Source organism: Pseudomonas fluorescens HK44, from assembly GCF_000217955.3.
Lineage (GTDB): Bacteria > Pseudomonadota > Gammaproteobacteria > Pseudomonadales > Pseudomonadaceae > Aquipseudomonas > Aquipseudomonas fluorescens_AQ.
The window spans coordinates 1-104,102 of sequence record NZ_AFOY02000012.1 but is presented as its reverse complement, the minus strand read 5'-3'; the positions used below and the strand labels follow the sequence as shown (position 1 = coordinate 104,102).

General features: G+C 59.4%; 102 protein-coding genes and 5 pseudogenes. 60 read left to right on the top strand and 47 right to left on the bottom strand.

Annotated features, from left to right (window positions below; genetic code table 11):
• Positions 1-93: 93 nt before the first annotated feature.
• Together HK44_RS11985 and HK44_RS11980 are read right to left on the bottom strand one after the other, a co-directional pair.
• On the bottom strand, positions 94-1,314 hold the full coding sequence (locus HK44_RS11985; RefSeq protein WP_019694513.1) for a CaiB/BaiF CoA transferase family protein: 1,221 nt from the start codon (positions 1,312-1,314) through the stop codon (positions 94-96).
• 13 nt (positions 1,315-1,327) lie between these two features.
• Entirely contained in the window at positions 1,328-2,509 is a 1,182-nt protein-coding gene (locus tag HK44_RS11980) for an acyl-CoA dehydrogenase (RefSeq protein WP_019694512.1), read from the bottom strand.
• A 157-nt stretch (positions 2,510-2,666) separates the two neighbouring features.
• Between HK44_RS11980 and HK44_RS11975 the strand changes: the two genes are divergently transcribed.
• From HK44_RS11975 to HK44_RS11880, 20 genes and pseudogenes are all read left to right on the top strand, one after another.
• Positions 2,667-3,587, top strand: coding sequence for a LysR family transcriptional regulator (locus HK44_RS11975; protein ID WP_019694511.1), 921 nt, complete (start codon positions 2,667-2,669; stop codon positions 3,585-3,587).
• Between the two features lie 430 nt (positions 3,588-4,017).
• A pseudogene (locus tag HK44_RS11970) lies at positions 4,018-5,140 on the top strand (Re/Si-specific NAD(P)(+) transhydrogenase subunit alpha).
• A gap of 15 nt (positions 5,141-5,155) precedes the next feature.
• Positions 5,156-5,479 carry an NAD(P) transhydrogenase subunit alpha gene (locus HK44_RS11965; protein ID WP_003187010.1) on the top strand — a complete coding sequence of 108 codons (324 nt, stop codon included), beginning with the start codon at positions 5,156-5,158 and terminating at the stop codon, positions 5,477-5,479.
• Positions 5,479-6,915 carry an NAD(P)(+) transhydrogenase (Re/Si-specific) subunit beta gene (locus HK44_RS11960; RefSeq protein WP_024264876.1) on the top strand — a complete coding sequence of 479 codons (1,437 nt, stop codon included), beginning with the start codon at positions 5,479-5,481 and terminating at the stop codon, positions 6,913-6,915. The genes HK44_RS11965 and HK44_RS11960 overlap by 1 nt, the downstream gene beginning before the upstream one ends.
• A 192-nt stretch (positions 6,916-7,107) precedes the next feature.
• The gene (locus HK44_RS11955) at positions 7,108-8,601 is read left to right on the top strand and encodes an acetyl-CoA hydrolase/transferase family protein (protein WP_019694510.1); all 1,494 of its coding nucleotides are present in this window, start codon (positions 7,108-7,110) and stop codon (positions 8,599-8,601) included.
• Between the two features lie 319 nt (positions 8,602-8,920).
• Complete coding sequence (locus HK44_RS11950; protein WP_019694509.1) at positions 8,921-9,136, top strand: DUF1127 domain-containing protein; 216 nt, start codon at positions 8,921-8,923, stop codon at positions 9,134-9,136.
• A gap of 269 nt (positions 9,137-9,405) precedes the next feature.
• Entirely contained in the window at positions 9,406-9,618 is a 213-nt protein-coding gene (locus HK44_RS11945) for a DUF1127 domain-containing protein (RefSeq protein WP_019694508.1), read from the top strand.
• A gap of 180 nt (positions 9,619-9,798) precedes the next feature.
• Positions 9,799-10,116 carry a DUF2388 domain-containing protein gene (locus HK44_RS11940; protein WP_019694507.1) on the top strand — a complete coding sequence of 106 codons (318 nt, stop codon included), beginning with the start codon at positions 9,799-9,801 and terminating at the stop codon, positions 10,114-10,116.
• Positions 10,117-10,222: 106 nt separating this feature from the next.
• Positions 10,223-10,531 carry a DUF2388 domain-containing protein gene (locus tag HK44_RS11935; RefSeq protein ID WP_019694506.1) on the top strand — a complete coding sequence of 103 codons (309 nt, stop codon included), beginning with the start codon at positions 10,223-10,225 and terminating at the stop codon, positions 10,529-10,531.
• A gap of 26 nt (positions 10,532-10,557) precedes the next feature.
• Complete coding sequence (locus HK44_RS11930) at positions 10,558-10,878, top strand: DUF2388 domain-containing protein (protein WP_019694505.1); 321 nt, start codon at positions 10,558-10,560, stop codon at positions 10,876-10,878.
• Between the two features lie 20 nt (positions 10,879-10,898).
• Positions 10,899-12,836 (top strand): DUF4105 domain-containing protein, encoded by a 1,938-nt coding sequence (locus tag HK44_RS11925; RefSeq protein WP_431357328.1) that lies wholly within the window; start codon positions 10,899-10,901, stop codon positions 12,834-12,836.
• A 419-nt stretch (positions 12,837-13,255) separates the two neighbouring features.
• Positions 13,256-14,563 (top strand): CitMHS family transporter, encoded by a 1,308-nt coding sequence (locus tag HK44_RS11920; RefSeq protein WP_019694504.1) that lies wholly within the window; start codon positions 13,256-13,258, stop codon positions 14,561-14,563.
• Between the two features lie 70 nt (positions 14,564-14,633).
• Positions 14,634-15,401 carry a TerC family protein gene (locus HK44_RS11915; protein ID WP_019694503.1) on the top strand — a complete coding sequence of 256 codons (768 nt, stop codon included), beginning with the start codon at positions 14,634-14,636 and terminating at the stop codon, positions 15,399-15,401.
• Positions 15,402-15,738: 337 nt separating this feature from the next.
• Positions 15,739-17,397, top strand: a complete 1,659-nt coding sequence (locus HK44_RS11910; RefSeq protein ID WP_019694502.1) for a Na/Pi cotransporter family protein — start codon at positions 15,739-15,741, stop codon at positions 17,395-17,397.
• 59 nt (positions 17,398-17,456) lie between these two features.
• Complete coding sequence (locus HK44_RS11905) at positions 17,457-18,833, top strand: M16 family metallopeptidase (RefSeq protein WP_019694501.1); 1,377 nt, start codon at positions 17,457-17,459, stop codon at positions 18,831-18,833.
• A gap of 232 nt (positions 18,834-19,065) precedes the next feature.
• Complete coding sequence (locus tag HK44_RS11900) at positions 19,066-20,109, top strand: DUF5924 family protein (RefSeq protein WP_019694500.1); 1,044 nt, start codon at positions 19,066-19,068, stop codon at positions 20,107-20,109.
• 54 nt (positions 20,110-20,163) lie between these two features.
• Positions 20,164-21,309, top strand: a complete 1,146-nt coding sequence (locus HK44_RS11895) for an ABC transporter permease (RefSeq protein ID WP_019694499.1) — start codon at positions 20,164-20,166, stop codon at positions 21,307-21,309.
• Positions 21,306-22,109, top strand: a complete 804-nt coding sequence (locus HK44_RS11890) for an ABC transporter ATP-binding protein (RefSeq protein ID WP_019694498.1) — start codon at positions 21,306-21,308, stop codon at positions 22,107-22,109. The genes HK44_RS11895 and HK44_RS11890 overlap by 4 nt, the downstream gene beginning before the upstream one ends.
• Position 22,110: 1 nt before the next feature.
• Positions 22,111-23,049: an MlaD family protein gene (locus HK44_RS11885; RefSeq protein ID WP_019694497.1), complete on the top strand. Its 939-nt coding sequence runs from the start codon at positions 22,111-22,113 to the stop codon at positions 23,047-23,049.
• The gene (locus HK44_RS11880; RefSeq protein WP_019694496.1) at positions 23,046-23,684 is read left to right on the top strand and encodes an ABC-type transport auxiliary lipoprotein family protein; all 639 of its coding nucleotides are present in this window, start codon (positions 23,046-23,048) and stop codon (positions 23,682-23,684) included. The genes HK44_RS11885 and HK44_RS11880 overlap by 4 nt, the downstream gene beginning before the upstream one ends.
• Before the next feature lie 169 nt (positions 23,685-23,853).
• Here the strand turns inward: HK44_RS11880 and HK44_RS11875 are convergent, their stop codons facing one another.
• The 4 genes from HK44_RS11875 to HK44_RS11860 form a co-directional block, all read right to left on the bottom strand.
• Positions 23,854-25,083 (bottom strand): nucleoside recognition domain-containing protein, encoded by a 1,230-nt coding sequence (locus HK44_RS11875; protein WP_019694495.1) that lies wholly within the window; start codon positions 25,081-25,083, stop codon positions 23,854-23,856.
• A 190-nt stretch (positions 25,084-25,273) separates the two neighbouring features.
• Positions 25,274-26,605, bottom strand: coding sequence for a glutamate/aspartate:proton symporter GltP (gene gltP, locus HK44_RS11870; protein ID WP_019694494.1), 1,332 nt, complete (start codon positions 26,603-26,605; stop codon positions 25,274-25,276).
• Between the two features lie 761 nt (positions 26,606-27,366).
• Complete coding sequence (locus HK44_RS11865) at positions 27,367-27,531, bottom strand: DUF1328 domain-containing protein (protein WP_019694493.1); 165 nt, start codon at positions 27,529-27,531, stop codon at positions 27,367-27,369.
• A 73-nt stretch (positions 27,532-27,604) separates the two neighbouring features.
• Positions 27,605-27,892 (bottom strand): hypothetical protein, encoded by a 288-nt coding sequence (locus HK44_RS11860; protein ID WP_019694492.1) that lies wholly within the window; start codon positions 27,890-27,892, stop codon positions 27,605-27,607.
• A 443-nt stretch (positions 27,893-28,335) separates the two neighbouring features.
• Between HK44_RS11860 and algB the strand changes: the two genes are divergently transcribed.
• Positions 28,336-29,682, top strand: coding sequence for a sigma-54-dependent response regulator transcription factor AlgB (gene algB / locus HK44_RS11855; RefSeq protein ID WP_019694491.1), 1,347 nt, complete (start codon positions 28,336-28,338; stop codon positions 29,680-29,682).
• A gap of 10 nt (positions 29,683-29,692) precedes the next feature.
• The gene (locus HK44_RS11850; RefSeq protein ID WP_019694490.1) at positions 29,693-31,483 is read left to right on the top strand and encodes an ATP-binding protein; all 1,791 of its coding nucleotides are present in this window, start codon (positions 29,693-29,695) and stop codon (positions 31,481-31,483) included.
• Between the two features lie 7 nt (positions 31,484-31,490).
• Here the strand turns inward: HK44_RS11850 and HK44_RS11845 are convergent, their stop codons facing one another.
• The 7 genes from HK44_RS11845 to HK44_RS11815 form a co-directional block, all read right to left on the bottom strand.
• Positions 31,491-33,107, bottom strand: coding sequence for an EAL domain-containing protein (locus HK44_RS11845; RefSeq protein WP_019694489.1), 1,617 nt, complete (start codon positions 33,105-33,107; stop codon positions 31,491-31,493).
• 73 nt (positions 33,108-33,180) lie between these two features.
• Positions 33,181-33,960 carry an N-acetylmuramoyl-L-alanine amidase gene (locus HK44_RS11840; protein ID WP_019694488.1) on the bottom strand — a complete coding sequence of 260 codons (780 nt, stop codon included), beginning with the start codon at positions 33,958-33,960 and terminating at the stop codon, positions 33,181-33,183.
• Between the two features lie 99 nt (positions 33,961-34,059).
• Positions 34,060-36,207 (bottom strand): GGDEF domain-containing protein, encoded by a 2,148-nt coding sequence (locus HK44_RS11835; RefSeq protein WP_019694487.1) that lies wholly within the window; start codon positions 36,205-36,207, stop codon positions 34,060-34,062.
• The gene (locus tag HK44_RS11830; protein ID WP_019694486.1) at positions 36,204-37,082 is read right to left on the bottom strand and encodes an endonuclease/exonuclease/phosphatase family protein; all 879 of its coding nucleotides are present in this window, start codon (positions 37,080-37,082) and stop codon (positions 36,204-36,206) included. Before HK44_RS11830 ends, HK44_RS11835 begins: the two co-directional genes overlap by 4 nt.
• Positions 37,083-37,094: 12 nt before the next feature.
• The gene (locus HK44_RS11825; protein WP_019694485.1) at positions 37,095-37,724 is read right to left on the bottom strand and encodes a thiol:disulfide interchange protein DsbA/DsbL; all 630 of its coding nucleotides are present in this window, start codon (positions 37,722-37,724) and stop codon (positions 37,095-37,097) included.
• A 357-nt stretch (positions 37,725-38,081) separates the two neighbouring features.
• Positions 38,082-38,687: a c-type cytochrome gene (locus HK44_RS11820; RefSeq protein WP_019694484.1), complete on the bottom strand. Its 606-nt coding sequence runs from the start codon at positions 38,685-38,687 to the stop codon at positions 38,082-38,084.
• A 46-nt stretch (positions 38,688-38,733) separates the two neighbouring features.
• Positions 38,734-39,024: a c-type cytochrome gene (locus HK44_RS11815; RefSeq protein ID WP_019694483.1), complete on the bottom strand. Its 291-nt coding sequence runs from the start codon at positions 39,022-39,024 to the stop codon at positions 38,734-38,736.
• A 191-nt stretch (positions 39,025-39,215) separates the two neighbouring features.
• Between HK44_RS11815 and yihA the strand changes: the two genes are divergently transcribed.
• The gene (yihA, locus tag HK44_RS11810) at positions 39,216-39,860 is read left to right on the top strand and encodes a ribosome biogenesis GTP-binding protein YihA/YsxC (protein WP_019694482.1); all 645 of its coding nucleotides are present in this window, start codon (positions 39,216-39,218) and stop codon (positions 39,858-39,860) included.
• Positions 39,861-40,279: 419 nt separating this feature from the next.
• Here yihA and polA read toward each other — a convergent pair whose 3' ends face one another.
• Entirely contained in the window at positions 40,280-43,051 is a 2,772-nt protein-coding gene (gene polA, locus HK44_RS11805; protein ID WP_019694481.1) for a DNA polymerase I, read from the bottom strand.
• Positions 43,052-43,125: 74 nt separating this feature from the next.
• On the opposite strand from polA, the gene HK44_RS11800 reads away from it, so the two are divergent.
• A complete protein-coding gene (locus HK44_RS11800; protein ID WP_019694480.1) occupies positions 43,126-43,416 on the top strand; it encodes a DUF2782 domain-containing protein in 291 nt (96 codons plus the stop codon).
• 60 nt (positions 43,417-43,476) lie between these two features.
• A complete protein-coding gene (locus HK44_RS11795; protein ID WP_019694479.1) occupies positions 43,477-44,427 on the top strand; it encodes a homoserine kinase in 951 nt (316 codons plus the stop codon).
• Positions 44,428-44,560: 133 nt separating this feature from the next.
• Here the strand turns inward: HK44_RS11795 and HK44_RS11790 are convergent, their stop codons facing one another.
• Positions 44,561-45,490, bottom strand: coding sequence for a zinc ABC transporter substrate-binding protein (locus tag HK44_RS11790; protein ID WP_019694478.1), 930 nt, complete (start codon positions 45,488-45,490; stop codon positions 44,561-44,563).
• Between the two features lie 57 nt (positions 45,491-45,547).
• On the opposite strand from HK44_RS11790, the gene HK44_RS11785 reads away from it, so the two are divergent.
• From HK44_RS11785 to HK44_RS11755, 7 genes are all read left to right on the top strand, one after another.
• Complete coding sequence (locus tag HK44_RS11785; protein ID WP_019694477.1) at positions 45,548-46,030, top strand: Fur family transcriptional regulator; 483 nt, start codon at positions 45,548-45,550, stop codon at positions 46,028-46,030.
• Positions 46,030-46,815 (top strand): zinc ABC transporter ATP-binding protein ZnuC, encoded by a 786-nt coding sequence (znuC, locus tag HK44_RS11780; RefSeq protein WP_019694476.1) that lies wholly within the window; start codon positions 46,030-46,032, stop codon positions 46,813-46,815. The genes HK44_RS11785 and znuC overlap by 1 nt, the downstream gene beginning before the upstream one ends.
• Positions 46,808-47,596 (top strand): zinc ABC transporter permease subunit ZnuB, encoded by a 789-nt coding sequence (znuB, locus tag HK44_RS11775; protein WP_019694475.1) that lies wholly within the window; start codon positions 46,808-46,810, stop codon positions 47,594-47,596. The genes znuC and znuB overlap by 8 nt, the downstream gene beginning before the upstream one ends.
• 37 nt (positions 47,597-47,633) lie before the next feature.
• Positions 47,634-48,347 carry a PA5502 family lipoprotein gene (locus HK44_RS11770; RefSeq protein WP_019694474.1) on the top strand — a complete coding sequence of 238 codons (714 nt, stop codon included), beginning with the start codon at positions 47,634-47,636 and terminating at the stop codon, positions 48,345-48,347.
• A gap of 208 nt (positions 48,348-48,555) precedes the next feature.
• Positions 48,556-49,563, top strand: a complete 1,008-nt coding sequence (locus HK44_RS11765) for a methionine ABC transporter ATP-binding protein (protein ID WP_019694473.1) — start codon at positions 48,556-48,558, stop codon at positions 49,561-49,563.
• Positions 49,563-50,237 (top strand): methionine ABC transporter permease, encoded by a 675-nt coding sequence (locus HK44_RS11760; RefSeq protein ID WP_019694472.1) that lies wholly within the window; start codon positions 49,563-49,565, stop codon positions 50,235-50,237. The genes HK44_RS11765 and HK44_RS11760 overlap by 1 nt, the downstream gene beginning before the upstream one ends.
• A 61-nt stretch (positions 50,238-50,298) precedes the next feature.
• Entirely contained in the window at positions 50,299-51,072 is a 774-nt protein-coding gene (locus HK44_RS11755) for a MetQ/NlpA family ABC transporter substrate-binding protein (RefSeq protein WP_019694471.1), read from the top strand.
• Between the two features lie 190 nt (positions 51,073-51,262).
• Here the strand turns inward: HK44_RS11755 and HK44_RS11750 are convergent, their stop codons facing one another.
• The 5 genes and pseudogenes from HK44_RS11750 to HK44_RS11730 form a co-directional block, all read right to left on the bottom strand.
• Positions 51,263-51,898 carry an SCO family protein gene (locus HK44_RS11750; protein ID WP_019694470.1) on the bottom strand — a complete coding sequence of 212 codons (636 nt, stop codon included), beginning with the start codon at positions 51,896-51,898 and terminating at the stop codon, positions 51,263-51,265.
• Positions 51,895-52,794, bottom strand: a complete 900-nt coding sequence (gene cyoE / locus HK44_RS11745) for a heme o synthase (protein ID WP_019694469.1) — start codon at positions 52,792-52,794, stop codon at positions 51,895-51,897. Before cyoE ends, HK44_RS11750 begins: the two co-directional genes overlap by 4 nt.
• Positions 52,782-53,861: a COX15/CtaA family protein gene (locus tag HK44_RS11740; protein ID WP_019694468.1), complete on the bottom strand. Its 1,080-nt coding sequence runs from the start codon at positions 53,859-53,861 to the stop codon at positions 52,782-52,784. The genes cyoE and HK44_RS11740 overlap by 13 nt, the downstream gene beginning before the upstream one ends.
• A gap of 10 nt (positions 53,862-53,871) precedes the next feature.
• A complete protein-coding gene (locus HK44_RS11735; RefSeq protein ID WP_031319422.1) occupies positions 53,872-54,462 on the bottom strand; it encodes a hypothetical protein in 591 nt (196 codons plus the stop codon).
• Positions 54,428-55,169 (bottom strand): annotated as a pseudogene (locus HK44_RS11730) (SURF1 family protein). Before HK44_RS11730 ends, HK44_RS11735 begins: the two are co-directional and overlap by 35 nt.
• 69 nt (positions 55,170-55,238) lie before the next feature.
• Between HK44_RS11730 and HK44_RS11725 the strand changes: the two are divergent.
• Positions 55,239-55,442 (top strand): twin transmembrane helix small protein, encoded by a 204-nt coding sequence (locus tag HK44_RS11725; RefSeq protein ID WP_019694466.1) that lies wholly within the window; start codon positions 55,239-55,241, stop codon positions 55,440-55,442.
• A gap of 8 nt (positions 55,443-55,450) precedes the next feature.
• Here HK44_RS11725 and HK44_RS11720 read toward each other — a convergent pair whose 3' ends face one another.
• The 4 genes from HK44_RS11720 to coxB all read right to left on the bottom strand — a co-directional run bounded on the left by HK44_RS11720 (position 55,451) and on the right by coxB (position 59,763).
• The gene (locus tag HK44_RS11720) at positions 55,451-56,338 is read right to left on the bottom strand and encodes a cytochrome c oxidase subunit 3 (protein ID WP_019694465.1); all 888 of its coding nucleotides are present in this window, start codon (positions 56,336-56,338) and stop codon (positions 55,451-55,453) included.
• A gap of 34 nt (positions 56,339-56,372) precedes the next feature.
• On the bottom strand, positions 56,373-56,930 hold the full coding sequence (locus tag HK44_RS11715; protein WP_019694464.1) for a cytochrome c oxidase assembly protein: 558 nt from the start codon (positions 56,928-56,930) through the stop codon (positions 56,373-56,375).
• A 27-nt stretch (positions 56,931-56,957) separates the two neighbouring features.
• On the bottom strand, positions 56,958-58,553 hold the full coding sequence (gene ctaD, locus HK44_RS11710; protein ID WP_019694463.1) for a cytochrome c oxidase subunit I: 1,596 nt from the start codon (positions 58,551-58,553) through the stop codon (positions 56,958-56,960).
• Between the two features lie 82 nt (positions 58,554-58,635).
• A complete protein-coding gene (coxB, locus tag HK44_RS11705) occupies positions 58,636-59,763 on the bottom strand; it encodes a cytochrome c oxidase subunit II (protein WP_019694462.1) in 1,128 nt (375 codons plus the stop codon).
• 373 nt (positions 59,764-60,136) lie between these two features.
• Between coxB and HK44_RS11700 the strand changes: the two genes are divergently transcribed.
• Complete coding sequence (locus HK44_RS11700) at positions 60,137-60,787, top strand: hypothetical protein (protein WP_019694461.1); 651 nt, start codon at positions 60,137-60,139, stop codon at positions 60,785-60,787.
• 174 nt (positions 60,788-60,961) lie between these two features.
• Here the strand turns inward: HK44_RS11700 and HK44_RS11695 are convergent.
• From HK44_RS11695 to HK44_RS11685, 3 genes and pseudogenes are all read right to left on the bottom strand, one after another.
• Positions 60,962-61,151, bottom strand: a pseudogene (locus HK44_RS11695) (SulP family inorganic anion transporter); the annotation flags it as partial.
• Positions 61,152-61,175: 24 nt separating this feature from the next.
• The gene (locus HK44_RS11690) at positions 61,176-61,907 is read right to left on the bottom strand and encodes a carbonic anhydrase (RefSeq protein WP_019694460.1); all 732 of its coding nucleotides are present in this window, start codon (positions 61,905-61,907) and stop codon (positions 61,176-61,178) included.
• Between the two features lie 244 nt (positions 61,908-62,151).
• On the bottom strand, positions 62,152-63,210 hold the full coding sequence (locus HK44_RS11685; protein ID WP_019694459.1) for a PA0069 family radical SAM protein: 1,059 nt from the start codon (positions 63,208-63,210) through the stop codon (positions 62,152-62,154).
• A gap of 245 nt (positions 63,211-63,455) precedes the next feature.
• Here HK44_RS11685 and HK44_RS11680 point away from each other — a divergent pair, with 245 nt between their 5' ends.
• Entirely contained in the window at positions 63,456-63,761 is a 306-nt protein-coding gene (locus HK44_RS11680) for a hypothetical protein (protein WP_019694458.1), read from the top strand.
• Between the two features lie 328 nt (positions 63,762-64,089).
• Complete coding sequence (locus HK44_RS11675; RefSeq protein ID WP_019694457.1) at positions 64,090-64,746, top strand: dual specificity protein phosphatase family protein; 657 nt, start codon at positions 64,090-64,092, stop codon at positions 64,744-64,746.
• Positions 64,747-64,881: 135 nt separating this feature from the next.
• On the opposite strand, the gene HK44_RS11670 is transcribed toward HK44_RS11675, so the two are convergent.
• On the bottom strand, positions 64,882-65,172 hold the full coding sequence (locus tag HK44_RS11670) for a YheV family putative zinc ribbon protein (RefSeq protein ID WP_019694456.1): 291 nt from the start codon (positions 65,170-65,172) through the stop codon (positions 64,882-64,884).
• Entirely contained in the window at positions 65,169-67,247 is a 2,079-nt protein-coding gene (gene prlC, locus HK44_RS11665; RefSeq protein WP_019694455.1) for an oligopeptidase A, read from the bottom strand. Before prlC ends, HK44_RS11670 begins: the two co-directional genes overlap by 4 nt.
• 62 nt (positions 67,248-67,309) lie before the next feature.
• Here prlC and HK44_RS11660 point away from each other — a divergent pair, with 62 nt between their 5' ends.
• Both HK44_RS11660 and HK44_RS11655 read left to right on the top strand, forming a co-directional pair.
• Positions 67,310-67,855: a gamma carbonic anhydrase family protein gene (locus HK44_RS11660; protein ID WP_019694454.1), complete on the top strand. Its 546-nt coding sequence runs from the start codon at positions 67,310-67,312 to the stop codon at positions 67,853-67,855.
• Between the two features lie 27 nt (positions 67,856-67,882).
• The gene (locus HK44_RS11655; RefSeq protein ID WP_019694453.1) at positions 67,883-68,533 is read left to right on the top strand and encodes an HAD family hydrolase; all 651 of its coding nucleotides are present in this window, start codon (positions 67,883-67,885) and stop codon (positions 68,531-68,533) included.
• 162 nt (positions 68,534-68,695) lie between these two features.
• Here HK44_RS11655 and HK44_RS11650 read toward each other — a convergent pair whose 3' ends face one another.
• Entirely contained in the window at positions 68,696-69,772 is a 1,077-nt protein-coding gene (locus HK44_RS11650; protein ID WP_019694452.1) for an aminopeptidase, read from the bottom strand.
• Between the two features lie 59 nt (positions 69,773-69,831).
• Here HK44_RS11650 and HK44_RS11645 point away from each other — a divergent pair, with 59 nt between their 5' ends.
• A complete protein-coding gene (locus HK44_RS11645) occupies positions 69,832-70,248 on the top strand; it encodes a hypothetical protein (RefSeq protein ID WP_019694451.1) in 417 nt (138 codons plus the stop codon).
• A 40-nt stretch (positions 70,249-70,288) separates the two neighbouring features.
• Positions 70,289-70,708 carry a hypothetical protein gene (locus HK44_RS11640; RefSeq protein WP_019694450.1) on the top strand — a complete coding sequence of 140 codons (420 nt, stop codon included), beginning with the start codon at positions 70,289-70,291 and terminating at the stop codon, positions 70,706-70,708.
• A gap of 6 nt (positions 70,709-70,714) precedes the next feature.
• Here HK44_RS11640 and HK44_RS11635 read toward each other — a convergent pair whose 3' ends face one another.
• Both HK44_RS11635 and HK44_RS11630 read right to left on the bottom strand, forming a co-directional pair.
• Positions 70,715-70,948, bottom strand: a complete 234-nt coding sequence (locus HK44_RS11635) for a DUF1161 domain-containing protein (RefSeq protein ID WP_019694449.1) — start codon at positions 70,946-70,948, stop codon at positions 70,715-70,717.
• Between the two features lie 127 nt (positions 70,949-71,075).
• On the bottom strand, positions 71,076-71,507 hold the full coding sequence (locus tag HK44_RS11630; RefSeq protein WP_019694448.1) for an OsmC family protein: 432 nt from the start codon (positions 71,505-71,507) through the stop codon (positions 71,076-71,078).
• A gap of 241 nt (positions 71,508-71,748) precedes the next feature.
• Here HK44_RS11630 and HK44_RS11625 point away from each other — a divergent pair, with 241 nt between their 5' ends.
• Positions 71,749-72,750 carry an LLM class flavin-dependent oxidoreductase gene (locus HK44_RS11625; protein WP_019694447.1) on the top strand — a complete coding sequence of 334 codons (1,002 nt, stop codon included), beginning with the start codon at positions 71,749-71,751 and terminating at the stop codon, positions 72,748-72,750.
• 67 nt (positions 72,751-72,817) lie between these two features.
• On the opposite strand, the gene HK44_RS11620 is transcribed toward HK44_RS11625, so the two are convergent.
• Complete coding sequence (locus HK44_RS11620) at positions 72,818-73,039, bottom strand: DUF1161 domain-containing protein (RefSeq protein WP_019694446.1); 222 nt, start codon at positions 73,037-73,039, stop codon at positions 72,818-72,820.
• Between the two features lie 132 nt (positions 73,040-73,171).
• Complete coding sequence (locus HK44_RS11615; RefSeq protein WP_019694445.1) at positions 73,172-73,387, bottom strand: dodecin; 216 nt, start codon at positions 73,385-73,387, stop codon at positions 73,172-73,174.
• A 142-nt stretch (positions 73,388-73,529) separates the two neighbouring features.
• Between HK44_RS11615 and HK44_RS11610 the strand changes: the two genes are divergently transcribed.
• Positions 73,530-73,856 (top strand): DUF883 family protein, encoded by a 327-nt coding sequence (locus HK44_RS11610; RefSeq protein ID WP_019694444.1) that lies wholly within the window; start codon positions 73,530-73,532, stop codon positions 73,854-73,856.
• Here HK44_RS11610 and HK44_RS11605 read toward each other — a convergent pair.
• Positions 73,853-74,743 (bottom strand): LysR family transcriptional regulator, encoded by an 891-nt coding sequence (locus tag HK44_RS11605; protein WP_019694443.1) that lies wholly within the window; start codon positions 74,741-74,743, stop codon positions 73,853-73,855. The two genes, HK44_RS11610 and HK44_RS11605, sit on opposite strands and share 4 nt — an antisense overlap.
• A 112-nt stretch (positions 74,744-74,855) precedes the next feature.
• Here HK44_RS11605 and trpB point away from each other — a divergent pair, with 112 nt between their 5' ends.
• The 3 genes from trpB to HK44_RS11590 all read left to right on the top strand — a co-directional run bounded on the left by trpB (position 74,856) and on the right by HK44_RS11590 (position 77,459).
• Positions 74,856-76,091, top strand: a complete 1,236-nt coding sequence (gene trpB / locus HK44_RS11600; protein ID WP_019694442.1) for a tryptophan synthase subunit beta — start codon at positions 74,856-74,858, stop codon at positions 76,089-76,091.
• On the top strand, positions 76,091-76,903 hold the full coding sequence (gene trpA / locus HK44_RS11595; protein WP_019694441.1) for a tryptophan synthase subunit alpha: 813 nt from the start codon (positions 76,091-76,093) through the stop codon (positions 76,901-76,903). Before trpB ends, trpA begins: the two co-directional genes overlap by 1 nt.
• Positions 76,904-77,027: 124 nt before the next feature.
• Positions 77,028-77,459 (top strand): anti-virulence regulator CigR family protein, encoded by a 432-nt coding sequence (locus HK44_RS11590; protein ID WP_019694440.1) that lies wholly within the window; start codon positions 77,028-77,030, stop codon positions 77,457-77,459.
• A gap of 165 nt (positions 77,460-77,624) precedes the next feature.
• Here HK44_RS11590 and HK44_RS11585 read toward each other — a convergent pair whose 3' ends face one another.
• Positions 77,625-77,951, bottom strand: a complete 327-nt coding sequence (locus HK44_RS11585; RefSeq protein ID WP_019694439.1) for a DOPA 4,5-dioxygenase family protein — start codon at positions 77,949-77,951, stop codon at positions 77,625-77,627.
• A gap of 40 nt (positions 77,952-77,991) precedes the next feature.
• Positions 77,992-78,942, bottom strand: a complete 951-nt coding sequence (locus HK44_RS11580; protein WP_019694438.1) for a choline sulfate utilization transcriptional regulator — start codon at positions 78,940-78,942, stop codon at positions 77,992-77,994.
• A gap of 114 nt (positions 78,943-79,056) precedes the next feature.
• Here HK44_RS11580 and betC point away from each other — a divergent pair, with 114 nt between their 5' ends.
• The 3 genes from betC to HK44_RS11565 all read left to right on the top strand — a co-directional run bounded on the left by betC (position 79,057) and on the right by HK44_RS11565 (position 83,270).
• Positions 79,057-80,571: a choline-sulfatase gene (gene betC, locus HK44_RS11575; protein WP_019694437.1), complete on the top strand. Its 1,515-nt coding sequence runs from the start codon at positions 79,057-79,059 to the stop codon at positions 80,569-80,571.
• 15 nt (positions 80,572-80,586) lie between these two features.
• Complete coding sequence (choX, locus tag HK44_RS11570; RefSeq protein ID WP_019694436.1) at positions 80,587-81,507, top strand: choline ABC transporter substrate-binding protein; 921 nt, start codon at positions 80,587-80,589, stop codon at positions 81,505-81,507.
• Between the two features lie 194 nt (positions 81,508-81,701).
• Positions 81,702-83,270 carry a SulP family inorganic anion transporter gene (locus HK44_RS11565; protein WP_019694435.1) on the top strand — a complete coding sequence of 523 codons (1,569 nt, stop codon included), beginning with the start codon at positions 81,702-81,704 and terminating at the stop codon, positions 83,268-83,270.
• A gap of 169 nt (positions 83,271-83,439) precedes the next feature.
• Here HK44_RS11565 and aroE read toward each other — a convergent pair whose 3' ends face one another.
• Positions 83,440-84,261 (bottom strand): shikimate dehydrogenase, encoded by an 822-nt coding sequence (gene aroE, locus HK44_RS11560; protein WP_019694434.1) that lies wholly within the window; start codon positions 84,259-84,261, stop codon positions 83,440-83,442.
• Between the two features lie 13 nt (positions 84,262-84,274).
• The gene (gene hemF / locus HK44_RS11555) at positions 84,275-85,189 is read right to left on the bottom strand and encodes an oxygen-dependent coproporphyrinogen oxidase (protein ID WP_019694433.1); all 915 of its coding nucleotides are present in this window, start codon (positions 85,187-85,189) and stop codon (positions 84,275-84,277) included.
• 179 nt (positions 85,190-85,368) lie between these two features.
• On the opposite strand from hemF, the gene HK44_RS11550 reads away from it, so the two are divergent.
• Complete coding sequence (locus HK44_RS11550) at positions 85,369-86,346, top strand: NADPH:quinone reductase (protein WP_019694432.1); 978 nt, start codon at positions 85,369-85,371, stop codon at positions 86,344-86,346.
• Positions 86,347-86,492: 146 nt separating this feature from the next.
• On the opposite strand, the gene HK44_RS11545 is transcribed toward HK44_RS11550, so the two are convergent.
• From HK44_RS11545 to HK44_RS11535, 3 genes are all read right to left on the bottom strand, one after another.
• Positions 86,493-87,050 carry an L-threonylcarbamoyladenylate synthase gene (locus HK44_RS11545; RefSeq protein ID WP_019694431.1) on the bottom strand — a complete coding sequence of 186 codons (558 nt, stop codon included), beginning with the start codon at positions 87,048-87,050 and terminating at the stop codon, positions 86,493-86,495.
• A gap of 51 nt (positions 87,051-87,101) precedes the next feature.
• Entirely contained in the window at positions 87,102-88,205 is a 1,104-nt protein-coding gene (gene dprA / locus HK44_RS11540) for a DNA-processing protein DprA (protein ID WP_019694430.1), read from the bottom strand.
• An 80-nt stretch (positions 88,206-88,285) separates the two neighbouring features.
• Complete coding sequence (locus tag HK44_RS11535; RefSeq protein WP_019694429.1) at positions 88,286-89,311, bottom strand: LysM peptidoglycan-binding domain-containing protein; 1,026 nt, start codon at positions 89,309-89,311, stop codon at positions 88,286-88,288.
• Positions 89,312-89,481: 170 nt separating this feature from the next.
• Between HK44_RS11535 and def the strand changes: the two genes are divergently transcribed.
• The 5 genes from def (at position 89,482) to HK44_RS11510 (ending at position 94,137) form a co-directional block, all read left to right on the top strand.
• The gene (def, locus tag HK44_RS11530) at positions 89,482-89,988 is read left to right on the top strand and encodes a peptide deformylase (RefSeq protein WP_019694428.1); all 507 of its coding nucleotides are present in this window, start codon (positions 89,482-89,484) and stop codon (positions 89,986-89,988) included.
• 66 nt (positions 89,989-90,054) lie between these two features.
• Positions 90,055-91,014 (top strand): methionyl-tRNA formyltransferase, encoded by a 960-nt coding sequence (gene fmt / locus HK44_RS11525; RefSeq protein ID WP_019694427.1) that lies wholly within the window; start codon positions 90,055-90,057, stop codon positions 91,012-91,014.
• The gene (gene rsmB, locus HK44_RS11520; protein ID WP_019694426.1) at positions 91,011-92,321 is read left to right on the top strand and encodes a 16S rRNA (cytosine(967)-C(5))-methyltransferase RsmB; all 1,311 of its coding nucleotides are present in this window, start codon (positions 91,011-91,013) and stop codon (positions 92,319-92,321) included. Before fmt ends, rsmB begins: the two co-directional genes overlap by 4 nt.
• Positions 92,322-92,344: 23 nt before the next feature.
• Positions 92,345-93,718 (top strand): Trk system potassium transporter TrkA, encoded by a 1,374-nt coding sequence (trkA, locus tag HK44_RS11515; RefSeq protein WP_019694425.1) that lies wholly within the window; start codon positions 92,345-92,347, stop codon positions 93,716-93,718.
• A 104-nt stretch (positions 93,719-93,822) separates the two neighbouring features.
• Complete coding sequence (locus HK44_RS11510; protein WP_019694424.1) at positions 93,823-94,137, top strand: tetratricopeptide repeat protein; 315 nt, start codon at positions 93,823-93,825, stop codon at positions 94,135-94,137.
• Between the two features lie 16 nt (positions 94,138-94,153).
• Here HK44_RS11510 and HK44_RS11505 read toward each other — a convergent pair whose 3' ends face one another.
• The 3 genes from HK44_RS11505 to tag all read right to left on the bottom strand — a co-directional run bounded on the left by HK44_RS11505 (position 94,154) and on the right by tag (position 95,967).
• Positions 94,154-94,393, bottom strand: a complete 240-nt coding sequence (locus HK44_RS11505) for a hypothetical protein (protein WP_019694423.1) — start codon at positions 94,391-94,393, stop codon at positions 94,154-94,156.
• Positions 94,394-94,464: 71 nt separating this feature from the next.
• Entirely contained in the window at positions 94,465-95,352 is an 888-nt protein-coding gene (locus HK44_RS11500; RefSeq protein WP_019694422.1) for a lysophospholipid acyltransferase, read from the bottom strand.
• A gap of 51 nt (positions 95,353-95,403) precedes the next feature.
• On the bottom strand, positions 95,404-95,967 hold the full coding sequence (tag, locus tag HK44_RS11495) for a DNA-3-methyladenine glycosylase I (RefSeq protein WP_019694421.1): 564 nt from the start codon (positions 95,965-95,967) through the stop codon (positions 95,404-95,406).
• Positions 95,968-96,048: 81 nt separating this feature from the next.
• Between tag and glyQ the strand changes: the two genes are divergently transcribed.
• From glyQ to HK44_RS11475, 4 genes are all read left to right on the top strand, one after another.
• A complete protein-coding gene (gene glyQ, locus HK44_RS11490) occupies positions 96,049-97,002 on the top strand; it encodes a glycine--tRNA ligase subunit alpha (protein ID WP_031319418.1) in 954 nt (317 codons plus the stop codon).
• Positions 96,999-99,053, top strand: a complete 2,055-nt coding sequence (glyS, locus tag HK44_RS11485) for a glycine--tRNA ligase subunit beta (RefSeq protein WP_019694419.1) — start codon at positions 96,999-97,001, stop codon at positions 99,051-99,053. Before glyQ ends, glyS begins: the two co-directional genes overlap by 4 nt.
• Positions 99,054-99,063: 10 nt before the next feature.
• A complete protein-coding gene (gene gmhB / locus HK44_RS11480; protein ID WP_019694418.1) occupies positions 99,064-99,597 on the top strand; it encodes a D-glycero-beta-D-manno-heptose 1,7-bisphosphate 7-phosphatase in 534 nt (177 codons plus the stop codon).
• 63 nt (positions 99,598-99,660) lie between these two features.
• A complete protein-coding gene (locus HK44_RS11475) occupies positions 99,661-100,431 on the top strand; it encodes a lysophospholipid acyltransferase family protein (protein ID WP_019694417.1) in 771 nt (256 codons plus the stop codon).
• Positions 100,432-100,608: 177 nt separating this feature from the next.
• Here HK44_RS11475 and HK44_RS11470 read toward each other — a convergent pair.
• A pseudogene (locus HK44_RS11470) lies at positions 100,609-101,823 on the bottom strand (ATP-binding protein); the annotation flags it as partial.
• Here HK44_RS11470 and HK44_RS11465 point away from each other — a divergent pair.
• Positions 101,810-101,908 (top strand): annotated as a pseudogene (locus HK44_RS11465) (DNA-binding response regulator); the annotation flags it as partial. The pseudogenes HK44_RS11470 and HK44_RS11465 overlap by 14 nt on opposite strands.
• Positions 101,909-102,092: 184 nt before the next feature.
• Here the strand turns inward: HK44_RS11465 and HK44_RS11460 are convergent.
• On the bottom strand, positions 102,093-102,422 hold the full coding sequence (locus HK44_RS11460) for a hypothetical protein (RefSeq protein WP_019694415.1): 330 nt from the start codon (positions 102,420-102,422) through the stop codon (positions 102,093-102,095).
• An 839-nt stretch (positions 102,423-103,261) separates the two neighbouring features.
• Here HK44_RS11460 and HK44_RS11455 point away from each other — a divergent pair.
• Positions 103,262-104,102, top strand: an 841-nt coding sequence (locus HK44_RS11455; protein WP_019694414.1) for a recombinase family protein, incomplete at its 3' end; no start/stop codon positions are given.

The window sequence follows — 104,102 nt, the reverse complement described above, 5'->3', positions numbered from 1 at the left end:
CTTTACTATCAATGAGTTGCAGAAAACCGAAAAAACAGCGATTCCCCCTCTATATAGAGAGGGGAAATCGCCGCTTCTATATAGAGGGAACCTTCAGAGCACTCCAGCTTCTTTGAAAGCAGCAACGGCGGCAGCCTCAAGACCCAGCACCCGCTGCAAAACCTCAAACGTGTGCTCACCCAATAGAGGAGGGGCATTACGGTACTCCACCGGTGTCTCGGACATGCGAATGGGACTGGCAACCTGGGGCACCAACCCAGCCAACGCATGAGGAAGCTCGATCGCCAGGCCACGCGCCTTAACCTGCGGATCGGCAAACACCTGTGACAGATCGTTGATCGGTCCGCACGGCACACCTGCCTGCTCCAACTGCGCCACCCACTCGGCAGTGGTCTTGAAGACCGTTGCCTGGCGAATCAATGGGATCAGCACCGCACGATTCGCAACGCGAAGCTTGTTCGTCGCAAACCGCGGATCATCCGCCCACTGCGGCTGACCAGCCACTTCGGCGAACTTGCGGAACTGCCCGTCATTCCCCACCGTCAGGATGAAGTCACCATCCGCGGTCGGGAAGTCCTGATAGGGAACGATGTTTGGGTGGGCGTTACCCAAGCGCTTGGGAGCAATGCCGGTAGTCAGGTAATTCATCGCCTGGTTAGCAAGGCACGCCACCTGAACATCCAACAGCGCCATGTCGATGTGTTGACCACCGCCCTCATGCTCTCGATGAGCCAGCGCCGCCAGGATCGCTACCGTCGAATAGAGCCCCGTCAGGATATCCGTCAGCGCCACACCGACTTTCACCGGCCCGGCACCTTCATCACCTTCAGGGCGGCCGGTCAGACTCATCAAGCCACCGAGCCCCTGGATCATGAAGTCGTAGCCCGCACGCTTGGCATAAGGTCCAGTCTGGCCGAAGCCGGTGATCGAGCAATAGATCAGATCAGGGTTGATCACCTTGAGCGACTCGTAGTCCAGCCCATACGCCGCCAGACCACCAACCTTGAAGTTCTCGATCAGGATGTCGGACTTCGCCGCCAGCTCACGAACCAGACGCTGACCTTCGGCCTGAGTAAAGTCGATGGTCACTGACTGCTTGTTGCGATTGGCCGACAGGTAATAAGCCGCCTCGCTGGTGTTCTCGCCGTAAGCATCCTTAAGGAACGGCGGCCCCCAGGCGCGAGTGTCATCACCATTGCCCGGACGCTCGACCTTTATAACCTCGGCGCCGAGATCCGCGAGAATCTGCCCGGCCCAAGGCCCGGCCAATACTCGTGATAAATCCAGTACTCGCAAATGCGATAACGCACCCATGGCCGCTCTCCTATTAATAGAACGCCTGGAGACCGGTCTGCGCACGACCCAGGATCAGCGCATGAACGTCGTGAGTCCCTTCATAGGTGTTGACCACCTCAAGGTTGACCAGGTGACGCGCAACACCGAATTCGTCGGAGATACCATTACCGCCCAACATATCGCGAGCCATGCGGGCGATGTCCAACGACTTGCCGCAAGAGTTGCGCTTCATCATCGAGGTGATTTCGACGGCAGCCGTGCCTTCATCTTTCATACGCCCCAGACGCAGGCAGCCTTGCAAGGCCAGAGTAATTTCAGTCTGCATGTCCGCCAGCTTCTTCTGGATCAACTGGGTGGCAGCCAAAGGCCGACCAAACTGCTGACGGTCCAGTGTGTATTGGCGGGCGGTATGCCAACAGAACTCGGCTGCACCCAGAGCCCCCCAGGAGATGCCATAACGTGCCGAGTTAAGGCAAGTAAAAGGGCCTTTCAAACCGCGGACATCCGGGAAGATGTTCTCTTCGGGAACGAATACGTTGTCCATCACGATCTCGCCAGTGATGGAGGCGCGCAGACCGACCTTGCCATGGATCGCCGGAGCGCTCAGGCCTTTCCAGCCTTTCTCCAGAACGAAGCCACGGATATCGCCGGCATCATCCTTGCCCCACACCACGAATACGTCAGCGATAGGGCTGTTGGTGATCCACATCTTGCTGCCAGTCAGGCTGTAGCCGCCTTCCACTTTGCGCGCACGAGTGATCATCGAACCTGGATCAGAACCGTGGTTAGGCTCGGTCAGACCGAAGCAACCGATCCACTCACCGGTAGCCAGCTTCGGCAGGTATTTCTGTTTCTGGGCTTCGGTACCAAACTCGTTGATTGGCACCATGACCAGCGAAGACTGCACGCTCATCATCGAGCGATAGCCGGAGTCGACGCGCTCGACCTCACGGGCAATCAGGCCGTAGCTGACATAGTTCAGACCGCTGCCGCCATACTGCTCAGGAATAGTCGCCCCCAGCAGACCGATCTCGCCCATTTCGCGGAAGATCGCCGGATCGGTTTTTTCATGACGGAAAGCTTCCAGAACACGTGGCGCCAGCTTGTCCTGAGCAAACTGGGCAGCGCTGTCGCGCACCATGCGTTCTTCTTCGGTGAGCTGTTGATCCAGCAGCAGGGGATCGATCCAGTTGAAGCTAGCTTTACCGGCCATGAGAGAGTCCTCGCGAAGTTGGTCAAATATCGTGGACTGATCCTAGGCGCCGCTAGCGTATTGGGCAAACGAGGATTTTGCATACTGTTGTGCTAATTTCTCACTCCGTAATAGCCTTAAACGGCATCTATACAAACTATTAGTGAGGTTGCCGTACATGCGCAGGAAGATACCCAGCACTGCCGCGCTGATCAGTTTCGAAGCGGCAGCCCGTCATGAGAGCTTTACCAAAGCTGCTCAGGAACTATCGCTGACCCAAGGAGCTATATGCCGACAGATCGCCAGCCTGGAGGAGTTCCTCAGCGTCGAACTGTTCCGACGCTCACGACGCGGCGTGAAGCTGACTGAAGCAGGGCTTTCCTACAGCCGACGCGTCGCAACCCAGCTGGATGCCGTTGAACGAGACACGCTGTCAGTTATGGGCCAGCAGGGCGCCAACGTCATCGAACTGGCAGTCGTCCCGACCTTCGGCACTCAATGGCTGTTGCCACGACTCAAGGACTTCCAGCAGCAACACCCGGAAGTCACGGTCAACCTGACCAACCGCACACGACCTTTTCTGTTTGCCGACACCGATTTTGACGCAGCGATTTACTTTGGTGACGCCGATTGGTCCGGTACCGAATCCCACAGGCTGATGGGCGAGAATCCGATGCCGGTGTGCAGCCCGAGATTACTCGGTAATCACACACACCTGAGCGCCGAAATGATTGCCGACCTGCCGCTACTGCAGCAGACCACGCGCCCTTACGCCTGGCGCCAGTGGTTCGACTCGCAGCACCTGAATGTCCCTCGCGACATGACAGGTCCGCGTTACGAGCTATTCTCCATGCTGGCTCAGGCGGCGATGCATGACATGGGCATCGCACTGATCCCCCCGTTCCTGATTCAGCGTGAATTGGCGGAGAAACGACTGGTGATTGCCAACCCTCAGGCCCTGTCGAGTATCAAGGCCTATTATCTGATGATTCCTGACCGAAAGGTCGAATCAGCCTCTTTACGCGCATTTCGCGATTGGCTGGTTAACCAGGCACATAGCTACAACCTAGAAGGGCAGGGCTTATCCGCCACAAGCTGACCTCGTAGTCAGTTAAATTAAAGCACTACAGATATAAGTATTTGTCGCATTTCAGCAGACTGTACCGTCAGGAGGCACAATCGTCCCACAAGCGCCTAACGGCGTGGCTTTGCGGCCCTGATTCAAAGCAATGCTGCGTCATTCACAGCGCCGATGTGTCATTTCCTGGATTTCGACAGAAATCCTTACAAGGCACGGCCTACAAGGGATTTAGGCGGACACTTGCGACATTCGGTCACAGGGTGACTTGTAGTTAATTTTCCGTCACCCGTCATAATCCCTTGAAGGGCACAAAGTTCGCCTGCAAAATGCCGCGCCCCGCCCGAAATACGGCGGGGGCGTGCTGATCGGCCGCCCCAGCCGCACCCTCCGCAGTGCGCTGGCCTTCCAAGAATGATCGAAAGCAATAAGATCAAGCAGGAGATTTGACGTGCACATTGGTGTTCCTCTCGAAACCCAGACCGGTGAAACGCGGGTTGCTGCAACCCCGGAAACCATCAAGAAGCTGATCGGCCAGGGTCATAAGGTCACTGTGCAAAGCGGCGCCGGCATTAATGCCAGCGTTGTCGACAGTGCTTATGAAGCGGCAGGCGCAATGATTGGCAGTGCCAACGATGCTTTTGGCGCAGAGCTGATTCTCAAGGTCGTCGCACCCAGCGACAGCGAACTGGCCCTGATCAAACGCGGCACCGTGCTGGTGGGCATGCTCAACCCGTTCAGCAATGAAACCATTGCCAAAGCTGGCCGAGTGCGGCATTACCGCGTTCTCCCTGGAAGCCGCCCCGCGCACCTCCCGCGCGCAGAGCCTGGATGTGCTGTCCTCGCAAGCCAACATCGCCGGCTATAAAGCCGTGTTGTTGGCCGCCCATTACTATCCGCGCTTCATGCCGATGCTGATGACCGCCGCGGGCACCGTGAAAGCCGCTCGCGTGCTGATTCTTGGCGCCGGCGTGGCAGGCCTGCAGGCGATCGCCACCGCCAAGCGTCTGGGCGCAGTGATTGAAGCATCCGATGTGCGCCCGGCTGTGAAGGAACAGATCGAATCCCTCGGCGCCAAGTTCGTCGACGTCCCTTACGAGACCGATGAAGAGCGCGAATGTGCCGTCGGTGTCGGCGGTTACGCACGCCCCATGCCGGCCAGCTGGATGCAGCGTCAGGCCCTGGCCGTGCACGAGCGCGCCAAACAAGCCGACATCGTCATCACCACGGCACTCATTCCTGGCCGCAAGGCGCCGGTATTGCTCAGCGCTGAAACAGTGGCGCAAATGAAACCCGGTTCGGTGGTCATCGACCTGGCTGCCGCACAAGGCGGCAACTGCCCGCTGACCGTGGCCGACCAGGTGGTGGTTGCGCACGGCGTGACCATTGCCGGCCCGACCAACCTGGCCGCGCAGGTGGGGGCAGACGCCTCGGCGCTGTATGCGCGCAATCTGCTGGACTTCCTGAAGCTGGTCTTCAACAAGGAAGGTCAGTTCGAAGTGAACCTAGAAGACGACATCGTCGCCGCGTGCCTGATGTGCCGCGACGGCCAAGTCATCCGCAAAAACGCCTAAGCAGGGATTCAGACGATGGAAGAGCTTATCTCCCCCGGTATCTACAACCTGATCATCTTCGTGCTGGCGATTTATGTCGGTTATCACGTGGTCTGGAACGTTACACCCGCGCTACACACACCACTGATGGCGGTGACCAACGCCATTTCGGCGATCGTGATCGTCGGCGCCATGCTGGCGGCGGCGCTGACCGTAACGCCACTGGGTAAAACCATGGGCACCCTCGCTGTGGCGCTGGCTGCGGTCAACGTGTTCGGTGGCTTCCTGGTGACCCGCAGAATGCTTGAGATGTTCAAGAAAAAAGCCCCGAAAGCCGTAAAAGAAGAGGCGCCCAAGTAATGAGCATGAACCTTGTCACGACGCTCTACTTGATCGCGTCGATCTGCTTCATCCAGGCCCTTAAGGGCTTGTCACACCCGACCTCGTCGCGACGCGGCAATGTGTACGGGATGCTCGGCATGGCGCTGGCCATCGTCACGACTGTCGGGCTGGTGTTCAAACTGGGCTCTGAACTGGCCACCGCCGGTATCGGTTACGTGATCGTCGGCCTGCTGATCGGCGGAACTGCCGGTTCGATCATGGCCAAGCGCGTTGAAATGACCAAGATGCCAGAGCTGGTCGCGTTCATGCACAGCATGATTGGTATGGCAGCGGTGTTCATCGCCATCGCCGCCGTGGTCGAGCCGCAGTCGCTGGGCATCGTCAAACAGCTCGGCGATTCGATTCCGGCGGGCAACCGTCTGGAGTTGTTCCTGGGCGCGGCCATCGGTGCAATTACCTTCTCCGGTTCGGTAATCGCGTTCGGCAAGCTGTCGGGCAAGTACAAGTTCCGCCTGTTCCAGGGCGCACCAGTACAGTTTGGCGGCCAACATAAAATCAACCTGCTGTTGGGTCTGGCGACACTGGGCCTGGGTGTCACCTTCATGATGACCGGCAACCTCGGCGCCTTCGCCCTGATGCTGGCCCTGGCCTTCGTGCTCGGCGTAATGATCATCATCCCGATCGGCGGCGCCGACATGCCGGTGGTGGTGTCGATGCTCAACAGCTACTCCGGCTGGGCTGCGGCAGGTATCGGCTTCTCGCTGAACAACTCGATGCTGATCATTGCCGGCTCCCTGGTCGGTTCGTCCGGTGCGATTCTCTCGTACATCATGTGCAAGGCGATGAACCGTTCGTTCTTCAACGTGCTGCTCGGTGGCTTCGGCAACAATGCAGACGCGGCCGGCCCGGCGGGCTCGAAAGAAGCCCGCCCGGTGAAATCCGGCTCGGCGGACGACGCCACGTTCCTGCTGACCAACGCCGACACCGTGATCATCGTTCCAGGCTACGGCCTGGCGGTAGCACGAGCACAGCACGCGCTTAAAGAGCTGACCGAGAAGCTGACTCACCGTGGCGTGACCGTGAAGTATGCGATCCACCCGGTTGCCGGTCGGATGCCCGGCCACATGAACGTATTGCTGGCCGAGGCCGAAGTGCCTTACGACCAGGTGTTCGAGATGGAAGACATCAACTCCGAGTTCGGCCAGGCCGACGTGGTGCTGGTACTCGGTGCCAACGACGTGGTCAACCCGGCGGCGAAGAACGACCCGAAATCGCCGATTGCCGGCATGCCGATTCTCGAAGCGTTCAAGGCCAAGACCATCATCGTCAACAAGCGCTCGATGGCCAGCGGCTATGCCGGCCTGGATAACGAATTGTTCTACCTGGACAAGACCATGATGGTCTTCGGTGATGCCAAGAAGGTCATCGAAGACATGGTTAAAGCCGTCGAGTAAAGACTGCGCAAACTGCAATACCGAAAACCCCGGCCTGTGTAGGCCGGGGTTTTTTATTGCACACAAGATTAACTACGGAAAACCGACCAAAGGCTCTAAATCAGGGGCCAGCATTCGACCATGGTCGCGGGGCGATTTTTTTTGAAAACACTAGACTGCGCATCTTGCTTCCGTTGCCCGAGATAACAATTCATGTACCGTGATCGTATCCGCTTGCCTTCGTTGTTGGATAAGGTAATGAGCGCCGCTGACGCTGCCGCTCTGATTCAGGACGGCATGACCGTCGGCATGAGCGGGTTTACCCGCGCCGGCGAAGCCAAAGCCGTACCCCATGCACTGGCCGAACGCGCCAAGGTCACGCCGCTGAAAATCAGCCTGATGACCGGCGCCAGCCTGGGCAACGACCTCGACAAACAACTGACCGAGGCCGGCGTGCTGGCCCGTCGTATGCCGTTTCAGGTCGACAGCACCCTGCGCAAGGCGATCAACGCCGGCGAGGTGATGTTCATTGACCAACATCTGTCGGAAACCGTGGAACAACTGCGCAATCAGCAACTCAAGCTGCCGGATATCGCGGTTATTGAAGCCGTGGCGATCACAGAGCTTGGCCACATTGTGCCAACCACTTCGGTCGGCAACTCGGCCAGCTTCGCGATTTTCGCCAAGCACGTAATCGTCGAGATCAATCTGGCGCACAACCCGAATCTGGAAGGTCTGCACGACATCTATATCCCGACCTACCGTCCGACCCGCACGCCTATTCCGCTGGTCAAGGTCGACGACCGTATCGGCAGCACCGCGATCCCGATACCGCCGGAAAAGATCGTCGCCATCGTCATCACCAACCAGTCCGACTCGCCGTCCACAGTGCTGCCGCCGGACAGCGACACCCAAGCCATTGCCGACCACCTGATCGACTTCTTCAAGCAGGAAGTGGCTGCCGGGCGCATGACCAACAAGCTCGGCCCGCTGCAGGCCGGTATCGGCAGCATCGCCAACTCGGTGATGTGCGGCCTGATCGACTCGCCGTTCGAAGACCTGACCATGTACTCCGAAGTCCTGCAGGACTCGACCTTCGACCTGATCGACGCCGGAAAACTGAGCTTCGCCTCGGGCAGCTCGATCACACTGTCGAGCCGGCGCAATGCGGATGTGTTTGGCAATCTTGCACGCTACAAGGACAAACTGGTGCTGCGTCCACAGGAGATCTCCAACCACCCTGAAGTGGTTCGTCGCCTGGGCATCATCGGCATCAATACGGCGCTGGAGTTCGATCTGTACGGCAACGTCAACTCCACCCATGTCTGCGGTACGCGGATGATGAACGGCATTGGTGGTTCCGGCGACTTTGCCCGTAACGCGCACCTGGCGATCTTTGTCACCAAGTCGATTGCCAAGGGCGGGGCAATTTCCAGTGTGGTGCCGATGGTCAGCCACGTTGACCACACCGAGCATGACGTCGACATCCTCGTGACCGAGATCGGCCTTGCCGATTTACGTGGCCTGGCGCCACGGGAGCGGGCGCGGGTGGTGATCGACAACTGCGTGCACCCGGACTACCGCGAAGCGCTGAATGCCTACTTCGAGGCGGCCTGCGCCATCGGCGGACACACCCCGCACATCCTGCGCGATGCCCTCAGCTGGCACATCAACCTGGAAGAAACCGGCAGAATGCTCGCCGTGTGATTGATACAGATGGCAGCTGACGCAAACACAATTTCGTCAGCTCGCCATTGCCAATCCAATATCCTTCAAAAACTGTACTGCTGTACCTGTCATTTCCTACCGTAAATGCCTACACCTTCGAGCCAAACACCAAAAAACGCACCATTAACGAGCAGATAGGTACAGTTGCCTCGTTTTCGAGCAGTACAGCACCTATTAACAGTTAACTGGTCCCTCACAATACAGGTGAACTGTATCTAGAGAGACTGGCCAAACGAGAGGATCATTGGCATCAGTTAAACCACTACCTAATCCCGCCATAAGCGGAAGGATGTCAACCATGGAACGTACACTCAGTTCCGAAATGTTCTTCGAAGACAACGCTGTACAAACCCAGGCTTCCATGCCTTTTCGCGTTCTCGCCAACCTGATGCTGTGGCAGCGCCGCATCTCCAGCCGCCACCAACTGGCTCGTCTGGATTCGCGTCTGCTGGCTGACGCAGGGATTAGCGAAGCACAACGCTACGAAGAGCTGAGCAAGCCGTTCTGGCGCTAAGTTAGCGTCGCTGGCCCTGACCCACCGGGTCCACCGCCAGCACCCCGAATTGCACACACAAAACCCGTCGTGGGAAACCACGACGGGTTTTGTCGTTTCAGGGCTGAAAACGGCGAGTACAGAAGGGCAGTCGCACAACAGGTACAGTTTAAATATATTCTTAACTGAACCGGTACAATTTAATATTGGTGTAGCTGCTCTAGCGACGGCGAAACGCCCAACATGGTGTTCCAAGGCCGCTCAATCAGCCTGTTCGCGAGGAATACACCATGAATCGGTTACTTGATGTTCCGCTCCTGCCTACTCGCAAGCCTTCTTCTTTACTCAAGCTTATGGCCCGGCTGATCACCGCTACCGGTCAAAGCATGGAAAAAGCGCGCACCCGCCGCCTGCTCGCGCAACTTAATGAGCAGCAGCTGTCTGACATAGGTATCAGCCATAGCGATCGACTGGTCGAACTGGACAAACCTTTTTGGCGCTAACCGTGTCTAGATGGGGTGACAGGGCTATTCGAACGGTTGAACAACGGCCTAATATCCGAAGACATCGTGGCGAGCCCTGCGCAGGGTACGTTTGATCTCTCAGACGTTACGCGTCACGCAGTGGCAGCCCGACGTTATTCTTGGCGTCACTATTTATGGTTTATTCACAGGAGTTCCCCCATGTCCCGTCTTCGTCTGCTCAGCGTTGCAGCACTGCTGGCGGTGGCTGCCAATTCGCATGCCTCCAGCTTCATTATCACCACTGACACTGTCGTCGGTGCACTCAAGGACAGCTCCGACGCCACAACCAACCTCTCCTCTTCGCTGCGGGACAAGAAGATCGTTCGCGCCGCCCGTGATGACGCCGCCAGTTTCGTGGCCAGCGAAGGCGCCATCCGTGGCGTGCGCCTGGAAAGTGCACTCGACTACATCCACACACAGGCTCCACAGCTGAAAGCCACTGACGCACAGCTGGCTCAAGCCATTCTGGCGATCTGATCAACGTCGGAAAACGGGGCTCTCACAATGCGCCCCGTTTCCTCAGCGCTGGCTCTGGCCCGGGCATTGCGCTAGCCTTGGGGCTCGTTTCCAACCGTCGAGCCTCATGCACTTTCTTTCAAAACCATTCATCACATCCCTGTTTATCACTGCCTGCTGGATCAGCCCGGCCCATGCCCTGGACCTGTCCACGCAGAACCTCGTTGTCACCACTTATGCGACAAGCAAGGTGACCTCCGCACCCTTCGACCATAAACTGCTGCTCGCGGCCCACGATGATGCGGCGGCGTTCATTGCCAGTGACGGTCAACTGCGAGGAGCGCAACTGGAGTCCGCCCTGGTTTACCTGCGCCAGACCCAGCCAAAACTTCATGCCAGCGACCTTGAACTGGCACAGGCAATTCTCGTCCAATAGTTATCCTGTTCTTCCGGAGTCGTTCCATGCGTAGCCCGCTGATTGCTGCCACCCTTGGCCTATTACTGTTGGCCGACGTGGCCCAGGCACACACCCTCGAAGCCACCAGTAACATGATCATCCGTGCCTCCCGGCGCACACTCGATTTCACCTCCGACACCACCACCTCGATTCGTGACCTGAAAGTTGTCCGTGAAGCCCACGACGACGCGGCCAGTTTTGTCGCCAGCAATGGCGATATCCGTGGCGCGCATCTGGAAGCAGCCTTCGACACCTTGCGCACCCGTGTGCCGGAAGCCCGCGATGCCAGTGATCAGGTACTCGCCGAGGCCATCCTCGCACTGTGAAGACACTAACCGCCTGGCTGATGGCCGGGGCCCTATTGCTGCTTTGCAGCACGGCTCAGGCCAGCCTGCAACTACACCTCAAGACTGATGGTCTGAGCCCGGCAGAACAACAGGCCAGCCAGGCACTGCTGGATGAAGCGATGCAGGCATTGCCGCCACGCTTCATCCAGCAACTGGACCGCCGGATTGATGTTGGCTGGACCGACGAAATGCCCGGCAATGCCTACGGAGAGGCGTCTCTGACGTCAGAGGTGGACCTCAATCGCAACCTGCTCAAGGGGCTCACCGACGGCAGCGCCGCAACGAAAAAAACCAATCGCCCCCACGGCACCGTTCGCCGCGAAATGCTCGCCACGGTGCTGCATGAGCTCACGCACATTTATGACCGTGCGCGCTTGTGGACAAGTGCCGAGCGTTTGCAGATCCAACGCTGTACGCGACAGAGCAACAGTTCAGGCCTGGTCGGCCTTCCCGATCAATGCCGAGGCCAGACTGACCGTCGTTTCACCTTGAGCGACGATCCACGCCTGCTGGACCTTGCCGGCTGGCCGCAATACGTCGGCCGTCGCGGTGAACGCGAACAGCACAACCGGCAAATTGTCCGCAGCCCGGACCTTTATGAGACGAGCAGCCCCAAGGAATTTGTCGCGGTCAACATGGAGTACTTCCTCCTCGACCCGAGCTACGCCTGCCGCCGCCCGGCGCTGTACCGTTATTACCAGGAACACTTCGGCTGGGCTCCACCGGCCAAGGACAACTGCGCCCAATCCTTCGCCTTCCTGAATGCGGGCAACGACTTCGCCAAACAACCGCTGGGCCAGGTCGATCCGGAAAGGGTCTACTCCGTCGACTACCTGCTGGCCGAAGCCAATCAGAATCTGGTCAGCCGCTGGGGTCACAGCATGTTGCGGCTGGTGATCTGCGCGCCCGGTCGCCCACGCGGACCGGACTGCCGACTCGACCTGGAATATTCTCTGGTGCTGTCCTACCGCGCCTTTGTCGGTGACGTGCAACTGTCGAGCTGGGATGGTCTGGTCGGAAAATACCCGTCGCGGCTCTTCGTGTTGCCGCTGTCACAAGTCATCGACGAATACACCAAGACTGAACTGCGCAGCCTGGCCTCGGTGCCGCTCAATCTGTCACGCAGTGAAATTGGAGAGTTGGTCGAGCACGCCGCCGAGATGCATTGGAGCTACGACGGCAACTATTACTTCCTGTCCAACAACTGCGCGGTCGAGAGCCTGAAGCTGTTGCGCAGTGGCAGTAACAATCCCCAGTTGGTCGGCATGGACAGCATCATGCCCAACGGCTTGCTGGAAATACTCAAGGCGCGCGGACTGGCGGATACCAGCGTGCTCGACAATCCGCGCGAGGCCTTGCGCCTGGGTTATCGCTTCGACTCGTTCCGCGATCGCTATCAAGCGATGTTCGAGGTGCTGAAAAAACACCTGCCGATCAAACAGGACAAGGTTGAAGACTGGATGGCACTGACGGCCGCAGAACGTCGCCCGTGGTTTGAGCAGGCCGATCTGCGCACCAGCGCTGCACTGCTGTTGCTGGAGCAGGCGAGTTTCCGCCAGCAATTGTTGCTGGCCCAGAATGAGGTGAAACAACGCTACCTGGATGCCCGCGAATTGAAAAACGGCGGTATGGACCAGGCCAATCAGACCTTGAAGCAGATTCTCGTCAACAGTGGTTTCCTCAGCCGTCCGGCAGAATTGCTCGACAGGGGCGGTTATGGCCTGCCACAGCCCAATGAATGGAAACGCCTGGAGTCGGAAAGCACTACGCGACAGAAGAAATTACAGGTGTTGACCGGTGATCTGGACAAAGAGGTCAGGGCGCTGCTTGAGCCTGGCCGAGCGGCTGAGATCGCCGCGAATGAGGCCAACATCAAACAGCTGGGCGAGCATTTGCGAGCGCTGCACAAAGCATCGGGTGGATTGGAGCTGCCTTAACGTCAAAAGCTCGCAGCCTTCGGCAACTCCTGCGTCGATCACCTGGAGCTGCCGAAGGCTGGTGCATCTCGCTCATTGCGCTTCCCCCTATCCTCGTGTTTAACGCCTTCAAACCACGGTATTGGCCACAGCTTCAGGCCACATCCGCCCACCGTGAACATCTCGTCCGGTGTTTGCCCAGCGAAAGCTGGCTGAAAGGTTTGCCGATTAGGATCGCCCGCACTGCCGGCAACAGACCGGTTGGCCAAACGAATGTCGCAATGTTCGCCCGGCCCAATTAACAACAACAATGGTGATTCTGATGTCCGCTCGTACCCGCCTGTTTGCCCCGACTCCCCCCGTACGCCTCGTGCTTTCCGTTCTGCGCTGACCCCATCCGGTTCGCCATTCCCTAGCCGCGCTACGCCTGGAGTATTCCCATGCTGACTTTCCTTGGCTTTGCCATGGTCATCACGTTCATGTACCTGATCATGACCAAGCGCCTTTCGGCGCTGATCGCCCTGATCATCGTTCCGATCCTGTTTGCCCTGTTCGGTGGTTTTGCGCCGAAGATCGGCCCGATGATGCTCGAAGGCATCACCAAGCTGGCCCCGACCGGCGTGATGCTGATGTTCGCCATCCTCTATTTCGCCCTGATGATCGACTCCGGCCTGTTTGACCCGGCCGTGCGCAAGATCCTCAAACTGGTCAAGGGTGACCCGCTGAAGGTATCCATCGGCACCGCGGTGCTGGCCCTGGTGGTGTCCATGGACGGTGACGGCGCCACGACTTACATGATCTGCGTAGCCGCCATGCTGCCGCTGTACAGCCGCATCGGCATGAGCCCGCGGATCATGGCCGGCCTGATCATCCTGGCCGGTGGTGTGATGAACATGACCCCGTGGGGAGGCCCGACCGCGCGTGCCGCCAGTGCGCTGCATGTCGACCCGTCGGACATCTTCGTGCCGATGATCCCGGCCATGCTCGCTGGCGTGGTGGCGATCCTGGCGATTGCCTACCTGTACGGTAAACGTGAACGTGCGCGCCTGGGTGAATTGCACCTGATCGGCGACGAAATCGACCACAGCGAAATCAGCGTTTCGCAGTTCCCGGATGCTCGTCGTCCGAAACTGATCTGGTTCAACGGCGCCCTGACCCTGGCCCTGATGTGTGCCTTGATCGCCGGCCTGCTGCCACTGCCGGTGTTGTTCATGGTCGCGTTCAGTATCGCGATGATCGTCAACTACCCCTGCCTGCAACAGCAAAAAGATCGCGTTGCGGCCCACGCCGGTAGCGTGCTGGCAGTGGTCGGGCTGATTTTCGCCGCTGGTATCTTCACCGGCATCCTGTCCGGCACCGGTATGGTCGATGCCATGTCGAAAAGCCTGCTGGCCGTGATCCCGGACTTCCTGGGGCCGTACCTGGCCGTGATCACCGCACTGGCGAGCATGCCGTTCACCTTCTTCATGTCCAACGATGCGTTTTACTACGGTGTACTGCCGGTTCTGGCCGAAGCCGCCAGCCACTACGGCATCACCGCGGTGGAAATGGCTCGTGCCTCGATCGTCGGTCAACCCGTCCACTTGCTGAGCCCGCTGGTACCCTCAACCTACTTGCTGGTAGCCCTGGCCGGGATCGAATTCGGTGACCACCAACGCTTTACCTTGAAGTGGGCAGTACTGGTTTGCCTGTGCATACTCGTCGCTGCATTGCTGATGGGGATTTTCCCGCTGTTCAGCACCTTGTAACGGCATCAACTCACCACGCCGCCAGCCAAGTGCTGGCGTCGTGGTTTAACACTCGCTCAAAGGAATACACATGGAATGGCTGACCAACCCCGAAATCTGGGTTGCCTTCTTCACGCTGACCGCCCTGGAAATCGTTCTGGGCATCGACAACATCATCATGATCTCGATCCTTGTCAGCCGCATGCCCAAGCACATGCAGGCGCGCACCCGGATCTTCGGCCTGGCGCTGGCCATGGTCACGCGGATCCTGTTGCTGCTGTCGATCACTTGGGTCATGCGCCTGACCGCCGACTTGTTCGTGCTCTTCGGTCAGGGTATTTCCGGGCGAGACCTGATCCTGTTCTTCGGTGGCCTGTTCCTGCTGTGGAAAAGCTCCCAGGAGATGTTTCACGCACTGGAAGGAGAAGACGAAACCGCCGACGAGCCAGGCGGCAAGGGCGGTAACTTCCTCTACACCATCATCCAGATCGCGATCATCGACATCGTGTTCTCTCTGGACTCGGTGATTACTGCGGTCGGCATGGTGTCCCATGTTCCGGTCATGATTGCCGCGATCATCGTTGCGGTACTGGTGATGATGATGGCCTCGGGCATGATCAGCGCGTTCATCGACAAGCATCCGTCGCTGAAAATGCTCGCGCTGTCGTTCCTGCTGGTGGTGGGTACCGTGCTGATCGCCGAAGCCTTCGGTGTGCATGTCCCCAAAGGCTACGTCTACTTCGCCATGGCATTCTCGCTGGCCGTGGAAGCGATCAACATCAAGATGCGCACCGCAATCGCGAAAAAGAAGAAACAGCAGGAGCCGGTGAAACTGCGCAAAGACATCCCGGGTCAATAACTCGTGTGGCGAGGGAGCTTGCTCCCGCTGGACCGCGGAGCGGTCCCAAAACCAGTCACCGCAGTTTCTCAACAAAACTGTGCGAGCCGACTTTGCGACTGCTGCGCAGCCGAACGGGAGCAAGCGCCCTCGCCACAATGAATCAAGGGGCTTTCGAGCCCCTTTTTCACGCCCGCTTGAAGCTGTTTTCATGACAGTTTTGTTTCAATCGACTCTTTAGCTATGCGATGCTGGCGCCCGGACCGTTAGCCAACTACAGCTTAAATACAGAACGTAGAACGTCGCGCGGCATCGTCAACTTGCTCCATTGGGGCGCTGTCCATACAGGGGGCCCAGTATGCTGACCCTGCTCAATCTACTGTCCGCCGTCGCCTTGCTTATTTGGGGCACGCACATCGTCCGAACCGGCATCCTGCGGGTCTACGGCTCGAACCTGCGCCATGTCATTGGCCAGAACATGTCGAAACGCTGGCTGGCCTTTATCGCCGGGATTCTCGTCACCGCGATGGTCCAGAGCAGCAACGCCACAGCGATGCTGGTGACCTCGTTTGTCGGCCAGGGTTTGATGGCGCTGACGCCCGCCCTGGCGACCATGCTCGGTGCCGATGTCGGTACCGCACTGATGGCGCGGATCCTGACGCTGGATTTGTCATGGCTGTCGCCGCTGCTGATTTTCCTCGGGGTGATTTTCTTCCTTTCACGCAAGCAGACGCGTGCGGGCCAGCTCGGCCGGGTCGGCATCGGCCTGGGGCTGATCATTCTCGCGCTGCAATTGATCGTCGAAGCAGCCGATCCGATCACCCACGCTCACGGCGTCAAAGTGCTGTTTGCCTCACTGACGGGCGATATCCTGCTCGATGCCCTCGTCGGGGCGCTGTTCGCGATGATTTCCTACTCCAGCCTGGCCGCCGTCCTGCTCACCGCCACCCTTGCCGGTGCCGGAGTGATCAGCCTGCCGGTGGCCATCGGCCTGGTGATCGGCGCCAACATCGGCAGCGGTGTCCTGGCATTTCTCAGCACCAGCATGCAGAACACTGCCGGACGTCAGGTGGCGTTGGGCAGCTTGCTCTACAAGATAATCGGCCTTCTGCTGATCATTCCGGTGCTCGGCCCGCTGGTGCACTGGATGGACAGCCTCAATTTCCGCCCGCAAGGCTTGGTGATCGGCTTTCATCTGCTCTACAACACGGTGCGTTGCCTGGTGCTGTTGCCCAGCGTCGGCCCGATGGCCAGAATCTGTGCCTGGCTGTTGCCAGAGCGCCCGGAAATCAATGGTCCGGCCAAACCACGCCATCTGGACCCGACAGCCCTCGCCACACCAAGCCTGGCCTTGGCCAACGCCGCCCGGGAAACCCTGCGCATCGGCGACCTGATCGACAACATGCTCGAAGCCATGCTCGATGTACTGCGAGGCAAGCAAACCGCCGTCACTCAGGAAGTGCGCCGCCTGAGCGATGACGTCGAAGTCCTCTGCAGCGCGATCAAACTCTATCTGGCGCAAATGCCCCGCGAAGACCTCAGCGATCAGGACAGTCGGCGCTGGGCAGAAATCATCGAACTGGCGATCAATTTGAAACTCGCCTCTGACCTGATCGAACGCATGCTGCGCAAAGTCCAGCAGCAGAAGACCTCGCAACGCCGCTCCTTTTCCGATGTCGGCCTGGAAGAGCTGGAGGGGCTGCAGCATCAGCTGATCGCCAACCTGCGTCTGGGGCTGTCGGTGTTTCTGAGCGCCGACAAGGAAAGCGCCCGACAACTGCTACGTGAGAAACGTCGCTTTCGTGCACAGGAAAGACGCCTGGCTCACGCCCATGTCAGCCGCTTGCACCGCAAGATCGTGCAAAGCCTAGAAACCAGTACACTGCACCTGGAATTGATCGCCGACATGAGACGCTTGAACTCGCTGTTCTGTGGCAGCGCCTATGTGGTCCTGGAAACCACCGAAACCGGTACATTGGCTGCCGACGATACGGCTGACATCACCCATTCCCCCTGAACGTCTGGCGTTGAAAGCAGTCACTTAGAAGGTCGCTTTCACCCGCCGGGAAGGTTGCTATGCGCTGTTTGTTGTTTGCGTGCCTGCTATTGAGCTCCACCTGTTCATTTGCCCTGGATCGCTTTCAGGTCGAGGGTTATGCGTTGCCCAACGGCTTGCAATTGCTGCTCAAACCCGGCAGCGAGCGCGGGCATGTGGCGATTCGTCTGGTGGTGGGCGTTGGCCTGGACGACTTCGCCTGCGCCGACAAAGAGCTACCGCACCTGCTTGAGCATTTGCTGTTCAGTGGCGTCGACGCGAGTGGGGAAGGTGGGCTTGAGGAGCGCATGCAGGCACTGGGTGGTGAATGGAATGCCTACACCAGTAACGCCGACACCACGTTCGTCATCGAAGCCCCGGCGAAGAATCAACGCAAAGTCCTCGACCTGTTGCTGGCGCTACTGACCCAGACCCGACTCGACGATAACGCAATCCGCGCGGCCAAGCAGGTGGTCGAACGCGAAGATGGCGGCCATTACTCCCACTTGCAGCGCTGGCTCGACCGCCAGGACCTGGGCCATACGGCGAGTAATCAGCTGGCGGTGGAGCTGGGCCTGAAGTGCTCGGAGCGGGCCCAGGTAGAGCACCTGACCCGCGAACAATTGGAGAAGGTCCGCAAAGAGTGGTACGCACCGAACAACATGACGCTGATTATTGTCGGTGAGCTCGATCGCCTGCTGCCGGCCTACCTGGAGCGCACCTATAGCCAGCTCGAAGCCATTGATCCCACCGAGCATTTACCACTGCCGGAGATCCAGCACCCGGCGCTCGACGAACGCAATCTGATCCAGGGCTGGGTCGGGGGTGGCGCCAAACTGCACTGGTTGTTCCCGGAGCCGGCGCTTGAGGACCAATATGACGAAACGTACGACCTGCTCAAGGACTACCTCGACTGGGCGCTTTACCGTCAACTGCGTCTGGCTCACGGATTGTCCTACGGCCCCTGGGCCGAACGCGAAGTGTTCGGCGGTGTTGGCTTCTTCAGCCTGAACGCCGATCTGGAGCGCGATGATCTGCCACAAGCGCAGCAGGTACTCGAGGATCTGAAAGCCGATCTGCTCAAGAATGGCCTCGACCCCGCAGGCTTTGAACGCCTGAAACAGGCCGCCATCGCTCGACAGGCCTGGACCGTGCAAGGCAACAGCGGGTTGGCCGACTACTACTGGAGCGCCATCGGCGACTATGAGGACGGACATTTCGACGACCCGGCCAAACGCCTGCAGACAGTCACTCTGGACCAGGCCAACCAGACCCTGCACAAACTGCTCGATCAGCAGGCTTACATTCGCATCGAGAAGCCGCTGCTCAGTTATGACGAGGTGCTGTGGTTGCTGGGCGGGGTGTTGGGGCTGATGGCGCTGGGTGTTCTAAGTTGGCGCTTACATCGCAAAAAATGATAACTGTGGCGAGGGAGCTTGCTCCCGCTGGGTCGCGAAGCGGCCCTAAAAACTGCCAGCACGATTGTGAACGTTGAACTCCAGCGACCGTTTGCGGCTGCTGCGCACCCGAGCGGGAGCAAGCTCCCTCGCCACAGTTGCTGTACCCGGTCACACAGTTGGCTCCTCGCAACATCACTGTGCCAGCGTTATCCTGTCGGGGTTTTTACCCACGACAATTGCGAACCGCCGAATGCCTATCCTGACCCATTACGTAACGCGCATCCTCGAACTGATGAAGCGCTACCCCGGGGTCATTGCGCTCGGTGGCTTCATCTCGGGGGTCTGCAGTTTCATTCTGGTCGACCGCCAGCAAAGCCTGGCGACCTGGATTGCGGTGATCATGCTGGTCAGTTGGCTCTGGCTGATGCTGGAAAACAGCCTGACTGAGCTGTTCACCAAGGTCTTCAAGCGTGAGATCCCGCAGCCGCTGTTGCGCTATGCGACGCAGATGATCCACCAGGAAAGTCTGTTCTTCGTCTTGCCGTTCTTTTTCATCACCACCACCTGGAACAGCGGGCAACTGGTGTTCACCGGACTGCTCGGGGCCGCGGCGCTGGTTTCGATCACCGATCCGCTGTATTACAAATGGCTGGCACCGCGTCGCTGGTTGTTTCTGGCGATGCATACGCTGACGCTGTTTGCCGCGCTGCTGACCGCATTGCCGATCATCCTGAACCTGACCACCGCCCAGAGTTTCAAACTGGCACTGGGCACCGCCATGCTGCTGTCTTTCCCAAGCCTGGCGTCGATCTTTCCGATTCGCACGATCCGCGGCGGCCTGAGCGTGCTCAGCATCACCCTGGCCATCGGCTGCGCCGGCTGGTTGCTGCGTTCCTGGGTGCCGCCGGCCACTTTGTGGATGACGCAAGTGGCAATCAGCACACAACTACAAGACCGTACACCCGGCGACAGCCACAATGAAGTCAGCGTCGCCCAGCTGCGCCCTGATGGTCTGTACGCCTATACCGCGATCAACGCACCGCGCGGGCTCGACGAGCGGATTTATCACGTCTGGCAGTTCAACGGCCAAGAGGTCGACCGCATCGCACTGGATATCCACGGCGGGCGCAAGGAAGGCTACCGGGCCTGGACCCATAAGCAGAACTTCCCCGGGAACCCGGTGGGTGACTGGCAAGTGCGGGTACTGACCGAAGACGGTCAGGTGATCGGCGTATTGCGCTTCGATGTGACCGACGCTGGTCAAAACGGCACGACGCCGAGCGAGGCAAAGTAACCCGGATCGTGCTATTACGTAGCTCTGCGTATCAGTAGAACAAGCACGGAGATTATGAGCAGCACGATTGCCGGCAGTGCCCAACTCGATACTTCGAACACCCCTGTGCGGTTGCGGGTCACGGGTGACTGGACGCTTGTCCATTACGCCGACCTCAAACGCCTGAGCAGCGCCCTCAAAGGTCAGTACGACGACCGAACCCCCATCGACCTCAACGGCCTCGGCGCACTCGACACCGCCGGCGCCTCGCTGTTGGTTGAACTGCTCGGTGCCGAGCGCCTCGGCAAGTCCGCCGAGCACCCCGACTGCAGCCTGTCCGCCGCCGACCGTGCGCTGCTGCAAACCGTCTATTGCTCGCTGACCGACTTCTGCATCCCCGTCAAAGAGCCCGAAATCAGTGTCGGCATTCAACTGCTGACCCGCATCGGGCGCGCGGTGGATGCAGTCTGGCAAGACACGCTGCAACTGTTGGGTTTTGTCGGACTGATTCTGGAAACCATCGCGCGCAGCCTGTTTCGCCCCAAGCGCTGGCGGATCACGCCGATGGTCGCGCACATCGAGCAAACCGGCCTCGACGCCGCGCCCATTGTCGCCTTGCTGACCTTCATGGTGGGCGCAGTGGTGGCCTTCCTCGGTGCCACGGTACTCGCCAGTTTTGGTGCGAGCATTTTTACCGTGGACCTGGTGGCATTCTCGTTCCTGCGCGAATTTGGTGTGTTGCTGACCGCGATCCTGATGGCAGGGCGCACTGCCAGCGCCTTTACCGCGCAAATCGGCTCGATGAAGGCCAATGAAGAAATCGACGCGATCCGCACCTTGGGTCTCGATCCGATGGAGCTGCTGGTGGTGCCACGGGTGTTGGCGTTGCTGGTAGCGCTGCCGATGCTGACCTTTCTGGCGATGCTTTCGGGGATTGTCGGTGGCGGAGTGGTCTGTGCGATTTCGCTGGGCATTTCGCCGGCGATGTTCCTCTCTTTGCTGCAATCGGACATCAGCGTTCAACATTTCCTGGTCGGCATGGTCAAAGCACCGATCTTCGCTTTTCTGATCGCCGCCATTGGTTGTCTGGAGGGCTTCAAGGTCAGTGGCAGTGCTGAGTCCGTTGGCGCCCACACCACGTCCAGCGTGGTGCAGTCGATTTTCGTGGTGATCGTGCTCGATGCGGTCGCCGCATTGTTCTTTATGGAGATGGGCTGGTGAGTCGTTTACCCCGTAAGCCCTGCGAGGCGGTGATCGAAGTCCGTGGGCTGTGCAATCGCTTCGGCCGCCAGAGCGTGCATGAAAACCTCGACCTGGATTTGTACAAGGGCGAGATTCTCGCCGTGGTCGGCGGTTCCGGCAGCGGAAAATCGGTGTTGCTGCGCAGCATCGTTGGCCTGCGCCAGCCCAGCGAAGGCATGGTGAAGGTGTTTGGCAAAAACCTGCCGAGCCTGACGGAGCGTGAACGCTCAATGGTCGAGCGGCGCTTCGGCGTGTTGTTTCAGAAGGGCGCGCTGTTCTCTTCGCTGACCGTGACCGAAAACGTCGCCCTGCCATTGATCGAGCACGCCGGCCTGAGTCGCGAAGACGCCGAGCATCTGGCGGCGGTCAAACTGGCTTTGGCCGGTCTGCCGCTGTCGGCTGCCGACAAGTACCCGGCCTCGCTGTCCGGCGGCATGATCAAACGCGCGGCGCTGGCGCGTGCCTTGGCACTGGACCCGGACATCCTGTTCCTCGATGAGCCGACCGCCGGCCTCGATCCGATCGGCGCCGCGGCGTTCGATCAGTTGATCCTGACGCTGCGCGATGCGTTGGGGCTGAGTGTTTTCCTGGTCACCCACGACCTCGATACGCTGTACACCATCACCGACCGGGTCGCGGTACTGGCGCAGAAAAAAGTACTGGTGGCCGACGCCATCGACACAGTGTCGGAAACCGACGACGCGTGGATTCACGAATACTTCCACGGCCCACGCGGCCGCGCGGCACTTTCGGCCGCTTCACAGCTTAACGAGGTATGACATGGAAACCCGAGCCCACCATGTATTGATCGGCCTGTTCACCGTATTGGTGGTGGCCGGTGCATTACTGTTCGGCCTGTGGCTGGCCAAGTCCAGCATCGACAGCGAGTTCAAGGATTATGAAGTCGTCTTCAACGAGGCGGTCAGCGGTCTGTCCAAAGGCAGTGCAGTGCAGTACAGCGGGATCAAGGTCGGCGATGTAGTGAGTTTGCGCCTCGACCCAAAAGACCCACGCCGGGTACTGGCACGGATTCGTCTGGGCGGCGAAACCCCGATCAAGGAAGACACCCAGGCGAAACTGGCGCTGACCGGGATTACCGGTACCTCGATCATCCAGCTCAGCGGGGGTACGCCGCAGAGCCCCGAGCTGCGCGGCAAGAACGGTAATTTGCCGGAGATTGTTGCTTCGCCTTCGCCCATCTCACGCTTGCTGAACAACAGCGATGACCTGATGAGCAGCGTTAACCTGTTGCTGCATAGCGCCAACCAGATGATGTCGCCGGAAAACGTCGACCGCCTGAGCAATACCCTTGAGAGCCTGAAGCAAACCACCGGAAGCATTGCCGAGCAGCGCGGGGATCTTAGCCAGGCCATGCAACAACTGGCCTCGGTAGGCAAACAGGCCAGCGCCACCCTTGAGCAGACTTCTGCATTGATGCGTAACGCCAACGGCATGCTCAACGATCAAGGCAAACAGATGTTCGGCAGTGCCGAGCAAGCCATGAAGTCGCTGGAGCAGAGCAGCGCGACCATCAACAGCTTGCTGACCGACAATCAGGATGCGCTGAATAATGGCATGCAGGGGCTCAACAGTCTGGCCCCGGCCATACGTGAGTTACGCGACACCCTGAGTTCGTTACGCGCCATCTCTCGTCGCCTGGATTCCAACCCCAGCGGTTACTTGCTGGGCGGCGACAAGGATAAGGAGTTCACGCCATGAAACCTGTCTACCGCGCCTTTGCGCACTACGCGCTGTTGGCAAGTATCGCGCTGACCAGTGCCTGCTCGATTTTACCCAAGGCTGACCCCCAGGATGTCTACCGTCTGCCTGCCGCGCCGAACGCCGCGGCATCGACGCACGCCAACTCGGTGCCTTGGTCGCTGCGGCTGTCTAAACCCCAGGCAAGCGACGTGCTCAACAGTGCAAAAATCGCCGTAATCCCTCAAGGCGATCTGATCAGCAGCTACAAGGCTTCGCGCTGGAGCGATCCTACGCCGATCCTGCTGCGTAATCGGCTGCTCGCCGGGTTTGCCCAGGACGGCCGCGTACAGCGGCTCAGCACCGACGACAGCAACTTGCAGACGGATCTGGAACTGAGCGGGAACCTGCAAGCGTTCCAGACGGAATATCAAGGCAACACCGCGCAAGTGGTCATTAGCCTGGATGCGTTACTGGTGCGTGGCAATGATCAGCGGATCCTCGCCAGCCGCCGCTTCGAAGTGCGCCAGTCATTAAGCGATGTAAAAGTGCCTGCAGTGGTGACCGGGTTTGGTCAGGCCAGTGACACGCTCACGGCGCAGGTGATTGCGTGGACGGTAGAGCAGGGGCAGAAGACCGCGACCATGAAACCCTGAGCCAGCACCGTACCCGTGGCGAGGGAGCTTGCTCCCGCCGGCCGGTCCGCGCTCGGGCGAAGCAGTCGCAAACCTTTGGGCACGGTGTGCCAGACCGAATGTAATCACAGGTTTTAGGGCCGCTACGCGACCCAGCGGGAGCAAGCTCCCTCGCCACAGAGATAGCGGACTACCCGAAGAACCAGTAGCAAACCCCGATCGCCCCCAGCACCCCGGCGAGTTCCGCCAGCAGTGCGCAACCCACGGCATGCCGCGCACGCTGAATGCTCACCGCGCCGAAGTACACCGCCAGCACATAGAAGGTGGTTTCGGTACTGCCCTGAATAGTCGCTGCCACCAGCGCCGGAAAGCTGTCGACACCTTGGGTTTTCATGGTTTCGATCAGCATCGCCCGTGCGGCGCTGCCGGAGAACGGTTTGACCATCGCGGTCGGCAGGGCATCGACGAAACGCGTGTCCCATCCAGCCCATTGCACCAGATGGCGAATCCCGTCCAGACCGAAGTCCAGCGCCCCGGACGCTCGCAATACGCCCACTGCACAGAGCATCGCGACCAGATACGGCAGCAGGTTCTTGGCGACATCAAAGCCTTCTTTGGCACCTTCGACGAATGCTTCGTAGACCTTGACCTTGCGCAGCGCGCCAATCACCAGAAACAGCATGATCAACCCGAACATTGTCAGGTTACCGAGGATCGACGACAGGCTCGCCAGAGCAGTGGCTGAGAGCGCCGTCAACAGCGCCATGAACCCACCCAGTACCAGCGCCCCCGGAATCAGGTAAGCCAGCACCACCGGGTCCCACAGCCGAAGGCGCTGCATGAATGCCACCGACAGCAGGCCGACGATGGTTGAACAACTGGTCGCCAGCAAAATCGGCAGGAACACCAGTGTCGGGTCGGCTGCACCTTGCTGGGCGCGGTACATGAAGATAGTCACGGGCAGCAGGGTCAGGGACGAGGCGTTAAGCACCAGGAACAGGATTTGGGCATTGCTCGCGACCGTAGTGCTGGGGTTGAGCTCCTGCAACGCACGCATCGCCTTGAGACCAATCGGCGTAGCGGCATTGTCGAGCCCCAGGGTGTTGGCAGCAAAGTTGAGGGTGATCAGGCCGATGGCCGGATGCCCCGCCGGCACTTCGGGCATCAGGCGCAGGAACAGCGGGCCGAGCGCCTTGGCCAGCCAGTCGACGATCCCGGCCTTTTCGGCGATTCGCAGAAAACCCAGCCACAGGGTCAGGGTGCCGAACAGCAACACCATCACGTCGACCGACAGTTTGGCCATGGCAAAGATGCTTTCCACCATCGTCGCGAAGATCCCGGCATTGCCGCCGATCAGCCACTGCGCGAGTGCCGAAACGGCCGCCACGATGAAAAAGCCAAGCCACAGGCCATTGAGCATCAGTCAAATCCCCCAGAAGATGCGCGAATGATAGCGGGGTGGGCAGAAACGACAAACCCCGGATTTCTCCGGGGTTTGTTTGGCTCTACTTGTGGGAGCATGGCTTGCCCGCGATGAACGATGACGCGGTGTATCTGCTACACCGTGGCGCCTGCATCGCGGGCAAGCCTTGCTCCTACAGAGGGTACTGTCAGTTGCTGGAAGTCTCGCCAGCCGGCAGCTTCTCTTTGCTGCGCCAGTGCGGCAGGGAGTTCCAGTAGCGCTGGCCTTTAGCGTCGTCGTACATGCCTTCCCAACGGGAGATGACCAATACGGCCAGGGCGTTGCCGATCACGTTCAGTGCGGTACGGGCCATATCCATGATGCGGTCGACACCGGCGATGAACGCCAGGCCTTCCAATGGAATTCCTACGCTGCCCAGCGTTGCCAACAGGACCACGAACGACACGCCCGGCACACCGGCGATACCTTTGGAGGTGACCATCAGGGTCAGTACCAACAGCAACTGCTGGCTGATCGACAGGTCGATACCGTACAGCTGGGCAATGAAGATCGCCGCGATGCTCTGGTACAGGGTCGAGCCGTCGAGGTTGAACGAGTAACCGGTCGGCACCACGAAGCTGCAAATGGCTTTCGGTGCACCGTAGGCTTCCATCTTCTCGATCACGCGCGGCAACACGGTTTCGGAGCTCGCGGTGGAGTAGGCCAGCACCAGCTCATCCTTGAAGATGCGCATCAGCTTGATCACCGAGAAACCGAACAGGCGAGCAACCAGCCCCAGCACCACGAAGGCGAAGAACAGGATGGCGACGTAAACCAGGATCACCAGTTTGGCCAGCGGCAGCAGGGACGCGAAACCGAAGTTGGCAACGGTCACTGCGATCAGTGCGAACACGCCGATCGGGGCGTAGTTCATGATCATGTGAGTGACCTTGAACATACTTTCCGAGACGCCCTGGAACATCTTCACCAGCGGCTCGCGCAGGTCCGATTGCAGGCTCGACAGACCGAGACCGAACAACACCGAGAAGAAGATGATCGGCAGCATCTCGCCACGCGCCATGGCGGCAAAGATGTTCGATGGAATCAGGTTGAGGATGGTTTCGATGAACGCGTGTTCATGCTGAACCTCGGCCGCGGTCGCCTGGTACTTGGAAATATCCACAGTGCCCAGGGTGCTCATGTCGATGCCGGAACCCGGGTGGAACACGTTGGCCAGCACCAGGCCAACCAGAATGGCGATGGTGGTGACGATTTCGAAGTAAACGATGGTCTTGAGACCGATGCGTCCGAGCTTCTTCGCATCGCCCACACCGGCAATGCCGACGACCAGCGAGGAGATCACGATAGGGATCACGATCATCTTGATCAGACGGATAAAGATATCGCCCGCCGGTTGCAGGACGTTACTGATCCACCAGGCTTTTTCCGCACTGAAGTGGTTGAGCAACGCACCAATTGCAATGCCCAGTACCAGACCGATGAGGATCTGCCAGGCGAGGCTCAGCTTTGCCTTCTTCATATCATTACCCTTTTCTTATAAATGGACTCGGGAAGATGCACAAACTGGAACGCCCAATGGCGGAAAAGTCTGTGCATCTGCCCCCGGATAAGGTCGCCCGGAGCGCGTAATTACGGCTCTCTGGCAGATAAAAAAGGCGCAACTATTCCGATGCACGGGAGCGACGTCTAATGCCGTAAACGCCTACCCCATGCCGAATCGGCATGAGATTTTTCAAACCAAACCGCAGTCCCAACCGGTTCGAATACGACATTTCGGCAGGCATAAGTGCCGTGAACCGGCCATCGTAGAGGAGATTGGAGGTTTTTTGAGCTGCGAATCAGGGGGTAAAACCAGAGAAAAATCCTACGAGCCGTAGTGAAACGTGAGCGAAAATCAGCGCCAAATTTCTCGATATACGGTCGCCCTAAACACTACTAAATGCTTTGTGAAGAACGCCGATGGCTGTTTGCTGGCAGGCGCAACAAAAAAAATCGGCTGGCCGCTCTAGGGCAGCACTTTGCACATATAAGCGCGCCGCAGACTTGTCACGTCATGAATGACGGTCAAATACGCGGCGCTGCTTGTCCTGACCCGGCCCTTGCGCGGGCACTCCCTGTACCCGTAGGTCACTCCGATCCTGAAGCAATCAGAACGTCCCGGCCCCTTGGCCATGCGCGCACCCTCCTCGGGTGGGCGCAGAGGAAAGAGGTATTGCTGGCCTCCTTCGGTTTTTCAAACCCGGTACCCGTTCGGGTCTGTCTTCAAGCCAATGCCCATGATCAGCCTCGACCACGACGGCCAAAGATGAACGAAGCAACAAACATCACCAGGAACACGACAAAGAGAATCTTGGCGATACCCGTGGCGGTGCCCGCGATACCACCGAAGCCCAGTACGGCAGCGACAATGGCAATAATCAAAAATGTAATTGCCCAGCTCAACATGGTGATTCTCCTTACGCTTCTATTTAGAGGTGCAGCTATTCCCGGCACATGAACATCGCGCCAAGCCAGTGACCTAGAACACCCAACGGTCCTGACGCAGCGTCACGGCACCAGGTTCGGCCGGGTCCACACTCATCATTCTCATTGAGGCTGCATCAGCAGGCCGACTGCCCACTGCGCTGAAATGGGTTTGGGTCAAGTGATAAGTCGGCGCAATCGCTGCCTCTGGCTGCTGGCTTTGTTCCCAGCGCAAGAACTGCTGGCCGCCGATCAAGGTGATCAACAAGGCAAACACGGCAAACATTCCTTGCTGGATAGACAGTGGCGAGATACGCAATTGGGCGGCACGTTGGCGATTCATCCTGAAACTCCTCCCACACTGGTGGTTATTGGTCAGGGGGCGCGCCTTCTTGAATGCCCCCGGCTTAACCAGACCGTTGCAGCCTGCATGCCAGCTTCCGCACTGAAATAAACTCAATAAAATCAAATAGATATTTTTATTAACAAAAAGCACTCGGACGCATCCTGCACGATGGCCTGCAGAGGATCGTGCAGGATGCACGATCGATTTGCAGGAAATCGAAATTTTTTGGAATGTATGAAGGGGTACGGATGTCAGAAAAAGAGGCGGGAAAACGCCATGCCCGGCGCCGTTAAAATAAATGTGATTAAAATCATACAGTTATTAGCATTTCGAACAGACAGCTAGCCCATTCTGACTAGAAGCGCCCAGAATCAACCATGCAACTTGCCCGATTTTTCCGAGACTAAATTAAGAGCATTCATTTAAGGAGCGTAGGAAAAATGGAATCAGCCAACGAGCATCAAGGCCGCATTTTGCTGGTAGATGATGAATCCGCCATCCTGCGCACCTTTCGCTACTGCCTGGAAGACGAAGGCTATACCGTTGCCACCGCCAACAGCGCAGCCCAGGCCGACGCCTTGTTGCAACGACAAGTCTTCGATCTGTGCTTCCTTGACCTGCGTCTGGGCGAAGACAACGGTCTCGACGTCTTGGCGCAAATGCGTGTGCAGGCGCCCTGGATGCGCGTAGTGATCGTCACCGCACACTCTGCCGTGGACACCGCCGTCGATGCGATCCAGGCCGGCGCCGCCGACTACCTGGTCAAACCTTGCAGCCCCGACCAATTGCGCCTGGCCACCGCCAAACAACTGGAAGTACGCCAGCTCTCGGCACGCCTTGAAGCCCTCGAAGGTGAAGTCCGCAAGCCCAACGAAGGTCTGGATTCCCACAGTCCGGCGATGAAAGTCGTACTGGAAACCGCCCGCCAGGTCGCCAGCACCGACGCCAACGTTCTGATACTCGGCGAATCCGGTACCGGTAAAGGCGAACTGGCCCGGACCATTCACGGCTGGAGCAAACGCGCGAAAAAATCCTTCATCACCATCAACTGCCCATCCTTGACAACCGAGCTGATGGAAAGCGAACTCTTTGGCCACAGCCGCGGGGCGTTTACCGGTGCTAGCGAAAGTACCCTGGGCCGCGTCAATCAGGCCGACGCAGGCACATTGTTTCTTGATGAGATCGGCGACTTCCCGCTGACCTTGCAGCCCAAACTGCTGCGCTTCATTCAGGACAAGGAATACGAAAGGGTCGGTGACCCGGTGACCCGTCGCGCCGATGTGCGAATCCTCGCCGCCACCAACCTCAATCTTGAAGACATGGTTCGCGACGGTCGTTTCCGCGAAGACCTGCTCTACCGGCTGAACGTCATCACCTTGCACCTGCCGCCACTGCGCGAACGCGCCGAAGACATCCTGGCCCTGGCCGACCGCTTCCTGGCACGTTTCGTCAAGGAATACGCGCGACCGGCTCGTGTCTTCAGCGACGAAGCACGCGAGGCGCTGCTCGGCTATCGCTGGCCAGGCAACATTCGCGAGCTGCGTAATGTGGTCGAGCGAGCAAGCATCATTTGCCCACAGGAGCGAGTCGAGATCAGCCATTTGGGCATGGCCGAGCAAACCACCACCAACACCCCCAGAATCGGTGCGGCGCTAAGCCTGGATGAATTGGAGAAAGCCCACATCGGCGCGGTACTCGCCAGCGCCGACACCCTTGATCAAGCGGCCAAGACCCTGGGTATCGACGCCTCGACGCTGTACCGCAAACGCAAACAGTACAACCTGTGAGCAGCACCTTATGAAGCTCGCGATGAAGTTGCGCACACGGCTGTTTCTGAGTATCTCGGCACTGATCACCGTGGCGCTGCTCGGCCTGGGACTCGGGCTGGTCAGCGTGATGCAGATAGCCAGTAGCCAGGAAGCGCTGATCCGCGACAACTTCATCACCCTGGACCTGGAGCTCAAGCTGCGCCAGACCCTGGACGATCAGTTGATCAACATGCTCAGCATAAAGCCCGACCTTGAGGCACTGGAAACCTCTGAACGGCGCTACTTCGAGCTGCTGGATCAAGGCATCGAGCACGAAAACAGTTTCAATGGCGAACATCACGGTTTCAAGCAGGCCCGCACGGACTACCTGTCCTTTCTCAAAGCCTTCAGCCTCACGCAGGAACCTTCCGGCAAGCTCGCTGGCAATCGGGACCTCACCGAAAAGTTCAACGTGCTGCGCAACGGCCTGATCGCCGAACACAAACAGGCACTGGACAACATCAACGACACTCAGCGCAATGCCCACGAACATGCGCTGCTGATTGCCGGTTTGCTTGGATTGGTCGGGTTGGCAGTACTGGCTATCGGCTTCATCACCGCTCACGGCATCGCCCGGCGCATTGGTGAGCCGATCGAGGCACTGGCCAAGGCCGCGGATAACATCGGCCAGGGTAACTTCGATGTCACCCTGCCGATTTCCCCGGCGGTGGAGCTGACCCAGCTCACCCGGCGCTTCGGGATCATGGCCGAAGCCTTGCGTGAGCATCAGGCAACCAATGTCGATGAACTGCTCGCGGGTCAGCAACGCTTGCAAGCCGTGCTCGACAGCATCGATGACGGTTTGCTGATGATTGATCGTCAGGGCCAACTGGAGCACCTTAACCCGGTCGCACAGCGTCAGTTGGGCTGGGACGAAGGCCGCCTCGGCCAAGGCCTGGGCACCGCGCTCCAACGGCCGGAGCTCGATGAGCAACTACAAACGGTACTGCGCGGCGGAACACTGGAGCGTGCGCCTGAAGACCTGAGCATCGAAGTCGATGGCGAGTCGCGGCTGTTGACCTACAGCCTGACACCGGTCATTCATCCCCAGGGGCATATCCTCGGCGCCGTCATGGTGCTGCACGATGTCACCGAGCAACGGGCCTTTGAACGGGTACGCAGTGAGTTCGTACTGCGTGCCTCCCATGAGCTGCGTACGCCGGTCACCGGCATGCACATGGCCTTCGGCCTGTTCCGCGAGCGCACGCACTTTGCCGAGGACTCTCGCGAAGCCGACCTGTTGAACACGGTGAATGAGGAAATGCAGCGTTTGATGCAGTTGATCAACGACCTGCTGAATTTCTCGCGCTATCAGAATGGTCTACAAAAACTCACCCTGGCGCCGTGCAACATCGATGACCTGCTGGAGCAGGCACAGGGGCGTTTCGCCGAGCGGGCTAATGAGCAAAGCATCGAGTTGCTGGTGGAAGTGCACACACCACTCCCGCGACTGCAGGCCGATCAGGCGCAACTCGACCGGGTGCTGGACAACCTGATCGACAATGCGCTGCGCCATACCAGCCACAATGGGCAGATACGCTTGCAGGCTCGCCGGCACGGCGAACGGGTGATCGTCAGCGTTGAGGACAATGGCGAAGGCATCGCTTACGGCCAGCAGGGGCGGATTTTCGAACCCTTCGTTCAGGTTGGGCGCAAGAAGGGCGGTGCCGGGCTCGGCCTGGCACTGTGCAAGGAGATCGTGCAACTGCATGGCGGCCGCATGGGCGTGTATTCCAGACCGGGGCAAGGCACCCAGTTCTACATGGCACTGCCACTCTAACGGGCGATCACGCTTCGTCATCCAGCCGCCGTGCCGCCAACCGACGACCTCGGGTGATCAGTTCAATGAACTGCCTCGCGGTCAAGGCATGGGCGAACAACCAGCCTTGGCCGTAATTTACCCCTTCGCTCCTCAGCAACGCGGCCTGGGCTTCATGTTCGATACCTTCGGCAATCACCTTGAGCTGCAAGGCATGCGCCATGCGAATGATATGAGGCGCCACGCCGCTGCTGGCGGCGTCGTGGCCCAGCGCATCAATGAAGGCCTTGTCGATTTTCAGGTAGTCCACCGGCAGGGTTTGCAGGTAAGCCAGGCTGCAATAACCGGTGCCAAAGTCGTCGATCAACACTTGATGCCCGGCATCGCGCAAGGCTTGCAGGTTCTCCCGCGCGACCACCACATCGATCAACCCGCGCTCGGTCACCTCAAACGCGATCTGCCGCGCAGCGACCCGGTGCGTGGCCAGCAAGCGTGCCATGACCTGGCCGACCCGCGGCACCATAACGTCGCAAGCGGCCAGGTTGACCGAAATATACAACTGCGGGTTGGCGCGAAGTAACTTACCGAGCTGTTCAAGCAATCGCTGCAACACAAAGTCAGTGATCTGACGGATCTGCCCGGAGTCTTCCGCCATGGGAATGAACAGGTCCGGACTGGTCAGCGTGCCGTCCGGCCGACGCCAGCGCAATAAGGCTTCGGCACCGACACAGTGACGGCTCTTGAGATCGAAGATCGGCTGATACAGGACCTGTAACTCGCCACGCTTGAGGGCTCCCTGCAACTCACCACCCAACGATTGCCGCTGGCGAGCCAGCAGAAACACCAAACCGCCAATGCTCAAGCCCAGCACCAGGCTTGCCGGCACCAGCCACCACCACAGCGTGGGCAGGTGTGGTGCGGTTCGTGGGCTGATCAACACCAACTGATACTCGGGATTGTTGGTCGGCATGCGATAGATCAGCCGGGTTTTCGTCACCTGCAACGGTTCACTGCTGAAGGACGACCAAGGATCGCTGAGTGGCCAGGCTTGTGGCGTGCCGAGAACCGGGATCGCCCGAGTGCCATGATCGACCACTACCAACAGGCTGCTGCCGGGTGTCAGATCAACCATGTCGGTCAAATGCCCTCGGGAGGTAGCAACGCGAAAATTACCGCGTCCCAACATCAGCGCTGCACGGTCTTCATCGGGCTCGGTCGAGGTGTTGAGCCAATAACTGTAGGTCGGCCCTTTGATGTCCGGTGGTCGGATTGCCGAAAGCCCATCCTGCCGCGGTCGACTCGAGCACAATTGCGTGGCGTCGATATAGGCCGCCTCATACACGAAGCGGTAATTGAAACTGACCTGCTGCAAGGTCGCGATCATGTCCGTGTCGCAGCTACGCAACGGCTGCGCTTCCAGGTCATCCAGGCCTTCGCGCAGTTGACCGAACAGTTGCTCCAGACGCTCCAGAAAGCGTTCGCCCTGAGCGTTCATCTGTTCGCTTTCGCGTTGCTGGACCTGCCGCAACGCCACGCCCAGGCTACCGGCCAAGAGCAAAGCCGCACTCAGCGCAGCCGCTAGCATCGCCAAAGACCAAGGGCGATAGAACCAACTGCGCAGGGTCTCGCCAGCGGCTGCCATCATTGAATATCCGAAGGATTACCAATGAGTTATAGCTACTGATTTGAAAATAGCCCTGACCGTCGGGCGGGCGTCATTATTTTGTCTCGTTGAGCACTTGCAGAATCGCAGCGCTTTGCGCGTCTGGCGTACCGTCAAACCGTGAAGGTCGATAGTGCATCTGGAAAGCGGCCAGCACATGCCGGGTAGTCACATCCAGCTCACCGGTCTGCGGCGTTGCATAGCCCAAACGCGCGAGCTCTTCCTGAAACCAGGTGATGCTCGGCAGTTGTGCTTCGAATAATGCTTGCTGACGCGCTACGGCCTGGGCATCGGGCCAGACCACCAGCCCTTCGTCGGCCAGACGCTTCCACGGGAACAACGGCCCCGGGTCAAGCTTGCGCAGCGGCGCGATGTCGCTATGGCCAATGATGTTTCGCGGGCTGATGTTGTTGCGCTTGCTGATGTCCTTGATCAGGAAGATCAAAGACTGAACCTGCGCCTCGCTGTAGGGATACCAGACGCGCCCGGCAGGTGTATCGCGAAAACCCGGATTGACGATTTCGATGCCAATCGAGCTTGAGTTCAGCCAGGTCCGGCCCTGCCACTCGCTTTCCCCGGCATGCCAGGCCCGATGGCTTTCATCCACCAGCTTGAAAATAGTCGCGTTCTTGTCATCGCCAACCAGGTAATGGCTGCTGACCTCGCCATGAGTCAACAGCGCCAACGAACGCTCCTGCGAGGCAGTGGTGTAATGCACCACGATAAACTGCACGCGACCGTCGTAATTCGCCGAAGGATGGCGGGTGTCGATTCGAGGACCGCTGGCGCAACCCGCCAGGACCAGAAGTACCAAAAGCAGAGGAATCGATTTCATGATCTGGGCAATACGCTGAGATAGTAATGCAACAGTGTAACGTACTGCCTTCTTCTGGGCCGGCAAAGCCTGGCATTTAACCCGATGGATCACTTATCGTCAGCCCAGCTCCACTCGGTTTCGGCCGGCATTTTTCGCCCGGTAAAGCGCCTGATCGGCTCTTTTCAGCACAAGATCACTATGCTCTCCCGCTTTGAACGCCGTCATTCCCATGGAGACCGTGATCGTCACACGCTCACCTTTGAAATGAAACGGGCAGGCTTCAATAGCCGCGCGCAGGGTTTCTGCCAACCTGGCGCCGACCACCAAAGGGGTGTTGGGCACCAGCAAGACAAACTCCTCACCACCGAAACGGGCAATGAAGTCCGTACCGCGCAGGCGCTTGCACAGCACGCTGGCGATGATCTTCAACACTTTGTCGCCGGCCAGGTGGCCGTAGCTATCATTGATGCGCTTGAAATGATCGAGATCGAGCATCGCCAGCAACAGCGAGTTGCCGTGTTGCTGCCACTGGGCAATCTCATGCTCCAGACGCTCGCTCCAGGCTGCCCGGTTCGGTAAACCGGTCAGCGGATCGACCAAGGCTTTCTGGCGTTGCTCTTCCAGGTGTTCGCGGTAACCCTGAGCCTCCTGCTCCATGCTCGCGACTCGCTCGGCCAAACCTTGCAGGCGTGCCGCGACTTCCTGCTCACGCTCGTCGCGTTGTTTCTGGTGCTGATCCATAGTGCCAAGCAACCCTTCCAGATGGTTCTCCAGCACATGCTTGAGGCCCTCCAGATCGGCGGCATCCTGCATGCTGCTCTGCAAGCCATCGACCTGCTCACGGATCTGCGTGTCCATCTCCCTCGCCGCAGAGCGATTGTCGGCATGACCCTCGCTGGCGGCTTGCAGGTTGCTTTGAAAGGATTCCAATCGCTCATTGAGTTGCTTGAGGTAAACCTCGAACTCATGCTGACCACTGTCAGTGATCGCCAGCATCAATACCGCCAGATCATCAAGGATCGGCAGCAGTTCATACCAATTCAAGCCATTTTGCAGCCGGTCGCGCATCACCTCAGCTTGCGGTCGGTGGCGCTCGGGCAGCGACAAATCGTTCAGTAGCCCCAGCAATGTGCTCTCGATGTGCCTGGCCACCGACCTGTAGGACGGTTCCGGCGAGTCGGGCAGCACGTAAAGAACATCCTGCTCACGTTGCTCCGGGTCCGGAGCGATCAAGGTTTCTGCTATCACCGGCGGGGCAGGAACGCTATCGATTAACGGCGAAGCGTCATCCCCCGCTCGAGGGACGTCGGACGTCAGCTCGTCGGGATTGATCGCCATTGAATCAGCAGCCGTCACCGGGTCGGGTGCCGGGGGTATCTGCGGTTCTTCCGGCGTATCCACATCCGGTAGATCCTGTTCCGCTACCAGCGCTTTGGCACACTCAGCTTCGACGGCCAGCACTGGAGGAACAAAAGCCACCACCTCAGGTGATGGCCTGGTTTCTTCCAGCGACTGAGTGGCCACCGGCTCCGGCTCTACAATCACAGCGTGCGGCACTTGCATGGTGGGTGCCGGGGCTTCCTGCACAGCGGGAGTAATAACCCGGATCGGCAACGGCGCCAGAAATTTATGCGCCAGCTCGGCTGTCGCCTCTGCAGCAGGTGCCGACGCTTGCTCAACAGAACTCGAAGCAGGCGCGTGGTGTTGTAGCGCACCGGCGTCTGAAACCTGAGCATCCGTGTCTCTACCGCCAAACAAGCGCTGCAGCAAACCTGGGCGGCTTGGCTCGGCAGGGTTTTCCAGCTGGCTCAGCGCCTGACCTTGCAGTCCACTGAGCTCACCGAGCAACAGGGGAATTTCACGTGCCTGGCTGACCCGTCCGTCGAGCTTCTTGGCAAAGGTCTTGAGCGGGCGGCTGATCTCGCGCGGCAACGGCAAGGCCTGGAGCTGAATGACCAGCGCGGTCAACGCAGTGTTGATCTGATCGACCCGGGTCTCGCGTCGCTGCTCGGAGTCGAGCACCGCTTTTTCCAGGCGTGGCAGCAATGCTGCCAACCCTGCATCCATATCGTTGGTGCGGATGACTTCGCGCATTTCCTTCATGCACTGGTCAACCGCACGGTCGGTGCCCTCAGCCGCCAGCGTACTGCGCACCAAACCGCGACGCAGCAAGTCGAGGCGGGCATCCCAGCGACGCTCGAGCTTTTCCTGTTGTTCGATACTTTTGAAGTATTTCTCTTTCCAGCGCTGTGCTTCGTCGCTCATTCAGGGGTTCCGCGAAGGGCAGGACTCAACGCGGGCAATGCATCGACCGTGAGCGAACCCGGCAGACGAATCTCTACCGCGACGGGCAGGTGATCGGAAATCGGTTGCGCCAGCACTTCGACCCGTTCGAGGATCAGCGTAGGGCTGAGCAGAATATGGTCAAGACAGCGTTGCGGGCGCCAACTGGGGAAGGTCGCTTCGACTTGCGGCGCGAGCAGACCCAGGTCTCGCAGAGGAGAGGTTTGCAGCAGATCACTGGCGTGGGTGTTCATGTCACCCATCAGCACTTGATGTTTGTAGTCGCCGATCAGCTCGCGAATGTAGGCCAACTGCATCGTCCGCACGCGCGCGCCCAGCGCGAGGTGCATCATGACGACCACCAGCGCATCCGCCCCCTCGCCGAACCGCACAAGAATCGCACCACGCCCCTTGGGCCCGGGAAGTGGATGATCTTCAATCGCCCATGGGCGCAATCGACTGAGCACGCCATTGCTGTGCTGAGCGAGGCGTCCCAGGTTGCGATTGAGTTGTTGATACCAGTAGGGGAAGGCGCCGAGCTGGGCCAAGTGTTCGACTTGATTGATGTAGCCCGACCGAAGGCTGCCGCCATCGGCCTCCTGCAAAGCGACCAGATCGTAGTCGCCCAGCAGATTGCCGATTTTTTGCAGGTTATCCGCTCGCCCGGTGTGCGGCAGCAAATGCTGCCAGCTACGGGTCAGGTAATGCCGATAACGCTCGGTACTGATACCAACCTGGATGTTGAAACTGAGCAAGCGCAGACGGCTGTCTGCGGGCAAGCCCGAGGACTCCAGATGATGCTCGTTGACCTGAGGATCATGCAGACCAACGAGACGTTCAGTACCCCAGCGGCGCATGGCGGGCGCCGCTTACTTAGCGGCGCGCTCCTTGGCGATCAATTGATCGGCGACACTCAAGGTGCCTTCAGGACCACCGGCAGTGCCCAGATCGAAGCGGTATTTGCCGTTCACGACCATGGTCGGTACGCCAGAGATCTGATAGGCCTGAGCCTTTTTCTTGGCATCTTCAACTTTGCCTTTGACGGCGAACGAGTTGTAGGTGCTCAGGAACGTCTCCTTGTTGACGCCTTCGCCGGCCAGGAACTCAGCCATTTCTTCCGGGGTAGCGAGCTTCTTGCCACCGTGGATCGCTTCGAAGACGGCTTTGTGGACCTTGTGTTCCACGCCCATCGCTTCCAGGGTGATGTACAGCTGGCCGTGAACGTTCCAGATACCGCCGAACATGGCCGGAATTCGTACGAAGTTCACATCGGCAGGCAGCTTTTCAACCCAGGGATTGATGGTCGGCTCGAATGCATAGCAGTGCGGGCAGCCATACCAGAACAGTTCCACGACTTCGATCTTGCCAGGCACAGCCACCGGAACGGCGCTGCCCAATTCAACATATTGTTTACCGGCTTCAAGCGGTTCGGCAGCTTGGGCGGTCATACCAAACAGGCTGGCAGTGACGAGTGCGGCGCTGAGAATCAGATTACGCATGCTTTACTCCTGAACAAATTGGGTCGCCTCGCGCGACCTGCTTTCTGACAGATCATGGCGGGCATTAGTGCTCTAGTGTAACGGCAGCGGCCACAAAAAAGGGCGGCCTAAGCCACCCTTTTTATGTTTGCATCGAAGGATTAATCGAGCGTTAACATTGCGCAAGATCAACACCCTGCGCAACGCCCGCTCAACCGGCCTTAGGCTCTGTACGAAAACTGCCTGCGCGTCGACCAGGCAGCGTTAAAAACAGGCTCGGAATGCTCATTTAGGGGCCTAAAGTCGCGTGCGACCCCAGCCGTTCCTCACCTGTTTTTGCCTTGCCTGATCGCCGCTCGGCGAGTTTTCGTACAGGCCTTAGTGCAGGCCCTGAATGTAGCTGGACACCGCTTCGATGTCCTTGTTGCTCAATTTTGCAGCAATGCTTTGCATGATTTTCGTGTCGCCGTCATTGGTACGGTTACCTTCACGGAAATCAGTCAGCTGCTTGGCGATGTATTGAGCGTGCTGGCCGCCCAGATGCGGGAAGGCAGCAGCGGCGTTACCCGCACCGTTAGGCGAGTGGCAACCGGTGCAAGACGGCATGCCCTGGTCCAGTTTGCCGCCACGGAACAACTCTTCACCGTGAGCCACGACTTTGGGATCTGCGGCGCCGACGCTGCCTTTCTGGCTGGCGAAGTAGGCAGCGAGGTCGGCCAGGTCCTGATCGCTCAGGTTGGTCAGCAGGCCGGTCATCTCCAGAACGGTGCGCTTGCCCGACTTGATGTCGTGCAGTTGCTTGTTCAGGTAACGCTCACCCTGACCTGCCAGCTTTGGAAAGTTTGGCGCCATGCTATTGCCATCCGGGCCATGACAGGCGCCACATACTGCGGCTTTCGCCTGACCAGCAGTCGCATCGCCTGCAGCATGGGCTATGCCGGAGATCCCCAGGGTCAACAGCAGACTCACGATCAATTTGTTCATCAGCTAATCCAACTACGGCTAAGGGTTAAAGAGTTATGGACCGGGATCACTCGCTCATCCACTGGATGATTGCTCGGTAATCCTCGGCACTGCAGTCCATGCACAAACCACGCGGCGGCATCGCCTTGAAACCCTGGGTCACGTGTTGCACCAGCGTCTCCATACCTTGCGCCAGTCTCGGCGCCCAAGCTTCCTTATCGCCCTTTTGAGGCGCCGTTGGGAGTTGGCCGGAATGACAGGCTCCACAAACACGGTTGTACACAGCTTCCGGATCCTGTGTAGCCTGAGCGCTGTAAAGCGGCATCAAGACACCGGCAGCTAGCAGCCATTTCGTCATAAAACGACCTTTTCAGGGTTGAGAGCGTGGTGCGTTCTAGTGCGCAATCAAGGTCAATCGCTCTCGTGAACTTCATCCTACGCCGGGACAAAGCGCACACAAAATCTGCGGCATTATATACTGGCGTCACTGAAACGGAAACGACGCTGCTCTTTGCGACCAATCTCGGCACCGCCCACATCGGAAATCCCATGCAACTCAAGAACCCCATCCTCGGCCTGTGCCAACAGTCCACCTTCATGCTCAGCGCCGCCAAAGTCGACCAATGTCCTGACGACGAAGGCTTTGAAGTGGCCTTCGCCGGGCGTTCCAACGCCGGCAAATCCAGCGCCCTGAACACCTTGACTCACGCCAGCCTGGCGCGCACCTCGAAAACGCCAGGTCGCACGCAACTCTTGAACTTCTTCAAGCTAGACGATGAACGCCGTCTGGTCGACCTGCCGGGTTACGGTTACGCAAAAGTACCCATCCCGCTGAAGCAACACTGGCAGCGCCACCTGGAAGCCTATCTGGGCAGCCGCGAGAGCCTGAAGGGGTTGATTCTGATGATGGACATCCGTCATCCAATGACCGACTTCGACCTGCTGATGCTCGACTGGGCCGTGGCCAGCGGCATGCCGATGCACATTCTGCTGACCAAGGCCGACAAACTGACCTATGGCGCAGCGAAGAACACCTTGCTCAAAGTTCAAGCGGAAATCCGCAAAGGCTGGGGCGAAACCGTGACCATCCAGCTGTTCTCGGCGCCAAAACGCCTGGGCCTCGAAGAGGCCTACACTGTATTGGCGAACTGGATGGAGCTGGCCGACAAGGGCACCGAGACGGCCGCAGAGTAAGGCGCATGCTGTCTGCGCGGCGCTCAGGCAAGGCAAAAACAGGCGAGCAAGCGGAGTTTAGGGCCCTAAATGAGCATTGCGAGCCTGTTTTTAACGCAGCATGAGCGACGCGCAGGCAGTTTTCGGGCAAAAAAAACCCCGAATTTCGTATGGGGAGAGAGAAATTCGGGGTCTAAGTTCCGGACCGCTAGGGCGGGGTCCAGATATCTGCCAACACTTAACACAACATAGGAGCATCGAAGGGCTTCACCACCCATTCAGTAACTCTGAGTGGCGGTTCACAGATTTAGTTCCGATCAATTTCAAAACCTATTGGGAATAACCCAAAGACCTTTTCGAACTAATGGCCCTTCGCCAGCGACTTGCCGCGACACCACGCCACGGCGCTATCCCCGAAAAAAAAAGCACCTCAAACCGGCTTAATGCGCCTCATCCCAATTGTTCCCGACGCCGACTTCCACCAAAAGTGGCACATCCAGGGTCGCTGCACCGCTCATGTGTACGCGAATTTCTTCGCGAACCTGGTCGACCAGGTCTTCGCGAACCTCAAGCACCAATTCATCGTGCACCTGCAGAATTACTTTGGCGTCCAGACCTGACGTCATCAGCCAGTTATCCACCGCCACCATGGCCTTCTTGATGATATCCGCCGCAGTGCCTTGCATCGGCGCGTTGATCGCCGTGCGCTCGGCGCCTTTGCGCAGGGCCGGATTTTTCGCGTTGATGTCCGGCAGGTACAGGCGACGACCGAATATGGTTTCGACGAAACCCTGCTCAGCCGCCTGAGCGCGGGTGCGCTCCATGTACTCGAGCACACCTGGATAGCGGGCAAAATAACGGTCGATATAGGCTTGGGACTGTTTACGATCGACACCGATCTGCTTGGCCAGGCCAAATGCGCTCATGCCGTAGATCAGGCCGAAGTTAATCGCCTTGGCGCTGCGCCGCTGATCGGTGGTGACGTCCGCCAGCTCAACCCCGAATACCTCGGCAGCGGTGGCTTTGTGCACGTCCAGATCATTGCGGAAGGCGTGCAACAGTCCTTCGTCCTTGGCCAGGTGGGCCATGATCCGCAGCTCGATCTGCGAATAGTCCGCCGCCAGCAGCTTGTAGCCTTTGGGGGCAATGAACGCCTGACGAATCCGTCGACCTTCGGCGGTACGAATCGGAATGTTCTGCAGGTTTGGATCGCTGGAAGACAAGCGACCGGTCGCTGCCACTGCTTGATGGTAGGACGTATGAATCCGCCCGGTGCGCGGGTTGATCTGCTCTGGCAGACGGTCGGTGTAGGTGCTTTTCAGCTTGCTCAAGGAGCGGTACTGCATCAATACCTTGGGCAGCGGGTAATCCTGCTCGGCCAGTTCCGCCAGCACCGCTTCGGCGGTCGAAGCCTGGCCCTTGGCGGTTTTGCTGAGAATCGGCAGCCCGAGTTTTTCGTAGAGGATCACGCCCAATTGCTTCGGAGAGCCGAGGTTGAACTCCTCACCGGCAATGGCGAACGCCTCACGCTCCAGCGCGACCAGCTTATCGCCCAGTTCAACGCTCTGGATGCCCAGCAGGTTGGCGTCGACCAACGCGCCCTGGCGCTCGATACGTGCCAACACTGGCACCAGCGGCATCTCGATTTCGCTGAGGACTTTGCTCAGGCTTGGAATGGCGTCGAGTTTTTCATGCAAGGTCTGATGCAGACGCAGCGTCACGTCGGCGTCTTCGGCGGCGTATGGCCCGGCCAGCTCCAGCGAAATCTGATCGAAGGTCAGTTGCTTGACGCCCTTGCCCGCGATGTCCTGGAAGCTGGTGGTGGTGTAGCCCAAATACTTGAGCGCCAGGCTGTCCATGTCGTGACGGGTCGCGGTCGAATCCAGCACGTAGGACTCGAGCATGGTGTCGAAGGCGATGCCTTGCACCATGATGCCGCAGCTCTGATCACCACCGATGGCGCAGTTGGCCAGGATGTTCATGTCGAACTTGGCGTGCTGGCCGACCTTGAGTTTGCTCGGGTCTTCCAGAATCGGCTTCAGCGCGCGCAACACGGTGTCGCGATCCAGTTGATCCGGCACGCCCATGTAGGAATGGGTCAACGGGATGTAGGCTGCTTCGTTGGCCTTCACAGCGAACGACAGCCCGACAAGTTGCGCTTGCTGCGCATCGATGCCCGTGGTTTCGGTATCGAAGGCGAACAGCGTGGCGCTTTGCAGCTTCTTCAGCCAGACGTCGAAATCTGCCTGGGTGAGGACCGTGGTGTAGTGGGGACCATCGCTATCGGCTACGGCTTCTTCAACCGCCGCGACCACTTCCTGGCCCGCTCGCTTGGCATCACGCTGAACTTCCTCGAACCAGCTCTTGAACTCGAGCAGGGTATAGAGCTCGGCGAGCTTTTCACGGTCCGGCTCGCGCAGGTGCAAGTCGTCCAGACCAATGTCCAGCGGCACGTCGACCTTGATGGTCGCCAGTTGATAGGAGAGGAACGCCATCTCCTTGTGCTCTTCAAGCTTGGCTGGCAGCGTTTTGGCGCCACGAATCGGCAACATCGGGACGATATCGAGCTGCGCATAGAGCTCGGTCAGGCCGCCGTTCACACCCACCAGCAGGCCAGACGCCGTCTTCGGGCCAATGCCTGGCACGCCTGGAATGTTGTCGGAGGAATCGCCCATCAGGGCCAGGTAATCGATGATCTGCTCGGGAGCGACGCCGAATTTCTCCTTCACGCCAGCCACATCCATCGCGCTACCGGTCATGGTATTGACCAAGGTAATGTGCCCGTCGACCAGCTGCGCCATGTCCTTGTCGCCCGTCGAGATCACCACCGGACGGTCGGCGGCCGCACTGCTGCGGGCCAGCGTGCCGATCACGTCGTCGGCCTCAACGCCATCGACACACAGCAACGGAAAGCCCAGGGCGATCACGCTCGCATGCAATGGCTCGATCTGCACACGCATGTCATCGGGCATGCTGGGGCGATTGGCTTTGTACTCGGCGTACAGGTCATCGCGAAATGTCCCGCCCTTGGCGTCGAATACCACGGCGAACGGGCTGTCCGGGTACTGCTTGCGCAGACTCTTGAGCATGTTCAGCACGCCCTTGACCGCGCCGGTCGGCAGGCCTTTGGACGTGGTCAACGGTGGCAGCGCATGAAAGGCGCGGTACAGGTAAGAAGAACCGTCCACCAGGACGAGGGGGGCTTGGCTCATGAGCAGGATCAACCTTTTCGGCGGGTCCGGCGCTAGAATAGCGGGACCGTTGACGACAAAGGGACAAGGTTATCATGCGCTCACTCAATCGCCTGTTGCTGGCTGGCTTCTTTGCACTCACTCCCCTGGCCGTCATGGCAGCCAATGATGCACCGACGCCGGAACCGGAAGTCACCATCCACACTGAAGGCGACAAAGTCATTCAGGAGTACCGTCAGAACGGCTTTGTGTACGCGATCAAGGTCACACCGAAGGGCGGAAAACCGTACTTTCTGATACGTGCGGACGGAACGGAGGCAAACTATATCCGCTCGGATCAGCCGAATATGCTGATTCCGGCGTGGGAAATTTTTACGTGGAAGTAGTTTCTTAACTTTAATCGGCGCTGGCTCAACAGCGGCGCCCGAACTGAGCAGTTTTTAACCATGTCTGTGTTCACCCCCCTGGCTCGGCCCGAGCTGGAAACCTTTCTCGCCCCTTATGGGCTCGGCCGCCTGCTTGATTTCCAGGGGATTGCCGCGGGTAGCGAAAACACCAATTTCTTCATCAGCCTGGAGCAGGGGGAGTTTGTCCTGACCCTGGTTGAGCGCGGTCCCGTGCAGGAGATGCCGTTCTTTATCGAGCTGCTCGACGTGCTGCACGACGCCAACTTGCCGGTGCCCTATGCACTGCGGACCACCGACGGCATCGCCCTGCGCGAATTGGCCGGCAAACCTGCACTGCTGCAGCCACGGCTGGCCGGCAAGCACATCAAGGAGGCCAACGCACAGCATTGCGCGCAAGTCGGCGAATTGCTGGGGCACCTGCACCTGGCAACCAAAGATCACATGATCAAGCGCAAGACTGATCGCGGCCTCGACTGGATGCTCGAAGAAGGCACGCAGTTGCTGTCGCACCTGAATGCCGCGCAAAGCAATCTGCTGCAACGCGCCTTGAACGAAATCACTGCGCAAAAAACCAGAATTCTGGCGCTGCCTCGGGCCAACATCCACGCCGACCTGTTCCGCGACAACGCGATGTTCGAAGGCACGCACCTGACCGGGCTGATCGACTTCTACAACGCCTGCTCAGGCCCGATGCTCTACGACGTGGCAATTGCCTTGAATGACTGGTGCTCGGACGAAGACGGCGTGCTTGACGGCGCGCGGGCGAGGGCATTGCTCGGCGCTTATGCCGCGCTGCGCCCGTTCACCGCCGCCGAGGCCGAGTTGTGGCCGACCATGCTGAGGGTGGCCTGCGTGCGGTTCTGGCTGTCGCGCTTGATCGCCGCCGAATCCTTTGCCGGGCAGGACGTGCTGATTCACGATCCGATGGAGTTCCAGCAGCGCCTGGCCCAGCGTCAGCACGTCAGCACGCCGTTGCCGTTCGCCCTTTAAACCGTGGCGAGGGGGCTTGCCCCCGTTGGGTGGCGAAGCAGCCCCAAACTGGGGCTGCTCGGTTTGATCGCATGGGAGCGCTTCGCGCTCCAACGGGGGCAAGCCCCCTCGCCACAGGATCTGCGCTCGGGAGTTAAAGCGACTCCAGACACCCGGCCAAATCGTTCCCCAACTTCTCCAACACCTGCTCATAGCCACGAGCCGTCGCCGGCGTGTAGCCGCCCAACGCATCCAGCTCCGCCAGTTTCACCGGCAAACCGGCCACCAGCGTCTCGGCCAGGCGTGGGCGCAACGGCGGTTCGCTGAACACGCAGGTCTTGCCGACTTCCTGCAAGCGCGAGCGCATCGTCGCAACGTGCTGGGCGCCTGGCTGAACTTCTGCGGCGACGCTGAACACACCGGTGTGCTTGAGGCCGTAGGCGTCTTCGAAGTAATCGAACGCTTCATGGAACACGAAGTAAGGCTTGCCCGCGATGCCCGCCAAGCGCGCTTTCAAGCGCAGATCCAGCGCGTCCAGGCGCTCACCGAACGCCTTGAGGTTGCTCTGATAGCGCGGCGCATTGGCTGGATCCGCAGCACTCAAGTCAGTGGCGATTTTTGCCGCGATCACTCGTGCATTGACCGGTGACAGCCACAGGTGAGCATCGAGACTGCCAGGGCGGTGGTCGTGATCGTGCTCGTCGGCCTCTTCTGCGTGAGAGTGGCTGTCTTCGGCGAAGCGCCGCAGTTTCAAACCCGGCAGCTCCTGCACGGCAACCGACGGCAGGCTACGACCTTTGAGCACGCGCGGAAGGAAACCCTCCATGTCCGGGCCGATCCAGTAGAGCAGCTCCACCGACTGCACCTTCCGTACGTCGGAAGGACGCAAGGCATAGTTATGCGGCGACGCACCCGGCGGCAGCAATACCTCGGGAACCCCGACGCCATCCTGCACCGCAGCAGCAATCAGCTGCAGCGGCTTGATGCTGGTCAGTACGTTCACTTCGGCATGAGCGGCGCTGATCGCAAAAAAACCGGCAGTAAATGTGACAAAAATGGCAAAAAGTCTGGGCACGATGACCACTCAAGTAGGCGAGAACGGGTAACATAATAACGTCTCTCACAAAACTCGTCGCCGCTCATGCCTAAAACACCGCTAGCCAGCCGTCCCCACGACCACTCTCACTGCGTGCACAGCGCATTGTCCGAGGCCGATGTCATTTGCGCACGTCAGGGCTTGCGCCTGACCGCGCTGCGTCGGCGGGTGCTGGAATTGGTCTGGCAAAGCCACAAGCCGCTGGGCGCCTACGACATTCTGGCGGTACTCAGCGAGCAGGATGGCCGCCGCGCCGCGCCGCCGACTGTTTACCGTGCGCTGGATTTCCTGCAGGATAACGGCCTGGTCCACCGCATTTCCTCGCTCAACGCCTTCGTGGGCTGCAATCATCCGGGGCACGCTCACCAGGGCCAGTTCCTGATTTGCCGCGAATGCCATGCGGCCATCGAGCTCGAGCAAAAATCCATCAGCGACACCATCATCCACAGCGCCGGCGAAGTCGGGTTTGTGGTCGAAGGCCAGACCGTCGAAGTGGTCGGTCTTTGCTCGGGTTGCCAGGGGGCTTGATGAGCACTGCGTTAATCCGCCTCAATCAGGTTGCGGTGACCTTCGCCGGGCAAAGCGTGCTGGACAACATCGAACTGAGCGTCGAGCCAAGGCAGATCGTCACCCTGATCGGCCCCAACGGCGCCGGCAAGACCACGCTGGTCCGCGCCGTACTCGGCCTGCTCAAGCCCGACAGTGGCAGCGTCTGGCGCAAGCCGAAACTGCGGGTCGGCTACATGCCGCAGAAACTGCACGTTGACCCGACCTTGCCGCTCTCGGTACTGCGCTTCTTGCGCCTGGTGCCCGGCGTGGACCGGACGCGCGCGTTGGCGGCACTCAAGGAGGTCGGTGCCGAACAGGTGATCGACAGCCCGGTGCAGAGCGTTTCCGGCGGTGAAATGCAGCGCGTATTACTGGCCCGCGCCCTGTTGCGCGAGCCCGAGCTGCTGGTGCTCGACGAGCCCGTGCAAGGCGTCGATGTGGCCGGACAAGCCGAGCTCTACAGCTTGATCACCCGCCTGCGCGACCGCCACGGTTGCGGGGTGTTGATGGTTTCCCACGATCTGCATCTGGTGATGAGCACGACCGATCAGGTGGTCTGCCTCAATCGCCACGTCTGCTGCTCCGGGCATCCCGAGCAGGTCAGCGGCGACCCGGCGTTCGTCGAGCTGTTCGGCAAGAACGCGCAGAGCCTGGCGGTTTATCACCACCATCACGACCACGCCCACGACTTGCATGGCTCGGTCGTCAACGCGGCACCGGCCGTTCACACCCACGTTCATGGAGATGGCTGCAAGCATGGCTGATTTTCTGTTGTACGCCCTGCTCGCAGGCCTGGCCCTGGCCGCCGTCGCAGGTCCGCTGGGATCGTTCGTGGTCTGGCGGCGCATGGCCTATTTCGGCGACACCCTGTCCCACGCGGCGTTGCTCGGCGTGGCGTTGGGCTTTCTGCTGGATGTCAGCCCGACCATCGCGGTGACGGTCGGCTGTCTGTTGCTGGCCGTGTTGCTGGTGACCTTGCAACAGCGCCAGCCGCTGGCCTCCGACACCTTGTTGGGGATTCTTGCGCCGAGCACGCTCTCTCTGGGCCTGGTGGTACTAAGCTTCATGCATGAAGTGCGGATCGACCTGATGGCCTACCTGTTCGGCGACTTGTTGGCGATTAGCCCGACCGATCTTTCGTGGATTCTCGGTGGCAGTGCGGCAGTGATGCTGCTGTTGGTGGCGCTATGGCGGCCATTGCTGGCGATTACCGTGCACGAAGAACTGGCCACGGTTGAAGGCCTGCCGGTAGCAGCATTGCGCATGACCTTGATGCTGCTGATTGCGGTGGTGATCGCGGTGGCGATGAAAATCGTCGGCGTGCTGTTGATTACTTCCTTGCTGATCATCCCGGCGGCTGCGGCACAACGTCACGCACGCTCTCCAGAGCAGATGGCCTTAGGCGCGAGTTTGCTCGGTATACTCGCGGTCTGCGGTGGCCTGGCGCTGTCGTGGTTCAAGGACACGCCGGCCGGCCCATCGATTGTGGTGGCCGCTGCCGCGCTGTTTCTGCTGAGTTTTGTCCTGCCCCGTCGAGGGGTGTAGACTTGCTCGTTTTTTGCGCAATCAGAGAGTCGCAGGAATGAAGCCGTTCGCCTCCCGTTATCTGCTCCTTGTTGCATTTTCGCTGCTACTTGGCGCCTGCCAAAGCACGCCGCCAGCCCCTGAAGTTCCTGACGCACGGGCTACGGCGATCGCGCAGCTGGAGCAAAGCCTGGCCAGCAGTGAGTTGGCCACCGCTGAGGATCAATTGGCCGCCTTGCAGGCCGAATCGCCCAACGATCAGTCGCTGGAGCAATATCAACGGCAACTCGCTGAAGCCTATTTGCAACGCAGCCAGATCGTTCTGCAAAAAGGCGACGTGAATGCCGCCGCCACGGCCCTGAGCCGAGCCCGTGCGTTGATGCCCAAAGCCCCGGCGCTGACCGGTGGCGTCAACAACGCCATTAGTCACGCGCGCAAAGCCGAACTGGACCAGGCCGAGGCAGCCCTCAAAGCCGCCGAAGCCAAGCGTGTCGCCAAGATCATCGACCCAACGGCCGAGAGCACCACCGTTGCGCTGAACATCGCCGATAGCAAGCAATTGCGTCGGCAACTCGATGCGATTGCCAGCGATGTGGTGAGTTATGAGTGCGACGTCAGCATTCAGGCGCCGCGCACCGAAGATTACCCGTGGCTGGCCACGCTGCTGACCAAACGGGTGAAGAAGCTGGACGCCGACTTCGACCTGAAGATCGAACGGCAGATTCTGCGCAATGTTCCGGCACAGATGGTTCTGACGCCGCATAAACCGTAAAAGAGAAGATCGCAGTCTTCGCAGCGCCTACATCGGACTGTAAGAGCTGTTGGAGGCTGCGATCTTTTGTTCTTCCTGGCTTATCGCGTTATTTCCAAATGACTGGGTGAATGCGAAATAAATGCTAAGAACCTCTATACGGACAGGCTAAAATGCCCGCCCGGCTAACCGCTGACCCTTTTCCAACGCGCCCCACAAGGTTCGCTACGTGATCGAGTTTCAAAACGTCCATAAAACTTACCGCGTTGCCGGTAAGGATATTCCCGCGCTGCACCCCACCAATCTGTCGATTGAGAACGGTCAGGTGTTTGGCCTGATCGGTCACTCCGGCGCGGGAAAAAGCACCCTGTTGCGTCTGATCAACCGCCTGGAAAACTCCAGCGGCGGCAAGATCATCGTCGATGGCGAAGAAGTCACCGCGCTGGACGCCAATGCGCTGCGCCGCTTCCGTCAGCAAGTCGGGATGATCTTCCAGCACTTCAACCTGCTGGCCTCCAAGACGGTTGCCGACAACGTCGCGCTGCCGTTGACCCTGGCCGGTGAATTGTCGCGCAGCGAGATCGACCTGCGAGTGGCCGAGTTGCTGGCGCGTGTCGGCCTGGCCGACCACGCAAAAAAGTACCCGGCGCAGCTGTCCGGTGGCCAGAAGCAGCGCGTCGGCATCGCCCGCGCCCTGGCGACCAAGCCGAAAATCCTGCTGTGTGACGAAGCCACCAGCGCCCTCGATCCGCAAACCACCGCGTCGGTCCTGCAACTGTTGGCCGAGATCAACCGTGAGCTGAACCTGACCATCGTGCTGATCACCCATGAAATGGACGTGATTCGCCGGGTCTGCGACCAGGTCGCGGTGATGGACGCTGGCGTGATCGTCGAGCAAGGTCCGGTGGCCGACGTGTTCTTGCACCCCAAGCACCCGACCACCAAGCGTTTCGTGCAGGAAGACGAGCAAATCGACGAAAGCGAACAGCGCGACGACTTCGCTCACGTGCCGGGCCGTATCGTGCGCCTGACCTTCCAGGGCGACGCCACCTACGCGCCGTTGCTGGGCACCGTCGCCCGCGAAACGGGAGTGGACTACAGCATCCTCGCCGGTCGTATCGACCGCATCAAAGACGTCCCCTACGGGCAATTGACCCTGGCGGTCACCGGCGGCGACATGGACGCGGCGTTTGCCCGCTTCACCGCGGCTGACGTCCACATGGAGGTGCTGCGTTAATGGAAGCCCTGATGAGTTTCTTCGCCAATATCGACTGGTTCGAAATCTGGCTGGCCACCGGCGACACCTTGCTGATGCTTGGCGGTTCGCTGTTGTTCACCGTACTGCTCGGCCTGCCGCTGGGCGTGTTGCTGTTTCTGTGCAGCCCGCGCCAGTTGCTCGAAGCCAAAGGCGTTTACGCGCTGCTGTCGCTGATCGTGAATATCCTGCGTTCGCTGCCGTTCATCATTCTGCTGATCGTGATGATCCCGTTCACCGTACTGATCACCGGCACCTCGCTGGGCGTCGGCGGTGCGATTCCGCCGCTGGTAGTCGGCGCTACGCCGTTCTTCGCCCGTCTGGTGGAAACCGCACTGCGTGAAGTCGATCGCGGCATCATCGAAGCGACCCAGGCCATGGGCGCGACGACCCGCCAGATCATCGTCAACGCGCTGCTGCCGGAAGCCCGCCCGGGCATTTTCGCTGCGATCACGGTGACCGCGATTACGCTGGTGTCCTACACGGCGATGGCCGGTGTGGTCGGTGCCGGTGGTTTGGGTGACCTGGCCATTCGCTTCGGTTACCAACGCTTCCAGACTGACGTGATGGTGGTGACCGTGGTGTTGCTGCTGGTGTTGGTCCAGGTTCTGCAAACCGTCGGCGATAAGCTGGTGGTGCACTTTTCCCGAAAATAAATGCAATCGCCGGCCACGGCTGGCAGGCGCTCGAATGGGCGCCTCACAAGGAGTTTGCTGGATGAAAAAACTACTCGCCGCGTTCGCTGCCGTTGCAGCGTTCTCCGCTCAGGCCGCTGAAACCCTGACCGTCGCTGCCACCCCGGTTCCGCACGCGGAAATCCTCGAGTTCGTGAAGCCGGCACTGGCCAAAGAAGGCGTCGACCTCAAGGTCAAGGTGTTCACCGACTACGTGCAGCCGAACGTACAGGTTGCCGAGAAACGCCTGGACGCCAACTTCTTCCAGCACCAGCCGTACCTCGATGAGTTCAACAAGGCCAAGGGCACACACCTGGTGAGCGTTGCCGGTGTACACCTGGAGCCGCTGGGCGCGTACTCCAACAAGTACAAGACCCTTGCCGAACTGCCAGGCAGCGCCAACGTGGTGATCCCGAACGATGCCACCAACGGCGGCCGTGCGCTGTTGCTGCTGGAAAAGGCCGGCCTGATCAAGTTGAAGGATTCGAACAACATCCTGTCGACCGTCAAGGACATCACCGAGAACACCAAAGGCCTGAAATTCCGTGAACTGGAAGCTGCGACCATCCCGCGCGTGCTGACCCAGGTCGACCTGGCGCTGATCAACACCAACTACGCGCTGGAAGCCAAGCTCGATCCGTCCAAGGACGCGCTGTTCATCGAAGGCAAGGACTCGCCTTACGTGAATATCCTGGTCGCCCGCGAAGACGACAAGGACAGCGACGCGATGAAAAAACTGGTTGCTGCGCTGCACAGCCCGGAAGTGAAGGCATTCATTCTGGAGAAGTACAAAGGCGCGGTATTGCCGGCGTTCTGATCTGCTGATGTAAAACAAAACGGGGACACAATCACTGTGTCCCCGTTTTTTTATGCCTGAAACACTGACCTTGTGGGAGCGAGCCCGCTCCGGGCGGCGTTCCGACGATAGCGGACTGACATTCAAGATCGATGTTGGCAGTGATGGCCCCATCGCGAGCAGGCTCGCTCCCACATTAGGATTTGCAGTGTTATTGACGCTTGAGCATCACCGGCAACTGGGCCACCAGTTTCGTGTTGTTCAACGGTGCACGAATGAACCCGCGCTGTGTGCCGTCCGGCCCGATCACTGCCAGGTTGCCGCTGTGGTCGACGGTGTAGTTGGGTTTGCTGGTGTCCGCCGGAATGAACGGAATGCTCACCGCATTGGCGACTTTTTGCAGGTCTTCGACCGAAGCCGGCGTCAGGCCGACAAACTGCGGGTCGAAGTAGCCCAGGTACTGCTTGAGCTGCTTGGGGGTGTCGCGGTTCGGGTCGACGCTGACCAGAATGATCTGCAACTTGTCGACCGCGTCCGCTGGCAACTCACTCTTGATCTGCCGCAGTTGCGCCAGGGTGGTCGGGCAGATGTCCGGGCAGAAGGTGTAACCAAAGAACAGCAGGCTCCACTTACCTTTCAAGGCGTTGATCGTGACTGGTTGGCCGTCCTGGTTGGTCATCTGCACATCCGGCAGGTTGCGGCTTTGCGGCAACAGGATGATCCCGGCGTCGATCAGCGCAGTCGGATCGCCCTGGCCTTTGCCAGACAGTACTTTGTTGACGGTAAGCCCCAGGACCAGCGCGATCAGGGCAACAAGAATGAAGACGGTTTTCTGGGTTCGGGTCATAGGTTCAACAATAAGTAGTGGTCTACGAGCAGGGCGATAAACAGCAGGAACAAGTAATAAATAGAGTACTTGAAGGTGTTGATCGCCGCGTGCGGCTGAGTGCCACGGTACAGCACCACGGCCCATTGCAGAAACCTCGCACCCAGTCCCAGGGCGCAAACCAGGTACAGCAAGCCGCTCATGTGAATGACATAGGGCATCAAGCTCACGGCCAGCAGGGCAAAGGTGTAAAGCAGGATGTGGATCTTGGTGTAATGCTCGCCGTGGGTCACCGGCAGCATGGGGATATCGGCCTTGGCGTACTCCTCCTTGCGATGAATCGCCAGCGCCCAGAAGTGTGGCGGGGTCCAGGCAAAGATAATCAGCACCAGCAGCAGCGGTTCGGCGCTGACATGCCCGGTGGCGGCGACCCAGCCCAACAGTGGCGGTGCGGCACCGGCCAGCCCGCCAATAACGATATTCTGCGGCGTCGCCCGCTTGAGAAAACCGGTGTAGACCACCGCATAGCCCAGCAGCGAGGCGAGGGTCAGCCACGCTGTCAGCGGGTTGGTAAAGGCCAGTAACAAGGCTTGCCCGGCCACCGCCAGCAGCAGTGCGAAGGTCAATGCGGCGATCGGTGAAACCCGGCCTTCGGCCAATGGCCGCTTGTGCGTGCGCGCCATCACCGCGTCGATGCGCCGGTCCACCACATGATTGACCGCCGCCGCGCCGCCCGCGCACAGGCCGATCCCCAAGTTGCCAAACACCAGCACCGTCCACGGCACCCCGGCACGCGTGGCGAGGAACATACCGACCAGCGACGTGATCAGCATCAACACCACGACTTTCGGCTTGGTCAGCTCCAGATAGTCGCGCCAGATCGCTTGGCTGCGACGTTCGCCGATCAGAGTCGCCATGGCATTTCTCCTTTTATTGTTATCGGCCCGGCCGTGTGTTTACGCGGGCTGAAGCGCCAGCGCCCGGGTGCCTGCTGCCTGACTCGAACCAGGCTGGTTCGTGCGTGATAGTTGACCAGCACCATCGTCAGCAACAGCGCCGCACCGCCCGCGTTATGGGCAACGGCCACCGGCAACGGCAGGTGAAACAACACATTGCTGATGCCCAGGGTGATCTGCACCGCCAACGCCCCCAGCACCAACCCGGCGAGTCGGGTCATGCCGACGACCTTGAGCTGCCAGGCCAGCCCCAGCAGCACCAATGTGACCAGCAAAGCGCCAATGCGGTGAGTCAGGTGAATCGCCGTGCGCGCATCGCTGTCGAGTTGCCCGCCGAGGTAGTTGGGGCCGATGTGTTGAGTCAGGTGAAAGCCATTGGCGAAATCAGCCGGTGGCAACCATTGGCCGTGACAAGTGGGGAAGTCGATACAGGCCACGGCTGCGTAGTTGGCGCTGACCCAGCCGCCGAGAGCGATTTGCCCGATCACCAGCAACAACCCGGCCGTCGCCCAATACTGCAAGCGTCGCGGCACGATCAGCGCCGGTAACACGCCAGACAAGCGCAAGGTCAGCAGAAACAGCAGGCTCAAGGTCGCAAAGCCACCGAGCAAATGCCCCGTCACCACCTGCGGCCAAAGCTTGAGGGTGACCGTCCACATGCCAAAGGCCGCTTGGGCAAACACCACCGCCAGCAAGAACAACGGCAGCTTCAGGGGTTGGTCCAGATGATGGCGATGAGTCCAGGCACGCGCCGCCAGCAACACAATCAGCAAACCAAGCGTGCCGGCGAAATAGCGGTGAATCATCTCGTTCCAGCCCTTGTGGGCAACCACCGGGGTGTCCGGAAAATGCAGCTCGGCATGGGCCAGTTGGGCTTCACTCTTCGGCACGCTGATAAACCCGTAGCAACCCGGCCAGTCCGGGCAACCAAGGCCGGCGTGGGTCAGCCGGGTATAGGCCCCCAGCAAGACGACAATCAGTGCCAACAAGGTGGCAAACAGCGCGAGGCGAAATCCAGGTTTGGCCATGACGATGCCCTTATCCGATGTTCGACAGTTTCAGCAGGTGGCGCAGGTCGTTGAGCAGGTCCTTGCCTTTGACGCTGGGGTCGAAGCGCAGCACCAGATTGCCGTGCGGATCGATGATCCAGAGCTGCGCCGAGCCTTTGCCCTGAACATTTTTAGTGTAGGTCGAAAGGTCCAGTGGATAACGTTGCAACTGCGGGTATTCGAGCTTGAGCTTGGCCTCATAATCCGCGCTCAAGGGTTGGGCGACGGCCAAAGCATGGCTGGCACGCGAGGCATCGGGGCCCAGAGCGACCTGAATCTGCCGGGCCAGGTACACCAACTGCTGACAATCGACCGAGCAGTCCTGCGGTGCGGTCACCAGCATCTGCCAGCGGTCTTCGTCCGCCTGCACCCCCAGGTCGGCACGGCTCTGACCGTTGCCGATCAGTTCACCGTGATAGCTGCGACCTTCCGGCACCCAGAACTGCAACTTGTACATGCCGGTGGCGAGGATCATCGGACCAATCACCATCAGCAGGATCAGCACCAGCTGCCAGCGCCCACGACGACGATGTGGTGCCTGCGCCTCAGACATGTTGGGTGGACTCATGGCCGCTCCCATGCTGTTTCTCCTTTGCGTTGTGCCATCCGAAATAGAGATAAAGACCGAACAGCGCGAGCGCCATGGCGAACCACTGCACGGCATAACCGAGGTGTTTTTCCGGCCCCATGGCCACGACCGGCCAATCAACCACATAAGATGCCGGCCCGGCCTCTTCACGTAATTCGTAAGCAAACCCGGTTCGGCCCAGCTCGTTCCAGAGCTTGGCCGGTTCGATCGCCGTCACCAGCCGTGGCCAGTTGGCGTTCGCCGGATCGGCGTGCAGTTGAAAGGTCGCGCCCGGGGGGACATACACCCAGGCGTCGAGACTCAACGATTGCTCGGGGGTGGTGAACACCGGCGGTGTGCGCCGGTTCGGCCACGGCAGCCAGCCGCGATTGAGCAATAACCAGAGACCGCTCGCCTGATCATGAAAGGGTTGCAGCAGCTCGACCCCTGGCCGGCCATTGCGGGTGCGGTTGTCCAGCAGGTAACTGTGGGCCGCATCGAACTGGCCATGCAGGTGAACGCGTCGGAATGCCGGGTCTTGTGTGCTCGACAGTTGTTCGCTGGCCATCGGTTCAGCCACGCGGCGTTCGGCGTAGCTCTCCAGCAACACGCGTTTCTGCTCGCCCCGACTTAATTGCCAAAAAACCCAGAAAGACCAGCAACGGCAGCAGCGCGAGGACCACCAGGGTCGGCGCGATGCCCGGCGCAAAGCGTTTCATGGCTTCGCCGAAAAGTAGATAAACAGGGTCGCTATACTCAAGTACATTGCATTCCCCCGGAGTCTCACCATGCTCAAAGCAGCCATCGTCCTGATGCTGATTGCCACGGTTGTCAGCCTGTTCAGCGGCCTGTTTTTTCTGGTCAAGGACGACAGCAGCTCAAAACGCCTGGTCACCGCCCTGAGTGTTCGTGTCGGCCTGGCTGCCATCACCGTCGGCTTGATTGCCTGGGGATTCTTCAGCGGCCAGCTGGTGTCCAGCGCCCCCTGGTAAGTGCCGCCTCAAAGCACGTAAACGAAGACAAACAGGCCAATCCACACCACATCGACGAAGTGCCAATACCAACTGGCCGCCTCGAAGCCGAACTGGTGATCGCCATCGAAATGCCCACGCATGATCCGCATCAGCATCACGAACAGGATGATCGTGCCGATGGTCACGTGAGCGCCGTGGAAACCGGTCAGCATGAAGAAGGTCGCGCCATACACGCCTGAGCCCAGGGTCAGTCCCAGCTCGTGATAGGCGTGGATGTATTCCTTGGCCTGGAAGCTGAGGAACGCACAGCCCAGCAGTACCGTCAGCGCCAGCCAGAGCTTCAGTGCACCGCGATGGCCCTTTTTCAAGGCATGGTGGGCGATGGTCACCGTGACGCTGGAGCTCACCAGCAACACCGTGTTCAGCAGCGGCAAGCCCCAGGGACTAATGACTTCCTTGGGCGGCGGGAAGAGTGTCGGGTCAGGGGTGTGCAGCAGCGGCCAGGCGAACTGGAAGTTCGGCCAGAGCATGTGCGCGATGCCCTTGCCGCCCTCACCACCGAGCCACGGCCCGGACAGGTTGCGCACGTAGAACAGCGCACCGAAGAAGGCGATGAAGAACATTACCTCGGAGAAAATGAACCAGCTCATGCCCCAACGGAACGAGCGATCGAGCTGCGAGCTATACAACCCCGCGCGGCTTTCCTTGATCACCGTGCCGAACCAGCCGAACAGCATGTAGGCCAGCAACAGACCGCCAACGAAAAAGATCAGCGGGCCGTGGGATTCCGGGCGCGCTGCCTTGAGATCGTTGAACCAGGTGGCCAGGCCAAACACCGTGACGAACATGCCGATCGTGGCAATGATCGGCCATTTGCTCTGGGCGGGAACGTAATAGTGTTCATGAGTTGCCATTTATTGTTCTCCTTATCGGGCACGCTTGTACGTCTCAAGGACCGGCATTGGTGTTGGCCACGACCGGGGGATGACGTGCGGTGATATCGAACAGCGTGTAAGCCAGCGTCAGGTGCTTCACATCCTTGGAAATCTCACGGTCAACGATGAAACGGACGGGCATTTCGATTCGTTCACCGGGTTGCAGCACCTGCTGGGTGAAGCAGAAGCACTCGGTCTTGTGGAAATACACCGCTGAGTCGCCTGGAGAAATGCTCGGTATCGCCTGCGCGCTCATTGGGTGATCGGTAGGATTGCGGGCGACGAAGATCATCTCGTTCACCGCCCCCGGATTGATCACCATGTCGTCGGCCTTGGGATAAAACTCCCAGACCATGTCCACGGCGTTGGTCGACAGAAACTGCACGCGGATTTGCCGCGACGTGTCGACCACCTGCTCGCCTTCGTACTGCCCGGCGGTTTTGCCGTTGATGCCGAACGCCTTGCACATCACGTCGTAAATCGGTACCAGGACAAACCCGAAGACAAACATGCTGGCCACCACCAACAGCAGCCGGGTGACCAGCTTCTTCATGGAAATAGAGTCAGCCATGACGGCGGGCCTCAGCGGCTATAACGTTCATTTCACTTCCGGTGGCGTGACAAAGGTGTGATACGGCGCCGGCGACGGCACGCTCCACTCCAGGCCTTCTGCTCCCTCCCAAGGTTTCGCCGGGGCCGCAGGGCCACCGCGAATGGTCTTGATCACGATGAACAGGAAGAAAATCTGCGTCGCCCCGAAGGTGAACGCGCCAATCGACGACACCATGTTGAAGTCGGCGAATTGCAGGTTGTAGTCCGGAATCCGCCGCGGCATACCCGCTAACCCGACGAAGTGCATCGGGAAGAAGGCCATGTTCATGCCGATGAACGACAGCCAGAAATGCAACTTGCCGAGGGTTTCGTCATACATGTGGCCGGTCCATTTCGGCATCCAGTAGTAGGCCGAAGCAAAGATCCCGAAGATCGCCCCCGGCACCAGCACGTAGTGGAAGTGCGCGACCACGAAGTAGGTGTCCTGGTACTGGAAGTCCGCCGGAGCGATGGCCAGCATCAACCCGGAGAACCCGCCAATGGAGAACAGGATCACGAACGCCACGGCAAACAGCATCGGCGTCTCGAAAGTCAGCGAGCCTTGCCACATGGTGCTGACCCAGTTGAACACCTTGACCCCGGTCGGCACCGCGATCAGCAGCGTCGCGTACATGAAGAACAGCTCGCCCACCAGCGGGATGCCGACCACGAACATGTGGTGCGCCCAGACGATGAACGACAGGAAGGCAATACTCGCCGTGGCGTAGACCATCGAGGTGTAGCCGAACAGTGGCTTGCGCGCGAAGGTCGGAATGATCGAGCTGACGGCACCGAACGCCGGCAGGATCATGATGTACACCTCGGGGTGACCGAAGAACCAGAACACGTGCTGGAACAGCACCGGATCACCGCCACCGGCAGCGCTGAAAAAGCTGGTGCCGAAGTGGATGTCCATCAGCATCATGGTCACGCAACCCGCCAGCACCGGCATCACCGCGATCAACAGGAACGCGGTGATCAGCCAGGTCCAGACGAACAGCGGCATTTTCATCAGGGTCATGCCCGGCGCACGCAGGTTGAGGATGGTGGCGATCACGTTGATCGCCCCCATGATCGAACTGATACCCATCAGGTGGATCGCAAAGATGAAGAAGGTCACGCTTTCCGGTGCGTAGGTCGTCGATAGCGGAGCGTAGAAGGTCCAGCCGAAGTTCGGTCCGCCACCCGGCATGAACAGCGTCGACACCAGCAGCAGGAACGCTGCCGGCAACAGCCAGAAGCTGAAGTTGTTCATCCGCGGCAGGGCCATGTCCGGCGCGCCGATCATCAGCGGGATCATCCAGTTGGCGAGGCCGACAAACGCCGGCATCACCGCACCGAAGACCATCACCAGACCGTGCATGGTGGTCATCTGATTGAAGAACGCCGGTTCGACGATCTGCAGTCCGGGCTGGAACAATTCGGCGCGAATCACCATGGCGAACGAGCCGCCCAGCAGGAACATCATGAAGCTGAACCACAGGTACAGCGTGCCGATGTCTTTGTGGTTGGTGGTCAGCACCCAGCGCATCAGGCCCTTGGCCGGACCGTGGACATGGTTGTCGACGATTGCATGACCGTGGTCATCGTTCACAGCATTCATGGCCTGTCTCCTGCAAACGGGTGGGCTGGGCGGCTCGGGGTGGTTAGCCCCAAGCGTTCAAGGGAACACGCAATAGACCGGGTCATTTGCTTGCCGCCTGTTTGAGGGCCAGTACGTCTTTAGGGGTGACCATGTCGCCTTTGTTGTTGCCCCAGGCATTTCGCTCGTAGGTTACGACGGCGGCGATATCGACTTCCGACAGCTGTTTGCCGAATGCCGCCATGGCGGTGCCGGGTTTGCCGAAAAACACACGGTGCAGGTGGTCCTCTATTGGCCCGGTCGCGATGGGCGAACCTTTGAGTGCCGGGAACAGCGGTGGCATACCCTGGCCTTCAGGCTGGTGACAGGCAGCGCAGGTGGTGTGATAAATCTTGTCGCCACGCTCCTTCAGCTCGTCCAAGGTCCACTCTTTGCTGGTCAGCTCCTTGAGCTTGGCGGCATCGGCTTTGCGCTCGGTCAGCCAGGTGTCGTAGTCGGCCTGGGTTTTGACATCGACCACAATCGGCATGAAGCCATGGTCCTTGCCGCACAATTCGGCGCACTGGCCACGGTAGATGCCGGGCTTGTCTACGCGGGTCCAGGCTTCGTTGACGAACCCGGGAATCGCATCGCGCTTGACCGCAAACGCCGGCACCCACCACGAGTGGATAACGTCGGCAGAGGTCACCAGAAAGCGCACCTTGGCACCGGTCGGCAGCACCAGCGGCTGATCCACTTCCAGCAGGTAATTTTCGCCTTTGGCGCTCTTGTTGTGGATTTGCTCTTGCGGGGTGGCCAGGTTGCTGAAGAACTCGACGTCCTGACCCAGGTATTTGTAATGCCACTTCCACTGATAACCGGTGATCTGGATATCGATATCCGGCTCACTGGTGTCGTACATCTTGATCAGAGTCGCGGTCGCCGGGACGGCCATGGCCACCAGAATGATGAAAGGCACCACGGTCCAGAGAATCTCGACCGTCGTACTTTCATGGAATTTTGCGGCCACCTGCCCGGTGGAGCGCCGATGGACCATCATCGACCAGAACATGACGCCGAAAACGATGATGCCGATCACCACACAGATCCAGAAAATGGTCATATGCAGATCGAATACTGCGTGACTGACTTCAGTCGCTCCAGGCGCCATATTCACAGTCCAGGCCGCTTGCGCCTGACCGAAAATCGACCACAACAGGAGGCCCATCCAGACATGTGGATGTCGCATCATTGCGGGTTCCCCTTATCGTTCTTGTTATCCCGCCGGCTAACACCGACGGCAAGGGAGCGGCTTTTTCAGACTACGAACTTGAATCGCCGGGCCTTGCTGCCTACGCAGTCGGGCGTCATCAGCTAACTCCATTCAGATCCGAGTATAGACAGCGAGTGCGACCCCGCAACGCGATGGCGTAAATGAGCTGAAACACCTGACACTTGCGCCACAGGCCACGGATGGAGAAGGATGTGGGATCGGTGATGGCAAATCGATATAACGCAGTGGCATCAAAGGTGAAACAATTATGACAAATACGTCTTAGCCACTTGTATAAGCAGGCTAACTTATGTCTTCCCCTATTTCCTTGCATTCGTTTCCTGGAGTTTTCATGAACACCGCCGCATTGCGCGAGCAGATTCAACGTGCCCAACAACATGAAGCCGAAACCGGTCAGCTGACCCGTCAGCTGGAAGTCCAATTGCCGCACCTGCATTCAGCCATTCAATTGCCAGACATCGACGCCAAGGGCGTGATGACCCGTTTTGTCACCGCTTATATAGAACAAGTGCCGGACTTGCTTGACGCCGCCAATGAGGTAGCGCGCGAAGCGGGGATCGAGTCGCAGATCAAACCGGTGCTGAAAATCGCCGAGCAGTTCTTCCTCCAGCCACCGGCAATCATGGCCGGTCACGAAGGCCTGGATGGCCTGCTGGACGAAGCCTACCTGGCACATCGCCTGGTAGAAGAGGTTAACGACCTCTACATCAAACATTTCGGCCAGCCACTGATCCCATTGGACATGACTGTCGCCAACCTGATTGCCCACCAACTGATCGGCGAGGACTTCGCCAATCAACTGGATGAGGCCGTGCATCACGCCGTTGATGAGATGCTGAACGAAGAAAGCTTCGCGCTGGAGTCCGTCGAAGCCTACCGGGAAAAACTCAACAGCCCGGACACCGGTGCCGCCTGGAAGCGCTGGCCATGCCTGTCGCGCCAGCTGGGCGTAGGCCTGGAACTGGATCAGCCGGCTGCCTGAGTCTGAACACACCCCTGTGGCGAGGGGGCTTGTCGGAACGCCGCACCGCCCCTTTGGGCCGCGAAGCGGCCCTCGCTTCTCCTGATATCTGCACGCACAGGTTTGCGGCTGCTGCGTAACAGAACGGGGCGGTGCGGCGTTCCGACAAGCCCGCTCGCCACAGTCAGCGCATCACTAAGACCCCACTCCCACGGTCGTCCGCAATCGCCCCTCCAGCCGGCGCTTCAATCAATAGCTTCGACCCCTTCGCCGCATTGGCCCGCCCCCATTCCTCAAGCAACTCCAGACATGAGTGGTCGATGTAACTCAAATTATTGAGCGGCACATGCACCGTCGCGCCCGCCGGAATAGCCCCCCTGGCCTGACCAGACAAGGTGTTTAGGAGGAATTAGAAGCGCGCTTTAGGTGTCGCCACGGGAATCGGATGACTGCCGTCCAGAGGCAGGAAGCAGCCCTTATCCGCGTCGTAGGCTTTGATTTCGCTGGTTTCGATGCTGTAGACCCAGCCATGGATAAACAGCTGACCGTTGGCCATGCGCGAGGCCACTGAAGGGTGAGTGCGCAAATGCTGCAACTGGGCGATGACGTTTTCTTCGGTAAGCACCTGCATGCTTTCGTTTTCGTCAGCGCAATGGCAGTTCTCCTGGACCATGGTTTTTGCCACTTCGGCGTGACGCAGCCAGGCTTTGACTGTGGGCATTTTTTCCAGGCTTTGCGGATTGAGTACAGCCCGCATGGCGCCGCAATCGGAGTGTCCGCAAATAATGATGTGCTGCACGCCAAGGGCCAGCACCGCGTATTCAATGGCCGTGGAAACCCCGCCGTTCATCTGGCCATAGGGCGGCACTACGTTGCCAACGTTGCGGGTGACAAACAGATCGCCGGGAGCGCTTTGGGTAATCAATTCGGGAACGATGCGAGAGTCCGCGCACGCAATGAACATCGCTCTGGGCTGCTGAGCCGTGGCGAGTTTCTTGAAGAGTTCTTCCTGTTGCGGGAAGACCTCGTGGTGGAAGTGTAAAAAGCCGTCAACGATATGCTGCAGCGCTGCATCGGCGCTTTCAGCCACAGGGAGGGCGGAAGCCGACGCAGCCAACGGCTGTTTATCCTTGTCACTCATGATTCATCCTCTTTGACGGAGTAGGGAAATTTTCCCGATTTACCTGGGATAAAGCCAGCGACTGGTTAGAAAACATCCAGATCACCGATCAGTGACCATCCAGTCACTCGATGAACAAGGTAACCACCGAAACTTAAATCAAACTGAATAAACCGCTCTAGAACCCGTGTTGCAGGCCACAAAAAACGTGACCAGCGTACCAACACCCAGCGTTCTCCACTACTCAACCATAGGCCAATTGTTGCTAAAGCAACGACATTTGAGCACCGGGCGGACAAAAGGCTGTGCAGTCCAGGTTGAAGCCTTCACGTTGATTGAGCCCAAGACGTTTTATTGTTTTGGCGAAGCGTTGCGCCAACAGATCGGCGAACGGTCCTTCGCCGCGCATGCGAGCGCCAAAGCGACTGTCATACAGTTCACCACCGCGGCTTTGCCGGATCAAGCTCAATACATGGGCTGCACGCTGCGGATAGTGGGCCGCCAGCCACTCCTCGAACAACGGTGCCACTTCCAGCGGCAGGCGCAACATCATGTAAGCCGCACTCTGCGCGCCGGCCGCATGGGCTTCGGTCAGCAGGCTTTCCAGTTCACTGTCGTTGATCATCGGGATCATCGGCGAACACAAAACGCCCACTGGAATCGCGGCCTCACGCATGACCCGAATCGCCCGCAACCGCGCCTTCGGGGCGGGCGTTCGCGGCTCAAGGATGCGCTTGAGCTCGTCGTCGAGGCTAGTCAGGCTGATCATCACCGCCACCAGCCGCTGCTCGGCCAACTCACTGAGCAGATCCAGATCGCGAAGAATCAGCGAGCCCTTGGTGATAATCGTCACCGGATGCCGGTAACGCAGCAGCACCTGGAGAATTCGCCGGGTGATTTTGTGTTCGCGCTCAATCGGCTGATAGGGATCGGTGTTGGAGCCCAGGTTGATCGGCGCACACTGATAACCACGCTTGGAAAGTTGCTGCTCCAACACGTCGGCAGCGTTACTTTTGGCGATCAGCTTCGTTTCGAAATCCAGCCCGGGCGACAGGTCCCAATAGGCATGACTGGGTCGTGCATAACAGTAAATGCAGCCGTGCTCGCAACCTCGATAGGGATTGATCGAGCGATCGAAGGGCAGGTCGGGCGAGTTGTTGCGGGTGATGATGGTTTTCGCCGTCTCGATACGCACCTCGGTGCCCTGGGTCAGCGGTGCTTCCTGGTACCAGCCATCGTCTTCGGCCACCGAGCGGTTCGGTGCAAAGCGATTGTGCGGGTTGCTGGCGGTCCCGCGTCCACGAGGTGGCAAGGGCGTGAACATTGGGAAAACCCTCAAGACTGTATACCCGTACAGTATCTAAAGATTCGCTGTCAGGCCAGTGCCGTTCGGCAGCTTTAGCGAAAGCTGCCAAGTTAAACCCCTATCTGTTTTATATAACTACTTGCCAGACAACCAATAAGCGTAAAAACGAGAAACATATAACCATTGGTCATCCGATAAAAGTTTCCCGTATTATCCTTGGCACACGCAACACCCTATAGGACAACCATTAAAAGGATTTAACAATGTCTTTCTTTAATCAACGCGGCATTTTTCTACAACTGCTGGCACCGACCATCATCAGTCCACAGGAAGCACAAGTTTCGATGCAACTAGCACGAAAAGAACCGGGCTGGGATGCGGAGAATGAAGTGCAGATCGAAACACTGGTGGATTCGATTTTCATCACCGCGGTCTCCAGTGATAGCGGTCGATCCTTCAATATCACGACTGTTAACAAGGATGTGGACGGTGATGGCGACATTGACGCCGATGACCAAGCCAAACTGCTGGCGCTGGCCAAAGCCTATGCCAATATTGTAAATCCCTGATGGGACCTGGTTCGGTACTTTTTAATACGGGCTAAAATCCAGACACTAACGCCTGCGAAAATAGTTTCGCAGGCGTTAGTTATTTCAATATAAAAAAATCCTCACGACATCTTATTAATTACTCAACATCATTTAATCTCCTTTACACCGCTAACGCTCACCCCACCACCACTGCTGATCGACCGACACCCGGCAAATACCGTCCTCGTAAAGTCAAAGGCACCGTCAGGCTTAACGATTCTTTGACAAGCCCCTCACAGAGCTTTGACTGCTCAGGGTGCAGGCTGGGCTCTAGTCGCCCATTCCTTCATCCACGGCCCCCTGACTCATGTCGAAAAACCACCTCTTGCTCGCTCTGTGCCTGTCGTTCATGGCAATCTTTGCGTTCGATCAGGTTCAGGCCGAGCAAACCCAATCCATCCGTCCCGCAGAATGGGCCCAACCCGTCGAAGCGCCGTACGGTCTTTACCAGATGTCACCGACCCTCTACCGCAGCACACTTCCCGATCACGGAGCGCTGCCACTGCTGGAAAAATTCCAGATCACGACGGTGATCAATTTTCTACCCGAGTCCGACGCAAGCTGGCTATCGACACCCGGCATCAACCTGGTGCAATTGCCGTACAAGACCAGCCATGTCGATGACAGCGAGGTGCTGAGCGCGCTACGGGCCATTCAAACTGGTCAAAGCAAAGGCCCAGTGTTGATCCATTGCAAACGCGGATCGGATCGCACTGGCTTGATAGCTGCGATGTACCGCGTGGTGGTGCAAGGCTGGAGCAAGGAAGACGCCCTGAGCGAAATGACCCAGGGCGGTTTCGACGACAATACCCATTTCAAGAACGGCATTCGCTACATGATGAAGGCAGACATCGACAAACTGCGTACCGCACTGGCCAACGGCGATTGCAGTACCAGTGTGTTTGCCACCTGCTCGATGAAAAGCTGGTTAAAAACGGTCAATAGCGAAGAACCGAAGTTCTGAGGGGCGCGCCACAACAAGCCCCTGACCCAAACAGGCAAGGTGGGTCGTGAACCTGCAATCGAGGAGTATGGCGTCAGTCGGTAATACCGCCCTTGAGCGATCAGGCTCAAAGGCGGATTGCAAAGCGCCGGGTGATCAGGAGTGATCGTCGGGCTTTTTCTTCAGCTTCGGGTTAGGGAAGAACTGCACCGCCTGGACTTTGGCGTCCGGGACTTTCAACGCGGTGGTATTGACCCGCGTCCCCAATTCCTTGGGCACTGACAGACCTTGCTCATTCAGCGTGTCGGAATAACCGCAGGCCACGCATTCGCGGTGCGGCACCTCGTCTTCGCTCCACATCATCAACTTGTCCGGTTCGCTGCACGCCGGGCAGACTGCCCCGGCGATGAAGCGTTTCTTGGTTTTGCTCACTGGTGCGTCACTCATGCTGCCGCGTCCTCGTCGAGGCCGCTGTGGCGCAAGAGTGCGTCAATCGACGGCGCACGTCCGCGGAAATCGACGAACAGCACCATCGGCTCCTGAGAACCGCCACGCGCCAGGATCGCCTCGCGGAACGCACGACCGGTGGCGGCATTGAGCACGCCTTCTTCCTCGAATTTCGAGAAGGCATCGGCCGACAGCACTTCAGCCCATTTGTAGCTGTAGTAACCGGCCGCGTAACCGCCAGCAAAGATGTGCGCGAAGCTGTTAGGGAAACGGTTGTAGGCCGGCGGACGCATCACCGAAACCTCGTCGCGCACACCTTCGAGCACTTGTAGCACGCTACGGCCGTCGCCATGGGTGGCGTGCAGCTCGAAGTCGAACAGCGAGAATTCCAGCTGGCGAACCATCATCAAACCGGACTGGAAGTTCTTCGCGGCAAGCATTTTTTGCAGCAGGTCCTGCGGCAGCGGCTCGCCGGTTTCGTAATGACCGGAGATCAACGCCAGCCCTTCGGGCTCCCAGCACCAGTTTTCCATGAACTGACTTGGCAGCTCGACCGCGTCCCACGCCACGCCGTTGATCCCGGACACGCCGGAATATTCAACGCGGGTCAGCAGGTGATGCAGACCGTGACCGAATTCGTGGAACAGCGTGGTGACTTCATCGTGGGTCAGCAGGGCAGGCTTGCCGCTGTCGGCCGGGGTGAAGTTGCACACCAGGTTGGCTACCGGGCTTTGCAGTACGCCTGCAGCGGTACGGCGACGGTCGCGGGCGCCGTCCATCCAGGCACCGCCGCGCTTGTTGGCGCGGGCATACAGGTCGAAGAAGAAGCGCCCGACGTGCTCGCCGTTCTCCTTGATTTCGAACAGGCGGACGTCCGGGTGCCAGGTCTCGAAACCTTTCAGCTCGGCGATTTCGATGCCATACAGACGCTGGACGATGGCGAACAGACCGCTCAGCACTTTATCGATCGGGAAGTACGCACGCAGGGCTTCCTGAGCAACGCTGTAACGCTGTTCACGGAGTTTTTCGCCGTAGAAACCGCTGTCCCAGCTTTGCAGATCAGGGCAGCCCTGTTCGGCAGCGTAGGCTTTGAGTTGTTCCAGATCCTGCGCGGCGAACGGTTTGCTGCGCTTGGCCAGGTCGCGCAGGAAGCTCAGCACCTGATCGCTGGACTCGGCCATCTTGGTCGCCAGGCTCAGCTGCGAGAAACTGGCGAAACCCAGCAGTTTGGCCAGTTCCTGACGCAGGTCGAGGATTTCTTCCATCACCGGGCCGTTATCGTTCTGACCGGCGTTCGGGCCTTGGTCCGACGCACGGGTGCAGTAAGCGGCGTAGACTTCTTCGCGCAGCGCGCGGTCTTGGGCGTAGGTCATCACCGCGTAGTAGCTCGGGAATTCCAGGTTGATCAGCCAGCCTTGCAGATCTTTGGCTTGGGCCGCAGCAGCCATTTGCGCCTTGGCCGAATCGGTCAGGCCGGCGAGGGCGGCCTCATCGGTGATGTGTTTGGTCCAGGCCTGGGTGGCATCGAGCAATTGGTTGGAGAAATGGCTGCCCAGCTCGGACAGCTTGCTCTGCACCTCGGCATAACGCTTTTGCTCAGGCGCCGGCAAATCGATACCCGATAAACGGAAGTCACGCAGCGCGTGTTCCAGTATGGTTTTTTGCGCGACATCGAAACCGGCCGCTTCCGGGCTATTGACCAGCGCTTCATAGGCCTGGAACAGCTCGCGGTTCTGGCCCATTTCGGTGGCGTAGGCACTCAGCGCCGGCAGGCAGGACTCGTAAGCCTCACGCAGTTCGGCACTGTTGCACACCGCATTCAGGTGACTGACCGGGCTCCAGGCTGCGCCCAGGCGATCGTTCAGTTCGTCCATCGCCAGCACCAGACCCGCCCAGGTAGGCTGTTTGCCCTGGCTTTTGAGGAGCTCGGCGATGGCGGCGCGGTTGTCCGCGAGGATCTGTTCGATGGCCGGTTGTACGTGCTCGGCGCGGATCGCCGAGAACGGCGGCAGGTCGTAGGGCTGCAAAAGAGGATTGTTCACGCTCACGGTTGACACCTTGGCTGGAAGAAACATGCGGCCATCTTAATTACAATCGACGCCATCCGCAGCTATCAACAACAGAGAGAGAGCCTATCGTGTCCCTTCGCAAGTACCAGAACCACACCCCCATGCTCGGCAAAGGCGCCTTTGTCGACAGCTCGGCGGTGGTGATCGGCGACGTCGAAATAGGCGAAGACAGCTCGGTCTGGCCGCTGACCGTGATCCGCGGCGACATGCACCGCATCCGCATTGGCCAGCGCACCAGCGTGCAGGATGGCTGCGTGCTGCACATCACCCACGCCGGGCCCTTCAACCCCGATGGCTTCCCGCTGCTAATCGGCGACGACGTGACCATTGCCCACAAAGTCATGCTGCACGGCTGCTCTGTCGGCAACCGGATCCTGATCGGCATGGGCAGCATTGTCATGGACGGCGCAGTAGTCGAAGACGAGGTGATCATCGGCGCTGGCAGCCTGGTACCGCCGGGCAAGCGCCTGGAAAGCGGTTTCCTCTATGTCGGCAGCCCGGTGAAACAGGTCCGTCCGCTGACTGACAAGGAACGGGCGTTTTTCACCTACAGCGCAGCCAATTACGTGAAGCTCAAAGACCTGCATCTGGCCGAAGGCTACGACCAGCTCTGACTTAGGCAGACTTATTCAGGAATGTTCATGCATTACCAAACCGTTTTGTTCGACCTCGATGGCACCCTGACCGACCCGCGTGAGGGCATCACTCGCTCGATCCAGTTCGCCTTGAGCAAATTGGGGATCGACGAGCCCGACCTGACCAAGCTCGAACACTTCATCGGCCCGCCATTGCTGCAAGCCTTCATGCAGTCCTACGACTTCGACGAGCCCAAGGCCTGGGAGGCGGTGAATTTCTATCGCGAGCGCTTCAAGGTTACCGGTCTGTACGAAAACCGCGTGTTCGACGGTGTCATACCATTGCTGGAAACCCTTGATGGGCAAGGGCGGCAGCTGTACATCGCGACATCGAAGCCGTGGGTTTTCGCCCGGGAAATCGCCCGGCACTTCGGTTTCGATCGGCACTTCAAAGTGATCTACGGCAGCGAACTGGATGGCACCCGCACCGATAAGGTCGAGCTGATTGCCCATTTGATGGCCGAAGAAGGTCTGGACCCGGCCACCACGCTGATGATCGGAGACCGCAAACACGACCTGATCGGCGCCAGGCGCAACGGTCTGGACGCAGCAGCGGTGGGCTATGGCTTCGGCAGCCACGAAGAGTTGAGCGCCGAACAGCCGGCGTATTACTTCGAGACATTGGCCGAGTTGCATCAGGCGTTTTTGCGGGGTTAGCCGCTGGACCGCTTTTGTGGCGAGGGAGCTTGCTCCCGCTGGCCGGTCCGCGCTCGGGCGCAGCAGTCGTAACTTGCGGAAGGTGTTCAACCTAAAACACCGTGCCGCATGATATTGGGGTCGCTGCGCGACCCAGCGGGAGCAAGCTCCCTCGCCACAGGGCTACTTGCCAACCAACGCTTTCAACGCAGCCTTTCGCTCCCCAACGGGCAACCTGCCGAGTTTTTCCACGGCGGCGTAGAAAGCCACCCAGTTACCATCAACCTGTCTGAACAAAGCGGAAAACGCCGGCACCCACTGGTCATAGAGTCCGAATGGCAGCAGCCGGGCGTTGTTCATCGGGGCATTGATCCAGGCATCAAAGCGCTTATCGCCGGCCCATTGGCCGTCGCGCAGGGTCCGATAATCGCTGCGCAAACGGTCGAACTCGGCGGCTTTACGCTGGCGCATCTGTTCGGTCGCCAAGGGCAATGCATAGAGTTTTTCGAGGCGAGCACGGGTGTCCAGAATCAGCCGGGTAAATTGATCACGTTGTTGCTCTTGAGCCCTGCCGGCCGGCGGTAAACCGCGCGCCGCACGCCATTGGCGGGTGCCTTCCTGTTCGACGAAGGTGGCGAAAGATTCGTTGAACTCCGTGTCGTCCTTCACATAAAACCGCTGATGCGCCAGTTCGTGAAAAATCAGCGTTGCCAGACGCTCGTCACCCCAGTTCATCATTGAACTGATGATCGGGTCGTTGAACCAGCCCAGGGTCGAATAGGCTTCAACGCCACTGATCGACACGTCCATGCCCTGCAGGCGCTGCAGCGCAGCGTCGCCTCGCGCGGCGCTCTGGCTGTAGTACCCGCGATAGGCCACGCACCCGGCAATCGGAAAGCAATGATTCTGCGGCTTGAGGGAAAACTCCGGCGTGGCGAACACATTCCACACCACATACGGTCGGCCGATGTCGGCGTAGAGGCGATAACTTTTGTTGTCGGGCAAGTGCAACCGCTGGCTGGCGAACTCTCGGGCCTTTTGCGACTCAGCCAGGTGCGCGCGCAGCTTCGCGTCACGCGCAGGGTCGGCAATCACCTCGCTCACCGGTTCACGCGCATGCAGCAATTGCCACTGACCGCTGGCCAACTGGCCGTAATAACTGACGCTCGAGCAACCGTTCAGCAACAAAAGCAACGCGGCCGGAAACAAAACGCGCAAAACGCGATCAAGTAACCGATGGCTTGAAAGCAGCCTGATCACATCAAATCATCCTTGGGGAGTCTGCTCGCAAGACTATCTCGCCTGACTGGAGCTTCGCTATGCGCGCGTTAATGCTGACTGCAAACCTGCTGATGCTGGCTGGCTGTGCCGGACTGCCGCAACCCGACCCCACGCAAGCCTGGATCGACCTCGGTCCCCATCAAAATGACACCGTGCTGCAAGCGCTGGAAGTGGATGCCAAGGCCTCCGCCGATAAACGCTACTTCCAGGTTCCACCGGGCAGCCATGAGTTGAAGGTGCGTTATCAGTTCGCGGTAGCACCGACGAATATCGGCCCCGACGCCAAACCGCTGTGGCGCGATTGCCGGTTAAGTATGAAATTCAACGACTTTGGCGCCGGCCAGCGATATCAACTGCAAGCAGGGAATATCGGCTTCCGGCCGTGGGCCAAACTCTACGATCAACAGCGCAAAGTCGTTGGCCAAGCGCATCTGGCGGGCTGCCAGCGCACCTGATCGGCGCTATGATTAATATCTGACCAGCCGGAATTTCATCATGCGCAGGACCCTGCTATTTCTCGCCATCAGCTCTCTGACTGCCTGTGTGAGCCCGCTGCCCGCCGCGAACCCGAACATGGCCTGGGTCGACTTCGCCATGCCGACGCCCGGGGGCAAGGTCCTCATGGCCGAGAGCCTGGACAATAAGCGCCTGAAAGACGGGCGATTCTTCCAGGTCACACCCGGTAGCCATGAACTGAAGGTTCGCTTCGACTTCGAGCTGTTTTACGGAGGTTTTGGCATGGAATTCGACTCGCCAAACCGACTGTGCTATTTGACCGTGCACTACGATCATTTCGAAGCCGGCCAACGTTACCTGCTCGAAGCTCGCTCGCTGACCTCCACGCCCAGCGCCCGGCTGTATAACGCCAAGCGCGAGCTCGTCGCCGAAGAGAGCCAGACTTTCTGCCTGCCGTAAGGCGAATTATCTGTCGTTCTTCTGATAGATGATTTTCTTCGTTCCGCCTTCACACGTGCCGACCACCATGTTCTGGTCGTGCACTTCGTCATTGGTGACGATCTCCAGGGTGTAGGACGATACGTTATTGGCCTGGATCTTGGCTTCAATCTCGGCCTTGAGTTCTTCGCAGGATTTGGTTGCCGCCAGGGCCGATGTGGCCAGCACACTGCAGATAACCGCCAAGGCAAAACGTTTCATGGTTGAAGCTCCCTTGAGGCAGCGCGCACCGTCATGCGCTGAAGCTGCTGTCACTTATTCGACCACAGTTTCGCGCTGCGAGTTCTGATTTGAAGCAGCTGGCGTGCCAGCTGCTGCCAGGGAGCGATCAGCCCACGAGTGTCGCATCAAGCGTAATTTTAGCGTTCAACACCTTGGAAACCGGGCAGCCCTCTTTGGCTTTTTTGCTCAGTTCTTCGAACTGCTGCTGGCTGGCGCCGGGGATTTTCGCTTTGAGTGTCAGGTGCACGGCGGTGATCGCAAAACCACCGTCTACCTGATCCAGCGTCACCTCGGCCTGGGTGTCGATCGTGTCGGCCTTGAGGCCAGCCTCACCGAGAATCATTGAAAATGCCATGGAGAAACACCCCGCATGAGCAGCGCCGATCAGCTCTTCCGGGTTGGTGCCCGGGCCGCCTTCGAAGCGTGCCTTGAAGCCATAAGGTGCATTTTTCAGGACCCCGGTTTCGGTCGAGATAGAACCAAGGCCGGTTTTCAGATCACCGACCCAATGCGCCGATGCTTTCTTTTTGATACTCATCTGTGCCTCCTCAAAATCCGGCGCGGGGGGCGCGCCTTCATGGTTTTCGGTTGCCTGGGTTCTGAGGATAGAAGGCTGGGCAAAGTTCATCGTGTCGGATCGAACCGCTTATCTGGTCGGCAATTTCACGTCTGCTATTGAAACTCGGGTATATGCCCACATTGCATAGAACACGCTCATGCATTCGGCAGGTTTTCGTTGGTGAGAAAAGCCTGCGTACCCTCATTGGAGAAGCCGGCTTATGAAACAACTGTCCGATATCAAGTTCTCGACGCTGGACCTTGTGCCCGTTCGCGAGAACGGCAGCCCCGCGCAATCGCTGCGCAACTCGCTGGACCTGGCGCAACACGTGGAGAAGTGGGGCTATAACCGCTTCTGGGTCGCCGAACACCACAACATGGATGGCATCGCCAGTTCCGCGACTTCTGTACTGCTTGGCTATCTGGCCGGCGGGACGTCGAGCATTCGTGTCGGCTCCGGTGGCGTGATGCTGCCCAACCATGCGCCGCTGGTGATCGCCGAACAATTTGGCACCCTTGAAAGCCTCTATCCTGGGCGAATCGACCTCGGTCTGGGTCGCGCACCGGGCTCCGATCAAATGACTGCCCGCGCCTTGCGCCGTGAACGCTCCGGCAGCGCCGATGATTTCCCCGAGGACGTGGCCGAACTGATGCGCTACCTGGGCCCACGCACGCCGGACCAGCGCATTATCGCGATGCCCGGCACCGGCACCCATGTGCCGGTCTGGCTATTGGGCTCCAGCCTGTTCAGCGCGCAACTGGCCGGCGAACGCGGTTTGCCTTACGCCTTCGCCTCGCATTTCGCACCGCGTTATATGCATGAAGCGATTCGGGTTTACCGCAATCACTTCAAGCCTTCAGCCGTACTGGATAAACCCTACGTGATGCTGGGCGTGCCGCTGGTAGCCGCCGACACCGACGAACGCGCCGATTATCTGGCAACCTCGGTCTACCAACGGATTCTGGCGCTGATGCGTGGCCAAAGCCTGGTTCAGCGGCCACCGGTAAAAACCATGGACGGCCTGTGGTTGCCCCATGAGAGGGAAGCTGTCGGTGATTTCCTGGGTCTGGCCATGGTTGGCAGCCCGGCGAAAATTCGCGGCAAACTTGAAGTGCTGATCGAGCAGACTCAAGCCGACGAGTTGATCTTCACCTGTGACCTCTACGAACACGCTGATCGCCTGCATTCCTACGAACTGCTGGCGCAAGTGATGAAGGGCTAAGCCCCGGATAACGCCTGCAAAAAAGCCGACGCCATGGCGTCGGCTTTACATAAACAGCTGACTCAACCTATTTCTTGTAGACGATGACCTTCTTGCCCGCCTCGCACTTGCCGACCACCTTGCCACCCGCGGCCGCGCCTTTATCGACGATTTCCAGCGAATAGTTCTTGGAGCCCTTGGCGTCGACTTTTGCCGCTATTTCGCTTTTCAACTCTTCGCACGGCTTGCCCGCTGCAAAGGTTGTTCCTGCAATGCTCAACAAACCCACCGCCAACATAAATTTCTTCATCGGTCACATTCCCTGGTCGGATCAAAAGGGGTAAGCGTTAACACTCGGGCGCCTGACGCCCAAGACGAAGTAGCGCTTTGCCATTCCCTATGGCAATCGGCCAGCGCACAAGTTCAAAAGCCTAGCTCAACCTCAGCTATTGGCAATCCTGAACCCGACTTTGAGCGTGACCTGAAAGTGTGCCGCCTTGCCGTCCTTGATGTGCCCGCGAGTTTCGGTGACCTCGAACCACTCCATGTACTTGATGCTTTTGCTGGCCTCGGCCAACGCGTTGTTGATGGCGTCTTCAATGCTGGTAGGGGACGAGCCAACCAGTTCGACTTTCTTGTAAGTGTGATGGTCAGTCATGGCGTTCTCCTGGAATTGTGATTAGAGCCTAGCAGCGATTGTCGGTATTTCTTCTGTCGGCGAACGTTCAGATTGACTGCACTTTCCCGAACCGTTGGAGTCCCAACCAACATACGCACTCAATCAGAGAAGGAGAGTCACCATGGCCATCACCTCGTTGCGTAAAGCGTCATTGCAAAGCATGGAAACCGAGATCGAGAGTCTGCTCAAGTCGTTGGAAAGCCTGAAGAGCGATACTTCAGACGAGTCGCTGAAAACCCTCAAGGCCCTCAAAAACAACGCCGAGAGCGCGCTGAAACACTCGCGCCACCTGCTCAGCGATGCGTACGAAGACGTCAAAGTCAAAACCCGCGAAACCGGGATCGCCACCCGCGATTACGCCCAGGAACATCCATGGACCACGGCAAGCGCCGCGGTCGGTGCCTTGGGTTTGCTGGCGGCGTATCTGCTGTACAAACGTGGCCACTAAGGCTGGCGCAGCTCGTTTTTCAGCCACTGCGCCAACTGCCGAGCGCGCCCGTCTGCGGCGCGCTTGGGTAGCCACAACGCCAGTTGCGCCGGGGTTTCACTAAAACCCCACGGCGCAACCAGGCGACCGGCCTTCAAATCCTCGGCCACCAGCGGCTCAGGGGCAATCGCCACGCCCAGCCCGGCCACCGCCGCCTCCAGCAAATAATACAAATGCTCGAAACCCTGCCCGAACTTCAGCGCTTTGGCGTCGAGATCGTTGCGCTGCGCCCAACTGGGCCAGGCTTGCGGGCGTGAAGTGGTGTGCAACAAGGATTCGTTGAGCAGCGCAGCCGCCGGCGCCTGGCGCAGGGTGTCGTAACCGGCAAAGCGTGGGCTGAGCACCGGGCCGATGCGCTCGCTGGCCAATTCATAAACCTGCATGTCCGCAGGCCATGGCGGCTCGGCAAACACCAGCAAGGCATCGAGCCCCGGCCGCCGAGGGTCAAGATCGCCTTCACCCGCCGACAGGTGCAAACGCAAGTCCGGCAGGTCGGCATTCAGCCGGCCCAGACGTGGAATGAACCAGCGCGCCAGTAAACTGCCGGAGCAACCGAGCACGAATGGCGCGTCGGCGTGGCCTTGCGTCAGCTCACCGCACACGGTGCGCAATCGCTCGAAGGCCTCGCTGCTGGCATCGCGTAACCGCACGCCGGCATCTGTGAGTTTCAGGCCGCGCCCGTCCTTGACGAACAGGCTCACCCCCAGATGCTCCTCCAGCACTTTCAACTGTCGACTGACCGCACCGTGAGTCACGTGCAGTTGCTCCGCAGCCTGACTGACACTGTTCAGGCGGGCAGTGGCTTCGAAGGCGCGCAGGGCGTTTAGCGGGGGAAGGTCGTGGCTCATGGGATCTGTGAGTTTTCCTGACAGGTTACGGCGATCTTATCGGTTTTCAGCCCGGAACGTCAGGGGTAGAGTGAACGCCATTGCCACTTCACGTATTCAACTGGAGCGCCCCATGACCCAGACTAATCTGCGTAACGGCCCTGATGCCAACGGCCTGTTTGGCGCGTTCGGCGGCCGCTACGTTGCCGAAACCCTGATGCCGTTGATCCTCGACCTGGCCCGCGAATACGAAGCGGCCAAGGATGATCCGGCGTTCAAAGAAGAACTGGCCTACTTCCAGCGCGACTATGTCGGTCGTCCAAGCCCGCTGTACTTCGCCGAGCGTCTGACCGAGTTCTGCGGCGGCGCGAAGATCTACCTCAAGCGCGAAGAGCTGAACCACACCGGCGCGCACAAGATCAACAACTGCATCGGCCAGATCCTGCTGGCGCGGCGCATGGGCAAAAAACGCATCATCGCCGAGACCGGCGCCGGCATGCACGGCGTGGCGACCGCCACCGTGGCCGCGCGCTTTGGCCTCGATTGCGTGATCTACATGGGCACCACCGACATCGAGCGCCAACAGGCCAACGTGTTCCGCATGAAACTGCTGGGTGCCGAAGTGATCCCCGTGGTTGCCGGCACCGGCACTCTGAAAGACGCGATGAACGAAGCCCTGCGTGACTGGGTGACCAACGTCGACAGCACCTTCTACCTGATCGGCACCGTGGCTGGCCCGCACCCTTACCCGGCGATGGTCCGCGACTTCCAGGCGGTGATCGGCAAGGAAACCCGCGAACAACTGCAAGCCAAGGAAGGTCGCCTGCCGGACAGCCTGGTGGCGTGCATCGGCGGTGGTTCCAACGCCATGGGCCTGTTCCACCCGTTCCTCGATGACAAAAGCGTCGAAATCATCGGCGTTGAAGCGGCGGGCCATGGCATCGAAACCGGCAAGCATGCGGCCAGCCTGAACGGCGGCGTACCGGGCGTGCTGCACGGCAACCGGACCTTCCTGTTGCAGGACGACGATGGCCAGATCATCGATGCTCACTCGATCTCCGCCGGCCTCGACTATCCGGGTATCGGCCCGGAACACGCCTGGTTGCATGACATCGGCCGCGTTCAGTACACCTCGGTAACTGACCACGAAGCCCTCGATGCCTTCCACAAATGCTGCCGCCTGGAAGGGATTATTCCTGCACTGGAAAGCGCCCACGCCCTGGCCGAAGTGTTCAAACGCGCACCGACCCTGCCAAAAGATCACCTGATGGTGGTCAATCTGTCCGGCCGTGGCGACAAAGACATGCAGACCGTCATGCACCACATGGAACACTCTCAACAAGAGCACTCCCAGCAGGAGAAACACTGATGAGCCGCCTGCAAACGCGCTTCGCCGAACTCAAAGAACAGAACCGCGCCGCCCTGGTGACCTTCGTCACTGCCGGCGACCCGAGCTATGACACCTCATTGGCGATCCTCAAAGGTTTGCCAGCGGCGGGGGCCGACGTGATCGAACTGGGCATGCCCTTCACCGATCCGATGGCCGACGGCCCGGCGATCCAGCTCGCGAACATCCGCGCCCTGGGCGCCAAACAGAACCTGGCGAAAACCCTGCAAATGGTTCGCGAGTTCCGCAAAGACAACAACGACACTCCGCTGGTGCTGATGGGTTACTTCAACCCGATCCACTACTACGGCGTACCGCGCTTCATCAGCGATGCGAAAGAAGCTGGTGTTGACGGTCTGATCGTGGTCGACATGCCGCCCGAGCATAACGCCGAGCTGTGCGACCCGGCGCAAGCGGCAGGCATCGACTTCATCCGCCTGACCACTCCGACCACCGACGATGTGCGTCTGCCGACGGTGCTCAATGGCAGTTCCGGTTTCGTTTACTACGTGTCGGTGGCCGGTGTGACCGGCGCTGGCGCAGCAACGCTGGAACACGTCGAAGAAGCCGTGGCCCGCTTGCGTCGCCACACCGACCTGCCGATCAGTATCGGGTTCGGTATCCGCACACCGGAGCAAGCGGCGTCCATCGCCCGCCTGGCAGACGGCGTGGTGGTGGGTTCGGCGCTGATCGACCACATCGCTAACGCGACCACACCTGAGCAGGCCATCGACGGTGTACTGGGCCTGTGCTCGGCGCTGTCCGAAGGTGTGCGTAAAGCCCGCGTCAGCTAAGAGTAAAGTTCCTGATACAGAGGAATTAAGTGCCCGGCACCGCAGACTAAATAGCAAGACCCAGGGGTTTGGAACCGAGTTCTGAGCCCCTTTTTTTGCTGTGGATGCTCTGAGGAAGACCCAAATGAAAATGCCCAAACGCTTGATCGCCAGCCTGGGTGTATTGATGCTCGGCGCCACGCCCTTGCTCCACGTAAGCGCCGATGAACGCGACGATCATGATCGCGGCGGCCCGCGGTATGAGCATCGTGGCGACGATTACCGCGATCACCGCCCCGAATACAGACGGCCACCGCATGACTTCGGTCCGGTGCGCGAAGTGATCCGCGTCAACCACGGGTATTTCGTACGCGGTGCACCACCACCGCCGGGCGTTCGCTGGGTCAGAGGCCAACCCTTGCCCCGCGGCTACTACGGCGAACGCCTGGACAGTCGAGCCCTTGAGCACTTGCCGTACTACCCAGGTTACGAATGGCGACGCATGGGCGGTGACATCGTGCTGATCGCCGTAGGCACCGGGGTGGTTTATGAAGTGCTGGAAGGCGTTTTGTACTAAATACCGTCCGTGGCGAGGGAGCTTGCTCCCGCTGGGTCGCGAAGCGGCCCCAACTTCAACGACCCGTTTACATCAGGTAAGACGAGGTCGCTGGATTACGACTGCTACGCAGTCGAGCGGGAGCAAGCTCCCTCGCCACGGGTTTGCACTGCACTGAACAAATGCTCAAAAAATCGACAAATCCAGCGGCCGAACCGCACCCATCCAGATCGCATGGTCGGTGTGGTCGGCCAGGTCGTCACCCGTATCCGGATGCACAAACACCACCAAACCTTTGCGATTGAGCGCCAGCCATGGCAGCACTTCGCCGAGCTGCTCCGGCGCGAAGGCCAATTGGCAGCTCCAGTCCGGGTGCGGGCCAACCTGCCGTTCGTGCACCCGGCCCATCTTCAGCGGAAATAACTGCGCGGCCTGCTCACACAGGGCCCGCGCCTGATCGATGGTGTTCGCATTGAAGTAAACATGGGCGTGATAGCCCTTGATCCGTTGCATAGCGTTCTCGTGTCTCACAATTCAATCCTCACCCGCAACGCTACACCGCAATCGACGGCAGGGCCAAACCTGTCAGCGACTCCGCGCTGCTGGCCTGTTCGGCCATCAGCCAGTCGACGAACTGCTGAATCAGCGCGCTGCGGCGTTTACGCTGGGGCAGCACCACGTAATAACCAAAACTCGACATCGCCGTCTCGGCAATCGGCCGGCACAACAAGCCTTGCGCCAGCAAGTTATCCACAAGGTGCCGCCAACCAATGGCCACGCCCTGGCCGCCAATCGCTGCTTGAATCAACAGCGTGTAGTTGTCGAAACGCAGCTGCCCCGGTGCAGGTGGGGTGGCGATGCCCAAAGTGCGGAACACGCCGCTCCAGTCGAACCAGTGGCTGCTGTTTTCGCCGCGTAAATGCAGCAGCGGCAACTCCTGCAAAGCGTGGGCGGGCAGGGGTACCGCGCGGTCTTTGAGCAGCAGCGGGCTGCACACCGGGAACACTTCTTCACTGAACAGCCAATGGCTTTCACCCTGCTTGAAACGCCCATTACCAAACAGCACGGCCACGTCGATGTCAGTGCGCAGCATGTTGTGGCTGCGTTCGCTGGTGACCAGGCTGACGTCCACCTGCGGATTGGCTTGGTGGAAGCGGTGCAAACGCGGCATCAGCCAATACGCGGCGAAGGCGAAGTCGGTGGCCATCTGCAACACCTCGTGCTGATGCTGGGCGCTGATCGCGTTCAGCCCGGCGTCGATGCTCTGCAAACCGGCCTGCACCTGTTCGAACAGAATCGCTCCGGCCTCGGTCAGCTCGATGCCTCGGTAGATGCGGTCAAACAGCCGCGTGCCGAGTTGCTCCTCCAGCCGTTTGAGCTGCTGGCTGATGGCGGGCTGCGTGGTGCCGAGTTCCACCGCCGCAGCGGTGAAGCTGCGATGACGTGCAGCGGCCTCAAAGGCACGAAACAGGTCCAGGGACAAATCACCAAGGGCGTCATACATAAGCTGTGCTTATCCTAGTCATTGCCGGGCATGGGCTTTACCACGAAGTGCGTGGGCTACATCCTCGATCGCAGCACTTTCGCATAACTGCTCACTATGGAATGCCGCGATCTCATGAAGCGCAAGAACATTCTTTTCATCATGGCCGATCAAATGGCCGCGCCCCTGTTGCCGTTCTACGGTTCATCGCCGATCAAGCTGCCCAACCTGAGCCGCCTCGCCGCGCAAGGCGTGGTGTTCGATGCCGCGTATTGCAACAGCCCGTTGTGCGCCCCCTCGCGTTTCACCCTGGTCAGCGGCCAGTTGCCGAGCAAGATCGGCGCCTACGACAACGCGGCGGATTTTCCGGCAGACGTGCCGACCTATGCCCATTACCTGCGGCGCCTCGGCTACCGCACCGCGTTGTCCGGCAAAATGCACTTCTGCGGCCCGGATCAGTTGCATGGCTACGAAGAACGCCTGACCAGCGACATCTACCCGGCCGACTACGGCTGGGCAGTGAACTGGGATGAACCGGACGTACGCCCGAGCTGGTATCACAACATGTCCTCGGTGCTGCAGGCCGGGCCCTGCGTACGCACCAATCAGCTGGATTTCGACGAAGAGGTGGTGTTCAAGGCCCAGCAGTACCTGTTCGATCACATCCGCGAAGAGGGCGATCAGCCGTTTTGCCTGACCGTGTCGATGACGCACCCACACGATCCGTACACCATTCCCAAGGCCTTTTGGGACCTGTACGACGACCAAGACATCCCGTTGCCGGAAACCCCGGCGCAAACCGATCTCGATCCGCATTCCCAGCGCCTGCTCAAGGTGTACGACCTGTGGGACAAGCCGCTGCCTGTGGACAAGATTCGCGATGCGCGGCGCGCCTATTTCGGTGCGTGCAGCTATATCGACAGCAACGTCGGCAAACTCCTGCAAACCCTCGAGGATACGGGGCTGATCGACGACACCATCATCGTCTTCTCCGGCGACCATGGCGACATGCTCGGTGAGCGTGGGCTCTGGTACAAAATGCACTGGTTCGAAATGGCCGCCCGCGTGCCGCTGCTGGTCAGCGCACCGGGGCAGTTCGCCGCTGGGCGAGTCAGTGCCGCAGTGTCCACCGCCGACCTGCTGCCGACCCTGGTGGAACTGGCCGGCGGCACATTGGAACCCGGTTTGCCATTGGACGGTCGCTCGCTGGTGCCGCACCTGCAAGGGCAGGGCGGTCACGACGAAGTGTTTGGTGAATACATGGCCGAAGGCACCATCAGTCCGCTGATGATGATCCGCCGGGGCAAGTACAAATTCATCTACAGCGAAGACGACCCGTGCCTGCTCTTCGACGTGCACAACGATCCGCATGAACAGGAGGAACTCAGCCAATCCTTGCAATATCGCCAGCTGTTCGACGATTTTCTTGCCGAAGCACGGGCCAAATGGAACATCCCGGCGATTCACCAACAGGTGCTCGCCAGCCAGCGCCGCCGACGTTTCGTCGCTCAGGCGCTGACCCTCGGCAAGTTGAAGAGCTGGGATCACCAGCCGCTGGTCGACGCCAGTCAGCAGTACATGCGCAACCACATCGACCTCGATGATCTGGAGCGCAAAGCACGTTATCCACAACCCTGCCAAAACCAATAACGTAAGGGGAAGAACATGCAAAAGTTATCCACAGTACTGACGGCGGGGCTGCTGGCCTTGAGCAGCGTCTCGGCCTACGCCGAGCAAAGTTGCGACACGGTGAAAATGGCGGACCCGGGCTGGAGCGACATTGCCGCGACCAACGCCATCACCGGTTTCCTGCTTGAAGGCATGGGCTACAAGGCCAAGGTCGACACCTTGGCGGTGCCGATCACCTTTGGCGGGCTCAAGGACGGCCAGGTCGATGTATTCCTGGGCAACTGGATGCCGGCGCAGCAGGGCTTCTACGACAAGTTCGTGGCCAATGGCGAAGTCACCCAACTGTCGAAGAACCTCGACGGCACCGAGTTCACCCTGGCGGTACCGGACTACGTGTGGGACGCCGGTGTGCATAACTTTGCCGACCTGAACAAGTACGCCGACAAGTTTGACAAGAAGATCTATGGCATCGGCTCCGGCGCCCCGGCGAATATCTCGCTGCAAGAGATCATCAAGAAAAACGATTTCGACCTCGGCCAGTGGAAGCTGATCGAATCCAGCGAACAGGCAATGCTCGCCGAAGTGTCCCGCGCGGTGAAAAAGCAGAAGTTCGTGACCTTCCTCGGCTGGACCCCGCACCCGATGAACGTGCAGCTGAAAATGCATTACCTGAAGGGCGGCGAGAAATACTTCGGTGACACCGGCAGCGTCCACACCCTGACCCGTAAGGGTTATGCACAGGCCTGCCCGAACGTTGGCAAACTGCTGACCAACCTGAGCTTCACCCAGGAGATGGAGAACAGCATCATGGCCGAAGTGGTCAACAAGAAGGTCAGCAACGCCGACGCGGCGAAGGCGTGGATCAAGGCCAATCCGGTGGTGCTGGATAAGTGGCTTGATGGCGTGAAGACCGTGGATGGGAAGGACGCATTGCCCGCCGTAAAGGCCAAACTGTAAGGATCTCTGACCACCCTGTGGCGAGGGAGCTTGCTCCCGCTCGACCGCGCAGCGGTCGCAAAATCGCTCATTGCGTTGTATCTGAAAGAGCGCGATTGCCGGTTTTGGGGCTGCTATGCAGCCCAGCGGGAGCAAGCTCCCTCGCCACAATGCTTTATCCTGACGCCTTTGAATGATTCCGACCGAGAGGCCCCATGGCAATCTCCAGACGCCATAAGCTCTTCCCCTTTCTCAGCTGGCTGCCCCGGCAAACCCGCGCCAGCGTCGGCCGCGACGTTGTCGTTGGCCTCAGCGGGGCGATTCTTGCGTTGCCGCAATCCATTGCCTACGCCCTGATCGCCGGGTTACCCGCCGAATACGGCTTGTACGCCGCCATCATCCCCGTATTGATTGCCTGCCTCTGGGGGTCCTCCTGGCATTTGATCTGTGGCCCGACAGCGGCGATCTCTATCGTTCTTTACGCCAGCATCAGTCCCTTGGCCGTGCCCGGCTCCCAGGACTACATCACGTTGATCCTGCTGCTGACCTTCCTTGCCGGTATTTTCCAGTGGCTGCTGGGCATGCTGCGCTTTGGCGCGTTGGTGAACTTTGTCTCGCACTCGGTGGTGCTGGGCTTCACCCTCGGTGCGGCGGTGGTGATCGCCCTTGGGCAGTTGCCGAACCTGTTGGGGCTGGACCTGCCGAATCAGGCCACGGCGCTGAACAGTCTGGTGTCCTTGATCGGCGACATCGGTTCGCTGGATAAACCGTCGCTGGTGCTGGGCCTCGGCACGCTGGCGGTGGGCATTGCGCTGAAACTGCTGCTGCCACGCTGGCCGAGCCTGTTGATCAGCCTGATCTTCAGCGGCCTGTGGGTATGGCTGTGGCCATCGATGTTTGGCCATGTGAAGCTGGTCAGCTCATTCGTCGGCCGGCTGCCGCCGTTCAGCCCGTTGCCGCTGGATCTGGACCTGATGTTGCGCCTGCTGCCCAGCGCGGTGGCGGTCGGCATGCTCGGGCTGGTGACCAGCCTGTCGATTGCCCGCTCGTTGTCGGCGCGTTCGCAGCAGTTGCTCGATGCGAATCAGGAAGTCCGCGCGCAGGGGCTTTCGAACATCGTCGGCAGTTTTTTCGCAGGCTCGCTGTCGGCTGGTTCCTTTACCCGTTCGGGATTGAGTTATGAGGCGGGTGCCTGCTCGCCACTGGCCGGGGTGTTCTCGGCGCTGTGGGTGGCGTTGTTTGCGCTGACCGGGGCGACGCTGATAGCGCATATCCCGATTCCGGCCATGGCCGGGAGCATTCTGCTGATTTGCTGGGGATTGGTGGACCATCGTGGCATTCGCGCGTTGTTCCGGGTCAGCCATGCCGAATTCGCGGTGATGGCGCTGACGTGCGTCGCTACCTTGCTGCTAGAGCTACAAACGGCAATCTACGCCGGAGTACTGGTCTCGCTGTTCTTCTACCTCAAGCGCACCTCGCAACCCCGCGTGCAGCAATGGAGCGAAGGCGATGAAGAGATTCTGCGGGTCGGTGGCTCGATCTTCTTCGGCGCCAGCCACTACCTGCAAGTCCGTCTGCAGCGCACTCAAGGGTTGAAGGTGGTGATCGAAGGGCAGTACATCAACTTCATCGACTATTCCGGCGTAGAGATGCTGCACCAGGAAGCGCGCCGACTGCTCAGACAAGGCCGCAGCCTGATCCTGCGCCGGGCGCGGGGGCATGTCGTCGAGGAGTTGTTGAGGCTGGAAGGGGCGGAGAAATGCCCGATCCGGTTTGAAGACTGACCAACGCAAATGCCGCGTCGGGCTCAACCCCTGTGGCGAGGGAGCTTGCTCCCGCTGGGCTGCGAAGCGGCCCTAAAACTTGCCAACTCAGCGCATCAGGCAAAGTGAGATCGCCAAGAACGCGGGTGCTTCGCACCCGAGCGGGAGCAAGCTCCCTCGCCACAAAAGCCTAGAGCGCCAACTGGCGACGGAGTTCGGCCAGCACTGGCGCGGTGTCCGGGCGTACGCCGCGCCACAGGAAGAATGCTTCGGCGGCCTGTTCGGCGAGCATCCCCAAGCCATCCATCGACACCGCGGCGCCGTGTTCGCTGGCCCAGCGGCAGAACGAGGTCGGTTCCTTGCCGTACATCATGTCATAGCAAACGGTCTTGCCCGGTTCGATCAAGCTGCTGGCAATCGGTGGTACATCGCCTGACAGGCTGGCCGACGTCGCATTGATAATCAGGTCCACGGGCTCACGTAACCAGTCGAAACCGCTGGCGGACACCGGGCCGAGATCGGCGAACAGTTCGGCCAGCAGTTCGGCTTTTTCCAGTGTGCGATTGGCAATGATCACTGACGCCGGCTGCTCGGCCAGCAACGGTTCCAGCGCGCCACGCACCGCACCGCCAGCGCCCAGCAGCAGAATGCGTTTACCGCGCAGGCTGAATCCGGCATTGACCATCAAATCCCGCACCAGCCCGGCACCGTCGGTGTTGTCACCCAACAGGCTGCCATCCGCCAGTTTGCTCAAGGTGTTGACCGCACCGGCTCGCTGGGCTCGCTCCGTCAGGCTGTTGGCCAGACGATAGGCCTCCTCCTTGAACGGTACCGTGACGTTGGCACCACGGCCTTCGCGGAAAAACTCCGTGGCACAACCGGAAAAGTCATCCAGCGGCGCCAGCAAGGTGCTGTAGTCCAGTTTTTGAGTGGTCTGCTCGGCAAACAGGCGATGGATCAACGGCGATTTGCTGTGGCCAATCGGGTTACCGAATACGACGTAACGGTCCATCAGGAGTCCTCGTTCAGGCGTTAGCCAGCCAATCGCGGTCTTGCAGGAAATACTCGGTCAGGCGCGCTTCTTCGCTGCCAGGCTCGGCCTTCCAGTCGTAACCCCAGCGCACTTGCGGCGGCAGCGACATGAGAATCGACTCGGTACGTCCGCCCGATTGCAGGCCGAACAGCGTGCCACGGTCGTACACCAGGTTGAACTCGACGTAGCGCCCACGGCGAAATTCCTGGAACTCGCGCTGTTTAGCGGTGAAGGCTTGTGCCTTGCGGCGCTGGACGATCGGCAGGTATGCGTCGATGTAAGCATCGCCGATAGCGCGCATGAAGGCGAAGCAGGTGTCGAAGTCCCACTCGTTCAGGTCATCGAAGAACAGACCGCCGATGCCCCGGGGCTCGTTACGATGCTTGATGTGGAAATAGCTGTCGCACCACGCCTTGTAACGGCTGTAGACGTCTGGCCCAAAGGGCTCGCAGGCCTTCGCGGCCACGCGGTGCCAATGCACGCAGTCGTCTTCATTGCCGTAGTAAGGGGTCAGGTCGAAACCGCCGCCGAACCACCAGACCGGTTCTTCACCTTCTTTCTCGGCAATGAAAAAGCGCACGTTGGCGTGGGACGTCGGCACATGCGGGTTGTGCGGGTGAATCACCAGCGACACACCAAGGGCCTCGAAGCCGCGCCCGGCCAGTTCCGGCCGATGGGCGCTGGCGGACGGCGGAAGACCGCTGCCAAAGACGTGGGAAAAATTGACACCGCCCTTCTCGATGACCGCGCCGTTTTCGATCACACGCGTGCGACCGCCACCACCGGCAGGCCGGGTCCAGGCGTCTTCGACGAAACGAGTGCCACCGTCTTCGGCTTCCAGCGCAGCACAAATGCGGTCTTGCAGGTCGAGCAGGTAGGCTTTTACGGCCTCGGTGCGGGTAGTCATGGCATCACCTTGAATCGGGCAAAGCTACGCGGCGCTCGATCAGAACGGCGTCCGGCGCAAATGGGCGCGTAGCATAACACTGCGCCTGCGCCCGTCGCAGTTGACGAAGATCAAGCTTAGGAGTCCGATAGGGTCCTTCGCCGAAAGACCGACGGCAAACACACCCAAGGAGAGTGCAGATGGCCAAACGTATCCAGTTCCGTGCCCATGGCGGCCCCGAAGTGCTTGAGTATGTGGATTATCAGCCTGCCGAGCCGGGCCCGCAGCAAGTACGCGTCAGCAACAAGGCTATCGGTCTGAATTTCATCGACACCTATTACCGCAGCGGCCTGTACGCACCGCCCGCCCTGCCATCGGGCCTGGGCGCGGAAGGCGCGGGGGTGGTCGATGCGGTGGGCAGCGGCGTCACGCGCTTCAAGGTCGGTGACCGCGTGGCCTACGGCAGCGGCCCGCTGGGTGCTTACAGCGAGTTGCATGTGTTGCCGCAAGACCATCTGGTGCATCTGCCGGATGCCATCAGTTTCGAACAGGCCGCAGGCGTCATGCTCAAGGGCCTGACCGTGCAGTACCTGTTGCGTCAGACCTATGAACTCAAGGGTGACGAGACCATCCTGTTCCACGCCGCTGCCGGTGGTGTCGGCTCGCTGGCCTGCCAATGGGCCAAGGCCTTGGGCGTGAAGTTGATCGGTACCGTCAGTTCGCCGGAAAAAGCTGCACTGGCAAAGTCCCTCGGCGCCTGGGCAACCATCGACTACAGCAAGGAAAACGTCGTACAACGCGTGCTGGAACTGACTGACGGCAAAAAGGTGCCGGTGGTCTACGACGGCGTTGGCAAGGACACCTGGCTGACTTCGCTCGACTGCGTGGCGCCACGCGGGCTGGTGGTGAGCTTCGGCAACGCATCGGGTGCGGTGGACGGGGTGAACCTGGGGATTCTCGCGGCGAAGGGCTCGTTGTACGTGACCCGGCCAACCCTGGGGACTTACGCCAACAATGCCGAGAACCTGCAAACCATGGCTGATGAGCTGTTCGCGATGATCATCAGCGGCAAGTTGAAGGTGGACATCAGCCAGCGTTATCCGCTGGCTGAAGCAGCTAAGGCGCAGGTTGAGTTGTCGGCGCGGCGTACGACCGGGTCGACGGTGTTGTTGCCTTAAATCTGAATTGTGGTGAGGGGGCTTGCCCCCGTTGGACTGCGCAGCTGTCCCAAAATCTGCCAATGCAGTAAATCAGGCATATGACCCACGCCTGATTTACGGGCGCTACGCGCCCGAACGGGGGCAAGCCCCCTCGCCACAAGGTCTCACGCCGGGCGCACCACGTTGCCGGTCGCCAGATCGCGAATCAGGCTCGGGTTTTTCCGTCCGCCCAGATTACCGCCCAGCACCAGGTCGATTTGCCCGCGGAAATACTGTTCGACGCGAATTCGCGAACGCGCTGCCGGCCGGCCTTGCGGGTTGGCTGAAGTCGACACCAATGGCCCGACCAACGCACACAAATCCCGCACCAGAGGGTGATCACTCACCCGCAACGCCACGGTCTCATGCACTCCGGTGATCCATTGCGGCAGCATGTTTTGATGGGGCACCAGCCAGGTGTTCGGCCCCGGCCAGGTGCTGGCCATGCGATCCATCCACAGTTCCGGGAAGTCTTCGAACAGGAAGTCGAACTGGCGAATGTTGTCGGCAATCAGGATCAGGCCCTTGTCTACCGAACGGCCCTTGATCGCCAGCAGGCGATACACCGCCTCTTCATCCCACGGGTCGCAACCCAGACCCCAGACAGCTTCGGTTGGGTAGGCAATCACCGCCCCTGCGCGAATAGCTTGTGCGGCTTGTTGCACACGCCAACTGTTGACCATTACCGACTCTCCAAAATAAGGCTGTGCGCAGTTTACCGATCTTTCATGAACCTAGCTTACGCGCGCAAACCAGCGTCCGCCTTCACTCACCGCCCGACCCTCCATTTCAAGCTCCGTCAGCGCCGCCAATACCTTCGGCAACGCCCATCCCGCCGCGTCGGCCAGAGCCTCGCTGGTATGCGGAGCGGCAAACAGCAGACACAGCAACGGATGATCGACGGGCGCCGGAGCGTCTGTGGATAACGGCAGACTCTGCCAACCACGCAGGCCTTCGAGGATATGTTCGATGGTCTCCACCAACACCGCGCCGTCGCGGATCAATTGATGGCAACCACGGGCCCCCGGATGATGGATCGATCCCGGAATGGCATACACCTCGCGACCCTGTTCCGCCGCCAGCCGTGCAGTGATCAGCGAGCCGCTGGCGACACTGGCCTCGACCACCAGCACGCCGAGGGATAAACCGCTGATGATCCGATTGCGCCGCGGGAAGTTGCTGGCCTGCGGCCCGGCGTCCAGCGGGAACTCGGAAACCACTGCACTGCCTTGCGCAATCATCGCGTCGGCAATGCGTCGATTGCGCTGTGGATAAAAATTTTCCAGTCCGGTGCCGAGCACTCCGACGGTCTGCCCACCGACGTCCAGCGCGGCTTGATGCGCCGCTGCATCGATCCCCAAAGCCAGACCGCTGGTGATGACGAATCCGGCACCCGCCAGGCTGCGGGAAAACGCCGCAGCGGTGTCCATTCCCGGCCTCGATGCGCGTCGGCTGCCGACCATTGCCAGCTGCGGTTTTTCCAGAATGCCTGGATCACCCGCGACAAACAGCAACGGTGGCGGGTCACTGATTTCTGCCAACAGCGCCGGGTAGCCCGGCTGGTCAACCATCAGTAAATACTGGCCTTCGCGCTCCAGCCAGGCTAATGCGTGGTAGGCGCCATCACGAATAAGCGGGCTACGCCGGGCATCAAAGCACGCCGACGGCAACCCCAAGGCGCGCCAGGCAGAGGCCGGTGCGCTGATGGCTTTTGATGCCGAGCCGAAGGCTTCGAGCAGCTTTTGAAAACGTCGAGGGCCGAGCTCCGGGAGACGATGCAAACGCAAACGCGCTTCCAGTTCCGCCGGTGAAACCTGCGTAGGTGCAAACAGCGGCATAAGATCATCCTTGATCGTTATCGGTCGTATTGAATCGGGAACAAGCTGTGGATAAGTCTGTTGGTAACGTGTTGAGTCTTTTACGGATTACGCACCTTGTCCATCACCGCCAGGGAGCGCGAGGCGTTCAGTACCAAGCCGTAGCTGAGCTTTTCATAAGTGCGGAAGATCATCAGCAAACCGGCGCGCTCATCCGGGATTTTCACCTGTTCGCCCGTGACCCGGTCACGTACGGTTTCACCGGTTTTCATCACCACCAGCACGTTGCCTTCGGCCAAGCCGTCGCGCTGGCCCTTGTTCAAAGTGACCACATCGAGCGCACCGATCTGCGTAACACCGCGTGGCACGTCGATGATCAAGCCGTGAATATCGGTTTTTGGCGCGCTGGGCATGAAGGTCGAGTTGATCGCCCGCTCTTCGCCGCTGAACAAACGGTCGCCAAGTCGAACCTCTTGCGTGGTGCGTTGCAAGGCGAGGGTGGCGACATCGCCTTCAGTGGCGATGATCTCGCCGCCGCCGATGTCGTCGGCGTTGATCCCCAGAAACTCTTTGCTTTGCGGGTCGCTGTAGACCTTGCCCTGACGGAAAATGCCGTACACCGACTGCGCCGGGTCGAACTTGCCGCGTGCGTAGATGCGATCGCCCATGCCGCTGAGCACCCGTTCGGCGTCGCCAGCAACGATGTACGGCGCCTTGTTGAAGTCTTCGACGTTGTCGATGATGCGGTTGCTCAGCAGGAAACTGTTGATGGAGCGCAGCGGAATACTTGGAATGGCGTCGGCCATCGGTGTGCTGCGCACTTGTGGCGAAAGCTTGATAGTGCCCCGTGAAGCCCCGCGATTGAGGGTCAGGCGCGGTTGCCCGTTGATGTAGACCAGCGACAGCGAGTCGCCGGGATAGATCAGGTTGGGGTTTTCGATCTGCGGGTTGGCCTGCCAGAGTTCGGGCCATTTCCAGGGTTCGCGGAGGTATTTCCCGCAGATGTCCCAAAGTGTGTCGCCCGCCACTACCGTGTAATGCTGTGGAAAACCTTCCTTGAGTTGCACTTGTCCGTGCGCGAAACCGGCCGAGGCCAGAAGCAGCAAGGCGAGTAGTGATTTCCTCATGCGGTGAATCCCTTTATTATGTGCATTCGAGTAGAACGCCAGAGCCCTCGTGGCCCGCTCCCCCTTTCTAATGAAAAGAAGGGAGCTACGTTTTACAACGGTAGCCTGCATCTTCGGACCCGCCAGGCCATCGGCCCAGACTTTACTTCACACGTGCAGCAATTACGCTTATGGCTATTTTGAACATCCTCGAATTTCCCGACCCGCGCCTGCGTACTATCGCCAAACCGGTGGCCGTAGTGGACGACGAAGTGCGGCAGTTGGTCGATGACATGTTTGAAACAATGTATGAAGCACCCGGCATCGGCCTTGCGGCGACCCAGGTCAACGTGCACAAACGCATCGTGGTCATGGACCTTTCCGAAGACCGCAGCGAACCTCGGGTGTTCATCAACCCCGAGTTCCTGGTACTGACCGACGAAATGGGTCAGTACCAGGAAGGCTGCCTTTCGGTACCGGGCTTCTACGAAAACGTCGACCGCCCGCAACGCGTGAAAATCAACGCACTGGACCGTGACGGCAAGCCTTTTGAACTGATCGCCGAAGAGCTGCTGGCGGTGTGCATTCAGCACGAATGCGACCACCTCAACGGCAAATTGTTCGTCGATTACCTGTCCACGCTCAAACGCGACCGGATCAAGAAGAAGCTGGAAAAGCTCCATCGCCAGAACGCTTGATGCCCTTCCAAAGGCTTGCTGCGGCAAGCCTTTTTCTTTTCCGCGTGTTTCCAACCGAGAATTCCCATGACTGAGCCACTGCGCATCGTCTTTGCCGGCACCCCCGAATTTGCCGCCGAACACCTCAAGGCCCTGCTCGACAGCCCTTATGAGATCGTTGCGGTCTACACCCAACCGGATCGCCCGGCGGGTCGTGGGCAAAAGCTGATGCCGAGCCCGGTCAAGCAGTTGACTATGGAGCACAACATCCAGGTGTTGCAGCCGCCAACCCTGCGCAACGCCGACGCCCAGGCCGAACTGGCTGCACTCAAGCCGGACTTGATGGTCGTCGTGGCCTACGGCCTGATCCTGCCGCAAGTGGTGCTGGATATTCCGCGTCTGGGCTGTATCAACAGCCACGCCTCGTTGCTGCCACGCTGGCGCGGTGCGGCGCCGATCCAGCGCGCCGTCGAAGCGGGCGACGCTGAAAGCGGCGTGACCGTGATGCGCATGGAAGCCGGCCTCGACACCGGGCCGATGCTGCTCAAGGTCACCACGCCGATCAGCGCTGATGACACAGGCGGCAGCCTGCATGACCGTCTCGCCGAGATGGGCCCGCCAGCAGTGGTTCAGGCGATTGCCGGGCTGGCCGCCGGCACGCTGGAAGGCGAAGTACAGGACGACAGCCTCGCTACTTATGCTCACAAATTGAACAAAGACGAAGCGCGCATCGACTGGAGCCGCCCTGCGGTCGAGTTGGAACGTCTGGTTCGCGCATTCAATCCGTGGCCGATCTGCCACAGCACGCTCAATGGCGAAGCCTTGAAAGTGCTCGCTGCCAGCCTCGCCGAAGGCAAGGGCGCACCGGGCGAGATCCTCGGCGCCAGCAAGGACGGCTTGATCGTCGCCTGCGGTGAACAGGCGCTGTGCCTGACGCGTCTGCAATTGCCCGGTGGCAAGGCGCTGAATTTCAGCGACTTGTTCAACAGCCGTCGTGAGAAATTTGCCGTGGGCACTGTCTTGGGCCTTGCGGTGGACGCCCAATGAACCCGCGTCTGGCCGCCGCCAAGGCCCTGGCCGCCGTCCTTAACGGCAAGGCTTCGCTGAACAGTTCGTTGCCAACGCAACTGGACAAAGTCGAAGACCGCGATCGCGGCTTCACCCAGGACCTGGCCTTCGGTACCGCTCGCTGGCAGCCGCGCTTGTCGGCGCTGGCGACCAAGCTGCTGCAAAAGCCTTTCAAAGCTGCCGATGCAGACGTCGAAGCGCTGTTGCTGGTCGGCCTTTACCAGTTGCTGTACACCCGTGTCCCGGCTCACGCCGCCATCGGTGAAACCGTGGGCTGCGCCGACAAGCTGAAAAAACCGTGGGCCAAAGCCCTGCTCAACGCCGTGCTGCGCCGCGCCCAACGTGAAAGCGAAGCACTGCTGGCCGAGCTTGAGCACGATCCGGTGGTGCGCACCGCCCACCCGCGCTGGCTGCAAAAATCCCTCAAGGCGTTCTGGCCTGAGCAATGGGAAGCCATTTGCGCCGCGAACAACGCGCACCCACCGATGATTTTACGGGTCAACCGTCGTCATCACGCGCGCGATGCTTACCTCGCCTTGCTGAACGATGCCGGTGTCGCGGCCAAGCCGTGCGTGTTTAGCCGGGACGGCATCGTGCTCGACACGCCGGGTGATGTGCGCCAGCTGCCCGGTTTCGCCGAAGGCTGGATCAGCGTGCAGGACGAAGCCGCGCAACTGGCGGCGGATCTGCTGGACCTGGCGCCGGGCCAACGGGTGCTCGACGCCTGCTGTGCACCGGGCGGCAAGACCTGCCACATCCTCGAAGTCGAGCCAAAACTGGCCGGCGTGGTGGCGGTGGACCTGGAAGCCAAGCGTCTGGTTCGCGTGCGGGAAAACCTTGAGCGGCTGGGCCTCAGTGCCGAATTGATCGCCGCCGACGGCCGCGATACTCAAGCGTGGTGGGACGGCAAGCCGTTCCAGCGCATCTTGCTCGACGCGCCATGCTCGGCGACCGGCGTGATTCGCCGGCACCCGGACATCAAACTGACCCGCCAGCCGGATGACATCGCCGCGCTCGCGGTGCTTCAGGGCGAACTGCTCGACGCGATGTGGCCGACCCTCGACGTCGGCGGCATCCTGCTGTACGCCACCTGCTCGACTTTGCCGACCGAAAACACCGACGTCATCGAAGCGTTCCTCGCTCGCACATCGGGTGCTCGCGAGCTGGATATCGCCAGCCAGGCCGGCATCAAGCAACCGCATGGCCGCCAGTTGCTGGCGCAAGAGGGCGGTCACGACGGGTTCTACTACGCCAAGCTGATCAAGATTGCCGCCGCGCGCGGTTAAGCGGATTTCAAGGGAGTGACAGGATGAAGATCATCATCCTCGGCGCCGGGCAGGTCGGCGGTACGCTGGCGGAACACTTGGCCAGCGAAGCGAACGACATCACCGTGGTCGACACCGACGGCGAACGCCTGCGAGACCTCGGTGACCGCCTCGACATCCGTACCGTGCAAGGTCACGGCTCGTTCCCGACAGTGCTGCGCCAAGCCGGTGCCGACGACGCCGACATGCTGGTGGCGGTGACCAACAGCGACGAGACCAACATGGTCGCCTGCCAGGTCGCGCACACCCTGTTCCACACGCCGACCAAGATCGCCCGGGTGCGCGAAGCCGCGTACCTGACCCGCGCCGGCCTGTTCGACAACGACGCGATTCCGGTCGACGTATTGATCAGCCCGGAACAAGTGGTGACCCACTACATCAAGCGCCTGATCGAGCACCCCGGCGCCTTGCAGGTCATCGACTTCGCCGAGGGCAAGGCACAACTGGTGGCGGTCAAGGCTTACTACGGCGGACCGCTGGTGGGGCAGCAATTGCGCCAGTTGCGCGAACACATGCCGAACGTCGATACCCGCGTGGCGGCGATTTTCCGTCGCGACCGACCGATCCTGCCGCAAGGCGATACGGTGATCGAAGCCGATGACGAAGTGTTCTTCATCGCGGCCAAAGCGAATATTCGCGCCGTGATGAGCGAAATGCGCCGGCTCGACGAGAGCTACAAACGCATTGTCATCGCCGGGGGCGGGCAGATTGGCGAGCGGCTGGCCGAGGCGATTGAAAGCCGCTATCAGGTGAAAATCATCGAGATGAACCCGGCGCGCTGCCGTTACCTCTCGGACACCCTCGACAGCACCGTGGTGTTGCAGGGCAGCGCCTCGGACCGCGATTTGCTGCTGGAAGAGAACATTGCCGACGCCGATCTCTTCCTGGCGCTGACCAACGACGACGAAGCCAACATCATGTCCTCGCTGTTGGCCAAACGCCTGGGCGCGAAGAAGGTGATGACCATCATCAACAACCCGGCCTATGTCGACCTGATTCAGGGCGGTGATATCGACATCGCCATCAGCCCGCAACTGGCGACCATCGGCACTTTGCTGGCTCACGTGCGCCGGGGCGATATCGTCAGCGTGCACTCACTGCGTCGCGGTGCGGCAGAAGCCATCGAGGCGATTGCCCACGGTGACGCGAAGTCGAGCAAGGTCATTGGCAAGGCCATCGAAAACATCGTCCTGCCGCCGGGGACTACCATTGGTGCGATCATTCGCGACGAAGAAGTGCTGATCGCCCACGACGACACCGTGATCGAAGCCGGCGACCATGTGATTCTGTTCCTTGTGGATAAAAAGCATATTCGCGATGTGGAGAAGCTGTTCCACGTGGGGTTGAGCTTTTTCTGATCCGGGATCTGCGCTGGCCGGACTGGCCCAATCGCGAGCAGGCTCGCGATAGCGGTCTTACTAAAACAGCTTAATCCCTGACACTCCTCAACAAGGAATCCACCATGATCGAATCGCTGGAAAAAATGCTCGCCGAGGGTGTGGATAACTCGCTGCTGCGCTTCGGTCTGGGCAAGGGTTATCTGGATCTGGGCGAATATGCCAAGGCTGCCGAGCATTTCAGCCGCTGCGTGGCATTCGATCCGAAATATTCGGCAGCCTGGAAGTTGTTGGGCAAGGCTCATTTGGCGCAGGCAAACCATGCCGCTGCCCGTCAGGCCTGGGAGCAGGGCCTGGAAGCTGCCCGCGCGCATGGCGACAAGCAGGCGGAAAAGGAAATGATCGTGTTTCTGAAGAAGCTTGACCGGTCAGGCAACTGATCAAAAAACGTTCAACTCAAAGGTAACGCAGGCCGATACCTTCAGCGTCGACCTGCACCACTTCCATGCGCACTCGCGGCGCACCGCACGGCAACCCCTGCACCTGACCATAGACCACGGCACCCTTGGCCAACGCCGCGAGTGTCGGATGCTTCACGTAGACGCCACTGGCGCAAAGGTTGCGAGTCTGGCCCAGGCACTCGCCGAAGCTCTCGTGCTGGATCTTGATTCGAAATGACTTACGGTGTTCGGACATCTTCTGCGCCCTTGATTGAACGGTTGTGGATAACCCCAGCCCAAGGTTATCCACAGATCATGCCAGCTGGATCAATACCAGCGTGCTTCGCCCGGCGGACGTTTCTTGAAGCGCTTCATGCTCCACATGTATTGGCTCGGGTAAGCCCGCACGTACTTCTCGACGATCTGGCTCATCGCAGCGCAGGACGTCTCGGTATCGGTGCTGTACATGGCCTCGGGCGCGGCTTCCAGGATCACTTTGTAGCCTGAACCGTCCGGCAGGCGCAGGGCGTGCAGGAAGACGCCGACCGCTTTGCCGCCCGCGAGCATGTTCGGCACGAACTTGCTGGTCAGGGCCTTGGTGGCGAAGAAGGGCACGAAGATCCCGGCGGATTCGGCCGGTTCCGGGTCAGCCGGAATCCCCACTGCACCCCCTTTGCGCACTTCCTTGATGACGCTGAGGATGCCTTCCTTGGTAGAAGCTGCCACGCGGTTGCCCAATTGCACCCGCTGTTTGCGCAGCAATTCATCTACCGCCTTGAGCTTGGGCGGACGATAGAAAATGATCGGTTTGCACTGGCTACAATAGAAGTGGTTCAACACTTCCCAGTTGCCCAGGTGGCTGGTGATGCCGACCACGCCTTTGCCGGAAGCCAGCGCGTCCTTGAGCACATCGAGGCCTTCGACTTCACGCACCAGATCGATGGAGCGCTGGGCCGGCCAGATCCAGGCGCAGGCGCTTTCGGTCAATGATTTGCCGATGTCCATCAGGCTCTGTCCGACTAAACGCTCACGTTCGACCGCGTCCATGTCCGGGAAACACTTGGCGAGGTTGATGCGCACCACATCGCGGGAACGGTTGGGGGTTTTCCACATCACCCAGCCAATCGCCGCGCCTACCGCTTGCACCGCCCGCCACGGGAGCAGGGCAAACAACCGCAGAGCGCCTACCAGCAAGGCGCCTTTAAACTTATCCACAGGTCACTCCTGATCTTCTGAACCGACGTCATGAACCTTGTCGCGAGCCGACTATTCTAACCGCCCACTGCGCAAGATGGCGTAACGATCACAATCGGTGGTGTGATCCATGACCATGCCCGAGGCCTGCATCAAGGCATAGCAGATGGTCGGGCCGACAAATGTGAAGCCGGCTTTTTTCAGACCTTTGCTCATCTCCACGGCGGCCGGCGTCACGGCCGGCACTTCGCTGCGATCCTTGAAATGATTGATCTTCGGGACGCCGCCGACAAACGACCAGAGCAGCTCCACCGGGTCCTCCAGCGCCATCCAGGCCTGGGCATTGCGCCGGGCGGCGTTTAGTTTGAGACGGTTGCGGATGATTCCCGGATCGAGCATCAAATCGTCGATTTCGGCGTCGCTCATCTGCGCCACCCGCTGCACATCGAAGCCGAACAACACCTCACGGTAGCGCTCGCGTTTCCTCAGCACGGTGATCCATGACAGGCCGGCCTGGAACCCTTCGAGCAAAAGCAACTCGAACAAGCGCTGCGCATCGCGTAGCGGTACGCCCCACTCCTGATCGTGATAAGCCATGTACAGCGGATCTTCGGAACACCAAAAGCAGCGTGGCATAAGGCTCCAGGGGGCGTGCGGACGAATGAATCGGGTATACTCCCGCTCTTTAAATCGCAGCCCAAGAAACAGGTGAATTTCGTGAGCCAGCCTACGCCAGCCGTGCGTACCTTCCAAGACTTGATCCTCGCCCTCCAGCAATACTGGGCCGAGCAAGGTTGTGTGGTACTTCAGCCCTACGATATGGAAGTAGGCGCCGGCACTTTCCATACTGCCACGTTCCTGCGCGCCATCGGCCCGGAAACCTGGAACGCCGCTTATGTGCAGCCCAGTCGCCGCCCGACTGACGGCCGCTACGGCGAAAACCCGAACCGTCTGCAGCACTACTACCAGTTCCAGGTAGTCCTGAAGCCGAACCCGGACAATTTCCAGGAACTGTACCTGGGCTCCCTCAAGCACGTGGGCCTGGACCCCTTGGTGCACGACATCCGTTTCGTCGAAGACAACTGGGAATCGCCGACCCTCGGCGCCTGGGGTCTGGGCTGGGAAGTCTGGCTCAACGGCATGGAAGTGACCCAGTTCACCTACTTCCAGGCAGCGGGCGGCATCGAGTGCTACCCGGTGACCGGCGAGATCACCTACGGTCTCGAGCGTCTGGCCATGTACCTGCAAGGCGTGGACTCGGTCTACGACCTGGTCTGGGCTGACGGTCCGTTCGGCAAAGTGACCTACGGCGACGTGTTCCACCAGAACGAAGTGGAGCAGTCGACCTACAACTTCGAACACGCCAACGTCGAGAAGCTGTTCGAACTGTTCGATTTCTACGAAAGCGAAGCCAAGCGCCTGATCGAACTCGATCAACCGCTGCCGCTGCCAAGCTACGAAATGGTCCTGAAGGCCTCGCACACCTTCAACCTGCTGGATGCACGCCGGGCGATCTCGGTGACTGCGCGTCAGCAATACATTCTGCGTGTCCGCACCCTGGCGCGTTCCGTTGCACAAGCCTACCTGCTGGCTCGCGCCAAGCTGGGCTTCCCGATGGCGACCCCGGATTTGCGTGATGAAGTGTTGGCTAAGCTGGAGGCTGCACAATGAGTGCTCAAGATTTCCTGGTTGAACTGGGCACCGAAGAGCTGCCACCCAAGGCCCTGAACACCCTGGCCGACGCGTTCCTCGCCGGTATCGAGAAGGGCCTGCTGGCCGCTGGCCTGGGCTTTGAAGCCAAACAGGTCTACGCCGCCCCGCGTCGTCTGGCCGTGCTGATCACCAAACTGGCGACTCAACAGCCGGATCGCAGCATCAACCTCGATGGCCCGCCACGTCAGGCCGCGTTCGATGCCGAAGGCAATCCGACCCAGGCCGCCCTGGGCTTCGCCAAGAAGTGCGGCGTAGAGCTGAGCGAAATCGATCAAAGCGGTCCGAAGCTGCGTTACAGCCAAAGCATCGCCGGCAAGCCGACCGTCAGCCTGTTGCCGACCATCGTCGAAGACTCGTTGAACGACCTTCCTATCCCCAAGCGCATGCGTTGGGGTGCTCGCAAGGAAGAATTCGTTCGCCCAACCCAATGGCTGGTGATGCTGCTCGGTGACCAGGTGATCGACTGCACCATCCTCGCCCAGAAGGCCGGTCGCGATTCCCGTGGTCACCGCTTCCATCACCCGGAAAACGTGCGCATCACCTCGCCAGCCAACTACCTGAACGACCTGCGCGCAGCCTACGTACTGGCCGATGCCAATGAGCGCCGCGAGCTGATCAGCACGCGTACCGCCGAGCTGGCCACTCGTCAGGAAGGGACTGCGATCGTTCCGCCGGACCTGCTCGACGAAGTGACCGCGCTGGTGGAATGGCCAGTGCCGCTGGTGTGCTCGTTCGAGGAGCGTTTCCTCGATGTGCCGCAAGAAGCCCTGATCACCACGATGCAGGACAACCAGAAGTACTTCTGCCTGCTGGATGCCGACGGCAAGTTGCTGCCACGTTTCATTACCGTGGCCAACATCGAGAGCAAAGACCCGCAGCAGATCATCGACGGTAACGAGAAAGTGGTTCGCCCACGTCTGACCGACGCCGAATTCTTCTTCAAGCAAGACAAGAAGCAGAAACTCGAAGACTTCAACCTGCGCCTGCAAAACGTGGTGTTCCAGGAAAAACTCGGCAGCGTCTACGACAAGGCCGAGCGCGTTTCAAAACTGGCCGCATTCATCGCTCAACGCATTGGCGGCAACGCCTCGTGGGCGGCGCGCGCAGGCCTGCTGTCGAAGTGCGACCTGGCAACCGAGATGGTCGGTGAGTTCCCGGAGATGCAAGGTGTCGCCGGTTACTACTACGCCCTCAACGATGGCGAGCCGGAAGATGTCGCACTGGCGCTGAACGAGCAGTACATGCCGCGCGGTGCCGGCGCTGAACTGCCGACCACCCTGACCGGTGCGGCCGTGGCCATCGCCGACAAGCTCGACACCCTGGTCGGGATCTTCGGTGTCGGCATGCTGCCCACCGGTAGCAAAGACCCGTATGCCCTGCGCCGTGCTGCGCTGGGCGTGTTGCGGATCCTGATCGACAAGAAGCTCGACCTCGACCTGACCGACGCCGTGGCGTTCGCCGTCAATGCGTTCGGCAGCAAGGTCAAGGCCGCAGGGCTGGCTGATTCGGTACTGGAGTTCGTCTTCGATCGTCTGCGTGCCCGTTACGAAGACGAAGGCGTGGATGTGGCCACTTACTTGTCGGTTCGTGCCCTGAAACCGGGTTCGGCGCTGGACTTCGATCAACGCGTACAAGCGGTGGAAGCGTTCCGCAAATTGCCGGAAGCCGCTGCACTGGCTGCGGTGAACAAGCGCGTATCGAACCTGCTGAGCAAACTCGAAGGCAGCGTGCCGAGCACCGTTGAAGCCAAGTACTTCGACAACGCCGCCGAATTCTCCCTGTACTCGGCGATCCAGCAAGCGGATCAAGCGGTGCAGCCAATGGCTGCAGCCCGTCAGTACAGCGAATCGTTGGCGCGTCTGGCCGCGTTGCGCGAGCCGGTCGATGCGTTCTTCGAAGCAGTGATGGTCAACGCGGAAGACACCAAGGTCCGCGCCAACCGTTATGCGTTGCTGGCACGTTTGCGCGGTCTGTTCCTTGGCGTTGCCGACATCTCGTTGCTGGGTTGAGGAGCGGCTGTTGAAACTGCTGATTCTCGATCGGGACGGAGTGATCAACTACGACTCCGACGCTTACATCAAGTCGGTGGAAGAGTGGATTCCGCTCCCGGGTTCGATCGACGCCATCGCGCAGTTGAGCAAGGCCGGCTGGACGGTAGCTGTCGCTACCAACCAGTCGGGCATTGCTCGCGGCTACTACGATGTCGCCACCCTGGACGCCATGCACGAGCGCTTGCGCACGTTGGTGGCGGAGCAGGGTGGTGAGGTCGGGCTGATTGTCTATTGCCCGCACGGGCCGGACGAAGGCTGCGACTGTCGTAAGCCAAAACCCGGCATGCTTAAAACCATTGCCGCACATTACGACGTGGCGCTGACTAACCTATGGTTCGTCGGCGACAGTCTAGGTGACCTGGAGGCGGCAAAAGCCGTCGACTGTCAGCCAGTTTTGGTAAAAACCGGGAAAGGCGAAAAGACTCAGGGGTTGACCCTACCGGTAGGTACTTTGATTTTTGACGATCTGGCGGCGATTGCCGCAGAACTTATCCACAACTAGGGCGATTCTGACATCCTGATCAAGGACTGTTCGGGAGCGCACTTTTAATAGGCAAATGCCGCTATGTCGATCTTGCAGGCAATCAGAACCTTTCTTTTTTACCTGCTGCTGGGCACCAGCTCGTTGCTCTGGTGCAGCCTGAGCTTTTTTATCGCGCCTTTTTTACCGTTCAAGGCGCGCTACCGTTTCATCAATGTCTACTGGTGCCGCTGCGCGCTGTGGCTGAGCAAGGTGTTCCTGGACATTCGCTATGAAGTCAAAGGCGCCGAGAACGTCCCCGACCAGCCGTGCGTGATTCTGTCGAACCACCAGAGCACCTGGGAAACGTTCTTTCTATCGGCCTACTTCGAACCATTGAGCCAGGTGCTCAAGCGCGAACTGCTGTATGTGCCGTTCTTTGGTTGGGCGATGGCCATGCTGCGACCGATTGCCATTGATCGCGACAACCCGAAAGCCGCGCTCAAGCATGTGGCGAAGAAGGGCGATGAGCTGCTCAAGGACAATGTCTGGGTGCTGATCTTCCCGGAAGGCACCCGCGTTCCGTTCGGCACGGTCGGCAAGTTCTCTCGTGGTGGTACGGCGTTGGCGGTCAATGCGCAGTTGCCTGTGCTGCCAATCGCGCATAACGCCGGCAAGTTCTGGCCGAAAACCGGTTGGCTGAAAACACCTGGCACTATCACCGTTGTCATCGGTGCGCCGATGTATGCAGAAGGCAGCGGCCCACGGGCGATTGCCGAGCTCAACGACCGCGCTGCGGCCTGGAACGAGCAGACCCAGCGGGACATGGGTTCGCTACCGCCACTGCCTGCTGCGGCGGATAAAGAGACTGTCTGAGGTTCTGTGGATAACCTGTGCACCGTTTTCTTGAAAAGCGTCTTATTTGTTTGCTAAGTTTATGATTTATATAGATATTTCTTAAGCTAATAAAACGCAGGAAAACGTGCATAAGTTTTCACGACGCAAAAAAAACCGGCTATTTGCGCCGGTTTTTTATGCCTGTTTAAAGGTATTTCATTCTTCCAGCAACGGCAGTTGAACGCTGAACGTCGTGCCTTGCCCGATCTGGCTTTCACAGAAAATCCGTCCACCGTGGCGATCCACCACGGCTTTGACCATCGACAACCCCAGGCCCAATCCCTCACTGCCTTGAGACGAAGCAAAGCGCCGGTACTGGCTGAACAGTTCGGAGAGTTCTTCGGCTGCAATGCCTTTGCCCTGGTCGGCGATCTCGCAGGTCAGCCAACCCTGTGCACAACTGACCCGCACGCGGACCTGCGAACCTGCCGGGCTGTACTTGATGGCGTTTTCCAGCAGGTTGAACAGCGCCCGGGTCAGCAACGACTGGTCCGCCAGGACCATGCCTTCCGCTTCTTCATCCAGATCATGCAACAGCTCGATCTGCTTGAGTTGCGCAATACTCATCGCCTGATCAAACGCATCAAGCACCAGCATCGCGAACATGCTCGGTTCGAACTGGTACGCCTCGGATTCGGCTTTGGCCAGCTGCACAAAGGCCTCGGTAAGGCTCAAGGCTTTGCGTACCTGCAACTCGATCTGGCTGAATAAATGCGTATCACCCCTGCCTTGGTGATACTGGACGTCGAGCAAGGCCAGAATTGCTGAATGGGGCGCACGCAGGTCATGGGAAAGAAACCGCAGCAGCACCGCCCGCTGTTCCTCGGCATCGCGCTCGAGGCTCAAATCCGTCAGGCTGAGCAACCAGCCGATCGCCGTTCCGCCTTCGGCCGGCAGCAATGGCGCCAGGTCCAAACGCAAACTTCGCCCTTGAGTGTCGCGAAACTCGCGGGTCTCAAGCGTCGACAACGCAGGACTTCCCTGCTCGAGCAGCCCTGGATAACCAATCTCCGAGAGCCGTTGCAGCTGGTCTTTGCCGACCAGATCGCTGGCAAACAGCCCCCGCGCATTGCGGTTGGCCAAAAGAATTCGACCGTTGGGATCGCTGATCAGCGTCGCCACCGGCAGGTACTCCAGACCGTCAGCGAAGAACCGTCGGGTATCGCGCGTCCGGCTCATCGCCTGTTCCAGCGCGACGATCTGCCCCTGCAATACATCGCCGGCCGGTGACGGTGTGCGGCGGCGCTCTGGAAACACTTTCGGTTCACTGTCCAGCCGTGCCAGTTCCCAGCCGAAGTAAGCGAGCACTGCGCTCAGGCGTCGCCAGTTCCAGATCAAATACCCCAGCAGCATCCCCAGCAAACTGGAGCTGACGGCCGATCGGGGTTGGCAGTTGCTGACGATCTACGGGTATGGGTATCGGCTGGAAAGTGTCGTCAGCGGCACGAGCGAATAAAAATCAAAAGATCGCAACCTGTGGCAGCGCCTACAAATAGGCGTGGTTATCGGCGCGTAGGCTGAGATCTTCAAACGTCTTCGCGCGAACAATAAAAAAGGCCAACGCTGAGCGTTGGCCTTTTCCATTTTTGCTGGGGGGAGGGTCTTAGAACAGAGATCCGTTCAGTAGAAGCAAATTGAACCTAGCTACCAATCTGGTGGCTTACCGCATTTTCTTGTCGGTTAAGGCTCTTTTGCTCCTGCTTGGTGATGTGCCCGTCATTCTGGCGGGCCATGCCCCGCTCTTCCTGACGAATCTGGCGGTCTTCCTTATGCAGATTGGCCGCCTGTCTCTTGGTCATTTCACCCTCTTTGACTTCGTTATGGATTCGCTTGTTCTGGTTGGCCAGACGACTATTTACCTCGGCTCGACGTGGGTGATCTTTATTCCACTGAGCATCAGCTGCCATTGCATTACCGGCAACCATACCCACAACGGCGGACAACAAAATAGCAGCAAGCTTCTTAGCCATGTTTGATTCCTAGTGAATGCTTGAAAGGCTGGCCCGGTTGATTTGATCGGCACCGCCGGCCATGTAGTTACTGAGTCGTCCCTGGTTTCATAGACACGATTGAACCCCGACAGTTCACTCTCCCCGAAGCCTGAAGGAAGCTGCGCGGCACAGCATCTTCAAGGAAGTTTGTCCGAAAAATCCGTTCCAAAAAAAAAGGCCAGCGCGGTGCGCTGGCCTTTTTTCTGGCTCACCTCTCAGGGCAGCCGGGCTCATTTATGGGTGAAAATGAGCAACTACTGTGTGAACCTATAACGGATGTAGGCGGGCAAAGTTAACCGACTTTGACATATTGGAATATCAGCAGTATACAACAGGATTGGACAAAGTTAATTTTCACTTCGGGAAAAGTTAACCCTCTGAAACCTAACTTCGGCCAATGTTAATTTTAAAATTATTGAAACCCAAGTAAAATTGACAAACTGTCAAAACATGAAATGAATTTAAACTAAATCCTTTACCTATTCAAGTAAGATTGCATACAGCGTATACAGGTGCATTCACCGTTAAACCTACAATGCCGGCGGTGTTGATCATCCACTTTGAAAGACTGTACGTGTAGGCACCTATTTCAAGCTGATGAACGTCGCCATTCGGCTCTCTGTAAAATTCCGCGAGCCCTCTCAGCACCCGACTGATGGTCGTGCCTCGTCACCATCACGTCATAAATCGTCCCTAGGCTGAATCGAATGGGCCAGGATTTTCCCGACCTAGAGGAGGCCTGTTTGCCCTCTCCACGCACGCGGATAACTTCAGAAAACTCCTTCGACGGTCTTGTGCCGGCTGCGGAATACGTTCGCATGTCCACGGATCATCAACGTTACTCCACCGAAAACCAGTCGGCGGCCATCCATGCATACGCCATGAGCCATGGCATGAAAATCGTTACCACTTATCGTGATGAAGGGAAAAGCGGCCTAGATATCGGAGGTCGTAATGCTTTGCGCACGCTGCTCGACGATGTACAGGCCGGGAATACTCAATTCCAGGTCATTCTGGTCTATGACGTCAGCCGCTGGGGACGCTTCCAGAACACAGATGAAAGTGCTCACTACGAATACCTCTGTACCAGCTCAGGGATCAAGGTTGTGTATTGCGCTGAGGCTTTCGACAACGATGGTTCGCCAATGTCCACGATCTGCAAGGGCTTCAAGCGCCATATGGCTGGCGAATACAGCCGCGAACTATCCATCAAGGTGTTCGCGGGACAGTGTCGTCTCGTCGAAAAAGGTTTTCACCAAGGAGGGCCCGCTGGCTATGGGCTGCGTCGAGGGTTGATTGATGAAAGAAATGAGTTCAAGGCCGAGCTTTCGCGAGGACAACAAAAGAGCATCCAGACTGACAGAGTCATTTTAATTCCCGGGCCCGAAACCGAAATCGAGGTCATTCACCGCATCTACCACCAGTTCGTCCACGAGCGGATGAGCGAACGTGAGATTGCCAATGCACTGAACGCTGAAGGTCTGGTCACCGACTTTGATCGCCGTTGGAGCCGAGGTAGCGTGCATCAGGTGCTGACTAACGAAAAATACATCGGCAACAACGTTTATGCCAAGACTTCCTCCAAGTTACGCAAAGGCATCATTCGTAATGCGCCAGACAAGTGGGTTCGCTGTGATGGTGCTTTCCAGGGGATTGTCT

What these genes read in the sequence shown, in the direction of transcription:
- HK44_RS11985 (WP_019694513.1), bottom strand. Translation starts at nt 1,314, where the DNA reads ATGGGTGCGTTATCGCATTTGCGAGTACTGGATTTATCACGAGTATTG.
- HK44_RS11980 (WP_019694512.1), bottom strand. Translation starts at nt 2,509, where the DNA reads ATGGCCGGTAAAGCTAGCTTCAACTGGATCGATCCCCTGCTGCTGGAT.
- HK44_RS11975 (WP_019694511.1), top strand. Translation starts at nt 2,667, where the DNA reads ATGCGCAGGAAGATACCCAGCACTGCCGCGCTGATCAGTTTCGAAGCG.
- HK44_RS11965 (WP_003187010.1), top strand. Translation starts at nt 5,156, where the DNA reads ATGGAAGAGCTTATCTCCCCCGGTATCTACAACCTGATCATCTTCGTG.
- HK44_RS11960 (WP_024264876.1), top strand. Translation starts at nt 5,479, where the DNA reads ATGAGCATGAACCTTGTCACGACGCTCTACTTGATCGCGTCGATCTGC.
- HK44_RS11955 (WP_019694510.1), top strand. Translation starts at nt 7,108, where the DNA reads ATGTACCGTGATCGTATCCGCTTGCCTTCGTTGTTGGATAAGGTAATG.
- HK44_RS11950 (WP_019694509.1), top strand. Translation starts at nt 8,921, where the DNA reads ATGGAACGTACACTCAGTTCCGAAATGTTCTTCGAAGACAACGCTGTA.
- HK44_RS11945 (WP_019694508.1), top strand. Translation starts at nt 9,406, where the DNA reads ATGAATCGGTTACTTGATGTTCCGCTCCTGCCTACTCGCAAGCCTTCT.
- HK44_RS11940 (WP_019694507.1), top strand. Translation starts at nt 9,799, where the DNA reads ATGTCCCGTCTTCGTCTGCTCAGCGTTGCAGCACTGCTGGCGGTGGCT.
- HK44_RS11935 (WP_019694506.1), top strand. Translation starts at nt 10,223, where the DNA reads ATGCACTTTCTTTCAAAACCATTCATCACATCCCTGTTTATCACTGCC.
- HK44_RS11930 (WP_019694505.1), top strand. Translation starts at nt 10,558, where the DNA reads ATGCGTAGCCCGCTGATTGCTGCCACCCTTGGCCTATTACTGTTGGCC.
- HK44_RS11925 (WP_431357328.1), top strand. Translation starts at nt 10,899, where the DNA reads ATGGCCGGGGCCCTATTGCTGCTTTGCAGCACGGCTCAGGCCAGCCTG.
- HK44_RS11920 (WP_019694504.1), top strand. Translation starts at nt 13,256, where the DNA reads ATGCTGACTTTCCTTGGCTTTGCCATGGTCATCACGTTCATGTACCTG.
- HK44_RS11915 (WP_019694503.1), top strand. Translation starts at nt 14,634, where the DNA reads ATGGAATGGCTGACCAACCCCGAAATCTGGGTTGCCTTCTTCACGCTG.
- HK44_RS11910 (WP_019694502.1), top strand. Translation starts at nt 15,739, where the DNA reads ATGCTGACCCTGCTCAATCTACTGTCCGCCGTCGCCTTGCTTATTTGG.
- HK44_RS11905 (WP_019694501.1), top strand. Translation starts at nt 17,457, where the DNA reads ATGCGCTGTTTGTTGTTTGCGTGCCTGCTATTGAGCTCCACCTGTTCA.
- HK44_RS11900 (WP_019694500.1), top strand. Translation starts at nt 19,066, where the DNA reads ATGCCTATCCTGACCCATTACGTAACGCGCATCCTCGAACTGATGAAG.
- HK44_RS11895 (WP_019694499.1), top strand. Translation starts at nt 20,164, where the DNA reads ATGAGCAGCACGATTGCCGGCAGTGCCCAACTCGATACTTCGAACACC.
- HK44_RS11885 (WP_019694497.1), top strand. Translation starts at nt 22,111, where the DNA reads ATGGAAACCCGAGCCCACCATGTATTGATCGGCCTGTTCACCGTATTG.
- HK44_RS11880 (WP_019694496.1), top strand. Translation starts at nt 23,046, where the DNA reads ATGAAACCTGTCTACCGCGCCTTTGCGCACTACGCGCTGTTGGCAAGT.
- HK44_RS11875 (WP_019694495.1), bottom strand. Translation starts at nt 25,083, where the DNA reads ATGCTCAATGGCCTGTGGCTTGGCTTTTTCATCGTGGCGGCCGTTTCG.
- gltP (WP_019694494.1), bottom strand. Translation starts at nt 26,605, where the DNA reads ATGAAGAAGGCAAAGCTGAGCCTCGCCTGGCAGATCCTCATCGGTCTG.
- HK44_RS11865 (WP_019694493.1), bottom strand. Translation starts at nt 27,531, where the DNA reads ATGTTGAGCTGGGCAATTACATTTTTGATTATTGCCATTGTCGCTGCC.
- HK44_RS11860 (WP_019694492.1), bottom strand. Translation starts at nt 27,892, where the DNA reads ATGAATCGCCAACGTGCCGCCCAATTGCGTATCTCGCCACTGTCTATC.
- algB (WP_019694491.1), top strand. Translation starts at nt 28,336, where the DNA reads ATGGAATCAGCCAACGAGCATCAAGGCCGCATTTTGCTGGTAGATGAT.
- HK44_RS11850 (WP_019694490.1), top strand. Translation starts at nt 29,693, where the DNA reads ATGAAGCTCGCGATGAAGTTGCGCACACGGCTGTTTCTGAGTATCTCG.
- HK44_RS11845 (WP_019694489.1), bottom strand. Translation starts at nt 33,107, where the DNA reads ATGATGGCAGCCGCTGGCGAGACCCTGCGCAGTTGGTTCTATCGCCCT.
- HK44_RS11840 (WP_019694488.1), bottom strand. Translation starts at nt 33,960, where the DNA reads ATGAAATCGATTCCTCTGCTTTTGGTACTTCTGGTCCTGGCGGGTTGC.
- HK44_RS11835 (WP_019694487.1), bottom strand. Translation starts at nt 36,207, where the DNA reads ATGAGCGACGAAGCACAGCGCTGGAAAGAGAAATACTTCAAAAGTATC.
- HK44_RS11830 (WP_019694486.1), bottom strand. Translation starts at nt 37,082, where the DNA reads ATGCGCCGCTGGGGTACTGAACGTCTCGTTGGTCTGCATGATCCTCAG.
- HK44_RS11825 (WP_019694485.1), bottom strand. Translation starts at nt 37,724, where the DNA reads ATGCGTAATCTGATTCTCAGCGCCGCACTCGTCACTGCCAGCCTGTTT.
- HK44_RS11820 (WP_019694484.1), bottom strand. Translation starts at nt 38,687, where the DNA reads ATGAACAAATTGATCGTGAGTCTGCTGTTGACCCTGGGGATCTCCGGC.
- HK44_RS11815 (WP_019694483.1), bottom strand. Translation starts at nt 39,024, where the DNA reads ATGACGAAATGGCTGCTAGCTGCCGGTGTCTTGATGCCGCTTTACAGC.
- yihA (WP_019694482.1), top strand. Translation starts at nt 39,216, where the DNA reads ATGCAACTCAAGAACCCCATCCTCGGCCTGTGCCAACAGTCCACCTTC.
- polA (WP_019694481.1), bottom strand. Translation starts at nt 43,051, where the DNA reads ATGAGCCAAGCCCCCCTCGTCCTGGTGGACGGTTCTTCTTACCTGTAC.
- HK44_RS11800 (WP_019694480.1), top strand. Translation starts at nt 43,126, where the DNA reads ATGCGCTCACTCAATCGCCTGTTGCTGGCTGGCTTCTTTGCACTCACT.
- HK44_RS11795 (WP_019694479.1), top strand. Translation starts at nt 43,477, where the DNA reads ATGTCTGTGTTCACCCCCCTGGCTCGGCCCGAGCTGGAAACCTTTCTC.
- HK44_RS11785 (WP_019694477.1), top strand. Translation starts at nt 45,548, where the DNA reads ATGCCTAAAACACCGCTAGCCAGCCGTCCCCACGACCACTCTCACTGC.
- znuC (WP_019694476.1), top strand. Translation starts at nt 46,030, where the DNA reads ATGAGCACTGCGTTAATCCGCCTCAATCAGGTTGCGGTGACCTTCGCC.
- znuB (WP_019694475.1), top strand. Translation starts at nt 46,808, where the DNA reads ATGGCTGATTTTCTGTTGTACGCCCTGCTCGCAGGCCTGGCCCTGGCC.
- HK44_RS11770 (WP_019694474.1), top strand. Translation starts at nt 47,634, where the DNA reads ATGAAGCCGTTCGCCTCCCGTTATCTGCTCCTTGTTGCATTTTCGCTG.
- HK44_RS11760 (WP_019694472.1), top strand. Translation starts at nt 49,563, where the DNA reads ATGGAAGCCCTGATGAGTTTCTTCGCCAATATCGACTGGTTCGAAATC.
- HK44_RS11755 (WP_019694471.1), top strand. Translation starts at nt 50,299, where the DNA reads ATGAAAAAACTACTCGCCGCGTTCGCTGCCGTTGCAGCGTTCTCCGCT.
- HK44_RS11750 (WP_019694470.1), bottom strand. Translation starts at nt 51,898, where the DNA reads ATGACCCGAACCCAGAAAACCGTCTTCATTCTTGTTGCCCTGATCGCG.
- cyoE (WP_019694469.1), bottom strand. Translation starts at nt 52,794, where the DNA reads ATGGCGACTCTGATCGGCGAACGTCGCAGCCAAGCGATCTGGCGCGAC.
- HK44_RS11740 (WP_019694468.1), bottom strand. Translation starts at nt 53,861, where the DNA reads ATGGCCAAACCTGGATTTCGCCTCGCGCTGTTTGCCACCTTGTTGGCA.
- HK44_RS11735 (WP_031319422.1), bottom strand. Translation starts at nt 54,462, where the DNA reads ATGGGAGCGGCCATGAGTCCACCCAACATGTCTGAGGCGCAGGCACCA.
- HK44_RS11725 (WP_019694466.1), top strand. Translation starts at nt 55,239, where the DNA reads ATGCTCAAAGCAGCCATCGTCCTGATGCTGATTGCCACGGTTGTCAGC.
- HK44_RS11720 (WP_019694465.1), bottom strand. Translation starts at nt 56,338, where the DNA reads ATGGCAACTCATGAACACTATTACGTTCCCGCCCAGAGCAAATGGCCG.
- HK44_RS11715 (WP_019694464.1), bottom strand. Translation starts at nt 56,930, where the DNA reads ATGGCTGACTCTATTTCCATGAAGAAGCTGGTCACCCGGCTGCTGTTG.
- ctaD (WP_019694463.1), bottom strand. Translation starts at nt 58,553, where the DNA reads ATGAATGCTGTGAACGATGACCACGGTCATGCAATCGTCGACAACCAT.
- coxB (WP_019694462.1), bottom strand. Translation starts at nt 59,763, where the DNA reads ATGATGCGACATCCACATGTCTGGATGGGCCTCCTGTTGTGGTCGATT.
- HK44_RS11700 (WP_019694461.1), top strand. Translation starts at nt 60,137, where the DNA reads ATGAACACCGCCGCATTGCGCGAGCAGATTCAACGTGCCCAACAACAT.
- HK44_RS11690 (WP_019694460.1), bottom strand. Translation starts at nt 61,907, where the DNA reads ATGAGTGACAAGGATAAACAGCCGTTGGCTGCGTCGGCTTCCGCCCTC.
- HK44_RS11685 (WP_019694459.1), bottom strand. Translation starts at nt 63,210, where the DNA reads ATGTTCACGCCCTTGCCACCTCGTGGACGCGGGACCGCCAGCAACCCG.
- HK44_RS11680 (WP_019694458.1), top strand. Translation starts at nt 63,456, where the DNA reads ATGTCTTTCTTTAATCAACGCGGCATTTTTCTACAACTGCTGGCACCG.
- HK44_RS11675 (WP_019694457.1), top strand. Translation starts at nt 64,090, where the DNA reads ATGTCGAAAAACCACCTCTTGCTCGCTCTGTGCCTGTCGTTCATGGCA.
- HK44_RS11670 (WP_019694456.1), bottom strand. Translation starts at nt 65,172, where the DNA reads ATGAGTGACGCACCAGTGAGCAAAACCAAGAAACGCTTCATCGCCGGG.
- prlC (WP_019694455.1), bottom strand. Translation starts at nt 67,247, where the DNA reads ATGTTTCTTCCAGCCAAGGTGTCAACCGTGAGCGTGAACAATCCTCTT.
- HK44_RS11655 (WP_019694453.1), top strand. Translation starts at nt 67,883, where the DNA reads ATGCATTACCAAACCGTTTTGTTCGACCTCGATGGCACCCTGACCGAC.
- HK44_RS11645 (WP_019694451.1), top strand. Translation starts at nt 69,832, where the DNA reads ATGCGCGCGTTAATGCTGACTGCAAACCTGCTGATGCTGGCTGGCTGT.
- HK44_RS11640 (WP_019694450.1), top strand. Translation starts at nt 70,289, where the DNA reads ATGCGCAGGACCCTGCTATTTCTCGCCATCAGCTCTCTGACTGCCTGT.
- HK44_RS11635 (WP_019694449.1), bottom strand. Translation starts at nt 70,948, where the DNA reads ATGAAACGTTTTGCCTTGGCGGTTATCTGCAGTGTGCTGGCCACATCG.
- HK44_RS11630 (WP_019694448.1), bottom strand. Translation starts at nt 71,507, where the DNA reads ATGAGTATCAAAAAGAAAGCATCGGCGCATTGGGTCGGTGATCTGAAA.
- HK44_RS11625 (WP_019694447.1), top strand. Translation starts at nt 71,749, where the DNA reads ATGAAACAACTGTCCGATATCAAGTTCTCGACGCTGGACCTTGTGCCC.
- HK44_RS11620 (WP_019694446.1), bottom strand. Translation starts at nt 73,039, where the DNA reads ATGAAGAAATTTATGTTGGCGGTGGGTTTGTTGAGCATTGCAGGAACA.
- HK44_RS11615 (WP_019694445.1), bottom strand. Translation starts at nt 73,387, where the DNA reads ATGACTGACCATCACACTTACAAGAAAGTCGAACTGGTTGGCTCGTCC.
- HK44_RS11610 (WP_019694444.1), top strand. Translation starts at nt 73,530, where the DNA reads ATGGCCATCACCTCGTTGCGTAAAGCGTCATTGCAAAGCATGGAAACC.
- HK44_RS11605 (WP_019694443.1), bottom strand. Translation starts at nt 74,743, where the DNA reads ATGAGCCACGACCTTCCCCCGCTAAACGCCCTGCGCGCCTTCGAAGCC.
- trpB (WP_019694442.1), top strand. Translation starts at nt 74,856, where the DNA reads ATGACCCAGACTAATCTGCGTAACGGCCCTGATGCCAACGGCCTGTTT.
- trpA (WP_019694441.1), top strand. Translation starts at nt 76,091, where the DNA reads ATGAGCCGCCTGCAAACGCGCTTCGCCGAACTCAAAGAACAGAACCGC.
- HK44_RS11590 (WP_019694440.1), top strand. Translation starts at nt 77,028, where the DNA reads ATGAAAATGCCCAAACGCTTGATCGCCAGCCTGGGTGTATTGATGCTC.
- HK44_RS11585 (WP_019694439.1), bottom strand. Translation starts at nt 77,951, where the DNA reads ATGCAACGGATCAAGGGCTATCACGCCCATGTTTACTTCAATGCGAAC.
- HK44_RS11580 (WP_019694438.1), bottom strand. Translation starts at nt 78,942, where the DNA reads ATGTATGACGCCCTTGGTGATTTGTCCCTGGACCTGTTTCGTGCCTTT.
- betC (WP_019694437.1), top strand. Translation starts at nt 79,057, where the DNA reads ATGAAGCGCAAGAACATTCTTTTCATCATGGCCGATCAAATGGCCGCG.
- choX (WP_019694436.1), top strand. Translation starts at nt 80,587, where the DNA reads ATGCAAAAGTTATCCACAGTACTGACGGCGGGGCTGCTGGCCTTGAGC.
- HK44_RS11565 (WP_019694435.1), top strand. Translation starts at nt 81,702, where the DNA reads ATGGCAATCTCCAGACGCCATAAGCTCTTCCCCTTTCTCAGCTGGCTG.
- aroE (WP_019694434.1), bottom strand. Translation starts at nt 84,261, where the DNA reads ATGGACCGTTACGTCGTATTCGGTAACCCGATTGGCCACAGCAAATCG.
- hemF (WP_019694433.1), bottom strand. Translation starts at nt 85,189, where the DNA reads ATGACTACCCGCACCGAGGCCGTAAAAGCCTACCTGCTCGACCTGCAA.
- HK44_RS11550 (WP_019694432.1), top strand. Translation starts at nt 85,369, where the DNA reads ATGGCCAAACGTATCCAGTTCCGTGCCCATGGCGGCCCCGAAGTGCTT.
- HK44_RS11545 (WP_019694431.1), bottom strand. Translation starts at nt 87,050, where the DNA reads ATGGTCAACAGTTGGCGTGTGCAACAAGCCGCACAAGCTATTCGCGCA.
- dprA (WP_019694430.1), bottom strand. Translation starts at nt 88,205, where the DNA reads ATGCCGCTGTTTGCACCTACGCAGGTTTCACCGGCGGAACTGGAAGCG.
- HK44_RS11535 (WP_019694429.1), bottom strand. Translation starts at nt 89,311, where the DNA reads ATGAGGAAATCACTACTCGCCTTGCTGCTTCTGGCCTCGGCCGGTTTC.
- def (WP_019694428.1), top strand. Translation starts at nt 89,482, where the DNA reads ATGGCTATTTTGAACATCCTCGAATTTCCCGACCCGCGCCTGCGTACT.
- fmt (WP_019694427.1), top strand. Translation starts at nt 90,055, where the DNA reads ATGACTGAGCCACTGCGCATCGTCTTTGCCGGCACCCCCGAATTTGCC.
- rsmB (WP_019694426.1), top strand. Translation starts at nt 91,011, where the DNA reads ATGAACCCGCGTCTGGCCGCCGCCAAGGCCCTGGCCGCCGTCCTTAAC.
- trkA (WP_019694425.1), top strand. Translation starts at nt 92,345, where the DNA reads ATGAAGATCATCATCCTCGGCGCCGGGCAGGTCGGCGGTACGCTGGCG.
- HK44_RS11510 (WP_019694424.1), top strand. Translation starts at nt 93,823, where the DNA reads ATGATCGAATCGCTGGAAAAAATGCTCGCCGAGGGTGTGGATAACTCG.
- HK44_RS11505 (WP_019694423.1), bottom strand. Translation starts at nt 94,393, where the DNA reads ATGTCCGAACACCGTAAGTCATTTCGAATCAAGATCCAGCACGAGAGC.
- tag (WP_019694421.1), bottom strand. Translation starts at nt 95,967, where the DNA reads ATGCCACGCTGCTTTTGGTGTTCCGAAGATCCGCTGTACATGGCTTAT.
- glyS (WP_019694419.1), top strand. Translation starts at nt 96,999, where the DNA reads ATGAGTGCTCAAGATTTCCTGGTTGAACTGGGCACCGAAGAGCTGCCA.
- HK44_RS11475 (WP_019694417.1), top strand. Translation starts at nt 99,661, where the DNA reads ATGTCGATCTTGCAGGCAATCAGAACCTTTCTTTTTTACCTGCTGCTG.
- HK44_RS11460 (WP_019694415.1), bottom strand. Translation starts at nt 102,422, where the DNA reads ATGGCTAAGAAGCTTGCTGCTATTTTGTTGTCCGCCGTTGTGGGTATG.